At 61.8% G+C, this 111,113-nt stretch carries 105 protein-coding genes, 2 tRNA genes, 2 pseudogenes and 2 riboswitches (2 of these 111 cut by a window edge); of the genes and pseudogenes, 38 read left to right on the top strand and 71 right to left on the bottom strand.

Going from position 1 to position 111,113, the window contains the following annotated elements; all coding sequences use genetic code 11:
* A protein-coding gene (locus ACEWE8_RS09150; protein ID WP_046787258.1) for an extracellular solute-binding protein crosses the window boundary here: on the top strand, nt 1-608 show its 3' portion. The gene continues 493 nt to the left of window position 1, outside the view; 608 of the gene's 1,101 nt are visible here — the last part of the coding sequence; the start codon falls outside the window, past its left edge; its stop codon occupies nt 606-608.
* Between the two features lie 49 nt (nt 609-657).
* On the opposite strand, the gene ACEWE8_RS09145 is transcribed toward ACEWE8_RS09150, so the two are convergent.
* The 4 genes from ACEWE8_RS09145 to yegQ form a co-directional block, all read right to left on the bottom strand.
* The gene (locus ACEWE8_RS09145) at nt 658-1,656 is read right to left on the bottom strand and encodes an alpha/beta fold hydrolase (protein ID WP_046787257.1); all 999 of its coding nucleotides are present in this window, start codon (nt 1,654-1,656) and stop codon (nt 658-660) included.
* Nucleotides 1,657-1,731: 75 nt separating this feature from the next.
* Nucleotides 1,732-2,169, bottom strand: a complete 438-nt coding sequence (locus ACEWE8_RS09140; protein WP_039604685.1) for a YqaA family protein — start codon at nt 2,167-2,169, stop codon at nt 1,732-1,734.
* On the bottom strand, nt 2,169-2,597 hold the full coding sequence (locus tag ACEWE8_RS09135) for a DUF411 domain-containing protein (RefSeq protein ID WP_046787255.1): 429 nt from the start codon (nt 2,595-2,597) through the stop codon (nt 2,169-2,171). Before ACEWE8_RS09135 ends, ACEWE8_RS09140 begins: the two co-directional genes overlap by 1 nt.
* 116 nt (nt 2,598-2,713) lie before the next feature.
* Nucleotides 2,714-4,075: a tRNA 5-hydroxyuridine modification protein YegQ gene (yegQ, locus tag ACEWE8_RS09130; protein WP_046787254.1), complete on the bottom strand. Its 1,362-nt coding sequence runs from the start codon at nt 4,073-4,075 to the stop codon at nt 2,714-2,716.
* Nucleotides 4,076-4,204: 129 nt separating this feature from the next.
* Here yegQ and ACEWE8_RS09125 point away from each other — a divergent pair, with 129 nt between their 5' ends.
* A complete protein-coding gene (locus ACEWE8_RS09125; RefSeq protein WP_046787253.1) occupies nt 4,205-5,269 on the top strand; it encodes an AI-2E family transporter in 1,065 nt (354 codons plus the stop codon).
* A 27-nt stretch (nt 5,270-5,296) separates the two neighbouring features.
* On the opposite strand, the gene ACEWE8_RS09120 is transcribed toward ACEWE8_RS09125, so the two are convergent.
* Nucleotides 5,297-7,363 carry a TonB-dependent receptor domain-containing protein gene (locus ACEWE8_RS09120; RefSeq protein ID WP_046787252.1) on the bottom strand — a complete coding sequence of 689 codons (2,067 nt, stop codon included), beginning with the start codon at nt 7,361-7,363 and terminating at the stop codon, nt 5,297-5,299.
* A gap of 230 nt (nt 7,364-7,593) precedes the next feature.
* Between ACEWE8_RS09120 and ACEWE8_RS09115 the strand changes: the two genes are divergently transcribed.
* Together ACEWE8_RS09115 and ACEWE8_RS09110 are read left to right on the top strand one after the other, a co-directional pair.
* Nucleotides 7,594-7,842 carry a response regulator transcription factor gene (locus ACEWE8_RS09115; RefSeq protein ID WP_046787251.1) on the top strand — a complete coding sequence of 83 codons (249 nt, stop codon included), beginning with the start codon at nt 7,594-7,596 and terminating at the stop codon, nt 7,840-7,842.
* A 7-nt stretch (nt 7,843-7,849) separates the two neighbouring features.
* Nucleotides 7,850-8,212: a hypothetical protein gene (locus ACEWE8_RS09110; protein WP_046787250.1), complete on the top strand. Its 363-nt coding sequence runs from the start codon at nt 7,850-7,852 to the stop codon at nt 8,210-8,212.
* Here ACEWE8_RS09110 and ACEWE8_RS09105 read toward each other — a convergent pair.
* Nucleotides 8,209-8,595, bottom strand: a complete 387-nt coding sequence (locus tag ACEWE8_RS09105; protein WP_046787249.1) for a helix-turn-helix domain-containing protein — start codon at nt 8,593-8,595, stop codon at nt 8,209-8,211. The two genes, ACEWE8_RS09110 and ACEWE8_RS09105, sit on opposite strands and share 4 nt — an antisense overlap.
* Before the next feature lie 201 nt (nt 8,596-8,796).
* Here ACEWE8_RS09105 and ACEWE8_RS09100 point away from each other — a divergent pair, with 201 nt between their 5' ends.
* Entirely contained in the window at nt 8,797-9,072 is a 276-nt protein-coding gene (locus tag ACEWE8_RS09100; protein ID WP_080952154.1) for an ogr/Delta-like zinc finger family protein, read from the top strand.
* 74 nt (nt 9,073-9,146) lie between these two features.
* Here the strand turns inward: ACEWE8_RS09100 and nuoN are convergent, their stop codons facing one another.
* The 18 genes from nuoN to ACEWE8_RS09010 form a co-directional block, all read right to left on the bottom strand.
* Nucleotides 9,147-10,616 (bottom strand): NADH-quinone oxidoreductase subunit NuoN, encoded by a 1,470-nt coding sequence (nuoN, locus tag ACEWE8_RS09095; RefSeq protein ID WP_115275303.1) that lies wholly within the window; start codon nt 10,614-10,616, stop codon nt 9,147-9,149.
* A 7-nt stretch (nt 10,617-10,623) separates the two neighbouring features.
* Nucleotides 10,624-12,156 (bottom strand): NADH-quinone oxidoreductase subunit M, encoded by a 1,533-nt coding sequence (gene nuoM, locus ACEWE8_RS09090; protein WP_046787247.1) that lies wholly within the window; start codon nt 12,154-12,156, stop codon nt 10,624-10,626.
* Nucleotides 12,157-12,196: 40 nt separating this feature from the next.
* On the bottom strand, nt 12,197-14,050 hold the full coding sequence (gene nuoL / locus ACEWE8_RS09085) for an NADH-quinone oxidoreductase subunit L (RefSeq protein WP_046787246.1): 1,854 nt from the start codon (nt 14,048-14,050) through the stop codon (nt 12,197-12,199).
* Nucleotides 14,047-14,355, bottom strand: a complete 309-nt coding sequence (gene nuoK / locus ACEWE8_RS09080; RefSeq protein ID WP_003251446.1) for an NADH-quinone oxidoreductase subunit NuoK — start codon at nt 14,353-14,355, stop codon at nt 14,047-14,049. The genes nuoL and nuoK overlap by 4 nt, the downstream gene beginning before the upstream one ends.
* 3 nt (nt 14,356-14,358) lie before the next feature.
* Complete coding sequence (gene nuoJ, locus ACEWE8_RS09075) at nt 14,359-14,859, bottom strand: NADH-quinone oxidoreductase subunit J (protein ID WP_012313764.1); 501 nt, start codon at nt 14,857-14,859, stop codon at nt 14,359-14,361.
* A 10-nt stretch (nt 14,860-14,869) separates the two neighbouring features.
* The gene (gene nuoI / locus ACEWE8_RS09070; RefSeq protein WP_003251442.1) at nt 14,870-15,418 is read right to left on the bottom strand and encodes an NADH-quinone oxidoreductase subunit NuoI; all 549 of its coding nucleotides are present in this window, start codon (nt 15,416-15,418) and stop codon (nt 14,870-14,872) included.
* Nucleotides 15,419-15,429: 11 nt separating this feature from the next.
* Nucleotides 15,430-16,437, bottom strand: a complete 1,008-nt coding sequence (gene nuoH / locus ACEWE8_RS09065) for an NADH-quinone oxidoreductase subunit NuoH (RefSeq protein ID WP_012273297.1) — start codon at nt 16,435-16,437, stop codon at nt 15,430-15,432.
* Nucleotides 16,434-19,148 (bottom strand): NADH-quinone oxidoreductase subunit NuoG, encoded by a 2,715-nt coding sequence (gene nuoG / locus ACEWE8_RS09060; protein WP_046787245.1) that lies wholly within the window; start codon nt 19,146-19,148, stop codon nt 16,434-16,436. The genes nuoH and nuoG overlap by 4 nt, the downstream gene beginning before the upstream one ends.
* Nucleotides 19,149-19,280: 132 nt before the next feature.
* On the bottom strand, nt 19,281-20,642 hold the full coding sequence (nuoF, locus tag ACEWE8_RS09055; RefSeq protein WP_039602696.1) for an NADH-quinone oxidoreductase subunit NuoF: 1,362 nt from the start codon (nt 20,640-20,642) through the stop codon (nt 19,281-19,283).
* A complete protein-coding gene (gene nuoE, locus ACEWE8_RS09050; protein WP_012313767.1) occupies nt 20,639-21,136 on the bottom strand; it encodes an NADH-quinone oxidoreductase subunit NuoE in 498 nt (165 codons plus the stop codon). Before nuoE ends, nuoF begins: the two co-directional genes overlap by 4 nt.
* A gap of 2 nt (nt 21,137-21,138) precedes the next feature.
* The gene (gene nuoC, locus ACEWE8_RS09045; RefSeq protein WP_395589293.1) at nt 21,139-22,920 is read right to left on the bottom strand and encodes an NADH-quinone oxidoreductase subunit C/D; all 1,782 of its coding nucleotides are present in this window, start codon (nt 22,918-22,920) and stop codon (nt 21,139-21,141) included.
* A 79-nt stretch (nt 22,921-22,999) separates the two neighbouring features.
* A complete protein-coding gene (locus ACEWE8_RS09040) occupies nt 23,000-23,677 on the bottom strand; it encodes an NADH-quinone oxidoreductase subunit B family protein (RefSeq protein WP_012313769.1) in 678 nt (225 codons plus the stop codon).
* A gap of 10 nt (nt 23,678-23,687) precedes the next feature.
* Entirely contained in the window at nt 23,688-24,101 is a 414-nt protein-coding gene (locus ACEWE8_RS09035) for an NADH-quinone oxidoreductase subunit A (RefSeq protein WP_003251427.1), read from the bottom strand.
* Nucleotides 24,102-24,800: 699 nt separating this feature from the next.
* Nucleotides 24,801-25,910, bottom strand: coding sequence for a hypothetical protein (locus ACEWE8_RS09030; RefSeq protein ID WP_052750474.1), 1,110 nt, complete (start codon nt 25,908-25,910; stop codon nt 24,801-24,803).
* A gap of 162 nt (nt 25,911-26,072) precedes the next feature.
* On the bottom strand, nt 26,073-26,537 hold the full coding sequence (locus ACEWE8_RS09025; RefSeq protein WP_046787243.1) for a DUF1348 family protein: 465 nt from the start codon (nt 26,535-26,537) through the stop codon (nt 26,073-26,075).
* Between the two features lie 124 nt (nt 26,538-26,661).
* On the bottom strand, nt 26,662-27,843 hold the full coding sequence (locus ACEWE8_RS09020) for an MFS transporter (RefSeq protein WP_046787242.1): 1,182 nt from the start codon (nt 27,841-27,843) through the stop codon (nt 26,662-26,664).
* Between the two features lie 75 nt (nt 27,844-27,918).
* Nucleotides 27,919-28,722: a 2,5-didehydrogluconate reductase DkgB gene (gene dkgB, locus ACEWE8_RS09015; protein ID WP_046787241.1), complete on the bottom strand. Its 804-nt coding sequence runs from the start codon at nt 28,720-28,722 to the stop codon at nt 27,919-27,921.
* Between the two features lie 199 nt (nt 28,723-28,921).
* Nucleotides 28,922-30,499, bottom strand: coding sequence for a hypothetical protein (locus tag ACEWE8_RS09010; protein WP_046787240.1), 1,578 nt, complete (start codon nt 30,497-30,499; stop codon nt 28,922-28,924).
* A 151-nt stretch (nt 30,500-30,650) separates the two neighbouring features.
* Between ACEWE8_RS09010 and ACEWE8_RS09005 the strand changes: the two genes are divergently transcribed.
* A complete protein-coding gene (locus ACEWE8_RS09005; protein ID WP_046787239.1) occupies nt 30,651-35,885 on the top strand; it encodes an NEL-type E3 ubiquitin ligase domain-containing protein in 5,235 nt (1,744 codons plus the stop codon).
* Between the two features lie 68 nt (nt 35,886-35,953).
* Here ACEWE8_RS09005 and ACEWE8_RS09000 read toward each other — a convergent pair whose 3' ends face one another.
* Nucleotides 35,954-36,448 (bottom strand): DUF934 domain-containing protein, encoded by a 495-nt coding sequence (locus ACEWE8_RS09000; RefSeq protein WP_046787238.1) that lies wholly within the window; start codon nt 36,446-36,448, stop codon nt 35,954-35,956.
* Nucleotides 36,432-38,084, bottom strand: a complete 1,653-nt coding sequence (locus ACEWE8_RS08995; protein ID WP_046787237.1) for a nitrite/sulfite reductase — start codon at nt 38,082-38,084, stop codon at nt 36,432-36,434. The genes ACEWE8_RS09000 and ACEWE8_RS08995 overlap by 17 nt, the downstream gene beginning before the upstream one ends.
* A 215-nt stretch (nt 38,085-38,299) precedes the next feature.
* On the opposite strand from ACEWE8_RS08995, the gene ACEWE8_RS08990 reads away from it, so the two are divergent.
* The gene (locus ACEWE8_RS08990; RefSeq protein ID WP_046787236.1) at nt 38,300-39,376 is read left to right on the top strand and encodes an ABC transporter substrate-binding protein; all 1,077 of its coding nucleotides are present in this window, start codon (nt 38,300-38,302) and stop codon (nt 39,374-39,376) included.
* A gap of 266 nt (nt 39,377-39,642) precedes the next feature.
* Here the strand turns inward: ACEWE8_RS08990 and ACEWE8_RS08985 are convergent, their stop codons facing one another.
* Entirely contained in the window at nt 39,643-39,861 is a 219-nt protein-coding gene (locus ACEWE8_RS08985) for a DUF2970 domain-containing protein (protein WP_046787235.1), read from the bottom strand.
* Nucleotides 39,862-39,938: 77 nt separating this feature from the next.
* Nucleotides 39,939-43,646 carry a methionine synthase gene (gene metH, locus ACEWE8_RS08980; RefSeq protein ID WP_046787234.1) on the bottom strand — a complete coding sequence of 1,236 codons (3,708 nt, stop codon included), beginning with the start codon at nt 43,644-43,646 and terminating at the stop codon, nt 39,939-39,941.
* A 169-nt stretch (nt 43,647-43,815) separates the two neighbouring features.
* On the opposite strand from metH, the gene ACEWE8_RS08975 reads away from it, so the two are divergent.
* The 5 genes from ACEWE8_RS08975 (at nt 43,816) to ACEWE8_RS08955 (ending at nt 49,216) form a co-directional block, all read left to right on the top strand.
* Nucleotides 43,816-46,116, top strand: coding sequence for a fatty acid cis/trans isomerase (locus ACEWE8_RS08975; protein WP_046787233.1), 2,301 nt, complete (start codon nt 43,816-43,818; stop codon nt 46,114-46,116).
* Between the two features lie 112 nt (nt 46,117-46,228).
* Nucleotides 46,229-47,263 (top strand): acyltransferase, encoded by a 1,035-nt coding sequence (locus ACEWE8_RS08970; RefSeq protein WP_161871547.1) that lies wholly within the window; start codon nt 46,229-46,231, stop codon nt 47,261-47,263.
* A 58-nt stretch (nt 47,264-47,321) separates the two neighbouring features.
* Nucleotides 47,322-47,906 (top strand): Fe-S biogenesis protein NfuA, encoded by a 585-nt coding sequence (gene nfuA / locus ACEWE8_RS08965; protein WP_012313787.1) that lies wholly within the window; start codon nt 47,322-47,324, stop codon nt 47,904-47,906.
* Nucleotides 47,907-48,119: 213 nt separating this feature from the next.
* Nucleotides 48,120-48,728 (top strand): SCO family protein, encoded by a 609-nt coding sequence (locus ACEWE8_RS08960; RefSeq protein ID WP_012313788.1) that lies wholly within the window; start codon nt 48,120-48,122, stop codon nt 48,726-48,728.
* Nucleotides 48,728-49,216, top strand: a complete 489-nt coding sequence (locus tag ACEWE8_RS08955) for a copper chaperone PCu(A)C (RefSeq protein WP_046787231.1) — start codon at nt 48,728-48,730, stop codon at nt 49,214-49,216. Before ACEWE8_RS08960 ends, ACEWE8_RS08955 begins: the two co-directional genes overlap by 1 nt.
* Nucleotides 49,217-49,249: 33 nt before the next feature.
* Here the strand turns inward: ACEWE8_RS08955 and ACEWE8_RS08950 are convergent, their stop codons facing one another.
* Nucleotides 49,250-49,477 (bottom strand): hypothetical protein, encoded by a 228-nt coding sequence (locus ACEWE8_RS08950; RefSeq protein ID WP_012313790.1) that lies wholly within the window; start codon nt 49,475-49,477, stop codon nt 49,250-49,252.
* 448 nt (nt 49,478-49,925) lie between these two features.
* Here ACEWE8_RS08950 and ACEWE8_RS08945 point away from each other — a divergent pair, with 448 nt between their 5' ends.
* Nucleotides 49,926-51,140 carry an MFS transporter gene (locus tag ACEWE8_RS08945; protein ID WP_367903588.1) on the top strand — a complete coding sequence of 405 codons (1,215 nt, stop codon included), beginning with the start codon at nt 49,926-49,928 and terminating at the stop codon, nt 51,138-51,140.
* Between the two features lie 133 nt (nt 51,141-51,273).
* On the opposite strand, the gene ACEWE8_RS08940 is transcribed toward ACEWE8_RS08945, so the two are convergent.
* The 7 genes from ACEWE8_RS08940 to ACEWE8_RS08910 form a co-directional block, all read right to left on the bottom strand.
* Nucleotides 51,274-52,176 carry an AraC family transcriptional regulator gene (locus ACEWE8_RS08940; RefSeq protein ID WP_046787229.1) on the bottom strand — a complete coding sequence of 301 codons (903 nt, stop codon included), beginning with the start codon at nt 52,174-52,176 and terminating at the stop codon, nt 51,274-51,276.
* On the bottom strand, nt 52,173-52,487 hold the full coding sequence (locus ACEWE8_RS08935; RefSeq protein ID WP_039605278.1) for an AzlD domain-containing protein: 315 nt from the start codon (nt 52,485-52,487) through the stop codon (nt 52,173-52,175). The genes ACEWE8_RS08940 and ACEWE8_RS08935 overlap by 4 nt, the downstream gene beginning before the upstream one ends.
* On the bottom strand, nt 52,484-53,185 hold the full coding sequence (locus ACEWE8_RS08930) for an AzlC family ABC transporter permease (protein WP_046787357.1): 702 nt from the start codon (nt 53,183-53,185) through the stop codon (nt 52,484-52,486). Before ACEWE8_RS08930 ends, ACEWE8_RS08935 begins: the two co-directional genes overlap by 4 nt.
* Nucleotides 53,186-53,281: 96 nt before the next feature.
* A complete protein-coding gene (locus tag ACEWE8_RS08925) occupies nt 53,282-53,935 on the bottom strand; it encodes a sel1 repeat family protein (RefSeq protein WP_217433349.1) in 654 nt (217 codons plus the stop codon).
* A 198-nt stretch (nt 53,936-54,133) separates the two neighbouring features.
* Nucleotides 54,134-55,228: a hypothetical protein gene (locus ACEWE8_RS08920; protein ID WP_046787227.1), complete on the bottom strand. Its 1,095-nt coding sequence runs from the start codon at nt 55,226-55,228 to the stop codon at nt 54,134-54,136.
* A 42-nt stretch (nt 55,229-55,270) separates the two neighbouring features.
* A complete protein-coding gene (locus tag ACEWE8_RS08915) occupies nt 55,271-55,897 on the bottom strand; it encodes a LysE family translocator (protein WP_039604614.1) in 627 nt (208 codons plus the stop codon).
* A 2-nt stretch (nt 55,898-55,899) separates the two neighbouring features.
* Nucleotides 55,900-56,682, bottom strand: coding sequence for a YqcI/YcgG family protein (locus tag ACEWE8_RS08910; RefSeq protein WP_046787226.1), 783 nt, complete (start codon nt 56,680-56,682; stop codon nt 55,900-55,902).
* Between the two features lie 159 nt (nt 56,683-56,841).
* Between ACEWE8_RS08910 and ACEWE8_RS08905 the strand changes: the two genes are divergently transcribed.
* The 3 genes from ACEWE8_RS08905 (at nt 56,842) to ACEWE8_RS08895 (ending at nt 60,984) form a co-directional block, all read left to right on the top strand.
* Nucleotides 56,842-57,762, top strand: a complete 921-nt coding sequence (locus ACEWE8_RS08905) for a LysR substrate-binding domain-containing protein (protein ID WP_046787225.1) — start codon at nt 56,842-56,844, stop codon at nt 57,760-57,762.
* A 73-nt stretch (nt 57,763-57,835) separates the two neighbouring features.
* Nucleotides 57,836-60,196, top strand: coding sequence for a DNA polymerase II (locus ACEWE8_RS08900; RefSeq protein ID WP_046787224.1), 2,361 nt, complete (start codon nt 57,836-57,838; stop codon nt 60,194-60,196).
* Between the two features lie 245 nt (nt 60,197-60,441).
* On the top strand, nt 60,442-60,984 hold the full coding sequence (locus ACEWE8_RS08895) for a DUF4174 domain-containing protein (RefSeq protein ID WP_367903589.1): 543 nt from the start codon (nt 60,442-60,444) through the stop codon (nt 60,982-60,984).
* Between the two features lie 72 nt (nt 60,985-61,056).
* On the opposite strand, the pseudogene ACEWE8_RS08890 reads toward ACEWE8_RS08895, so the two are convergent.
* The 4 genes and pseudogenes from ACEWE8_RS08890 to ACEWE8_RS08875 all read right to left on the bottom strand — a co-directional run bounded on the left by ACEWE8_RS08890 (nt 61,057) and on the right by ACEWE8_RS08875 (nt 64,388).
* Nucleotides 61,057-61,559: pseudogene (locus tag ACEWE8_RS08890) on the bottom strand (DoxX family protein).
* A 15-nt stretch (nt 61,560-61,574) separates the two neighbouring features.
* Nucleotides 61,575-62,195 carry a ferric reductase-like transmembrane domain-containing protein gene (locus tag ACEWE8_RS08885; RefSeq protein ID WP_046787222.1) on the bottom strand — a complete coding sequence of 207 codons (621 nt, stop codon included), beginning with the start codon at nt 62,193-62,195 and terminating at the stop codon, nt 61,575-61,577.
* A 169-nt stretch (nt 62,196-62,364) separates the two neighbouring features.
* Entirely contained in the window at nt 62,365-63,651 is a 1,287-nt protein-coding gene (locus ACEWE8_RS08880) for a HAMP domain-containing sensor histidine kinase (protein WP_046787221.1), read from the bottom strand.
* Nucleotides 63,648-64,388 carry a response regulator gene (locus ACEWE8_RS08875; protein WP_039603377.1) on the bottom strand — a complete coding sequence of 247 codons (741 nt, stop codon included), beginning with the start codon at nt 64,386-64,388 and terminating at the stop codon, nt 63,648-63,650. The genes ACEWE8_RS08880 and ACEWE8_RS08875 overlap by 4 nt, the downstream gene beginning before the upstream one ends.
* A 217-nt stretch (nt 64,389-64,605) precedes the next feature.
* Here ACEWE8_RS08875 and ACEWE8_RS08870 point away from each other — a divergent pair, with 217 nt between their 5' ends.
* Together ACEWE8_RS08870 and ACEWE8_RS08865 are read left to right on the top strand one after the other, a co-directional pair.
* Nucleotides 64,606-64,881, top strand: coding sequence for a DUF2790 domain-containing protein (locus ACEWE8_RS08870; protein WP_046787220.1), 276 nt, complete (start codon nt 64,606-64,608; stop codon nt 64,879-64,881).
* On the top strand, nt 64,871-65,407 hold the full coding sequence (locus ACEWE8_RS08865; protein ID WP_046787219.1) for a thioredoxin family protein: 537 nt from the start codon (nt 64,871-64,873) through the stop codon (nt 65,405-65,407). Before ACEWE8_RS08870 ends, ACEWE8_RS08865 begins: the two co-directional genes overlap by 11 nt.
* 51 nt (nt 65,408-65,458) lie before the next feature.
* Here the strand turns inward: ACEWE8_RS08865 and ACEWE8_RS08860 are convergent, their stop codons facing one another.
* The 4 genes from ACEWE8_RS08860 to ACEWE8_RS08845 all read right to left on the bottom strand — a co-directional run bounded on the left by ACEWE8_RS08860 (nt 65,459) and on the right by ACEWE8_RS08845 (nt 69,156).
* Complete coding sequence (locus tag ACEWE8_RS08860) at nt 65,459-66,307, bottom strand: shikimate dehydrogenase (protein ID WP_046787218.1); 849 nt, start codon at nt 66,305-66,307, stop codon at nt 65,459-65,461.
* Nucleotides 66,304-66,753, bottom strand: a complete 450-nt coding sequence (aroQ, locus tag ACEWE8_RS08855) for a type II 3-dehydroquinate dehydratase (RefSeq protein ID WP_046787217.1) — start codon at nt 66,751-66,753, stop codon at nt 66,304-66,306. The genes ACEWE8_RS08860 and aroQ overlap by 4 nt, the downstream gene beginning before the upstream one ends.
* A 189-nt stretch (nt 66,754-66,942) precedes the next feature.
* Complete coding sequence (locus tag ACEWE8_RS08850; RefSeq protein WP_046787216.1) at nt 66,943-68,280, bottom strand: MFS transporter; 1,338 nt, start codon at nt 68,278-68,280, stop codon at nt 66,943-66,945.
* A gap of 192 nt (nt 68,281-68,472) precedes the next feature.
* A complete protein-coding gene (locus tag ACEWE8_RS08845) occupies nt 68,473-69,156 on the bottom strand; it encodes a FadR/GntR family transcriptional regulator (RefSeq protein WP_046787355.1) in 684 nt (227 codons plus the stop codon).
* A 278-nt stretch (nt 69,157-69,434) separates the two neighbouring features.
* Here ACEWE8_RS08845 and ACEWE8_RS08840 point away from each other — a divergent pair, with 278 nt between their 5' ends.
* Genes ACEWE8_RS08840 through ACEWE8_RS08825 form a run of 4 tightly spaced genes read left to right on the top strand, consistent with a single transcriptional unit; the run spans nt 69,435 to nt 72,277 of the window.
* The gene (locus tag ACEWE8_RS08840; RefSeq protein WP_046787215.1) at nt 69,435-70,220 is read left to right on the top strand and encodes a transporter substrate-binding domain-containing protein; all 786 of its coding nucleotides are present in this window, start codon (nt 69,435-69,437) and stop codon (nt 70,218-70,220) included.
* 22 nt (nt 70,221-70,242) lie between these two features.
* The gene (locus tag ACEWE8_RS08835; RefSeq protein ID WP_046787214.1) at nt 70,243-70,908 is read left to right on the top strand and encodes an amino acid ABC transporter permease; all 666 of its coding nucleotides are present in this window, start codon (nt 70,243-70,245) and stop codon (nt 70,906-70,908) included.
* Entirely contained in the window at nt 70,909-71,556 is a 648-nt protein-coding gene (locus ACEWE8_RS08830) for an amino acid ABC transporter permease (RefSeq protein ID WP_046787213.1), read from the top strand. It abuts the gene before it with no gap.
* Nucleotides 71,543-72,277 (top strand): amino acid ABC transporter ATP-binding protein, encoded by a 735-nt coding sequence (locus ACEWE8_RS08825; RefSeq protein WP_046787212.1) that lies wholly within the window; start codon nt 71,543-71,545, stop codon nt 72,275-72,277. Before ACEWE8_RS08830 ends, ACEWE8_RS08825 begins: the two co-directional genes overlap by 14 nt.
* Nucleotides 72,278-72,298: 21 nt before the next feature.
* On the opposite strand, the gene ACEWE8_RS08820 is transcribed toward ACEWE8_RS08825, so the two are convergent.
* From ACEWE8_RS08820 to ACEWE8_RS08810, 3 genes are all read right to left on the bottom strand, one after another.
* Entirely contained in the window at nt 72,299-73,075 is a 777-nt protein-coding gene (locus ACEWE8_RS08820; protein ID WP_046787211.1) for a ParA family protein, read from the bottom strand.
* A 96-nt stretch (nt 73,076-73,171) separates the two neighbouring features.
* Complete coding sequence (locus ACEWE8_RS08815) at nt 73,172-74,755, bottom strand: sensor domain-containing diguanylate cyclase (protein WP_046787210.1); 1,584 nt, start codon at nt 74,753-74,755, stop codon at nt 73,172-73,174.
* Nucleotides 74,756-74,841: 86 nt separating this feature from the next.
* A complete protein-coding gene (locus tag ACEWE8_RS08810) occupies nt 74,842-75,321 on the bottom strand; it encodes a hypothetical protein (RefSeq protein ID WP_046787209.1) in 480 nt (159 codons plus the stop codon).
* Nucleotides 75,322-75,438: 117 nt separating this feature from the next.
* Here ACEWE8_RS08810 and ACEWE8_RS08805 point away from each other — a divergent pair, with 117 nt between their 5' ends.
* Nucleotides 75,439-75,939 carry a GNAT family N-acetyltransferase gene (locus ACEWE8_RS08805; protein WP_046787208.1) on the top strand — a complete coding sequence of 167 codons (501 nt, stop codon included), beginning with the start codon at nt 75,439-75,441 and terminating at the stop codon, nt 75,937-75,939.
* 86 nt (nt 75,940-76,025) lie between these two features.
* Here ACEWE8_RS08805 and ACEWE8_RS08800 read toward each other — a convergent pair whose 3' ends face one another.
* From ACEWE8_RS08800 to ribBA, 12 genes are all read right to left on the bottom strand, one after another.
* The gene (locus tag ACEWE8_RS08800; protein WP_046787207.1) at nt 76,026-77,363 is read right to left on the bottom strand and encodes an OprD family porin; all 1,338 of its coding nucleotides are present in this window, start codon (nt 77,361-77,363) and stop codon (nt 76,026-76,028) included.
* Nucleotides 77,360-77,794: a pseudoazurin gene (locus tag ACEWE8_RS08795; RefSeq protein ID WP_046787206.1), complete on the bottom strand. Its 435-nt coding sequence runs from the start codon at nt 77,792-77,794 to the stop codon at nt 77,360-77,362. The genes ACEWE8_RS08800 and ACEWE8_RS08795 overlap by 4 nt, the downstream gene beginning before the upstream one ends.
* A gap of 16 nt (nt 77,795-77,810) precedes the next feature.
* A complete protein-coding gene (locus ACEWE8_RS08790) occupies nt 77,811-78,599 on the bottom strand; it encodes an ABC transporter ATP-binding protein (RefSeq protein ID WP_046787205.1) in 789 nt (262 codons plus the stop codon).
* A complete protein-coding gene (locus ACEWE8_RS08785) occupies nt 78,596-79,612 on the bottom strand; it encodes an iron ABC transporter permease (protein ID WP_046787204.1) in 1,017 nt (338 codons plus the stop codon). Before ACEWE8_RS08785 ends, ACEWE8_RS08790 begins: the two co-directional genes overlap by 4 nt.
* On the bottom strand, nt 79,612-80,622 hold the full coding sequence (locus ACEWE8_RS08780; protein WP_046787203.1) for an ABC transporter substrate-binding protein: 1,011 nt from the start codon (nt 80,620-80,622) through the stop codon (nt 79,612-79,614). The genes ACEWE8_RS08785 and ACEWE8_RS08780 overlap by 1 nt, the downstream gene beginning before the upstream one ends.
* Before the next feature lie 110 nt (nt 80,623-80,732).
* Nucleotides 80,733-80,931, bottom strand: a riboswitch (cobalamin riboswitch).
* A 28-nt stretch (nt 80,932-80,959) separates the two neighbouring features.
* Nucleotides 80,960-82,126 carry a DUF1624 domain-containing protein gene (locus ACEWE8_RS08775; RefSeq protein WP_046787202.1) on the bottom strand — a complete coding sequence of 389 codons (1,167 nt, stop codon included), beginning with the start codon at nt 82,124-82,126 and terminating at the stop codon, nt 80,960-80,962.
* 204 nt (nt 82,127-82,330) lie between these two features.
* Nucleotides 82,331-84,457: a TonB-dependent siderophore receptor gene (locus ACEWE8_RS08770; RefSeq protein WP_046787201.1), complete on the bottom strand. Its 2,127-nt coding sequence runs from the start codon at nt 84,455-84,457 to the stop codon at nt 82,331-82,333.
* 112 nt (nt 84,458-84,569) lie between these two features.
* Nucleotides 84,570-84,776, bottom strand: a riboswitch (cobalamin riboswitch).
* Nucleotides 84,777-84,822: 46 nt separating this feature from the next.
* Entirely contained in the window at nt 84,823-85,971 is a 1,149-nt protein-coding gene (locus tag ACEWE8_RS08765) for an ABC transporter ATP-binding protein (RefSeq protein WP_125923279.1), read from the bottom strand.
* A gap of 19 nt (nt 85,972-85,990) precedes the next feature.
* Nucleotides 85,991-86,800: an ABC transporter permease gene (locus ACEWE8_RS08760; protein WP_046787199.1), complete on the bottom strand. Its 810-nt coding sequence runs from the start codon at nt 86,798-86,800 to the stop codon at nt 85,991-85,993.
* A gap of 6 nt (nt 86,801-86,806) precedes the next feature.
* The gene (locus ACEWE8_RS08755; RefSeq protein WP_046787198.1) at nt 86,807-87,724 is read right to left on the bottom strand and encodes an ABC transporter permease; all 918 of its coding nucleotides are present in this window, start codon (nt 87,722-87,724) and stop codon (nt 86,807-86,809) included.
* Nucleotides 87,721-88,746 (bottom strand): polyamine ABC transporter substrate-binding protein, encoded by a 1,026-nt coding sequence (locus tag ACEWE8_RS08750; RefSeq protein ID WP_046787197.1) that lies wholly within the window; start codon nt 88,744-88,746, stop codon nt 87,721-87,723. Before ACEWE8_RS08750 ends, ACEWE8_RS08755 begins: the two co-directional genes overlap by 4 nt.
* Nucleotides 88,747-89,035: 289 nt before the next feature.
* Nucleotides 89,036-90,151 carry a bifunctional 3,4-dihydroxy-2-butanone-4-phosphate synthase/GTP cyclohydrolase II gene (gene ribBA / locus ACEWE8_RS08745; RefSeq protein ID WP_046787196.1) on the bottom strand — a complete coding sequence of 372 codons (1,116 nt, stop codon included), beginning with the start codon at nt 90,149-90,151 and terminating at the stop codon, nt 89,036-89,038.
* Between the two features lie 78 nt (nt 90,152-90,229).
* Between ribBA and ACEWE8_RS08740 the strand changes: the two genes are divergently transcribed.
* Nucleotides 90,230-90,523, top strand: a complete 294-nt coding sequence (locus ACEWE8_RS08740; protein WP_046787195.1) for a DUF1330 domain-containing protein — start codon at nt 90,230-90,232, stop codon at nt 90,521-90,523.
* Nucleotides 90,524-90,623: 100 nt separating this feature from the next.
* The gene (locus ACEWE8_RS08735; RefSeq protein WP_046787194.1) at nt 90,624-91,370 is read left to right on the top strand and encodes an SDR family oxidoreductase; all 747 of its coding nucleotides are present in this window, start codon (nt 90,624-90,626) and stop codon (nt 91,368-91,370) included.
* Between the two features lie 10 nt (nt 91,371-91,380).
* On the opposite strand, the gene ACEWE8_RS08730 is transcribed toward ACEWE8_RS08735, so the two are convergent.
* From ACEWE8_RS08730 to ACEWE8_RS08720, 3 genes are all read right to left on the bottom strand, one after another.
* The gene (locus ACEWE8_RS08730) at nt 91,381-93,456 is read right to left on the bottom strand and encodes a PAS domain-containing sensor histidine kinase (protein ID WP_046787193.1); all 2,076 of its coding nucleotides are present in this window, start codon (nt 93,454-93,456) and stop codon (nt 91,381-91,383) included.
* 101 nt (nt 93,457-93,557) lie between these two features.
* Nucleotides 93,558-94,967, bottom strand: coding sequence for a GntR family transcriptional regulator MpaR (mapR, locus tag ACEWE8_RS08725; RefSeq protein ID WP_046787192.1), 1,410 nt, complete (start codon nt 94,965-94,967; stop codon nt 93,558-93,560).
* Nucleotides 94,968-95,090: 123 nt separating this feature from the next.
* Nucleotides 95,091-95,330, bottom strand: coding sequence for a DUF3203 family protein (locus ACEWE8_RS08720; RefSeq protein WP_046787191.1), 240 nt, complete (start codon nt 95,328-95,330; stop codon nt 95,091-95,093).
* Between the two features lie 192 nt (nt 95,331-95,522).
* Here ACEWE8_RS08720 and ACEWE8_RS08715 point away from each other — a divergent pair, with 192 nt between their 5' ends.
* Nucleotides 95,523-96,041 carry an MgtC/SapB family protein gene (locus tag ACEWE8_RS08715; protein WP_046787190.1) on the top strand — a complete coding sequence of 173 codons (519 nt, stop codon included), beginning with the start codon at nt 95,523-95,525 and terminating at the stop codon, nt 96,039-96,041.
* A gap of 531 nt (nt 96,042-96,572) precedes the next feature.
* On the opposite strand, the gene ACEWE8_RS08710 is transcribed toward ACEWE8_RS08715, so the two are convergent.
* The 3 genes from ACEWE8_RS08710 to ACEWE8_RS08700 form a co-directional block, all read right to left on the bottom strand.
* Nucleotides 96,573-97,472: a hydroxymethylglutaryl-CoA lyase gene (locus ACEWE8_RS08710; RefSeq protein ID WP_046787189.1), complete on the bottom strand. Its 900-nt coding sequence runs from the start codon at nt 97,470-97,472 to the stop codon at nt 96,573-96,575.
* Between the two features lie 20 nt (nt 97,473-97,492).
* Nucleotides 97,493-97,891: a MerR family DNA-binding transcriptional regulator gene (locus ACEWE8_RS08705; RefSeq protein ID WP_046787188.1), complete on the bottom strand. Its 399-nt coding sequence runs from the start codon at nt 97,889-97,891 to the stop codon at nt 97,493-97,495.
* A gap of 110 nt (nt 97,892-98,001) precedes the next feature.
* On the bottom strand, nt 98,002-98,880 hold the full coding sequence (locus tag ACEWE8_RS08700) for a helix-turn-helix domain-containing protein (RefSeq protein ID WP_046787187.1): 879 nt from the start codon (nt 98,878-98,880) through the stop codon (nt 98,002-98,004).
* 130 nt (nt 98,881-99,010) lie between these two features.
* On the opposite strand from ACEWE8_RS08700, the gene pobA reads away from it, so the two are divergent.
* Nucleotides 99,011-100,198, top strand: a complete 1,188-nt coding sequence (gene pobA, locus ACEWE8_RS08695) for a 4-hydroxybenzoate 3-monooxygenase (RefSeq protein ID WP_046787186.1) — start codon at nt 99,011-99,013, stop codon at nt 100,196-100,198.
* Between the two features lie 135 nt (nt 100,199-100,333).
* Here pobA and ACEWE8_RS08690 read toward each other — a convergent pair whose 3' ends face one another.
* Nucleotides 100,334-100,516 (bottom strand): hypothetical protein, encoded by a 183-nt coding sequence (locus ACEWE8_RS08690; RefSeq protein ID WP_039604431.1) that lies wholly within the window; start codon nt 100,514-100,516, stop codon nt 100,334-100,336.
* A 155-nt stretch (nt 100,517-100,671) separates the two neighbouring features.
* On the opposite strand from ACEWE8_RS08690, the gene ACEWE8_RS08685 reads away from it, so the two are divergent.
* Nucleotides 100,672-101,415: a peptidase C39 family protein gene (locus tag ACEWE8_RS08685; protein ID WP_046787185.1), complete on the top strand. Its 744-nt coding sequence runs from the start codon at nt 100,672-100,674 to the stop codon at nt 101,413-101,415.
* Nucleotides 101,416-101,475: 60 nt separating this feature from the next.
* Here the strand turns inward: ACEWE8_RS08685 and ACEWE8_RS08680 are convergent, their stop codons facing one another.
* The gene (locus tag ACEWE8_RS08680) at nt 101,476-102,759 is read right to left on the bottom strand and encodes an FAD-binding oxidoreductase (RefSeq protein ID WP_012313845.1); all 1,284 of its coding nucleotides are present in this window, start codon (nt 102,757-102,759) and stop codon (nt 101,476-101,478) included.
* 201 nt (nt 102,760-102,960) lie between these two features.
* On the opposite strand from ACEWE8_RS08680, the gene ACEWE8_RS08675 reads away from it, so the two are divergent.
* The 4 genes from ACEWE8_RS08675 to ACEWE8_RS08660 all read left to right on the top strand — a co-directional run bounded on the left by ACEWE8_RS08675 (nt 102,961) and on the right by ACEWE8_RS08660 (nt 104,622).
* Nucleotides 102,961-103,037, top strand: a tRNA-Val gene (locus tag ACEWE8_RS08675).
* A 160-nt stretch (nt 103,038-103,197) separates the two neighbouring features.
* Nucleotides 103,198-103,274 (top strand) — tRNA-Val (locus tag ACEWE8_RS08670).
* 152 nt (nt 103,275-103,426) lie between these two features.
* Nucleotides 103,427-103,999, top strand: a complete 573-nt coding sequence (locus ACEWE8_RS08665; protein ID WP_046787184.1) for an SPOR domain-containing protein — start codon at nt 103,427-103,429, stop codon at nt 103,997-103,999.
* A gap of 197 nt (nt 104,000-104,196) precedes the next feature.
* Nucleotides 104,197-104,622 carry a bifunctional (p)ppGpp synthetase/guanosine-3',5'-bis(diphosphate) 3'-pyrophosphohydrolase gene (locus ACEWE8_RS08660; protein ID WP_046787183.1) on the top strand — a complete coding sequence of 142 codons (426 nt, stop codon included), beginning with the start codon at nt 104,197-104,199 and terminating at the stop codon, nt 104,620-104,622.
* 13 nt (nt 104,623-104,635) lie between these two features.
* Here ACEWE8_RS08660 and ACEWE8_RS08655 read toward each other — a convergent pair whose 3' ends face one another.
* The 3 genes and pseudogenes from ACEWE8_RS08655 to ACEWE8_RS08645 form a co-directional block, all read right to left on the bottom strand.
* Nucleotides 104,636-104,878 (bottom strand): DUF1654 domain-containing protein, encoded by a 243-nt coding sequence (locus ACEWE8_RS08655; RefSeq protein ID WP_039602925.1) that lies wholly within the window; start codon nt 104,876-104,878, stop codon nt 104,636-104,638.
* Between the two features lie 169 nt (nt 104,879-105,047).
* Nucleotides 105,048-105,848: pseudogene (locus tag ACEWE8_RS08650) on the bottom strand (asparaginase domain-containing protein); the annotation flags it as partial.
* A gap of 888 nt (nt 105,849-106,736) precedes the next feature.
* Nucleotides 106,737-107,045, bottom strand: coding sequence for a helix-turn-helix domain-containing protein (locus ACEWE8_RS08645; protein WP_395589292.1), 309 nt, complete (start codon nt 107,043-107,045; stop codon nt 106,737-106,739).
* 163 nt (nt 107,046-107,208) lie between these two features.
* Between ACEWE8_RS08645 and ACEWE8_RS08640 the strand changes: the two genes are divergently transcribed.
* The 4 genes from ACEWE8_RS08640 (at nt 107,209) to ACEWE8_RS08625 (ending at nt 109,038) form a co-directional block, all read left to right on the top strand.
* On the top strand, nt 107,209-107,604 hold the full coding sequence (locus ACEWE8_RS08640) for a hypothetical protein (RefSeq protein ID WP_395589291.1): 396 nt from the start codon (nt 107,209-107,211) through the stop codon (nt 107,602-107,604).
* 19 nt (nt 107,605-107,623) lie between these two features.
* The gene (locus tag ACEWE8_RS08635) at nt 107,624-108,088 is read left to right on the top strand and encodes a hypothetical protein (protein ID WP_395589290.1); all 465 of its coding nucleotides are present in this window, start codon (nt 107,624-107,626) and stop codon (nt 108,086-108,088) included.
* On the top strand, nt 108,082-108,600 hold the full coding sequence (locus ACEWE8_RS08630; RefSeq protein ID WP_395589289.1) for a hypothetical protein: 519 nt from the start codon (nt 108,082-108,084) through the stop codon (nt 108,598-108,600). Before ACEWE8_RS08635 ends, ACEWE8_RS08630 begins: the two co-directional genes overlap by 7 nt.
* A 195-nt stretch (nt 108,601-108,795) precedes the next feature.
* On the top strand, nt 108,796-109,038 hold the full coding sequence (locus tag ACEWE8_RS08625; RefSeq protein ID WP_395589288.1) for a hypothetical protein: 243 nt from the start codon (nt 108,796-108,798) through the stop codon (nt 109,036-109,038).
* A 28-nt stretch (nt 109,039-109,066) separates the two neighbouring features.
* Here the strand turns inward: ACEWE8_RS08625 and ACEWE8_RS08620 are convergent, their stop codons facing one another.
* A complete protein-coding gene (locus tag ACEWE8_RS08620; RefSeq protein ID WP_395589287.1) occupies nt 109,067-109,273 on the bottom strand; it encodes a hypothetical protein in 207 nt (68 codons plus the stop codon).
* A 319-nt stretch (nt 109,274-109,592) separates the two neighbouring features.
* Between ACEWE8_RS08620 and ACEWE8_RS08615 the strand changes: the two genes are divergently transcribed.
* Nucleotides 109,593-110,372, top strand: coding sequence for a hypothetical protein (locus ACEWE8_RS08615; RefSeq protein ID WP_395589286.1), 780 nt, complete (start codon nt 109,593-109,595; stop codon nt 110,370-110,372).
* A gap of 307 nt (nt 110,373-110,679) precedes the next feature.
* Nucleotides 110,680-111,113, top strand: the 5' portion of a protein-coding gene (locus ACEWE8_RS08610) for a DUF6338 family protein (RefSeq protein ID WP_395589285.1). Its footprint extends 193 nt past the window's final position; 434 of the gene's 627 nt are visible here — the first part of the coding sequence; it begins with the start codon at nt 110,680-110,682; its stop codon lies beyond the right edge, outside the window.

Raw genomic sequence — 111,113 nt, 5'->3', positions numbered from 1 at the left:
TGGCCAAATTCGCCGACTGTGGGGTCAGCCTGCTCAACGACCCCAACGAGGTGTTCGCCGCGGTGATGCGTTACATGGGCCTGGACATCAACCAGCAACGCTTGGAGGACCTCAAGGCTGCAGAACTGCAGCTGCGCAAGATTCGCCCGTATATCCGCTACTTCGACAATGACCGCAACATCAACGACCTGGCCAACGGCGAGACCTGCGTGGCTATGTCGTGGAACGGCAACGTGGCGATCGCCCAAGCCCAGGCGCAGCAGGCGGGCAAGGCGTTCAACCTGGCGTACAGCATCCCAGAGGAGGGGACGCTTATCTGGCTGGATGCATTGGTGGTACCCAAGGATGCCCCGCATCCCCTGGCAGCCTGGAAGCTGCTGGACTACCTGATGCGGCCGGAGGTGATTGCGCCGATTACCGATACCATTCATTACGCCAACGCCATCACGGCCGCGGACAGCTTGGTGGATGCGCAGATTCGCAATGCGCCGGGCACTTATCCGCCGGCGCAGGTGAGGGCACGGTTGTATGGCAAGAACGACAACGGCAAGGCGTTCAACCGTGAGCTGACCCGAGCGTTCAGCCGGTTGAAAAGCGGCAAGGGTTGACCGGCACCGCTTGTTTGCCAAGGGGGCGCAAGGCGCCCCCACTAAAGCTTCAGCGCCCAAGCCACTCGATCAGGGTGTTGTTGAAGCGCCGTGGCTCCTCGATCTGCGGCGCGTGCCCCATGCCCTCGAAGGTCACCAGCTCGCCTTGTGGAATCAGCTTGGCCACGTGCGGCCCCAGCTCCTTGTACTTGCCCAGCCGCGCCTTGACCTCGGGCGGTGCGATGTCACTGCCAATGGCCGTGCTGTCCTGGTCGCCGATCAGCAGCAGGGTTGGCATCTTCAAGTCTTTGAACTCGTGGTACACCGGCTGGGTGAAGATCATGTCGTAGATCAGTGCCGAGTTCCACGCCACGGCTTCATGCCCAGGGCCCTTGTTCAGCCCCGCCAGCATCTGTACCCAACGCTCGTACTCAGGTTTCCAGCGCCCGGCGTAATAGGTCTTGCGCTCGTATTCACGCACGCCGTCGGCATCGAGCTTGAGTTCGCGGGCATACCACTGGTCCACCGTGCGGTAGGGCACGCCGAGGGCCTTCCAGTCTTCCAGGCCGATCGGGTTGACCATGGCCAGGCGCTCGACCTGTTGTGGGTACATCAACGCGTAACGGGTGGCGAGCATGCCGCCGGTGGAATGGCCGAGGATGATCGCTTGCTTGACGCCCAACTGCTCCAGCAGGGCATGGGTGTTGCTGGCCAATTGCTGGAAGCTGTATTGGTAATACCCTGGCTTGCTTGAAGTGCAGAAGCCGACCTGGTCGGGCGCGATGACCCGGTAGCCGGCCTGGCTCAACGCATCGATGGTGGTTTCCCAGGTGGCGGCGCAGAAGTTCTTGCCATGCATCAGCACCACGCTGCGGCCGTTGGCCTGGCCTTTGGCAGGCACGTCCATGTAGCCCATCTGCAGGCTCTGCCCCTGGGACTGGAAGTCGAAATGCTTGAGGGGGTGGGGGTAGCTGAAGCCTTCGAGCTGCTTGCCGTAGGTGGGTGATTCGGCGGCGATGGCGGGGGCGCCGATGAGGCAGGCCAAGGCCAGGGCGGTTGCGCGTAGCATGGGGGCACTCCGTGTAGGACCATGTAGGAATTGGCGACTGTAGCAGCCGCGCAGGCACCTTAAACGTTAAAGGTGTTACCAGGCATGAAACCAACCCAGGGTAATCACGGCTACGACCATGTAACGCCCGCCCTTTGCCAGCGTGACCAGCAGCACGAAACGCCAGAACGGCTCACGCATGATCCCGGCAATCAGGGTCAACGGGTCGCCGATCACTGGCATCCAGCTCAGCAGCAACGACCATTGCCCCCAGCGCTGATAGCGTTGCTGGGCGCGTTCGAGTTGACGAGCGCTGAACGGGAACCAGCGCTTGTCGCGCAGGTGTTCGATGGCCCGCCCCAGCAACCAGTTGACCACCGAACCGAGCACGTTGCCCAGGGTGGCGACCAGCAACAGGGTCAGCCAGGCGTCGGGTTGACGCAGCAGCAGGCCCACCAGTACCGCCTCCGATTGCAGCGGCAGCAATGTGGCGGCGCCAAAGGCGCTGAGAAACAGCGCCCAGAGGCTCAGCATCAGTAGTTGGCGACTACGGTGTCCTGGCCATCCCGGGTTACCCCGATGACTTGATAGGCGTCCTTGCGATCACCCATTTCCATGCCTGGCGAACCCACCGGCATGCCTGGCACGGCCAGGCCCTTGAGGTCGTTGCGCTTGGCCAGCAGGCGCACCTGCTCGGCCGGGACGTGGCCTTCGACGAACTTGCCGTCGATCACCCCGGTGTGGCATGAAGCCAGCCGCGGCGCCACGCCGAGCCGCTGCTTGACGGCGCTCATGTTCGGCTCGACATGGTCGTTGACGGTAAAGCCGTTGTCACGAAGGTGGCTGATCCAGGCCTTGCAGCAGCCACAGTTGGGGTCGCGGTAGACGTCGATGGTCTCGCCAGCCTGTGCCAGGCCGGTCATGGCCAGCAGGCCGAGCGCGATCAGGTGTTTATGCAGCATGGTCGAACGACTCCTATGGGTAGGCAGGCGCCCCGCCCGCCATGCAAATGAGCTGCAGGATAGCGCAGGCGGCTTGCTGGCGCGATATGCGCTGGCAGGGTACTGGCCAGCAACTGTCAGCTGGCTGAACTGGACATTACACCTTTGTCAGCCAGTTCGTCCTGGCACAGGTCGCGCATCAGCAAGCCGTATTCCAGCGCTACCTGCTCCGGGATCGGCAGGTAGACCACATGGCCGTCCCCGGGCGCCACGTCGATGGCCTGCTGCTGGCGACCGTACAGGTTGTGCAGGTCGAAATGATAGTTGCCGCGCGGGGTCATCAGCTCCAGATGATCGCCTACTGCGAAGCGGTTCTTCACCTTGACCTCGGCCAGGCCGTCCACCCGTGCACCGGTCAGTTCGCCGACGAACTGCTGGCGCTCGGACAGCGAATTGCCCCGCTGGTAGTTCTGGTACTCGTCATGCACATGGCGGCGCAGGAAACCCTCGGTGTAGCCACGTTGGGCCAGCGATTCGAGGTTGTCCATCAGGGCCCTGTCGAAGGGGCGCCCGGCAGCGGCATCGTCAATGGCCTGGCGGTACGACTGCACCGCACGGGCGCAGTAGAAGTGCGACTTGGTGCGGCCCTCGATCTTGAGGGAGTGCACACCCATGGCAGCCAGCCGCTCGACGTGCTGGATGGCGCGCAGGTCCTTGGCATTCATGATGTAAGTGCCGTGTTCATCCTCGAAGGCGGGCATCTCGGTACCTGGGCGATTGCTTTCGTGCAGCAGGAACACCTGATCGGTCGGTGCGCCCAGGCCCAGCGTCGGCTCGACCTCCCGCACGATGTCGCCGGCAGCGTTTTCGGTAGCGGGAGTCGCGTTGTACTTCCAGCGGCAGGCGTTGGTACAGGTGCCCTGGTTGGCATCACGTTTGTTGAGGTAACCCGACAGCAGGCATCGCCCAGAGTACGCCATGCACAGGGCGCCATGGACGAACACTTCCAGTTCCATTTCAGGCACGTGCTGGCGGATTTCGCCGATCTCTTCGAGCGACAGTTCCCGCGACAGGATCACCCGGCTCAGGCCAAGTTGCTGCCAGAACTGCACGCTGGCCCAGTTGACCGTATTGGCCTGTACTGAGAGGTGCACAGGCATCTGCGGGAAGTGCTGGCGCACCAGCATGATCAGGCCGGGGTCGGACATGATCAGCGCATCGGGCGCCATGTCGATCACCGGCGCCAGGTCCTTGAGAAAGGTCTTGAGCTTGGCGTTGTGCGGCGCGATGTTCACCACCACGTAGAAGCGCTTGCCCTGTGCATGGGCCTCCTGGATGCCCAGCGCCAGGTTGGCATGGTCGAATTCGTTGTTGCGCACCCGCAGGCTGTAGCGTGGCTGGCCGGCGTAAACCGCGTCGGCGCCGTAGGCGAATGCATAGCGCATGGTCTTGAGGGTGCCGGCAGGGGCCAGCAGTTCAGGCTTGGCGGGGATGTTCATGTGCGCACCGGGGCAAAGGCGCGGATGCTAAGGCCGGCCTGCGTCGCGCGTATTGATTTGAATCAAGGTGGGCATGGCACTTTTACCAAAGTGGTGTGCACTAATGTCCAGCACTCACGAGGAACCGCCATGAACCAAACCGCTTTGCAGAACAAGGCCCTGGCAGTATTGCTGGCGCTGGTGACCATTGCCTTCGGCTGGATCCTGCTGCCGTACTATGGCGCCATCTTCTGGGCGGTGATCCTCGGCATCCTGTTCGCGCCGCTGCAGCGAAACCTGCTGATGCGCTTTGGCAGGCGGCGTAACCTGGCGGCGGCGACCACCTTGCTGATTTGCCTGTTGGTGGCCATTTTGCCAGTGATCATCACCAGCGCCTTGCTGGTGCAGGAGGGCGCCACCCTTTACCAGCGGATCGAGAGCGGGCAGCTGGATATCGCCGGCTATGTCGAGCGCGGCATGAACATGCTGCCGCCTTTCATGCAGCACAGCCTGGACAGCATGGGCATGGGCAACCTGGAGGGGCTGCGCGACAAGATCACCAAATGGGCCACCCAGGGCAGCGAGATGCTGGCCACCCAGGCCTTCAGTTTCGGCCAGGGCACCTTCGAGTTTCTGATCAGTTTCGGCATCATGCTTTACCTGTTGTTCTTCTTTCTGCGTGAGGGCGCGGACGTGGCGCGGCGGGTACGCCTGGCCGTGCCGCTGCCAGAGCACCAGAAGCGCCGCCTGCAGTTGAAGTTCAACCGTGTGGTGCGCGCCACGGTGAAGGGCAATGTGCTGGTGGCGATCACCCAAGGCGCCTTGGGTGGTTTCATCTTCTGGGTGCTGGATATTCCCAGCGCGCTGGTCTGGGCGGTGATGATGGCGTTTCTGTCACTGCTGCCGGCAGTGGGCGCGGGGATCGTCTGGGCGCCGGTGGCGGCGTATTTCCTGTTGACCGGGGCGATCTTGCAAGGGGTGATCCTGACCGCGTTTGGCGTGCTGGTGATTGGCCTGGTGGACAACCTGCTGCGGCCGATCCTGGTGGGCAAGGATACGCGTATGCCCGACTACCTGATCCTGGTGTCCACCTTGGGTGGGTTGGCCGTATTCGGGCTCAACGGGTTTGTGATCGGGCCGCTGATCGCGGCACTGTTCATGTCGAGCTGGGGGATTTTCGCCGCGACCAAGCCGCAGGTGCAGTTGCCTCAATAGGGGCTGCCACGCAGCCCTTGCAGCGTTTCAACGCAAGCTGTATGAAACCCCGGCGTATACGCCAAACCCTTCCCCTGGCGTCGACCGGGCAATGTCTTGCCCTGCATCGTCGTACCCCGGCGTTACCGTCGCCGCATAGCGCTTGTTGGTCAGGTTGCGCAGGTCCAGCCAGGTCTGCCAGTCCTGTTTCGGCGAGTCCCAGCCCAGGCGCGCACCGAGCAGGGCGTAGGCATCGGCGTGGTAACTGTTGGCGTAATCGACTTGCACCTTGGACGCCATCTGCGTGTTGACCCCGGCATGGAAGCCGCTTGGCCAGTCGTAGCGCAGTTCGGCCTGGTAGTAATGCATGGGAATGCCAGGCAGGCGGTTGTCGCCGAAGGTGTCATCGTCCCGGTAGTGGAAATCACTGAACGTGTAGGCCTGGCGCAAGCTGAGCTTGCCAGTACCAGGGTGCTCCCAGAGGGTGCTGTCCAGGCCGGCTTCGACGCCCTGGTGCACGGTGGCGCTGGCATTGACCTCCTTGGCCGGGAGGCCTGCCTCGATTTCAACGGCCAACAGTTCATGGCGCACTTGCGAGTAGTACCAGGCCAGGTCCCAGCGGCCCAGGGCCGAATCACCGCGCGCGCCCAGTTCCAGCGTAGTGGCTGTCTGGTTTTGCAGTTCGATCGGCTGCGTGGCGACCGTGGAGCTCCAGATCAGTGACCATGGGTGGGGTGGCTCGACGGACCGGCTCAGGTTGCCATACACCTGCAGTTGCGGGTTGATGTCGTAGCGCAGGCCCAGGCGCGGTGCGTAGTCCCAGTCATGCTGGCTGACCTTTCCACCGTTCTGCGGATAGGTGACTGCGCTTTCACGGCGGGTATAGATCATCGCCAGGCCAGTGGTCAGCCACAGGTCCGGGATCAGTTCCAGATCGTTGCCGACATGCAGGACAGTATCCGACCCCTGATAGCTGAAGTCGCGGCTGCGTGCGCCGAAGTTGTCGCCAGTGGTACGGGCAAACTGCGAGGCGCCGCTGTTGGGCAGGTGCTTGGTGGTTCGCCAGCCCACGGTGGTGTTGCTCTGATGGCCCAGCAAGGTGTCGCGGCGCATGTAGTTCAGGGTGCCGCTGACATCGGTGTAGGCGACCTTCAGGCGCATCGGGCCTTCGCGCAGGTCCATGGGGAAGTCGTGGTACACCAGCCCGGCTTCCACCCGGGCATCGTCCTCAAGGTAGAAGGTGGTCTTGTTGGCCACCCAGGTACTGCCCGGTTGCGGCCGGCTGTCGTCGCGCGCCAGGTAGGCGGCGTTTGCGGCACGCGGGTCGTGCTTGATCTGGTCCTTGGTCAGGCGCCCGGCCAACTCATTCTCGGTTTCCCGGTAGCGCAGGTAGAAACGCGTTTCCAGGTTGGGGTTGAAACGATAACCCACGTTGGCGGCGATGCCTTTGGCGCTGCCGCTGCTGTGCGCCTGGTAGCCGTCGTATTCCGAATCGGTGAGGGCCACGTAGTAGTCGAGGTTGCCCAATACCTGACCCGAGCTGACGTGCCTGTGCTGATAGCCGCGGCTGCCGGCCTCGTACCGCACCTGCAATGGCGCGGCGTCGTAACCGGTAGGCGTCACATAGTTGATTGCGCCACCCAGTGCCAGCGCGCCCTGATCGAAACCGTTGGCCCCTCGCAGTACTTCGGCGCGGCTCAGCCACAGCGGCTCGAACAGCTCGTAAGGTGTACCGCCCGGGCCGGTCAGCGGCAGGCCGTCGAACATCGTGTACACCCCTGAGCCGTGGGCTCCGGGCGCACGGTTGATGCCTGACCCGCGGATGGACAGCTTGATGCCATCGTTACCTGCAGACTGTGCGAACACCCCAGGCTGGTAGGCCAGCACGTCCTGGTTGCTGGCCACCCGTCCTTGCCCCACACGCTGCATGTCCACCAGGTTGCTGGCGCCGGGTACTGCCTGCAGGCGCGCGCGGGCGTCTTCCAGTTCGCTATGTGCTTCGTCACTGATCAGCACTTCGCCCAGTTCGACCGCAGGTGCAGCTGACGCGTGCTGGGCGACTGTGAAAAGGGCCACAAGGCCAAGGCAAGGTGAGGGGGGCAACACGGGGCGCATCGTACAACTCCAGGCGAAAAGGGCAGGCAACGGCGATGTGACGAGCGAAACGCCGTGCAAAGCACGGAGAGTTTCACTTAATTGAAAGCAGCCATTTGAGGATGGGTTTGTAGGACGGCGATTTACAAACCGTATGAATGGAACACGTGTTTTGGGATTCGTAAGGTGGAGTCCTACCGCGTCAGCCCGATAGCTGACGTGAACTGGCGATGATTTTTTGGAGTTCGGTGATGAGTGCCAACACGCAACAGATCGAAGATAGCCAAGCGGATACGCCTATTCGCCTGACCCCCAGAGAGCAGCAGGTATTGCTGTGGTGTGCCTATGGCAAGAGTTCGTGGGAAATCGGTCGGATCCTGCAGTGCCAGGAGTCGACGGTAAATTTCCATGTGGGCAACATCCTGCGCAAATTCGATGTATCCACGCGGGTCGCCGCCGTGATCAAGGCCATTCGCTACGGCATGCTTGCAGAGCAGTGAGGCACTCATGAGTGAAGTCGCATTGATTGATAGTGCCCTGTCCTGCGTTGTGGAGTGGCTCGAGCGCGACGGGCGGGTACTTTTCGGTGCAGTGTTGGGCGCTTTACTGGTCAGCGCGGCACGTGATCGGCTGGTCATCGTTTCGCGCAAGCGGCTTACGTTGGGCAAGCAAGCCTTGCTGGCCCTTCTCACCGTTGGCGTGGGCTACCTGTTCGAACCGCTGTTGCAAGCTTTGGCCCCCATGCTTTCGCGGGGCATGGCTGCTTTCGTGGCGGCGGTCGTGGTGGTCCCGATCAGCCTCAAGGTCATGGTGTGGCTGGACTCGGTGGACCTTCGTGAAATCGTGCAGCGTTGGCGCCGTCGCAGTTAGCCTTCGGAGGTATCCGGCACACGGTAGGCGAGTGCATCCAGTTTCTTCTCCAGCTCCTGGATGCGCTGTTTGTCCTTGATGTACAGCAGCGTGGCCTCGCGGTCGGCGAATGAAAGGCTGCGCAAGCGTTCGAGGATGTCATCTTCCCAGCCTTCACCGGTGTGCAAGGTACGCTCGCGCTCACCCATCAGCAGCCAGTCCAGCGAGCAGGCATGCTGCCGGGCCATATCTACGCATAATGAGTATGGAATGCTCTCGCGTACCTTCCAGCTGCTCAGTGTCTGCGGGCTTATACCAAGCGCTCGGGCCAGCTGAGCGTCGCTTTCGGACTGGGTAAGTTGCTTGAGGCGGGCCAGCACCGAGGCGAAAAAACGGCTACTCATAACAGATATCCATTGCTGGTTTAATGACATTCCCTGGGCTTAAACTACTCGTTATGAATAATAACCCTGCAATATGAGGAACTTTATCGGCATGAACAGCAGTTTGATGAAAAGCCTTTCTTATACAGTAGGCAATACTGACACAAATGGACGATCAACCTTACAGCTTCTGCCATTGCTCGGCCTTAACAGGTATCTACCGTGAGTACTTACAAACTGGTCTGCCCTCACTGCCATAGCCGGATGCGCATACGCACCAGCGAAGGTCGCCATATTTTCCTTAGAGTGGCCTATTTGCAATGCACCACGGAGGCGTGTGGCTGGTCGGTGAGGGCCGAGTTCGAAATGACCCATGAACTGTCACCCAGTGGAATGCCTAATCCGGATGTGTACTTGCCATCGGCCAGCAGTGATTTACGCAGGACGGCACTGCGCCGCAGTGACGATGTTGCGTCAGGCAGGCAAGCGGAACGGTAGCGTAGCCGGCACGGTTTGCAGCGCAGATAAAAAAACACCCCGCATGAGCGGGGTGTTTGCTATTGCCTGTTCGATCAGCCGATCAGTTGCAGGCCAGCCTGCTGGACCATTTCCAGCAACGGCTGCGGGTAGACACCCAGTACGAAGGCGAGAATGGCGATCGCCAGCAGCATGACGCCGCCAGTGCGCTGTTCCCACTTCAGCGGCGCATCGTGGCGGCGCAGGTTCGGCTCGACCAGGTACAGGGTGACCATCACGCGCAGGTAGTAGTAAACGCCGATGGCGCTACCGATCACCAGGGCACCGACCAGCCACCACAGGTGCGACTCGACGCCAGTGGCGATGATGTAGAACTTGCCGATGAAGCCAGCGGTCAGCGGGATACCGGCCAGCGACAACATCATCACGGTCAGCACTGCCGTCAGGTACGGGCGGCGCCAGAACAGGCCGCGGTACTCGTACAGGGCATCGGCGTCACGGCCGCCGTAAGGCGAGGACATCAGGGTGATGACACCGAACGCACCCAGGCTGGTGATCACGTAGGTGACCAGGTACACGCCCATCGCTTCCATGGCCAGGCCCTTGCTGGCGATCAGGGCGATGAGCAGGTAGCCGAAGTGGGCGATGGACGAGTAACCGAGCAGACGCTTGAGGTTGCTCTGGGTCAGCGCCAGCAGGTTACCGACCAGGATCGAGGCGACCGCGATCACCGCCAGAACGGTGCTCAGCACGCCGCTGCTGGCAGCAGGGGAGAGCATGAACAGGCGTACGACCACGGCGAACACCGCGACCTTGCTCGCGGTGGCCAGGAACGCGGCGACCGGCGCCGGGGCGCCTTCGTAGACGTCCGGGGTCCACAGGTGGAAAGGTACCAGCGACAGCTTGAAGGCCAGGCCGACCAGCATCATGCCCAGGCCCAGCTGAGCGACCAGGCTTGGCATGCTGGTGGCGGCCAGGGCTTTGCCGATCTGGTCGAAGCTCAGGCTACCGGCATCGGCATACAGCAGGGCCATGCCGAACAGCAGGAAGGCCGAGCCTGCGGCCGACAGCACCATGTACTTGATACCGGCTTCCAGCGAACGCTTGTTGAAGAAGGCGTACGCCACCAGGCCGTAGACCGGCACCGACAGCAGCTCCAGCCCGATGAACAGGCCGGCCAGGTGGTTGGCACTGACCAGCACCAGGCCACCGAGGGCCGACATCAGCAGCAGTAGGTAGAGTTCTTCACGGTTGCCGGGGAAGCCCTTGGAGCCTTCACCGAGATAGGCGTGAGCCAGTGTGACGCAGGCCAGCGTGGCCACCAGAACGATCGCCATGTACAGGCAGGCGAACTTGTCGATGGTGATTAGCGAAGTGACCGCCAGCGGCGCGACCTTCAGCGCCGGCAGGATCGACAGCAGGGCCAGGTTCAGGCCCACGGTGGACAACAGGAAGGTCTGCGAGTGGTTGCGCTTCCAGGCGATCGCCAGCATCACCACCACCGTGGTGATGGTGGTGATCAGCATCGGCGCCAATGCGATGAAGTGTTGAGTGGTGAATTCCATAGCGCTCTTACCGGGCCGAAGCGAGTTGAGTGAAAGCGGAGCCAAGCCACTGCTGCACACCGCTCATGGTGGCGGCAGAAGTGTCGAGGAACGGCTGCGGGTACACACCAAGCACGATCAGCAGCACCGCAAGGCCCAGCACCATGATCAGCTCGCGGCCGTCCATGCCGGCCAGCACGGTGTCGCTCTTGCTTGGGCCGAAGTAGGCACGGTGGATCATGATCAGCGAGTAGACCGAGCCGAAGACCAGGCCGGTGGTTGCGATCACGGTGATCCACGGCACGCTGGCGAAGCTGCCGATCAGGATCAGGAACTCGCCGACGAAGTTGCCGGTGCCTGGCAGGCCCAGCGATGCAGCGGCGAAGAACAGGCTGATGGCGGGCAGGTAGGCAATGCGGTGCCACAGGCCACCCATCTGACGCATGTCACGGGTGTGCAGGCGCTCGTACAGCTGGCCGGACAGGATGAACAGCGCGGCAGCCGACAGGCCGTGGGCCAGCATCTGGATCACCGCGCCTTGCAGGGCCTGCTGGCTGCCGGAGTAGATGCCGATCAGCACGAAGCCCATGTGCGAGACGCTGGAGAAGGCGATCAGGCGCTTGATGTCGGTTTGCGCGAAGGCCAGGAAGGCACCGTAGAAGATACCGATCAGGCCCAGGGTCATGGCGATCGGGGCAAACTCTGCCGAAGCGTTCGGGAACAGCGGCAGGGCGAAACGCAGCAGGCCGTAGGCCGCGGTTTTCAGCAAGATGCCCGCCAGGTCCACGGAACCTGCGGTCGGTGCCTGGGCGTGCGCATCAGGCAGCCAGGAGTGGAACGGCACCACCGGCAGCTTGACCGCGAAGGCGATGAAGAAGCCCAGCATCAGCAGGTATTCGACGCCAGCCGGCAGTTCGGCCTTGAGCAGGTCGCTGTAGTTGAAGGTGAGCACGCCGGTGGTGTTGTAGTTGACCAGCACCAGGCCAAGGATCGCCACCAGCATGATCAGGCCGCTGGCCTGAGTGAAGATGAAGAACTTGGTGGCGGCGTAGATCCGGGTCTTCTTGCCGTCTGCCGAGCTGTGACCCCAGAGCGCGATGAGGAAATACATCGGCACCAGCATCATTTCCCAAAAGAAGAAGAACAGGAACAGGTCCAGGGCCAGGAATACACCGACCACGCCGCCCAGGATCCACATCAGGTTGAGGTGGAAGAAGCCGACGTGGCGCTGGATTTCTTTCCAGGAGCACAGCACCGAGAGCACACCGAGCAGGCCGGTGAGCAGGATCATCAGCAGCGACAGGCCATCGAGGGCCAGGTGGATGCTGATGCCGAAGCGCTTGATCCACTCGACTTTGTACTCGAGTGCCCAGGCAGGTTCGGCGCCCGGTGCAGGGGCCAGGGTGTAGTCGCCGGTGCCCCACAGCCACAGGCCGATGCCGAGCAGCAGGGACATGGTCAGCAGCGCGATCCAGCGCGGCAGGGTGGAGCCGAAGCGCTCACCCAGCCAGCACAGGAAGCCGCCGATGAAAGGGATCAGGATCAGCCAAGGCAAAATCATGACGGGTTGGTTTCCTTTGGCAAAGTCGCAAGATTCATAGTCATACCGCAGCCACTACCACAGCGCCGAGTACCAGCACGGCGCCGACGGCGATCGAGGCGGTGTACCAGCGCAGCTGGCCGGTCTCGGTCTTGCTCATGGCGACGTGGCCGCCACGGGCCATCCGAGGGATCAGGCCGATGCTGCGGTCAACCGGATCCTTGCGCAGGATGTGGCTGATCAGCAGGTAAGGTTTGACGAAGAGCTTGTCGTAGATCCAGTCGAAGCCCCAGGCGGCGAACCACCAGGCCGAAAGGACGCGGCCGATGCTGCTGTTGGCGACGGCGCTGGCGAAGCGGCGCTTGCCCAGGAACAGCAGGGCCGACAGCAGGATACCGGCGATGGCGATGGCGCCCGAGGCGATCTCCAGCGAGTGCTTGGCTTCACCGCCGGCATGGCCGGCGCTTTCAGGCAGCACGCCTGCCAGCGGTGGGTGGATCCAGGCGCCGACGAAGGTCGACAGCACGATCAGCACGCCCAGCGGCAGCCAGTGGCTGATGCCGTGGCCGGCGTGGGCTTGGGTCTTGGCTTCGCCGTGGAAGGCGATGAAGATCAGGCGGAAGGTGTACAGCGAGGTCATGAACGCACCGACCAGGCCGGCGTACAGCAGGCCGGTATTGCCGCTGGCGAAGGCTTCCCAGAGGATCTCGTCCTTGGAGTAGAAGCCTACGGTCAGGATCGGCAGGGCGGCCAGGGCGGCACCACCGACCACGAAGCTGGCGTAGGCCAGCGGCAGTTTCTTCCACAGGCCGCCCATCTTGAAGATGTTCTGCTCGTGGTGGCAGGCAACGATCACCGCACCCGAAGCAAGGAACAGCAGGGCCTTGAAGAAGGCGTGGGTCATCAGGTGGAAGATTGCCGCGTCCCAGGCACCCACGCCCAGCGCCAGGAACATGTAGCCGATCTGGCTCATGGTCGAGTAGGCGAGGATACGTTTGATGTCGGTCTGCACCAGCGCGGCGAAACCGGCCAGCACCAGGGTCACGCCACCGACCACACCGACCAGGTGCAGGATGTCCGGGGCCAGCAGGAACAGGCCGTTGGTACGGGCGATCAAGTACACGCCTGCGGTCACCATGGTGGCGGCGTGGATCAGTGCCGAAACCGGGGTAGGGCCTGCCATCGCATCGGCCAGCCAGGTCTGCAGCGGCAGCTGGGCCGATTTACCGACCGCGCCACCCAGCAGCATCAGGGTTGCCAGGACCATCCAGGTGTCGCCCGCCTGGAATTTCTGCGGTGCCAGCACCAGCAGCTCCTGCACGTTCAGGGTGCCGAGCTGGACGAACAGGATGAACAGGCCGATGGCCAGGAACACGTCGCCGATACGGGTGACGATGAAAGCCTTGAGTGCTGCATTACCGTTGTTGCGGTTGCTGTAGTAGAAACCGATCAACAGGTAAGAGCACAGGCCCACGCCTTCCCAGCCGAAGTAGATGAACAGCAGGTTATCGCCCAGGATCAGGAACAGCATGCTGGCGATGAACAGGTTGGTGTACGAGAAGAAGCGCGAGTAACCGGCTTCGCCACGCATGTACCAGGAGGCGAACAGATGGATCAGGAAGCCTACGCCGGTGACCACGCCAAGCATGGTGACCGACAGGCCGTCCAGGTACAGGGTGAAGTTCGGCGCGAAGCCGTCCACCGACATCCACTGCCACAACAGCTGGCTGTACGCGCCGCCTTCAGGCGGGGCGACATTGAATTGCCAGATGACGTAGGCCGCCACGGCGGCCGAGAGGCCGACCGAGCCGACGCCGATCAGGGCGGACAGGTTCTCCGAGAACCGCCCGCGCGAGAACGACAGCAGCAAAAAGCCGATCAGGGGGAAGACGAAAGTCAGGAAGAGAAGGTTCATCCGCGCATCTCACTGGCAGCATCGATGTCGAGAGTGTGGAAGCGGCGATACAGCTGCAGCAGGATCGCCAGGCCGATACTGGCCTCGGCGGCTGCCAGGCTGATCACCAGAATGAACATCACCTGGCCGTCGGGCTGGACCCAACGGGCACCGGCGACGACGAACGCCAGGGCAGAGGCGTTCATCATGACTTCCAGGCTCATGAGCACGAAGAGGATGTTGCGGCGGACCATCAGGCCAACCAGACCTAAGCAGAACAGGATGCCGGCGACCGCCAGACCATGCTCGAGAGGGATAGCACCCATGATTTACTCCTTCGCCTCGTTGCGGCCCAGGTGGAAGGCGGTGACGGCTGCGGCGAGCAGCAGCATCGAGGCCAGTTCGACCACCAGCAGGTACGGGCCGAACAGGCTGATGCCCACTTCTTTCGGGCCCACGGTGGTGCCGCTGATGCCGGCACCGCTCGGGGTGACGAACAGCACGTACAGCAGCTCAAGCAGCAGCAGGGTGCCGAGTATCACCGGCCCTGCCCAGATACCAGGCTTGAGCCAGCCGCGTTCCTGGGCGACCGAGGCCGGCCCGAGGTTGAGCATCATCACCACGAAGACGAACAGCACCATGATGGCGCCGGCGTAGGCGATCACTTCCAGGGCGCCGGCGAACGGCGCACCCAGGGCGAAGAAGATCATTGCCACGGAAATCAGCGAAATGATCAGGTAGAGCAGGGCGTGCACGGGGTTGGTGCCAGTGACCACCCGAAGGGTGGAGACCACGGCGATCCCGGATGCGAAGTAGAAAGCGAATTCCATCTTTCTGTCCTTATGGGAGCAAGCTCTTCACGTTGATCGGCTCGGCTTCGTTCTGTGCAGAGCCTTTCGGCTTGCCAGCGATCGCCATACCCGCAACACGGTAGAAGTTGTAGTCAGGGTTCTTGCCGGGGCCGGAGATCAGCAGATCTTCTTTCTCGTACACCAGGTCCTGACGCTTGAACTCGGCCATTTCGAAATCCGGAGTCAGCTGGATTGCGGTGGTCGGGCACGCCTCCTCGCACAGGCCGCAGAAAATGCAGCGCGAGAAGTTGATGCGGAAGAACTCCGGGTACCAGCGGCCGTCCTCGGTCTCGGCCTTCTGCAGCGAGATGCAGCCGACCGGGCAGGCCACCGCGCAGAGGTTGCACGCCACGCAGCGCTCCTCGCCGTCGGGGTCGCGGGTGAGGACGATACGGCCGCGGTAGCGCGGCGGCAGGTACACGGGTTCTTCGGGGTACTGCAGGGTGTCGCGCTTGCGGAACCCGTGGGAGAACACCATTGCCAGGCTGCGCAGCTGAGTGCCGGTGCCCTTAACGATGTCGCCGATATATTTGAACATGGGTCAAATCCTCACTGGGCCGCGACGGCTGGCGTGTTGTAAAGCACGATCGCAGCGGTCACCAGCAAATTGATCAGGGTCAGCGGCAGGCAGAACTTCCAGCTGAAGTCCATCACCTGGTCATAGCGTGGGCGCGGGATCGAAGCGCGCAGCAGGATGAACAGCATGATGAAGAACGCGGTTTTCAGCGCGAACCACAGGAACGGCACTTGCGGCAGGATGCCGAACGGGCCGTGCCAGCCACCGAAGAACAGGGTCACCAGCAGCGCCGAGATGAGGATGATGCCGATGTACTCACCGACGAAGAACATGCCCCATTTCATGCCGGCATACTCGATGTGGTAGCCGTCGGCCAGTTCCTGTTCCGCTTCTGGCTGGTCGAAGGGGTGACGGTGAGTCACGGCAACGCCGGCGATGAAGAAGGTGCAGAAGCCGAAGAACTGCGGAATGATGAACCACAGGTTCTGGGCCTGGTATTCAACGATGTCACGCATGTTGAACGAGCCCACCTGTACCACCACGCCCATCAGCGCCAGGCCCAGGAACACTTCGTACGACACGGTCTGTGCCGAGGCGCGCAAGCTGCCCAGCAGGGCATACTTGTTGTTCGACGACCAGCCGGCAAACAGCACGGCGTAGACCGACAGGCCGGCCATGGCGAAGAAGAACAGCAGGCCGATGTTCAGGTCGGCAACGCCCCAGCCCGGCGTGATCGGGATGATCGAGAAGCCGATCAGCAGCGCGCTCATGGCCACGACCGGCGCCAGGGTGAAAATCATCTTGTCGACGAAGGGCGGGTTCCAGTCTTCCTTGAAGAACATCTTCAGCATGTCGGCGGCGATCTGGAACATGCCGAACGGGCCGACACGGTTAGGACCGTAGCGGTCCTGCCACCAGCCCAGCAGGCGGCGCTCGACGAAGCTGAGCAGGGCGCCGCAGACCACTACGGCCAGCAGCACCACGATAGCCTTGACGACCTGGATGATCACATCGATCACTTCGGGGGTGAACCAGCTCATTGTGCTGCCTCCTGCAGACCTTCGACGGATGCACCGAAGATGGCCGGCGGGATGCCGGCCAGGCCTTTGGGCAGCGCGACCAGGCCAGCGCCCAGTTCTTCATTGATGCGCAGCGGCAGGCGCAGGGCCACACCGGCCACGTTCAGGCTCAGCAGCGCGCCTTCGTTGACGCCCAGGCGGTCGGCCTCGGACTTGGCCAGTGCCACGTAGGCGGCAGGGATGCGCTCTTGAACCGGTGCAGCGCGCGAAGAGCTTTCTTCGCTGCCGAACAGATGGAAGAACGGTACTGCGGTCCAGGTGCCACGGGCCGGGTTGAAGGCGCCCGGAATGGTGTTGAACCAGGTCAGGCGATCGCCTTGCGATTCGATCAGGCGCACGCCCGGGTCACCGGCACGCAGGTGGCCACCGACCTCGTCCTGGAACTTGTTCCAGGCTTGCGGCGAGTTCCAGCCCGGCGACCAGGCGAACGGCACCTGCTGGCGCGGTTCGGCGGAGCCCGAGTAGCCTTCCATGGAGAAGGCGAACGCGGTGTCCTTGTCCTGCGGGGTGCGTGGCTCGTGCACGCTGATGTTGGCGCGCATCGCGGTACGGCCGGAGTAGCGCAGCGGCTCACGGGCCAGCTTCATGCCCTTGATGCGGAACGCTGCAGAAGGCGCCGCGTTGACGATGCCGGCCAGTTGCGGGGCTGCTTCGGCGCAGGCGCTGGTGACGTGGTCCAGCTGGGTCCAGTCGACCGGCTTGTTCAGCAGGGTGGCACGCAGGGCGTGCATCCAGCGCCAGCCTTCGTGGACCAGGATGCTGCTGTCCAGGTACTGCGGGTCGAACACCTGGAAGAAGCGCTGGGCACGGCCTTCCTGGCTGACCAGGGTACCGTCGCCTTCGGCGAACGACGCCGCCGGCAGCACCAGGTGGGCGCGCTCCAGGGTGGCTGTGTTGGAGTGGTCGGCGACGATCACGACCTTCGCAGCTGCCAGGGCGGCATCGACCTTGGCGGCCGGTACGCGGGTGTACAGGTCGTTTTCCAGCACCACGATGGCGTCGGCCTTGCCGCTGATGACCGCATCCAGCGCGGCATCGGCGGACTCGCCACCGAGCATGGCCAGGCCGAGGCTGTTGGCCTCAGGTACCACCAGGCTCAGCGAGCCGTTTTTCTCGCGCAGCTTCAGGGCCTTGGCGATGTTGGCGGCAGCCTCGATCAGCGCCGGGTCGGCCAGCGAAGTACCGGCAACCACCAGCGGACGCTTGGCGGCAACCAGGGCGTCGGCGATGCGCTTGGCCAGGGCCAGGGCTTCGTCGTCCAGGCCGGCAACGGCCGGGGCGCTCGGGTCGATGGCGTGGGCCACGGCGAAACCGATGCGGGCCAGGTCGGCGGGGGCGGCGTGCACGCATTCTTCGGCAACGTCGTCCAGCTTGGTTTCAGCCAGGCTGGCGATGAACAGCGGGTACAGCGCGTGCTGGCCGATGTTCTTCACGGCGGCGTCGAGCCAAGGCTGCACTTTCATGGCCTCGGCCATGGCTTCAGCCTTGCCTTTGGTTGCTTGACGCACTGCCAGGGCAACGCGGGCGGCGGTCTGGGTCAGGTCTTCGCCGAGCACGAACACCGCGTCGTGGTCTTCGATGTCGCGCAGGGTCGGCACTGGCAGCGGGCTGTTGTTCAGCACGTCCAGGGCCAGGCGTACGCGGGCCAGCTCACCGGCTTCCATACCCGAGTAGAAGTAGTCGGCACCGACCAGCTCGCGCAGGCCGTAGTTGCTTTCCAGGCTGGCGCGGGGCGAGCCGATACCTACGATGGTACGGCCGCGCAGCAGGTCGGCGGCCTTGTCCAGGGCGGCGTCCAGGCCCAGTTTGGTGCCATCGGCCAGGCGTGGCTGGCGTGGGCGGTCAGTGCGGTTGACGTAGCCGTAACCGAAGCGGCCACGGTCGCACAGGAAGTACTGGTTGACCGAACCGTTGAAACGGTTTTCGATCCGGCGCAGCTCGCCGTAGCGCTCGCCCGGGCTGATGTTGCAGCCGCTGGAGCAGCCGTGGCAGATGCTCGGGGCGAACTGCATGTCCCACTTGCGGTTGTAGCGCTCGGAGTGGGTCTTGTCGGTGAACACGCCGGTCGGGCAGACCTCGGTCAGGTTGCCGGAGAATTCGCTTTCCAGCACGCCGTCTTCAACGCGGCCGAAGTACACGTTGTCGTGGGCGCCATAGACACCCAGGTCGGTGCCGCCTGCGTAGTCCTTGTAGTAGCGCACGCAGCGGTAGCAGGCGATGCAGCGGTTCATCTCGTGAGCGATGAACGGGCCGAGGTCCTGGTTCTGGTGGGTACGCTTGGTGAAACGGTAGCGGCGCTCGTTGTGGCCGGTCATTACCGTCATGTCCTGCAAGTGGCAGTGGCCGCCTTCCTCGCACACCGGGCAGTCGTGCGGGTGGTTGGTCATCAGCCATTCGACGACGCTGGCGCGAAACGCCTTGGATTCGTCATCGTCGATGGAAATCCAGGTGCCGTCGGAGGCAGGGGTCATGCAGGACATGACGATACGACCACGGGTGTCGTTCTCGTCGGTGTACTGCTTGACCGCACACTGCCGACAGGCGCCAACGCTTCCAAGCGCCGGGTGCCAGCAGAAATAGGGGATGTCGAGGCCGAGCGACAGACACGCCTGTAACAGGTTGTCTGCACCGTTGACTTCGAGCGCTTTGCCGTCTACGTGGATAGTGGCCATTGTTCAAAGTTCTTCGTTGGCCCGCGTGAGCGGGCGTGGCTAATGGAAATCTGTAAGCCTGCGGCCTGCCGCGAATCGTTCGGGCCGGCCTGCAGGCTGGCGGGTGGTACGGACCACCCGCGTTCTATCTTTTTATGCGCCGACTACAATCGGCTTTGCCAGGTTCGGGCGCAGGGTGCCAGCGCTTTCAGGCGCCACACCGGCCTCGAACTCCGAGCGGAAATATTTGATGGCACTGCCCAGCGGCTCGACGGCACCGGGTGCGTGAGCGCAGAAGGTACGGCCTGGGCCGAGGAAGTTCACCAGACCCAGCAGGGTCTCGATGTCTTCGGCACGGCCCTGGCCGTTTTCCAGGGAACGCAGCATCTTCACGCTCCACGGCAGGCCGTCCCGGCAGGGGGTGCACCAGCCGCACGATTCGCGGGCGAAGAACTCTTCCATGTTGCGCAGCAGCGAAACCATGTTGACGCTGTCGTCGACCGCCATGGCAAGGCCCGTACCCATGCGGGTGCCGACCTTGGCGATGCCGCCGGCGTACATCTGCGCGTCGAGGTGCTCGGGCAGCAGGAAACCGGTACCGGCGCCGCCTGGCTGCCAGCACTTGAGCTTGAAGCCGTCGCGCATGCCGCCGGCGTAGTCTTCGAACAGCTCACGGGCGGTCACGCCGAACGGCAGCTCCCACAGCCCCGGGTTCTTCACCTTGCCGGAGAAGCCCATCAGTTTGGTGCCATGGTCCTCGCTGCCTTCGCGGGCCAGCGACTTGTACCAGTCGTTGCCGTTGGCGACGATGGCCGGCACGTTGCACAGGGTCTCGACGTTGTTCACGCACGTCGGTTTGCCCCACACACCCACGGCGGCAGGGAAGGGCGGCTTGGAGCGCGGGTTGGCGCGGCGGCCTTCCAGCGAGTTGATCAGTGCGGTTTCTTCACCGCAGATGTAGCGCCCGGCGCCGGTGTGCACGAACAGCTCGAAGTCGAAGCCCGAGCCGAGGATGTTCTTGCCCAGCAGGCCGGCAGCCTTGGCTTCATCGATGGCGCGGTTGAGGTTCTTCGCCGCAGTGGTGTACTCGCCACGCAGGAAGATGTAGCCGCGGTAGGCCTTCAGGGCGCGGGCGCTGATCAGCATGCCCTCGACCAGCAGATGGGGCTGTTGCTCCATCAGCATGCGGTCTTTCCAGGTGTTGGGCTCCATTTCGTCCGCGTTGCACAGCAGGTAGCGGATGTTCATGGATTCGTCTTTGGGCATCAGGCCCCACTTCACGCCAGTGGGGAAGCCCGCGCCGCCACGGCCCTTGAGGCCGGAGTCCTTGACGCTCTGCACGATGTCGTCGGCGGACATTTCTGCCAGTGCCTTGCGGGCGGCAGCGTAGCCGTTCTTGGCCTGGTACTCGTCGAGCCATACCGGCTCGCCGTCGTCACGCAGGCGCCAGGTCAGCGGGTGTGTTTCGGCCGAACGCGCGATGCGGTTGGCCGGGCCGAAGGAAGTGATGGTCATACGTAACCCTCCAGCAGCTTGGAAACGCCAGCAGGCTGCACGTCGCCAAAGGTATCGTCATCGATCATCAGCGCCGGGGCCTTGTCGCAGTTGCCCAGGCAGCACACCGGCAGCAGGGTGAAACGACCGTCCGCGGTGGTCTGGCCCAGGCCGATGCCCAGTTCGCTCTGGATCTGGCTGACCACCGACTCGTGGCCGCCGATGTAGCAGACCATGCTGTCGCACACACGAATGATGTGGCGGCCGACAGGCTGGCGGAAAATCTGGCTGTAGAAGGTCGCCACGCCCTCGACGTCGCTGGCAGGGATGCCGAGCACTTCGCCGATGGCGTAGATGGCGCCGTCCGGCACCCAGCCGCGTTCCTTCTGGACGATCTTCAGGGCTTCGATGGACGCCGCGCGCGGGTCCTCGTAGTGGTGCATCTCGTGCTCGATGGCCGAGCGCTCGGTTTCGCTCAGGGCGAAACGGTCTGTCTGGATAAGCGTGCTGTTCATGCTTAGCGGTCCACGTCAGCCATAACGAAGTCGATACTGCCCAGGTACGCGATGAGGTCGGCGACCATGCTGCCTTTGATCACCGAAGGGATCTGCTGCAGGTGCGGGTAGCTCGGGGTGCGGATCCGGGTGCGGTAGCTCATGGTGCCGCCATCGCTCGTCAGGTAGTAACTGTTGATGCCCTTGGTCGCTTCGATCATCTGGAACGACTCGTTGGCCGGCATGACCGGGCCCCACGAGACTTGCAGGAAGTGCGTGATCAAGGTTTCGATGTGCTGCAGGGTGCGCTCTTTCGGCGGCGGCGTGGTCAGCGGGTGATCCGCCTTGTACGGGCCTTCCGGCATGTTGCGCAGGCACTGGTCGATGATGCGGATACTCTGGCGCATCTCCTCGACACGGACCATGCAGCGATCGTAGGCATCGCCGTTGTGGGCCAGCGGCACTTCGAACTCGAAGTTCTCGTAGCCGGAGTACGGGCGGGCTTTGCGCAGGTCGAAATCGCAACCGGTGGCGCGCAGGCCGGCACCGGTGGTGCCCCATTCCAGCGCTTCTTTGGTGTTGTATGCAGCCACACCGATGGTACGGCCCTTGAGGATGCTGTTCTGCAGGGCAGCCTTGGTGTATTCGTCCAGGCGCTTGGGCAGCCACTCGACGAAGTCCTTGACCAGCTTGTCCCAGCCACGTGGCAGGTCGTGGGCGACGCCGCCGATGCGGTACCAGGCCGGGTGCAGGCGGAAACCGGTGATCGCTTCGATCACGGTGTAGGCGCGCTGGCGGTCGGTGAAGGTGAAGAACACCGGAGTCATGGCGCCGACGTCCTGGATGTAGGTACCCAGGAACAGCAGGTGGCTGGTGATGCGGAAGAACTCGGCGAGCATGATGCGAATCACGTCGACCTTCTGCGGCACCTGAATACCTGCCAGCTTTTCTACCGCCAGGACGTACGGCAGGTTGTTCATCACCCCGCCCAGGTAGTCGATACGGTCGGTGTAGGGGATGAAGCTGTGCCAGGACTGGCGCTCGGCCATCTTCTCGGCACCACGGTGGTGGTAGCCGATGTCCGGTATGCAGTCGACGATCTCTTCGCCGTCCAGCTGCAGGACGATACGGAACGCACCGTGGGCAGACGGGTGGTTGGGGCCCAGGTTGAGGAACATGTAGTCCTCGTTGGCGCCCTGACGCTTCATGCCCCAGGCTTCCGGGTTGAAGCGTGCCGATTCCTCTTCAAGCTGCTGCTTGGCCAGGGTCAGGCTGTAGGGGTCGAACTCGGTGGCGCGGGCCGGGTAGTCCTTGCGCAGCGGGTGGCCTTCCCAGGTCGGCGGCATCATGATGCGGCTCAGGTGTGGGTGGCCGGCAAAGTCGATGCCGAACATGTCCCAGACTTCGCGCTCGTACCAGTTGGCGTTTGGCCAGATGCCGGTCACGGTCGGCAGGTTCAGGTCGCCTTCGCTGAGCGACACCTTGATCATCACGTCGCTGTTACGCTCGACCGACATCAGGTGGTAGAACACACTGAAATCGGCGGCAGGCAGGCCGCGACGCTGTGTGCGCAGGCGTTCGTCGACACCGTGCAGGTCGTACAGCATGCTGTATGGCTTGGTGACGCCGCGCAGGAAGCTGAGCACCTCTTTGAGCTGGGCGCGCTTGACCCACAGCACGGGCATGCCGGTGCGGGTTTCCTGGGCGACGAATGCTTCGGCGCCAAAACGGTTGTGCAGTTCGACGACCACATCCTGGTCGTCAGCCTTGTAAGGCGGAATGAAAATAGCGTTGTCCGCTGTCATGGTCTCGGTCGCTTTGGGTCAACGTTAAGAATGAAGCCAGGCCGCCGGCTCCTTCGGGAGCGGGCGGCAGGTCGCTGGATCAGACTTCGTCGGGGCTGCGCAGGTTGGTTACGGCAATGCGCTGCTCACGACGCAGGTCTTTCTGGGCTGGCATCTCGGCACGGTAAATACCTTGATCACCAACGACCCAGGAAAGCGGGCGTCGTTCTTGGCCGATCGACTCCTGCAGCAGCATCAAGCCTTGCAGGAAAGCTTCAGGGCGTGGCGGGCAGCCAGGCACATAGACGTCCACAGGGAGGAACTTGTCGACCCCCTGAACGACCGAGTAGATGTCGTACATGCCGCCGGAGTTGGCGCACGAGCCCATGGAGATGACCCATTTGGGTTCGAGCATCTGCTCATACAGGCGCTGGATGATCGGCGCCATCTTGATGAAGCAGGTACCGGCGATGACCATGAAGTCGGCCTGACGCGGCGAGGCCCGGATGACTTCGGCGCCGAAGCGGGCGATGTCGTGGGGCGCCGTGAAGGCCGTGGTCATTTCCACGTAACAGCAGGACAGGCCGAAGTTGTACGGCCAGAGGGAGTTCTTGCGCCCCCAGTTGACCGCGCCACGCAGCACATCTTCGAGTTTCCCCATGTAGATGTTCTTGTGGACCTGGTCCTCTAGCAGTTGGTCGGTAACGGTTTCCCGTTCGCCGACCGGGTACTGCTCGTTGGGCGCATCCGGATCGATTCTGGTGAGATTGTATTGCATTGCCAAAGCCTCATTGTTTCAGCTTCGCTTGCCGCTTGCGGCGACCTTCGGGAGCCCAATCAAGTGCCCCGACGCGCCAAAGGTAGACAAGACCTGCCAACAGAATTGCTATGAAAACGAGCGCTTCGACGAATCCGGTCCAGCCGCTTTCGCGGACGGACACAGACCATGCAAAGAGAAAGAGGGCTTCGATATCGAAGATCACGAACAGCATCGCGACCAGATAGAATTTGGCTGAAAGGCGCAGGCGGGCGCTGCCGACGGGCAGCATGCCGGATTCGAAGGGTTCGTTCTTGGCGCGGCCCCAGGCCTTGCTACCGAGCAGGCTGGACAGGCCGAGCATGAAGGCGCACAGGCCGACGACACCCAGGAGGAAGATGGCAAAGCCCCAGTTGTGGGCGATGAGTCCTGCCGAATCGGACATGCTAGAGATCCTTATACAGAGACCCAGCTCTGCAGTCTGAAATAAGTAGAGCGGCGACGTGGTGTCGCAGGTGCAGTGACCAAATGTCGCAGCTGAATCAATCGCGCTGATTTTATGGGTAAACCCGGTGCAAGTAAAATTTCTGTCGCAAATTTATTCGTAGGATTAAGAACAAAATCCGCTCGTAACTGGCTGAAAGCCTTGAAATTCGGGCATTGCGTGCGTTTTTGTCAATTATGTTTCTTGCAAAGAGTAACGAAGTGCAACTTTAGTAATGATAATTAATAGCATTTGACTTGGTGCTTTTGATTGACTGTTCCGTGGCTTGTAAAGTTCGTCTGGCACTTTCCCTCTGCTTGCAAATGCGAAAGACTCCTGTTCTAGCAGCTTGCGGTGCGGCTTGTGCCGCTCTGGGTCAATACTTTATCGATTTAGCGATGACCGGCTGATGAGCGGGTGGGGCAGTCGGTGCGGGCAGCCTGCCACACGCCTGGGCGCGTCAGCGCATGGCACTGATGGCCACGCGTACTGCTGCGCTGTCGCAAGCGTAGTCCTTATTTTGCGGTTTGTGCTGATGCCTTTGGCGTGTGAGGGCGCCGTTGGAGGCATAGCGAGTGGAATGCGGCGCCCGTCCACATCGTCAAGGGCGTGAAAACCTCAAAAAAGGCCTCCCGGCGTCAGGGCAGGCCAAGGGTGGGTTTACGGGAAAATGATCTTGCTGTAGGCAAACTCGTTATCACCCCGTTTGATGCCTGCCTCGGAGGTTTTCACCTCAACGCGGTCATCGTCGTGAACAACGATGATCTGGTGCGCATCCAGCACCTCTACACCTTCGGGCTTGTTGCTGAACACCAGCGCACTGCCGTCTTCGCGTGTCAGAAGTTTGGGCGTGCCCGGCTTCCCCGCTGTGAACGGTACGGCCCATAGAAGTCCACCTATTTCAGTGGATTTTTTGCCCGCAGCATCAACGGATTGCTGCTCGAAGCTGGTGACCGCATAAAGCCTGTCTTTATTGAACCGGTCATACTCCAGGCCTGATAGCCCGAGCGTCCGGCCTTGCGCTTGGATGTTGAGGTTCTGGATTGTTTTGAATGCCTCCACAAGCTCCAAGGTCCCATTTCTGAACTTCACATGCGCGGAAATAAGTAGAAAGCCGAAATGCGAGTCAGCACTGCTGTTTCCCTGTTTGCGGATGCCGATGATCAGTTGGCCATCTGCCGCTTTTTCGTGCGCCGGTTCGCTCGGCGCCATGGTAATGCCTTCGATTTGAAAGTACGGCGCGCCAATGGCTTCGCTGATCTGTTTGCGCAGTGCGATCGAGCTTGTGACCCCACCGCGTGATGAGGGCGACAGGGGCTTTGCGGCCTCAGGCTCGTCCACGGGCCAGTACAAGAGGGTGCTGAGTGTGTCAGCACGTGGATCTTGTTGGGTACCGGCTTTGTTGAAGGCGGTGCTGGCGATGATGTATCGGCCATCCAGCGTCTTCGTCAGCGCCTCGTATTTATCGGCTTCTTTTAACGCATCCCCGGGCAGCACGGTAGGCTCACCACTGATTTTGCCCTGCTCAAGGTCAAGCGTGAACAGGGCCGGCCCCCCCGTGGCAGGCAAGCGTTTGTCGTTGGCCAAGAGCAGTTTTCCATTGCTCTCAACCACTGCCGATACTTCACAGTTGACGGAGGTTTCAGGGGTAAAACACGCTGCAGTGTGATGTTCGACGGTTGCAATGCGTCCTGGCAGTTCAGCTGCCGGTGCGTGGGGCGCTGCGCCGGCGAGGCCGGCAACCAGCATGATAATTGCTCGCTTTTCCATGGGCACTGTCCTTGTGGGAGTGGGAACGTTGCGCAGAAAAGCGTAATGGGAGGGAGAGAAGCCGGAAACTGGCATTTTTGGCAGTAGCCGTTCGACATGACCACACGCGGACGACCTGATGTCATTGCCAGTAGGCGCATCGACCCTCTGCCCCCAAGGCGGTCAGAGCCCCAGTTCGCTGAGCCCCGGATGGTCGTCCGGGCGACGTCCCAAGGGCCAGCGGAACTTGCGGTCCGCTTCGGCGATAGGCTGCTCGTTGATGCTCGAGTGGCGATTGTGCATCAGGCCATCGGCGGCGAATTCCCAGTTTTCGTTGCCATAGGCACGGAACCACTGACCGCTGTCGTCGTGGTATTCGTAGGCATAGCGCACCGCAATGCGGTTGTCGGTGAATGCCCACAACTCCTTGATCAGTCGGTACTCCAGTTCATGGTTCCACTTGCGGGCCAGAAAGGCTTGGACCTCGGCACGGCCCCGGGGGAACTCGACACGGTTACGCCATACGGTATCGGGGGTGTATGCCAGCGATACCTTGGCCGCGTCACGGCTGTTCCAGCCATCCTCGGCCAGGCGGACTTTTTCGATGGCGCTTTCGCGGGTAAAGGGAGGCAATGGAGGGCGGGACATGGGGGGACTCCTTGGCGGTGGTTGGCGTAGAGGAGAGTACTGCTGCAGCGGCATTGGGGGGAATGGCTGCAACGGACACTTCATAATTGCGCCCGTTGCAAGAGTGCAGCGCTTGCGCCAGCGGCTAAACCGCGGCGCCCAAGGCCTTGTCGACAGCCTTGCCGCGCCCGCCCAGCCATACCAGCACCAGGGCCGTCGCCGCCAGCACGCCGCCGGCCATGGGCACTGCGGCATAGCCCAGATCCAGGCTGATCACCGTGCCACCCAGTGCCGCGCCAACGGCATTGCCAAGGTTGAATGCGCCGACGTTGATCGACGATGCAAGCCCTGGTGCCTCGATGGCGGCAGTCATGACGCGCATCTGTAAGGGCGGCACCACGGCGAAGGTGAACACGCCCCAGACCAGCAGCGCGATGGCCGCACCAATGTGGCTGCCCAGTAGCAGCGGCATCAGCAACATGATCAGCGCCAGTGCACCGAGGAAGATGCGCGCAGCGCCGTCCAGCGACCAGTCGGCCAGGCGCCCACCCAGGCTGTTGCCCAAGGTGAAACCGACACCGATCAGCACCAGGCCGAGGGTGATGAAGCTGTTTGAAGCGCCGGTCAGTTCCGCCAGTACCGGTGCTACATAGGTGTACAGGGTGAACATGGCACCGGCGCCAAGCACGGTGGTAGCCATCGCCAGCAGCACGCTGGGGCGGGCGATGACCGCCAGCTCTTTGCGCACGTGGGGCACGCTGCCACGCTCACCTTTGGGCAGCGCGTACCACAGGGCGGCCATGGCCAGCAGGCCGAGTACTGCAGTACCGGCAAAGGCCATGCGCCAGCCGACCTGCTGGCCGACCCAGGTCGCCGCAGGTACGCCGCCGATATTGGCGATGGTCAGGCCCATGAACATCGTTGCCACGGCACTGGCCTGTTTGTCCTTGGGGACCACGCTGGCGGCGACCACTGCGCCCAGGCCGAAGAAGGCACCGTGGTTAAGGCTGGTGACCAGCCGCGAGGCGAGCAAGGTGTAGTAGTCCGGGGAGAGTGCCGAGAGCAGGTTGCCGAGGGTGAAGATGGCCATCAGCGCCATCAGTGCGGCGCGTTTGCCAAAGCGGCTGAACAGCAGGGTCATGATCGGCGCACCGACCATCACGCCGATGGCATAGGCGGTGATCAGCATGCCCGCGCTGGGGATGCTCACATCGACGCCTTGCGCGATTACCGGCAGCAGGCCCATGGGCGTGAATTCGGTGGTACCGATGCCGAAGGCGCCGATAGCCAGGGCAAACAAAACCCGTTTTGGGGAAAGCGTGCTCATCAGGAGCTCCGGTTCAAAGGTCAATGAGCAGTGGTACCGGCCAGGAACAGGCCGGTACCGACATGCAGCGGGTCATCAGTCCCAGGCGGGCGCCAGGCCATCCGGGCTGACTTCACGGCCATTGCGCTCGAGCGAGGCGATGCGCGCCATGTCGTCGGCATCCAGTCTCAGGCTGCAGGCGAGCAGGTTACTGGCCAGGTTCTCGCGCTTGGTGGAGGAGGGGATCACTGCGTATCCCTGCTGCATGGCCCAGGCCAGGGCCACCTGGGCGACCGTGGCCTTGTGCTTGGCGGCGATCTCGGCCAGCACCGGGTCCTTCAGCACTTTGCCGTAGGCCAGGGTCATGTACGAGGTGACGGTGATGCCCTGATCCTTGAGGTAGGCAGCCAGTTTGGCGTTTTGCAGGTAGGGGCTGAGCTCGACCTGGTTGGTGGCGATTTCGCCTTTGCCGACCACCTCGATGGCTTGGCGGGTGAGTTCGATATTGAAGTTGGACACGCCGATCTGACGGGTCAGGCCGAGTTTTTTGGCTTCGGCCAAAGCTGTCATGTACTCGGCCAGTTCGATGCCCTTGCCTGGGGCTGGCCAGTGGATCAGCAGCAGGTCGACGTAGTCGGTACGCAGCTTGGCCAGGCTCTCGCGCAAGCTTTGGGCAAGCTTGTCTGCGCCATGGTTGTCGACCCAGATCTTGGTGGTGATGAACAGCTCGCTGCGCGGTACGCCGCTTTCGGCAATGGCCTGGCCTACGTCGGCTTCGTTCTTGTAGATCTGCGCGGTGTCGATGGCACGGTAGCCCAGCGCCAGGGCGGACTTGACCGAGTCGATGACGGCCTGGCCGGTGAGGCGGTAGGTGCCAAGGCCGAAGGATGGAATGCTCATGGGGCTGCTCCTGCTGAGTGATTGAGGTTGAACCAGAGCTTGGGCGCCCTGCTGCCGACCTCGTTCGAATGGGGAGCAGTGTGCAAGTTTTGCAGGGCTTGATTAAGACGGCACAACGCCAAGGTCTTTTGACCATAAATCACGAGTCACCCCTGGGCTCGTGATTCGAGCGCCGTAAATAAGCCCTGTCAGTCTCGACTCACGTGGTGATCTGCCCAGGAGCCGACTGCAGTCGCCACAGGTAGCCTATGCCAGCCACTTGCTCTTGCAGCGTAGAGGCCAGCCCTGCACGCCGCGCAGCCCGATCCTGGCTGAGCATCTCGTCAAGCATGTCCAGCAGTTCGCGAGACTGGGCGGCCGCTGCGCTATGGGTCGTATCGTCCTGCAGCACGCCCTCCTGATAGGTGTGCACGCGCTCTTTCTGGCTGGCCTCTTGAGTCGCGGTCGCCTCGACCAGGGCGTTGTTGGCGAACGCCAGGCGAGTGCTGCTGCGGGATTGGTCGTCGATCGTGTGATAGCTGTAGTTCTGCGTTTTGTTGTCGCGGGTCAGGGTCAGGCCGACGAGCGGGTTCAAGCCTTCATGCCAGGCGGCTTTCATGCTTGCCTGTTGCGCCTGCTCTACGGCCAGGTTCGCTGCCGGGCCTTGCAGAGTGGTCGATTGCGAAACCTTGTAGTCGAAGTGGTCCACTTCTTCAGGCCGCATCGGATTGATCTTCTGTTCGGTCTGCGTGATCGAGGCATCGAAGTCGGCCAGGCCGCTCAACAGCAGGCGGCTGGCCGTGTTCTGCGCCAGGTCATGGCCTGCAGGGCGCTTGCTGGTATCGTCCACGCTGTTGAGCTGGCTGAAGGCATCCTTGAACAGTGCCATCAGTTGCGCGTCACCATGGCCGCGCTTTTGTGCTGCGTCGAACTGGGTCAGGTAATTGGCCACGGCTGCCTGACGCTGAGCCTGGCTGCCCAGCAGCGCGCCGCCCTGGGTGTCGAGGTTCATCCTGACCGTGCCGTTGGCGCCTTGCAGTGTGAGGTTGCGGGAATCTTCGTTCAGTTGCAGGTCGAAGGTTTGCTGGTCGCCGCTTGCATTCTGCAATTTGGCATTCAACTGCAAACCGGTGAACAGCGCCGGGTCGAGCTTGACCAGTGCGCCCAGCTGCAGGCTGGGTGGTTCCTGGGTCAGCCCGTTGAGGGCAGCCTGGAAGCTGCTCGCCAGCGCTGCCAAGCCTTTGAGCTCGTCAGTGGTCAACGTACCGTCTTGCACGTCGGCATCCACGGCCAGGCCGTTGGTGCTGCTGTAGAGCCCCACCGTCACGGTGGCGCCTGAGCCGGTAGTGAGGTTGAAGCTGACGCTGCTGGTGGCGTGTTCGCGCAACCTGGCCTGCTGCATGGCCAGCAGCAACGGGTCGGTTGTCGCGCCATCATCGATCGCCAGCCCGGATTGCGAGATACGCTGGCCACCGCTGGCCGCCAGTTGCTCCAACAGGGCAGCACCAAGCCCTTGGAAGCGCGCTGCTGGGGAGGAAGCCTGAATGGCGCTCAGCATGTACATGCTGAGTTTGTCGATGCCGTCCTGCTCCCACACATACTGTGTCTGCGCTTTACCGAGGGTACCTTTGGCCGTGTAGGTCTGGGTGTCGACGCGGCTTTCTTGCTGGCCAAGGCTTACCACCGTGCTCGGGGATGTCATCGGCGCTTCTGTCGGCAGGGTGGCTGGTACCTGCGGTGCACGGTGGGTGATGTGGGCGACAGGGGTCAGGCGCACCACTGAGGTGATCGGGTTCATCGCCAGCTTCCTTTCTGGTCAGTAGTTGTAACTGTTATCGGCAGGGCTTGTGCAAACGTGAACGTCTGTCACGTCGGCAGGTTGCAATAGTTAACGCAAAAGCCTCGTCACGCGGTGGTGCAATCGCTGTTTTGCGCCCTAGGAGCCCGCGATGCCCAGTCAGCCGTTCACTGATGACTCCACCAATGCCTTGATTGCCAGTCGCTTGCCCGCCTGGCTGACCGAACTTGCGTCCGACACCCTCAACAGCTTGCTCCAGAGCCAGCAGCGACAACAGCAGGTACAGCATCAGTTGCACGAATGGCTGGCGCGGATCACCCCACTCGATGCATTTGCCGAGCCGCTGCTGCGAGAAGCTCTGCAGGCGGAACATCAACTTGGTGTCGATGTGCGTCGGGCCACGCTGCGGCGCAGAACCCTGCAGCGATTTCCCTCGCATGTTGCGCAAGTGCCGGATGGGGTCAAAGAGCAGATCTACCAGCACAGCCTGCTGCAATCGGCGTTGCATAACTTTACCGAGGGTGAAACGTTCGCCACCAGCATCATGCAGGGCACTGCGGTGCTGGATGCATCAGGGAATGCTTGCGCGCTCTCGCCCAAAGCATTCTTTGCCCTGTGCCGCTCGCTCGACCTGGGGGGGCGTTACCAGGCGTACCTGCGCGCGCAGTTGACGCCCGGTGGTGAAGCGGGGAAACAACTGAGCACGCTGATCGAGGCAGGTTATCGCACGAGTCTCGAGGCGGCGCTGAGACTGGCACTGGTCAATGGTGAAATACCCAGGCATGCCTATGAACACTGTGCCCCGCTGATTGACTTGATCTCGGTCGCATCCCCCTCCATCTCTGGGCTGCGGCCCATGCAACTGCGTGTGTTCGGCCGGCTGGTGCGGGGCGCGGTGGCGTTCGAGATAACCCATCAGCGCGCGACCGGTGACGAGTTCGAGGGCATATTGTGCTGGATCCCTGATGATCCTCAAGGCCCGCTGACCTGGTATACCTCTTGGGCATCGCTGTTCATGACGTTGGGTAAACAGTTCCGTTTGCCCGGTTACGTCGAATTCTTCCAACGCTTTATCGGTGAGCGTGACCGGAGTGCCTACACCCGTGCCTTGACCCAGGCGCTGAGTGATACTGCCGAGAATGTGCCGGTCCAGCTCGATGGTCGTTACGAGCCTGTCGAGCAGCCGTTGTTCGAATACCTGCGCCGCCAACTGATCGACACCCTGTTGGACAATGCCAAAGTGCATGCCATACCCACTGCCGAAGTGGACGCGCAGCAGCGCGACAGGCGCTTGCATTTCTACCTGAGCTTTGCCATCGATGCGTTGGGCCTGGCGAGCTTCGCGCTACCTGCACTGGCTTTGCCATTGCTGGGGATCACCGCGTTGCAGGTGGCTGACGACGTGTACGAGGGCTATGCCGATTGGCGCTTGGGGGACCGCCAGAGCGCGCTGGAGCACTTGTATTGCGTAGCGCAAACCGTGGCCATGACGGCCGTCAATGTCGGCGCAGGCGCGGCTTCGCACCGCCTGGTGGAGGATGCTCGCGTCGCAGATCTAGTGCCGGTCTACACGGATGAACATACACTGAAGTTGAGTGACCCCAGGCTGCCAGGCTATGCCGTCCAGGACCGAGGCGCAGTCGGTGAGTTGATCGGTCTGCAAGGTGCAGAGTATGTGCGTACCCCCTTGGCCAGCCATTTGACCTACCTGGAAGCTCAAACGCAGCAGCGTCGCATCCGCCATCCCGTGCGTCCCAATGCTTATGCGCCGCTGCTCGAGGGCAACGAGGGCGCTTGCTGGCAGCATGAACTGGAGACGCCCCACGAATGGCAGGGCAGTGCTGAGTTGTTTCAGGACCTCGACGCGGGCTGGGCGCACCTCGATGAGCAGGCCATACACGCGGTGATGCGGGCAACGGGGTTCAACCAGGACCAACTGCGCCGTTTGCATGTGGAACAGGCACAGGCGCCGGCGCGCTTGCACGATGCAGTGCAGAGGCAGCAGTTGCACGCTCAGCGGCCAGAGCTGAACGGGGAGGCCTTCGAGCGGCAGCTGCAGGCTCAGCAGCCCATGCCCGGCGAAGCCGAAACCCTGCTTCGCCGGGACTTTCCCGGCCTGTCGGTAATGGGTGCGCGTGAGATCATCGAACATGCGCCCGAGGACCAGGTGGAGCATATGCTCGCGCACCAGCGTGTGCCGTTGGCCTTGGCCGAACAGGCGCGCTGGTACGTGCGCGATACGCGCCTGGACCGCGCCTGTGCGGGCCTGCTTCAAACCGCCGCAATCAATCGTGATACCGAGCAACTGGCATTGGGCCTGATCGCCGAGCGCGCCCCGTGGCGAGGAGTGCGCATCGAGCTGCGCGGCGACACGCTGTCGGGTGAAATGACTGCGTGGGCCGGAGCGCAAGCGGCCAGCGAGTTACGCACCGTGCTTCGAACGGCCCAGGGGTATCAGGCGCTGGATGCTCACGCAAACCCGTTGCCGTTGGCCAGGGCTGACGACAGCCTGTTCCAGGCTCTGTTGCTGCAGCTCGATCCCTGGCAGAAAAGGATATTGGGCGATGCCGGCGACGGCCCCGAAACACTGGCCCAGGCCATGTCGCAATGGGCCTGCGAAGAGCGCGAGCTCGCCGCTTCACTGTTGCGCATGGCGCCAGTCGGCCTTGGTTTCAGGCCGCCGGTACGGCTGGGCGACGGGCGCCTGGGTTACCCCTTGAGTGGCCGTGGCGAAAGCAGCAATCGCGCGTTGCGTCGGGGTATTCAACGGCTGTTCCCCGATTTCGACGAAAGCGCGATGGAGCAGTTTGCGCAGAACGCCCGCACGCTTGGGCTGACACCCTGGAATCACTACCTGCGCCTGTGTGAAGAGCTGCGAACGCTTGACCAGGCGTTGGGGCTGTGGCGTCGGCAATCGTCGGGGCCGATTCAGTTGATCCGGCGGGCGCGCATGGCACGGCGGATTCGTCATGCCTGGCAACGACGCATTCGCGACGGTGAAGGCCATCCTGCGTTGATTCTGGAGGGCTCACGCCTGGGTAGTCTGCCCGAACTGCCTGAGGGCGTTCACTTCGACCATGTGACTTCCCTGGTACTGCGCAATCTTGATCTGACGGCGCTCAGCGAGGGTTTGCTCGCCCGCTTTCCCAATGTACGGCGCCTGGACTTGTCTTCCAACCGGCTGAGCTCGATACCTGATACCAGTGCACTGGCACACCTGGAACAGCTCGATTTGCGCAGCAATCGCATCGTCGACATCAGTGAAGCGCAGGCCGGCTGGTTACGCGCCAACCCCGGCTGCGCAAGCTTGCAGGGCAATCCGCTATCACCGGTTGCACGCGAGCGGCTGGCGATCGAGCTTGTAGCGGCCGGTCAGCAGGGGGCAGAGGGCAGTGCCCCGTGGCTTGAAGGGCTGACCGAGCAGGAGGCTGCGCCGCGCCGCAGGCACTGGCAGGCGCTTGCGCAAGAACCAGGCAGCGATGAGTTCTTCGCTTTTCTCCGCGTGTTGCTGCAGTCCGAGCGCTTTGCTGTTGAACCCCAAGACTTTCGGCGCCGTGTGGGTGAGCTGCTCTACTGCATGTATAACCATGCTCATGTTCGACGGGCAGTATTCCAGCAGGCTGCCGTGCCGCGGGGCAGCGTTGATCTCGATGTGCTGCTCGTCAACTTGAAGGTAGCGCTGCGCACAGAAGGCCTGCATGGTCGGCACGTCGAGCATCAGTTGCGCAGCCTGGGGCGTGAGTTGTTCAGGCTCGATCAGGTTAACCGCTTTGCTGCGCGGCACATCGAAGAGTTGCGCCGGCGCTCTGTGCCATTCAGCCCGGGTGAGATCTATCAAGCCTTCCGGGTACAGCTTTCAGAGCCTTTGGGTATTTACGGCGAACCGACGTACCTCAGTTTCAGGCATGTACAAACTGTGACCCCAAACGACCTGGTTGAGGCCGAGGCAGCGGTGTACGAGGCCGAGACGGCCGAGGCACTGAGCCAGTTCCTGGCGCAACAGGCGTTCTGGCAGGATCACGTCAGGCTCGCCTATGACGATCAGTTTGCTGTCATACGTCAAAACCACGATGAACGGCGAGCCGCGCTTGTAGGGGATGGGGCGCAAGGCAGTGGCGCGGTACGTGCGGCAGAGCAAATAGCAGAGCAGCGCAGGGAGGAGGAGAACGCGCTGACCCTGGCGCTGGCCCGCGGCAACTATCGGGTGTGGTATCAGCTCGGGCTTTTTCATGGCCCTGGCTCGCGAGCGTTCGCGCATCTGTCCAGGCGGCTTGAAGCTAGCCTGGCGCAGTGGCGCGGGTTGCCTGGCGACCCTGAGTATGCTGCGCGATCGAATATGGCGGAGCTCCTGCGCGGCTTCTGGCAGTCGCGTTACCACGATGAAGGGCCGACCCTGCGCTCGACCAGAGAAGGATGGATCATCAGTTCGTTACCTGCGCTGCCCATGGGCATCGTGTTCGAGCAGGTAGGTGACTTGTCGTTGTGCAACCAGCAGGTTTCTGTCATCGAGGCCGATTTCCTGAGTCGGTTTCCTAACCTGAAAACGCTGGACCTCTCGGGCAACCGCCTGCGAGCGCTCGATGGCCTGGAGCATTTACCGCAGCTGCGAAGTTTGAACCTCGGCGGTAACATGCTCGACACAGTGGCGGGCCTGGAAAACTTGACCGAGCTTGCCGATCTGGAACTCTGTGGCAATCAACTCGACGAACTGCCGGCCGGTGTCGAGCAGTTGGCCCACCTGACTTACCTCGATCTTTCCTTCAATCAGATCGTGGTCCTGGATGAACGGGTAGGGCAGCTGGCCAGCCTTGAAAACCTGCAATTGAGCGGCAACCTTCTTGGCGCTATACCGAGCAGCTTCGGCAACCTTGCGCAGTTGAGCATTCTCAACGTCGGCGCGAATCGCTTGCTCACCATCCCGGAAGGGCTGAATCACCTGGGCAGGCTTACCCAACTGCACCTGCATAACAATTTCATCACCCTGGACGCGCAATCCCAACTGCGGTTGGAGTGGTTTCCCAGGCTGGAAATTCTCAACCTTGATGCGAATCCGCTGGGGGTGGTGCCGCAGTTACGCTACAACGTTCATCTGCACTACGTATCGTTGCGTGCAACAGGCCTGCGTCACTTTCCTCTGGCGTTGCTGCAACGCTACCCGGAGTTGGTCGTGGACTTGCGTGGGAACCGGATCGGGGTGTTGAGCGAGGAGGCGCTGAGCTGGGTCGAAGCTCAACCGCACCGGGTCAACCTCGAGCACAATCACCTGAGCGAGATAGTCATGGCGCGGGTGCGTGAAGCACTGGCCCGGCTGGGGGGCGAATGGGAGGGGGGTGCCGAGCCGGAACCGGGGGCAGCCAGCAGAAGGCCTCAGGACCGCAGGGGCTGACAAGCAGCGTAGCCAGATGGCTGTAGCAGAGGCATGGCCACCGTGCGGTGGACCATGCCGGGAGACGATCAGCGGCGGCGGAACAGCGGCAGCGGCTCGTCGGTGGCGGCCTGGTAGGTCACCGAGAAGTCCTTCAGCCCTTGCAGGGCATCTTCCGGGTCCTTGTCGGCACGGATGGCGAAGGCATCGAAACCGCAGCGGGCCAGGTAGAACAACTGGTCACGCAGTACGTCGCCAATGGCGCGCAGCTCGCCCTTGAACTGGTAGCGGTCGCGCAGCAGGCGCGCATTGGAGTAGTTGCGCCCATCGGTGAAGGCCGGGAAGTTCAGGGCGATGACCTGAAAGTGCTGCACGTCATCACCGATCTCTTCCGCTTGTTCATCGCTGTCCAGCCACACGCCCAGGCCACCGTCGCGAGCCTTGAGCATATGGGCATGGTCACGCCACAGTTGCAGCGGGACGATGTAGTCGTCGCAGTTGGTCAGTTCGTCGATCGTGGTTTCCTTGGGCAGCAGGTGCCAGGTTTCGTCGACGATCTGGTTGTTCTTAATGATTCGCTGCATAGACGCGTTCCTTGAAAGGGTCGATGCCGATACGCTGGTAGGTGTCGATGAAGCGCTCTTCCTCGGTACGTTGCTCCACGTACACGGCGATCAGCTTCTCGATCACGTCGGCCATGTCGTCCTGGGCGAAGGACGGGCCAAGGATCTTGCCCAGGCTCGCGTCGCGCGCGGCGTTGCCGCCCAGGGACACCTGGTAGAACTCCTCGCCCTTCTTGTCCACGCCGAGGATGCCGATGTGGCCGACGTGGTGGTGGCCGCAGGCATTCATGCAGCCGGAGATGTTCAGGTCGATCTCGCCGATGTCGAACAGGTAGTCCAGGTCGTCGAAGCGGCGCTGGATGGATTCGGCGATCGGGATCGACTTGGCGTTGGCCAGCGAGCAGTAGTCACCGCCAGGGCAGCAGATGATGTCGGTCAGCAGGCCGATGTTCGGCGTGGCGAAACCACCTTCGCGCAGCTCCAGCCACAGGGCGTGCAGCTGACGCTGCTCGACGTCGGCGAGGATGATGTTCTGCTCGTGCGAGGTGCGCAGGAAGCCGAAGCTGTAGCGCTCTGCCAGGTCCGCCACGGCGTCCAGCTGCTTGTCGGTCAGGTCGCCCGGGGCAACGCCGGTGGGCTTGAGCGACAGGGTCACGGCCACGTAGCCAGGGCGCTTGTGGGCGCGGGTGTTGCGCGAGCGCCAGCGGGCGAAGCCTGGGTATTCGGCGTCCTGGGCGCTGTAGTCGACGTTGTCCAGGGCCAGGTAGTCCGGGTCGATGAAGTGGCGCGAAACACGCTGTACTTCTTCTTCGGTCAGGGTGGTGCTGCCGCCACGCAGGTGGGCCATTTCGGCCTCGACCTTCTCGGCGAACACTTCCGGGGTCAGGGCCTTGACCAGGATCTTGATCCGCGCCTTGTACTTGTTGTCACGACGGCCGTAACGGTTGTACACGCGCAGGATGGCGTCCAGATAGCTGATCAGGTCCTGCCACGGCAGGAATTCGTTGATGAACGAACCGACCACCGGGGTACGGCCCAGGCCGCCCCCGACCAGCACGCGGAAGCCCAGCTCACCGGCAGCGTTGCGCACCGGCTCCAGGCCGATGTCGTGCACTTCGATGGCCGCGCGGTCTTCTTTCGAGCCGTTGATCGCGATCTTGAACTTGCGCGGCAGGTAGGCGAATTCCGGGTGGAAGGTGGTCCACTGGCGGACGATCTCGCACCAGGGGCGCGGGTCGATGATTTCGTCTGCGGCAACACCGGCGAACTGGTCGGTGGTGGTGTTGCGCAGGCAGTTGCCGCTGGTCTGGATCGCGTGCATCTGCACGGTGGCCAGTTCGGCAAGGATGTCCGGGATGTCTTCAAGTGCCGGCCAGTTGTACTGCACGTTCTGGCGGGTGGAGATGTGGGCATAGCCCTTGTCGTAATCGCGGGCGATCTTGGCCAGTGTGCGAACCTGGCGGGCGTTCAGCTGGCCGTAGGGCACGGCGACGCGCAGCATCGGGGCGAAACGCTGGATATAGAGGCCGTTCTGCAGGCGCAGAGGGCGGAATTCTTCTTCGCTCAGCTCACCGGCCAGGTAGCGGCGGGTCTGATCACGGAACTGCTTGACGCGGTCCTCGATGATCCGCTGATCGTACTCGTCGTATACGTACATAAAAGTCCTGTCTCAGGCTGCATGCAGCTATTCGCGCGCACGGCCGCGCACTCCGGTTCGGAGCGGGGAAACGATATCAGGTTGCGTTTATGCGCTAAAGTGATGTTTTTGCATATGAAAAGAACCAAACGAACTAAGTGAGATTGACTGGCGTTTATCCGTCACTCAGCGCCGCAGGTTTATACTCGCGGGTTTGTTGGTAAGGATGTAACCGCATGCTCAAGGCATTGTGCTACAGCTTGTGCCTGAGCCTGCCGCTGGCAGCCAGCGTTCAGGCCGCTTCGGTGGTTTTCCTCAATCCGGGCCTACCCGCAGAGACGTTCTGGGTCAGTTACTCGCGCTTCATGCAAGCGGCGGCTGATGACCTGGGCATGGCGCTGCAGGTGCAATACAGCGCCCGTAATCCCGAGCGCGCCCTGAGCCAGGCCCGGGCGGTGCTCAAGGGCCCGCAGCGCCCGGAATACCTCGTGCTGGTCAACGAGCGGTACATTGCGCCACAGATCATTCGCCTGGCGCAAGGTAGCGGGGTCAAGCTGTTACTGGTCAACAACGGGCTGACTGCCAGCCAGGCGAGCAGCATTCAAGCCCAGCCCGCAAAGTACGGCGCTTTGTTAGGGGCCTTGACGGCCAATGACGAGCAGGCCGGTTACCAGATGCTGCACCAGATGGTCGCTTTGCTGCCGCGCAGTAACGAGCCGGTGGACCTGGTGGCTTTCACCGGGCTCAAGACCACGCCCGCCTCGCAGTTGCGTGAAGAAGGCATGCGTCGCGCCTTGGCCGACTTCCCTCAGGTGCGCCTGCGGCAGGTGGTTTACGGTGGCTGGAACCGCCAGCGCGCCTTTGAACAGGCGCAGCAGTTGCTGCAGCGCTACCCGGATATCAAGCTGGTGTGGTCGGCCAACGACGAAATGGCCTTTGGCGCCATGCGCGCGTTCGAGGCTGCGGGGCGCAAGCCTGGGCAAGATGTAGTGTTCAGCGCCGTCAACAGCTCCCCCGAGGCCTTGAGAGCGCGCATCGAAGGGCGCCTGGGGGTGCTGATGGGTGGGCATTTCAGTCTCGGCGGCTGGGCCATGGTCATGCTGCATGACGATGCCTATGGCGTGGATATCGCACGCGATGGTCAGCGCGACCATGTGATGCCGGTTTTGCAGTCGATCGATCCAGACAAGGCAAAGCGTTGGCTCAAGCTGGCGGAACAGGACGACTATGGTGTCGACTTCCAGCGTTTCAGCGCCCAAGGACGCCCGCCGACTTACCGGTATCCCTTCTTGACGTCACCTGTCGACTACTGAAAAACCCTGCTTGAGAGAAGGGCATTGCTCGTCTTAACTGCTGGTTGTGAAGTGCATTCCCATAACCACTACAAGAGGCAATGCAATGGGAAATACAACCAAGGTCCGCAAAGCTGACAGCAGCGTCGATGCCTGGGCGATCCTCTGCCTGATCGTCCTGGTGGTGGTCACTGCCGTGTACTGGGTCAGCCACCAATAGCCTCAGCTCCAGGCCGTGATGCAACCTGAGCCGCCCGCGCAAGGGAATTACGCGGGCGGGTTGCGTTTCAGTGGGCGGTCAGGTGCAGCGCCAGTCGTACCAGGCCGATCAGGATCAGGATGAACACCAAGGTGAACAGTGCGCCCAGCGCGATGAAGTGGCTGGCCTTGCCATGGGTGAAGTCGCGCGCGCGGTTCTTGCCGCTCTGCACACCTAGCGCGGCGGCCAGGATGCTGTGCAGCATCTGCCAGAAGGTAGGGGGTTTACCTTGACTGGGATCGTCCATGCTGGCTCCTTGGATATTCAGAGGCAATCAAGGACAGTGTAGATGGCAAATGGGGCCGCAAAGCGGCCCCACGAATGTCAGCTGTCGTACCCCAGGTTCGGTGCCAGCCAGCGCTCGCTGACGCTGACATCCTGGCCCTTGCGTGCGCTGTAGCTGTCGATCTGGTCCTTGTCGACCTTGCCCACGGCAAAGTACTGCGCTTTCGGGTGAGCAAAGTACCAGCCGCTGACCGCCGCAGCCGGGAACATGGCGAAGTGCTCGGTGAGGAACACGCCGCTGGGGCCGGTTTCACCGATGGCTGTGCCGTCGAGCAGGCGGAACAGCGTTTCTTTTTCGGTATGGTCCGGGCAGGCCGGGTAGCCTGGGGCGGGGCGGATGCCGCTGTACTGTTCCTTGATCAGTGCCTCGTTATCCAGGTGCTCGTCGCGCGCATAACCCCAGTGCTCTTTACGCACCTGCTCGTGCAGCCACTCGGCGCAGGCCTCGGCCAGGCGGTCGGCGAGGGCCTTGACCATGATCGAGCTGTAGTCGTCGCCCTTGTCCTGGTAAGCCTTGGCCACTTCCTCGGCACCAATGCCGGCGGTGGTGATGAAGCCACCCATGTAGTCGGTGACGCCGCTGTCTTTGGGCGCGACAAAGTCGGCCAGGGAGAAGTTCGGCTTGCCATCGGGCTTGATGGTCTGCTGGCGCAGGTGGTGCAAGGTGGCCAGGGGCTGACCGTTGTCGTCGTAGACCTGAATGTCGTCATCGGCAACCTGGTTGGCTGGCCAGAAGCCGAACACGGCGCGCGCACTGATCAGCTTCTCGTCGATCAGTTTGTCGAGCATCTCGCGGGCATCCTTGTACAGCGAGGTTGCCGCTTCACCCACCACTTCATCGGTGAGGATGCGTGGGAACTTGCCGGCCAGGTCCCAGGAAATGAAGAACGGCGTCCAGTCGATGTACTCGGCCAGGGTGCGCAGGTCGATGTTGTCCAGCACCTTGACGCCTGTGAAGGCAGGGACCGCCGGCTGATAAGCGGCCCAGTCGTATTTCGGCTTGGCCGCCACGGCCTGCGCGTAGCTCAGGCGCTCGGTGCGGGCACTGCGGTTGGCAGTGCGTTCACGCACTTCGATGTAGTCCAGGCGGGTTTTTTCAACGAAGCCGGGCTTGAGTTCCTTGGACAGCAACTGGGTGGCCACACCTACCGCGCGGGAGGCGTCGGTCACATAGATCACCGCATCGTTGCTGTACTTGGGCTCGATCTTGACTGCGGTATGGGCCTTGGACGTGGTGGCGCCGCCGATCATCAACGGCAGCTCGAAGCCTTGGCGCTGCATTTCCCGGGCAACATGAACCATCTCGTCCAGCGACGGGGTGATCAGGCCGGACAAACCGATGATGTCGCACTTCTCGTCGCGGGCGGTCTGCAGGATCTTCTCTGCCGGTACCATCACGCCGAGGTCGACGATGTCATAGCCGTTGCAGCCCAGGACCACGCCGACAATGTTCTTGCCGATGTCGTGCACGTCGCCCTTGACCGTCGCCATGAGAATCTTGCCCTTGGCTTCGGGCTTGTCGCCTTTTTCGGCCTCGATGAACGGGATCAGGTGGGCCACGGCCTGCTTCATCACCCGCGCCGACTTGACCACCTGCGGCAGGAACATCTTGCCGGCGCCGAACAGGTCGCCAACCACGTTCATGCCGCTCATCAGCGGCCCTTCGATGACTTCGATCGGGCGCGCACATTGCTGGCGGCACTCCTCGGTGTCTTCGACGATGTGTGCGGTGATGCCTTTGACCAGCGCATGTTCCAGGCGCTTGCCGACCGGCAGTGAGCGCCAGGCCTCGTTCTCGACTTCCTTGGTGGCACCGCCGCCTTTGTAGTCGTCGGCGATGGCCAGCAATGCATCGGTACCTTCGGGGGTGCGGTTGAGCACCACGTCCTCGACCCGCTCGCGCAGCTCGGCCGGGATCTCGTCGTAGATCTCCAGCTGGCCGGCGTTGACGATACCCATCGTCAGCCCGTTGCGGATGGCGTGGAACAGGAACACCGAGTGGATCGCCTCGCGCACCGGGTTGTTGCCGCGGAACGAGAACGACACGTTGGACACGCCGCCCGAGCTCAGCGCATGTGGCAGGTGGTCACGGATGTAGGCGCAGGCCTCGATGAAGTCCACGGCATAGTTGTTGTGCTCTTCGATGCCGGTAGCGACGGCGAAGATGTTCGGGTCGAAAATGATGTCTTCCGGCGGGAAGCCGACTTCATTGACCAGGATGTCGTAGCTGCGCTGGCAGATTTCCTTCTTGCGCGCGGCGGTGTCGGCCTGGCCGACCTCGTCGAAGGCCATCACCACCACGGCCGCGCCGTAGCGTTTGCACAGGCGGGCGTGGTGCTTGAATTGCTCGACGCCTTCTTTCATGGAGATCGAGTTGACGATGCCCTTGCCCTGGATGCATTTGAGGCCAGCCTCGATCACTTCCCATTTCGACGAGTCGATCATGATCGGCACGCGCGAGATGTCCGGCTCGCCTGCAATCATGTTGAGGAAGCGGACCATGGCTGCCTGGGAGTCGAGCATCCCTTCGTCCATGTTGATGTCGATTACCTGAGCGCCGGCCTCTACCTGCTGCAGGGCGACTTCCAGCGCTTCGGTGTAATTCTCTTCGCGGATCAGCCGGGCGAACTTGGCGGAGCCGGTGATGTTGGTGCGCTCACCGACGTTGACGAACAGCGACTGGCGGTCGATGGTGAACGGTTCCAGGCCCGACAGCCGGCAGGCCTTGGCGATTTCCGGGATCTGGCGCGGCTTGTATTTGGCCACGGCCTGGGCGATGGCCTGGATGTGCCCGGGCGTGGTACCGCAGCAACCGCCGATGATGTTGAGGAAACCACTGGCCGCGAACTCTTCGACCACGGCAGCCATCTCGGCCGGGGTTTCGTCGTACTCGCCGAAGGCGTTCGGCAGGCCGGCATTGGGGTGGGCGGAAACGTGGGTGTCGGCCTTGGTCGACAGCTCTTCAAGGTAAGGGCGCAGGTCCTTCGCGCCCAGCGCGCAGTTCAGGCCAACGGAAATCGGCTTGGCATGGCGTACCGAGTTCCAGAACGCTTCGGTAGTCTGGCCGGACAAGGTACGGCCCGAGGCATCGGTGATGGTGCCGGAGATCATGATCGGCAGTTCGATGCCGTCATCTTCGAACACCTGCTGCACGGCGAAGATCGCCGCCTTGGCGTTGAGCGTGTCGAAGATGGTCTCGATGAGGATCAGGTCGGCGCCACCCTCGATCAGCCCGCGGGTCGCCTCGATGTAGTTTTCCACCAGTTCGTCGAAGGTGACGTTACGGTAGCCGGGGTCGTTGACGTCCGGGGAAATCGAGCAGGTGCGGCTGGTCGGGCCGAGCACGCCGGCAACGAAGCGTGGCTTGTCCGGCGTCTCCAGGGTCTTGGCGTCCGCCACCTGGCGGGCGATGCGCGCGCCCTGGACGTTCAGCTCGTAGACCAGCGACTCCATGCCGTAGTCGGCCTGGGAAATCTGCGTGGCGTTGAAGGTGTTGGTTTCGAGAATATCGGCGCCGGCGTCCAGGTACGCCTTCTCGATGGCAGCGATGACATCGGGGCGGCTGAGCAGCAGCAGGTCGTTGTTACCTTTTACATCGCTTGGCCAATCGGCGAAGCGCGTGCCACGATAGTCGTGTTCCTCGAGGCGGTAACTCTGGATCATAGTACCCATGCCGCCGTCGAGGATCAGAATGCGCTCATTGAGTGCGTGCTGGAGTGCTTGGAGACGAGCGCTGCGGTCGGACATAGGAACTACCTGGTCGGGCGAATATCAGAAGGTGCGGAATCATAACAAAGCTGCGCGGTTTTTAGGCGCATTGGCCATTCGCATGAATTTCGTTCATGTTGCGCCGTGAAGCACCCATGGTCGACCAGGCAAACGTGATGGCTTTTCTAGAACCCAGGACTTTCGGCACATGGTGCATCGTTTTCTTGTCGGCGCTTTCGCGCTGCTGCTCAGCAGCGTCGCGCTCGCACAAGCCCCCCAATCGAGCGCGGTAATTTCCTACACCCGGGACATTCAACCGATTTTCACCGAGAAGTGCGTGGCCTGCCATGCCTGCAACGACGCCGCCTGCCAGCTGAAGCTGGAGAGCCCCGAAGGCGCAGTGCGTGGTGCAACCAAGGTACCGGTGTACCAAGGTGAAAGGAGCAAGGCAGTCCCGACCACACGGCTGTTCTACGATGCGCACAGCGAAGAGCAGTGGCGCAAGAAGGGCTTCTATTCGGTGCTCGACGGCCAGGGCAGCCAGGCCGCATTGATGGCACGCATGCTGGAGCTGGGGCACAAGGCGCCGCTTACCCCCAACGCCAAGCTGCCCGACGATATCGTCCTGGGGCTCGCGCGCAACAACATGTGCCCGTTGCCCCATGAGTTCGATGCCTATGCCGGTGCCCACCCCAAAGAGGGTATGCCGCTGGCGGTCACTGGCCTGACCGATAAGGAATACCAGACCCTGCAGGGTTGGCTGGCTGCAGGTGCGCCGGTCGAGTATGAGCCCATTCAACCCAGCGCGGCCGAGGCCAAACAGATTGCCGACTGGGAAGAACTGCTCAATCGACCGGGCTCTACCGAGGCCTTGGTCGGGCGCTGGCTGTACGAGCACCTGTTCCTGGCGCACATCCATTTCGTCGGCGGCGAGCAGGGCCACTTCTTCCAGTGGGTGCGCTCGCGCACGCCCAGCGGCCAGCCGGTCGACCTGATTGCCACGCGCCGCCCCAACGACCCGCCGGGTACCGACTTTTATTACCGGTTGATTCCGGTGCAGGGTGTGATCGTGCATAAAACCCACATCACCTACCCGATGGGGCCGCAAAAGCTCAAGCGCGTGAAGCAGCTGTTCTATGCCGGTGACTGGCACGCCAGCGCGCTGCCGGGCTATGGGCCGCGCCACCGGGCCAACCCGTTCGAGACCTTCGAGGCGATCCCGGCGGTGGCGCGCTACCAGTTCATGCTGGACAACGCCGAGTACTTCGTCCGCACCTTCATCCGTGGGCCGGTGTGCCGTGGGCAGATCGCTACCGATGTGATCCGCGATAACTTCTGGGCGCTGTTCCAGGAGCCGGCGCACGACCGCTACGTCACCGATGCTGCGTACCGTGGCCAGGCCACACCGTTGCTCGCCATGCCGGGCCAGATCGATGACGTGGGCAGTGTGCTCAACCTCTGGCATGCCTACCGTGACAAGCGCAACGAGTATGAAAAACTGCGTCGCGAGGCCTACGCCGAAATGCCGGCGCCGGGCTGGTCGACCCTGTGGGCCGGCAACGACAATGCGCTGCTCAGCATCTTCCGCCACTTCGACAGCGCTTCGGTGACCAAGGGCCTGGTCGGCGATGTGCCGCTGACGGTGTGGCTGTTCGACTACCCGCTATTCGAACGCACCTATTACCAGCTGGCGGTCAACTTCGATGTATTCGGCAATGTCTCGCACCAGTTGCAGACGCGGCTGTACTTCGATCTGATCCGCAATGGTGCCGAGGTCAACTTCCTGCGCCTGATGCCAGCGGACCAGCGTGGTGCAATTCTCAGCGACTGGTACCAGAACAGCGGCAAAGTGAAGATGTGGCTCGACTATGAAGACATCGACACTGACACGCCGAGCGGCATCAGGCTCGACCCACGCGACCCCAAGCGCGACTTCGGCCTCAAGCTGCTGCAGCGCACCGGCAGCCTGAACGCCGCGCCCGATCCGATCAACCGCTGCCAGGGTGCTTACTGCTCGCGGCCGCAGATGAATGAAGAATTCCGTAACGTCGAGCAGTCGCTCAGCCGTCTCGTATCACGCCCGGCTGCAGGCCTTAAGGTGATCAACCAGTTGCCTGAAGCCACCCTGCTGCGCATCGAAGGGCAAGGCGGCCAGCGTCAGGTCTACAGCCTGCTGCGCAACCGTGCGCACAGCAATGTCGCGTTCCTGCTGGGTGAGGCTGCGCGCTACCAGCCGGGGCTCGATACCCTGACCTTGTACCCCGGCGTGCTCAGCAGTTACCCGAATTTCATCTTCAACATCCCGGCAGTGGATGTGCCGGAGTTCGTCGAAGACATGGAATACGCGCGCGACGATGCCGCCAAGTTCGAGCGCATCGTCATGCGCTGGGGCGTGCGCCGCAGCCACCCGCAGTTCTGGCGTTACTTCCACGACCTGAGCACCTATATCAAGGAAACCCAGCCGTTGGAGGCCGGGGTGCTGGACATGAACCGCTACGAGAACCTCTGATCGGTTGAGCTGACCTTTCCGGCACACCTGCGGTCGGAAAGGTTGGGTGGTCCGGGGCTGCCAGGCAGCCCCACTGTGGCCTCAATGCACCAAGGCAATCGCAGGGTGATCCATGCTGTATTCGCTTCAGGCACTGCGGGCGTTCGCCGCCTGGGTGGTGGTCTGCCACCATTTCATGCAGATCTTTTTCGACTTCCATGCCACTGGCCCCATCGGCCAACTGCTCACTGACCGCGGCGCGGTGGGCGTCGACATCTTCTTCGTCATCAGCGGGCTGGTGATCTACCTTTCGACCCGAGACAAGCCCGTTGAGCCGCGTCGGTTCCTGCTCAACCGCGCATTGCGAATCGTCCCTGCCTACTGGTTCTACACCCTGTTGATGGCGCTACTGCTGCTGGCCTTCAGCCAATGGATGCCACACCAGGCATTCACCTGGCATCACCTGTTGCTGTCGATGCTGTTCATTCCGGCAGAGAACCCAGGTGGCTACGGCCTGTACCCGACCTTGAACGTTGGCTGGACGCTGAACTTCGAGATGTTCTTCTACCTTTTGTTTGGCCTGGCATTCCTTGTCCGGCAGCGCCATCAGTTGCTGCTGGTGACCGCTGCACTGCTACTGGTCAGCGAAGTGCTGGGCCGCCTTGGCGTGCTCAGCCGCTTCTACAACAACGGCATCATCTACGAGTTTCTGCTCGGTATCGGCATCGGTGTGCTGTACCGCCGCGGCCTGGTGCGCGAGGGGTTGTGGTTGCCGCTGGCGGTGCTGGGCGTGGCGGGCTACGCGATCTACCACCTGGACGCGTCCCAACGGCTCTTGCATTGGGGCCTTCCCGGTGCACTGATAGTGCTGGCATTTGTAGCGCTTGAGCCGTACTTTCAGGGCAACCGGCTGCTCAAGGCATTGGGGGACTGCTCGTACTCGGTGTACCTGATCCACGTACTGGTGCTGTACGCGGGCTGGTTCGCCAGCCAGCGCCTGCACTTGAACCCCTACCTGGTCTTTGCGCTGTGCGTGCCGTCCATTGGACTAATGTCGTGGTTCAGCTACCAGTGGCTGGAGCGGGGCCTGTACCGGCGGATGCAGGCGTGGCTGGCGGCACCGCGGGAGCAAACGCCGGCGTTTGCTCTTTCCCGAGTCAAATGCTAGGACTTTGTTCGAAGGCCAGCTTGGCGTACACTTGGCCGCAAGTCTGTGAGGAACTTCCATGAGCGCTATAACCATTACCGACGCCGCCCATGATTACCTGGCCGATCTGCTTTCCAAGCAGAACACGCCTGGCATCGGCATCCGCGTTTTCATCACCCAGCCGGGCACCCAGTACGCCGAAACCTGCATTGCCTACTGCAAGCCGGGCGAAGAAAAGCCTGACGACACCGCCGTGGGTCTGAAGAGCTTCACTGCCTACCTGGATGCCGTCAGCGTGCCGTTTCTGGAAGACGCGCTGGTCGACTACGCCACCGACCGCATGGGCGGCCAGCTGACCATCAAGGCGCCGAACGCCAAAGTACCGATGGTCAACGAAGACAGCCCGATCAACGAGCGTATCAACTACTACCTGCAGACCGAGATCAACCCGGGTCTGGCCAGCCACGGTGGCCAGGTCAGCCTGGTGGATGTGGTCGACGACGGCATTGCCGTGTTGCAGTTCGGTGGTGGTTGCCAAGGCTGCGGTCAGGCCGACGTAACCCTGAAGGACGGCATCGAGCGGACCCTGCTCGAACGTATTCCGGAGCTCAAGGGCGTGAGGGATGTGACTGACCACACCCAGAAAGAAAACGCGTACTACTGATCGGTAGTTTGGCGAACGGCTGGCCACCAGCTCTTAGCAACAAACTGTTACGGATTCAACCCCTGCGACAACAGGCCGCAGCCCGTGTTTAAAGGGCTGCAAGCCATCACCGCCTTGGTCGGGTAGAAGCGCTTGGGGCGTCATGCCAGAATGCCCCGGTTTTTCGGCCGGCCCGTCCCGAGGGTCGGCACCTTCCCTTTAAAGGATGGTTCCATGAATGATCTGTTGACCCGGCGCGCAGTCGTCGCCGGGATGGGCGTTCTCGGGCTCGGCCTGCTGGCAGGCTGCAACCCGGCCCGAGGGCTCGAGTTCAAGTACGGCAAGAACATGAGCAACGAAATCCTGGGGCGCAAGTTCCGTCTCAAGGATACCAAGGGCAACGACGTCACCCTGTCGAGCTTCTACGGCAGCATGCCGATGATCTTCTTCGGGTTCACCCAGTGCCCGGCAGTCTGCCCGACCACGTTGGCGCGAGCGGCGCAAATCCGCAAGCAGCTCCGGGGCCGCGACCGCGATCTGTTCCAGGTGGTGTTCATCACCCTGGACCCTGAGCGCGACACCCCCGAAGTGCTCGACGCCTACGTCAAGGCCTTCGACCCCTCGTTCATGGCCCTGACTGGCACCCCGGAGGAAATCGCCGAGGTGGCCAAGGAGTTCAAGGTGTTCTACGAGAAGGTCCCGGCCGGTGATACCTACACCATCTCACATTCGTCCACCAGCTACGTCTACGACACGCGTGGCACCCTGCGCCTGAGCCTGGGCCATTCCCTGAACGCCAAGGAATGCGCCGAAGACCTGGTCACCCTGATGGAGATCTGCTAATGGCTGTTTCACTGCACCCGTTCAAGCGCGGCCTGGCCGCTATTGCCCTGCTGGGCCTGGCGCTGCCGGCTTTGGCCCAGACCACTGTCAGCGATGCCTGGGTACGTGCCAGCGTACCGCACCAGCAGTCCACCGGTGCGTTCATGACCCTGACTGCCAGCAGCGACAGCAAGCTGATAGGGGTAGCATCGCCTGTGGCCAAGACTGTGCAAGTGCATGAGATGACCATGAACGGTGATGTGATGGGCATGAAACAGGTCGAGGCCGTGCAGCTGCCAGCCGGCAAGCCGGTAAGCCTGGACCCCAATGGCTATCACGTGATGTTGATGGGCTTGACCCAGCAGGTGAAGGAGGGCGACAAAGTCCCGCTGACCCTGACTGTGGAAGATGCCAAGGGTGGCAAGGAAACCTTGGAAGTGCAGGCAGAGGTACGGGCGCTCAACGCCGAGATGGGCGGTGGGCACGACCACATGCACATGAAGCACTGATTGATCCGGGGCCGCTAAGCGGCCCCACTTCATTCAGCTGCGAAAACGCGGCAGCGGCCTTTCCAAGGTCAGCGAGGTCAAGGTCTTGCGGACCTGGGCTTCGTCGGCCTCCAGGGCCTTGAGGCTTGCGCGGATCTTGCCAGCGGCGGGCACGTCACCCTGCCGGTCGATCCAGTCGGCGATCTCTTTGCAGGCACTGCTCAGGCAGGCCTGGCGCTGGTTCATCAACGATATGAGGGTGGTGAGCTCTCTTTCGGACATGGCAGGATCCTCCAATTCAGCCTTGTCAGTGTAGCAGAGGGCTGGCCAGGCACTTACTGACTTTTCAAGGCGCAGGAGACGCTGCTCTCAAGGCGTAGTAACAACTCGTTACTTATAAACAGAATGTTTAAAGTCGATGCCTTTGTCTGCCTAAGATTCAAGGTGCGGCATCTGAAATTAATCTGCTGAAGCGTTCTACTGGGGGAGTCTGCCGTTGTGGGAATGCCGAAGTTAAAAATGGCTACTAGTAGGAATGTTCCTATGTGCTGAGTTGTGTGTGCGCGGAGGAGGGGTGTTGTTACAACTTTCAGATTGAATACGATGCTGGATGAGTCTTAGATTGGTTTTGCCCAAATTGCGCAGGGTAATTTCAATAATCTGAAGTGCCTAGGCGTAATATTACCAAGTAGGAATTGACCTATGCTGCTGGCTGAGGGAATCACGAAATATGCGGGCGCTGAGTGTTGATCGCGGGACGCGTTCTCTAGCGTTCGGCTATTGTTTTTCCAAGTGTGGTGAATTTGCCTTCGAAGCTGCATTTGCCGTGGCCATCGTATCAATGACCGAGGCGGATCTGCTTTTGATTGGCATCGTTTATTTCTTTAGCTACTTGCCCAGCATGCTGTTTTCACCTTTAGGTGGCTGGCTGGCGGACAATGTCAACAGGAAACGAACGTTGTTTGCTGTCGAGGCGGCTAAAGGCCTCCTAGCACTTACCTTCTTTACCTTATTCAGCTTTTTCAAACCGGTATTGCCCGTCTTGGTCGGCCTTGCGATGGTCATGACGGCATTCGAATGTCTGTATGTACCTACGTTTCGAGCGTATTTTCCAGGCCTTGTCGGAAAGGACCAACTCGCCTCGGTGAACAGCGGTATTCAGGTGATCGAGGATGCAGCCTCGATTATCGGGCCGCGGGTTTTCTCGGCATGTGTGTTACTGTTGTCTCGCGAAGCAACCTTCTTGTTCTTTGCGGCGTGCCTGGTGTTGTCGGTCATTTCCATCGCTACCCTGGGGCCTGCCAGGCAGGGCGTCCGGCAGGCATTCGATGGGCGCGCCATAGTGCGGGATACGGCGCGCAGTGTAAGTCAGCTCAGGGTCAGCAATGCGCCTTTGTTTGCTGTTATTGGCTGTACCACCCTCTGTGCGATGTTTGCCACGTCGGTGATTCGCTTCATCCTTCCGGCTTCGGTGCTGGAGCACTTTGCCTCAGAGGCAGCGGTTGGCTATGTTTTCTCACTGCTTGCGGCAGGCACCGTATTGGGTGGCGTGCTCTACACACGCTTCAACCCATGGACAACTGCACGCTTGGTACTGCGTTACTGGGCGCTGTATGGGGCACTGTTTTTTGCTGCGGCAGTGGCATTGCACTTCAACAAGTGGCTGTTCCTCCTGATTTTGTTCCTGGTCGGTTTCATTGGTGCATTTGTCGATATCGCGATCGTCACCAACATCCAGTGCTTGTCGAGCGAGCATGAAGTTGGCAGGAATTTTTCCCTCTATTACTTCACTGCCGTCATTGGTGATGCCGTATCGGGGCTGATTGCCAGCCTGGTCTTCGTGCTTGCGGGGCCAGCGACCTTCATATGGATGACGCTCATGCTGTGTATCGCGCCAGTACGCTGGAACCTGAAAGAAAGTGCGCATGACAGCGACAATCGATGATGCAATGCAAGCCAGTGTGCGTGGGGCGTTGGCGCATAACGCTTGGATCCTGTGGGGCACCCGGCAGGAACAACTGATGAAGGGCGGTTAGGCCAGCGGCAAGGACGGCCAGTGCGTGTGGCCGGTATTGCCGTCAGGATTCGACGAAAAGATTCGGATCCTTTGCAACTGGAGCTGGCGTTGTGAGCCGGTGGGAAGGCACGACCGCGTGAACGCATGCTTGTCGATAGGCCCCTGGCGTCACGCCATAGGCCTGTTTGAATTGCCGGCTTAAGTGGCTCTGGTCAGCGAAGCCCAGGTTGAAAGCCACGTGGGTCGCAGCCACGCCGCTCTTGAGCATTTCCCGGGCACGGGCCAGGCGCCGTTGCTTCAGCCAGGCATGCGGTGGCAGGCCGGTGGCCTGGCGGAACACCCGGGCGAAATGGAACGGCGATAGATTAACCGCGCCCGCCAGTGCTTCGAGCGATGGCGGTTCTGCCAGTTGGCTCTCCAGCAGCTCGCGGGCGCGGGCTACGGCCAGTGGTTCGTGGCCAGGGGGAGTGGGCTCAGCGCATTGCCCGTGTCGTTGTACCAGGGCCAGAACCGCCTGGCGCCAGGCGGTCTGTTGCTGCAGGGCACTGGCGCTGGCTTCGGACAGCTGATGCAGCTTGCTGAAGGCCATGGCCAGGGCCGGGTCCTGGATCACGCTGTCCTTGAAGCAGGGCATGCCGTGGCGGCCCAGTTCCAGCTCGTCGAGCACGCCGGTCACCCGTTCATGCTCCGGATAAAACCCGCGGTAGCGCCAGCCAGCCTCATGGGCTGTGGCGCCGGTATGCAGTTCGTCAGGGTTGATCAGTACCATGCTGCCCACGGGCGCCAGGTGCTCGCTGCCGCGGTGCCAGAAGCGCTGGGCACCCGACTCGATCACGGTGAACACGTAACCCTCGTGAACATGTGGGGCGAAGCGTTGCTGAATGTAGCGCGCATGCAGCATCTCGACATCGCCCAGCGCGGGCGCCTGCCAAAGGTGGGTTTGTTCGCGCAGGGGCGTGCTCATGTCAGCCAGCTGCGCAGCAGGAAGAAGATCAACATGCTCACCAGCATGCTCAGCAATACACTGCGGGTCAACAACACCAGAACGATGGCCACTACAGCCCCCAGCAGGTAGGGGTTGAGCGGGCTCAGGTCCAACTGGTGGCCGGGCAGGAAGACGATAGGCCCGCAAATGGCGGTGAGCATGCCCGGCACGGCAAAACCCAGAAACTGCCGGGCATTGGAGCTCAGGCGCAGCGGTAGGCGCGGTTCCAGGAAAGCGTAGCGATTGAGGAACACTACGGCGCCCATGGCAAAGATCAGTAGCCAGGTCATGCGCGGCCTCCGGAAAATTTCTGGCAGACAAATCCGGCAGCCATGCCCAGCAGGCCAGCGGCTACCAACGCGGTTTCCCAGTGCCAGTAGCTGAAAAGCACTGAACAGAACAGCGACACCGCCACGCACACTACCGTGGCGAGGTTGCGCACCAGTGGGGCGATCAGGGCGACAAAGGTGGCGACAATGGAAAAATCCAGACCCAACTGGTCCAGGTGCGGGATGTTCTGGCCCAGCACGATCCCGGCCAGGGTGAACAGGTTCCAGGCCACGTAGAAGGTCAGGCCGACACCTAGCGCGTACCAGCGGTTGAATTGCTGTTGGTCATAGTGGCTGGTCAACGCGAAGAACTCATCGGTCAACAGGAAACCCAGGCCCAGGCGCCAGCGCAGCGGCTGGTTCGACAGCACCGGGCGCATCGACAAGCCGTAAAGCAGATGCTGCGAGGTGAGCAGCAATGTGGTCAGCAAAATCGACAGCAGGTTGGCGCCGCCCTTGAGCATGCCGATGGCTACCAGTTGCGCGGCGCCAGCGAACACGATCGCCGACAAGCCCTGACCCTCCCAGGCACTGAGGTTGGCCTCGATGGCCATCGAGCCCGCAAGCAGGCCCCAAGGGGCAACGGCCAGCGATAACGGAACAATGGCGATGGCGCCGTGCAGAAAAGCTTGGCGGGCAATAGGCGGACTGCTTTGCATGATGGCTGCAACACTGTTGTTCGGCAGCGCAGCATGCCAGAGGGCGGGGCAGGTGGCTTGAACGATCTTGCTGGTTTGCCACTGCCAGAACAACGTTCAACGCTGGCTGGTCAACCGCCGTTGTGCTGCTGCGCAACCATTGATTTCCACCGCCTTTTGCAGCAAGTCCCGGCGGTGCTGCGGATCGAGGTCGCCCAGCAACCGATACACCTCGGCCTGATAGTCGCGTTGACGCCCCCACTGCATTTCCAGCCCTTGTGGCTGGCTGCGGCTGCAAGCCAGCCGAGTGGCCGGTTGCGGGTAGTAGGGCGCATACAGCGTGGCCATGCCCGGGATCGCTTCAAGCGCTTGGCGGTAACGGGGGCTGGCGTTATACGGTGGGCACCAGGTGGCGATCGCCGTCGCGGGTGGGGCAAAGCCCTGTTGTAGGCTGGCCTCGAGCAAGGGGCATGCAGCATCAGGGATTTGCGCCGCTGGCAGGTAGGTCGTGTAGTACAGCGCCAGGCGGTATTGGGCCACGGGATGGCCGAGTTCCACTGACTTTTCAAGCAGGGCTACCGCAGTTGGAAGCGTACGGGCCATGGCCTGGCCCTGGCGTTTGAGTTCCGGATCGCCGCCAATGGCAGTGCGCAGCGTGTTGGCGTTATCGTCCTGGTTATCGGCCTGCTCCAGCAATGGCAGGGCTTGGCGATAAAGCAGGTCGGCATGCGGGTCGATACGCACGTCGAGCGCTTGTGCGGCAAACGGCATCAGCGAGATGAGTAGTGCGGGCACGCGGGCGAAACCATTCACAGGCAGGCCTCACTGGCACCACAGCCCGGATAAGTGGAAAGGTACTGGTAGACGGCTCGGGTGTTCATGACAAGTACACGTTCGCCTCTGGCGTATCGGAACGACGGCCTATTCTAGCCAACCGGAAGCCCCGACCGAAAGGGCAACGCACATTTGTCAGACGAGCTTGATCGGTGTGACCTTGCGTTGAGCATGTTTTTCCTGGGCCAGGCCCAGTTTGGCGGTGATCACCTTGGCCAGCGCATTGTTGCCCAAATCGTTCAGGTGCAAGCGATCAATGAACAGCTCGGCCCCGAATACAGGGGAGCTGCTGAGCATGCTGTTCATGTCGTAACACGGCACCGGATCTGCCTGGCTCTTGATGCGCCTGAAGAAGGCCATGTGCAGTTGACTGTCGAAGGCGCCTTCAAGCAGTCGGTCGAAGTTGGTCGGTTGCTGTTCCAATGCCGACAGCATGGCTCGCTCTCCGGCAGGCAGCGTTTCACGGCACCATGGCAGCAGCGGTTGAAGAATGAAGGTAAGGGTTGCGTGGCTGTCGGCAAGCATGCGTTCCCACTGGCGCAAGGTGCGGCCAATGCTGTCGGCAGCATGCGCCAGGCGCTTCTGCGGGGCGGACAAGGGCCAGGCGGGCACCGGTGTGGGCCGGCGCGGGGCAAGGGCCTGGCCGAGGCGTTGCCACAGCGAGTCCCGGCGTGCCGGGCCGGTAGGCAGCATGCCTTCGTTGAAACTGTTGAGGTATTGCTGATAAGCCTTGGCGTGCAGCGCAGCGTGCGGGCCGCCCAGCACCTCACCCAGGCCCTCGTGGGCCAAGGTGTTGATCCCGCTGAGCACCACCACGTGGCCGACTTCGCCAAAACGGTGCTGATGGGTGAGAAACAGCAGCAGTTCCTGACTGGCATTGAGCCCACAGCCAGCCAGGCTCAACCACACTTCCCCGGTGAGCATCGACAGCTGTGATGCCACCGTATTCTCATCGGAGCTGGCACCGATGCCCAATGCGGTCGAACCGCCGACGAGCAAGTTTACACGGCCGGTGCCGCCATACTCGGCGGCCGAGAATCGCTTGCCGGCGCAGTGGCTGTAGCGCAAACCGAGCGCATCGGTGTTGATGGTGCCGGAACGATAGCCGCTTTCGTGCACATGCAGGGTGTGCGGGGCACGGCGGCTGCCCAGTTGCAGGAAGCGCTGGTAGTCGAGCGACAGCGGCGCAGGGAGGCCCGGGCCGAATGTTGCGGTATTGGACGGGCTCATGGGCGTTCCTTGTTGTCCGGCGTGGCGTCTCGCACCGAGGCGTCAGCCCGCCAGCTCTTTGATGTTGTAGGCCAGGCCGCCGACGGCGATCAGCAACAGGGCAACCCCCGAGGCCAGCGAAATCATCCGGTTGCTACGCTGCGAGGCGATCTTGCCGATGGCAAAGATGTAAAGGCTGAGCACGGCGAAGTCGATGGCTACCCACAACAGGGACAGCACCATCATGCTTTTGCCGAACGATTCGGTGATCTGGATGAACTGTGGGAAGAAGGCGATGAAGAAGATGATGTCCTTGGGGTTGGAAATACCGACCATGAAGCCTTGCCACAAACCGCCACGCCCGGCTTTGGGCGTTTGCGCCAGCGTCTCGCAGGCAGGCGCCTGCAGGCATTCGCGCAAGGTGCCTACGGCGATGTAGCCGATGAACAGGCAGCCGAGCAGGCTCATGCCGCTGAGCCAGGCCTTGTCGATGGCTGCACTGGTAAGGATGACCCAGGCCGCGGCGCCGATCAGCACCAGGGAAGCCCAGTTGGTGCCCACGGCGGTGAACATGGCCTTGCGCGAGCCAGAGGCCGCGGCGGTGTTGACGATCAATGCCACGACCGGGCCTGGTGTGGCGATCAGCAGCAGTACGGTCAGGGCGTAGGTAGCGGTCAGTGCGGTATTCACGGTCAGTTCTCGATCTGGGTGTCGGTTGTTGCGTGGACGTGGGCATGAAAGGGGCAGCGCGACGGGTTGAGCGAGCCTGCTTCCTGCAGTTGGTATTGCTTCCATTCGAAGTTGTCAGCCTGGCCGAAGAAGCCCAGGCTGTCGGGCATCACGCCGTCGTTGTAGTGCTGCACGCGTTCACGGATGCGTGCACGGATGCGCTTGCCGCTCTCGGTGCCGGCATTGGCCACTTCGTCGAAGTTTTCCCGCGGGTTGATGACGAAGGTGATGTGATTGCCCAGGTTGCGACTTTTCATTTGATGGTGGCCGGGAAAGTTCATGTTGATGAACAGCGCCATGCCGGCGTAGCAGAACGACCAGCCACTGTCGTGCGGGTCGGCCGGGATCGCTTGCGGCCACGGGTGCGGGTCACGGGCATGCACGCCGCGCAGCACCTTCCAGGCCAGCGCCTGCTGTTCGGCCAGGCTGCTGTCGGCGGCCGTTTCGAGGAACACCACCAGTGGGCTGCCAATGCGTTGCTTGACCGGCACCGGTGCTATGGTGCGCACGTATTCGGCCAAGCCTTGTGCGATGTCATCGGCGAGCTGTTCGGCGCGAGCGAAAAGGATGTGGCAGGATTCACCGGCCACCGCCTTGCGCCCGAACAGGCACGGAAAGTCAGGGTTTGCGAGGATGTTGCGAAAGTGCTGTATGGTTTTGTGCGTCCAGTGATGCGTGTTCCGGACATGTTCAGCGGCCAGCTCTAGCGCATCCAGGCGATAGCAGTTTCCATAACCCGTAAACATGATTTCCCCAGGCGTGAATTAGCAGAAAGTTCAAGACACATGCAGGCAGGTTATTGGCTTATCTTGGTTGTTTACCTGCATTTTCTGAGGCGTACCTTACGTTGTAAAACGCGTGGTACTATGACCTACTATTAGTCTCACTCATGCTTCGGGGGAATCATGTCGGAACGGATCCAGGCGTTGCACGCTCTGCGTGCCTTCGAGGTCGCCTCACGTTACGGGTCGTTCACCCGCGCGGCCGAAGAGCTGGCACTGACCCAAGGCGCTGTCAGCCACCACATCAAGACCCTCGAGGGCCTGTTCGGCTGCGACCTTTTCGAGCGACGGGGGCCCAAGTTGAGCCTCACCGAACATGGGCGCCTGCTGGCCCAGGAGCTCAAGGTCGGCTTCAAGATCATCGAAAACGCCTGTGCACTGCTGCGCCAGGACCGCTACGGCCTGCGCTTGAAGGCGCCCTCGACGCTGACAGTTCGCTGGTTGTTGCGGGCGCTGGATGCCTTCAAGAAAGTCGATGACAGCTGCAGCGTGCAATTGTCGAGCGTCTGGATGGACATCGACACGGTGGACTTTTACTCCGAGCCCTACGATTGCGCCTTCCTCTTGTCCAACGGCCGGTTTGCCGCCGACATCGAGAGTTTCAAGCTGTTCGACGAATGGCTGATTCCGGTGTGCCACCCGGACTACATGGCGCATGAGCAGCCGGCACTGGGTGACCTGCGCCAGTGTGAACTGCTGCATCCTTCGTCGGATCGGCGCGACTGGCGGCGTTGGCTGGCGCGCATGGATGCCCTGGACATCAGCATCGATCAGGGCCAGGTGTTCGACACCCTCGACCAGGGCATTTCTGCGGCCCAGCAGGGCTTGGGGATTTCCGTGGTCGACCTGGTGCTGGCCAGTGCCGACCTGACCGCAGGGCGCCTGGTCACCCCGTTCAAGCATGCAGTGGCGACCGGAGACGGGTATTACATGACCTGGCTCAAGTCCAGCCCCAAGGCGCGGCAGATGCACAAGCTGCGCGATTTTCTGCTGGGGCAGGTGCCGCCATTGGCCTACAAGGACATCAACTACCTGTATGGCTGATTGCCCGCACAGGCCCCCCGCGCAAGGGTAGAATCGTCGCATCCGACCTATCCGTCGCACCGAGGACAACGCAGTGGAGTTGCAGCAGGGCTTTGTCCTGACCCGGCATTGGCATGACACGCCCCAAGGCACCTGCGTGGAGTTCTGGCTGGCCACCGACCAGGGGCCGCGGCTGTTGCGCCTGGCCCCGCAGGAGTCGGTGGCGTTCATCCTGCAGGCGCAGGTCGAGCATGCGCGGCTGTTGCTGGCGGGCGAGGCCGGTGTCGAAATCAGGCCCCTGCGCCTGCAGGATTTCCAACATCGTCCGGTGCTGGGCGTGTATTGCCGTCAGCACCGGCAACTCATGCAACTGGAACAGCGCTTGCGCGGTGCCGGCGTCGAGGTGTTCGAAGCTGATATCCGCCCCCCCGAACGCTACCTGATGGAGCGCTTCATCACCGCCGCCGTGCAGTTTACCGGCCAGCCTGATGCCCAGGGTGTCATCTGCGAGGCTCAGCTCAAACCCTTGGCGCACTACCGCCCGCCGCTGCGCCTGGTATCGCTGGACATCGAGACCAGCGAGCGCGGCGAGTTGTACAGCATTGCGCTGGAAGGCTGCGGCCAGCGGCAGGTATTTATGCTAGGGCCCGCCAATGGCCAGCCCGACGCCGTGGATTTCGACCTGCACTACTGCAACGACCGGGCGGCACTGCTCGACTGCCTGAACCAGTGGATGGCCAGGCATGATCCGGATGCGATCATCGGCTGGAACCTGGTGCAATTTGACCTGCGCCTGTTGCATGAGCACGCCAAGCTGCTTCAGGTGCCGTTGAACCTGGGGCGTAACGGTGCGCCCATGACTGTGCGCGCCCACGCCAACCGTAGCCATGTGTTCGCCGATGCGCCCGGCCGCTTGTTGATCGACGGCATCGAAGCGCTGCGCTCGGCCACTTGGAGCTTCCCTTCGTTCAGCCTGGAAAACGTCGCTCAGACCTTGCTGGGGGAAGGCAAGGCGATCGACACGCCTTACCAGCGCATGGACGAGATCAACCGCATGTTCGCCGAGGACAAGCCGTCGTTGGCGCGTTACAACCTCAAGGACTGCGAGCTGGTGACGCGTATTTTTGCGCATACCCGGCTGCTGGAGTTTCTGCTGGAGCGCTCATCGGTGACCGGGCTGGCGGTAGACCGCAGCGGTGGCTCGGTGGCGGCGTTCTGTCACCTGTATATCCCGCAGATGCATCGGCTGGGCTTCGTCGCGCCCAATCTGGGCAGTCGCCCGGATGAAGCCAGCCCGGGTGGTTTTGTCATGGACTCGCGCCCGGGGCTCTATGACTCGGTGCTGGTGCTCGACTACAAAAGCCTGTACCCCTCGATCATCCGTACTTTCCTGATCGACCCGGTAGGCCTGGTCGAAGGCCTGCGCCAGCCGGATGACACGCACTCCGTCGAAGGCTTTCGCGGCGGGCGTTTCTCGCGCAGCCGGCATTGCCTGCCCGCGATCGTCGAACGGGTCTGGCAGGGCAGGGAGGAGGCCAAGCGTGAAGGCAACGCGCCGCTATCGCAGGCACTCAAGATCATCATGAATGCGTTTTACGGGGTGCTCGGCTCAAGCGGTTGCCGCTTCTTCGACCCACGCCTGGCGTCTTCGATCACGATGCGCGGGCACCAGATCATGCGCCAGACCCGCGCGCTGATCGAGGCACGAGGTTACGACGTTATCTACGGCGACACCGATTCCACCTTCGTCTGGCTCAAGGGTGCACAGGGTGAAGAGGCGGCGGCGCGCACCGGCCGCGCGCTGGTGGCCGAGGTCAACCTGTGGTGGCAGCAGCACCTGCGTGAAACCTTGGGCCTGGAAAGCGCGCTGGAGTTGCAGTTCGAGACCCATTATCGGCGGTTTCTGATGCCGACCATCCGCGGCGCCGACGAGGGCAGCAAGAAGCGGTACGCCGGCCTGGTTCAGCGCGCCGACGGCAGCGAGGACATGGTGTACAAAGGCCTGGAGTCGGTGCGCACCGATTGGTCGCCCTTGGCCAGGCAGTTCCAGCAGGCGTTATATGGGCGAATCTTCCGGGGCGAGCCGTACCGTGACTATGTACGCGGGTTCGTCCAACAGACCCTGGCCGGTGAGCTGGATGAGCTGCTGATCTACCGCAAACGCCTGCGCCGCCCGTTGGCCGACTACCTGCGCAATGTCCCGCCACATGTACGCGCAGCACGCCTGGCCGATGAGTACAACAGCCGCCTGGGGCGTGCCCGGCAATATCAGAATGGCGGCTGGATCAGTTACGTGATCACCACAGCCGGCCCTGAACCCATGGAAAACCTGCAGTCGCCGATCGACTACGACCACTACCTCAGCCGCCAGTTACAGCCTGTGGCCGATGCCATCCTGCCCTTTGTCGGTGATGACTTTGCGGCGTTGACCGACCGTCAGCTGTTGCTGTTCTGAGTGCCGGCTCAAGCGCCCCTTCAGGCGAGCGGGAGGGAGCGCAGGTTGCCGTTAGTGGCTTTGGGCTATGCTGAGTTTGGGTATCGGCCGTTTCCGAAAAGGCTGCCATCCTGGTATCGGTCACCATTGGAAACTGCCAGTTACTTTTCCCTGGCCCTCTGATGTTCGAAGTGGTTTAGGCTCCGGGTCGGATTTTTCTCCGTGATCTGTAGTCACTGTTTTATCGAGACAATAAGGAGATGCGTATGCTCGTCCGGTCACTGACCCTCGCCACCCTGCTCGCCGTCACTGGCCCTCTGTTCGCCGCCGACAGCGACGCTCCGCTGGCCAAGGAACTGGGCAAGGCACGACCATTGGTGATCATTGCCCCCAGTTCCGCCGACCCGACCTTGCGGGGGTTGAACGATGCCTTGAAAGACCCTGCCACCCAGGCTGCGTTCAAGGAGCGTGGCCTGGTGATCTACAGCGTCGCCAACATGATGGGCAAGCGGGAGGACAAGAACCTCGAGCAGCAGACCACCATGGCGCTGATACGTGAGCTCAAGCTCGGCGCCAGCAAGGGCACCAAGGTCATCCTGGTGGGTAAAGACGGTGAGCGGCACATGCTCAAGGATGACGATACAGGTGAAAAGATCGACCCGCAGGCCATCATCAAAGCCGTCGATGAGCTGCCGGCCAGCGAAAAGGCCGTGACGGCACCGGAGCCTGTCGCTGCGGCAGCAGAGCCCAAGGCCAAGGACAGCAAGCCCGCCAAGCCGGCAGCGCCGCCCAAGCCACTGGAAGACTGACGTCAGCTACGCGTATCACCCTGGTAGGACAGCAAAGGGCTCGTGGGCTGTACGCTCCGGGCCCTTTGCATTTCATGCTGTTCGGGCCTGGACCGTGATGTGCCGTTTGATCCAGTGATCAATGCTTAGCTTCCCGGCACCTTTGAGCAGCAATGGCAGCAGTGCAACCAGGTAGATCAGGGGCAGCTTGTAGTTGCCGAACCCTAGATCGGTGATGGCGTAACCCTTCGCCAATTCTGCCAGGTCCGACCAGTGCGCAGGCCAGTGCACCGCTGCGATCGCTACGATGGTTACCACCGCCAGCCCCGCCGCCGCCAGCCGTGTGCCAAGGCCCAATAGCAGTAGCAGCGGCAGGACCAGTTCAGCCCACATCGACAGTTGCCAGTTCAACTCCGCTGGCAGCAGGCTGAAGGGCAGTGGGAAGCTCCCCTGTATATCGCTGAACCAGTTGCTGCCGTTGAATTTCTCCAGGCCGGATTCGAAGAACTCCCAGGCCAGAAACATCCGCAAAGGCAAATCAGCGCCCCAATCTGCAAGACGGTCGAGGGGGGCAGGGTGCGAGTCAGCGTGGTCATGGTCTGTTCTCTTCTTCAGAAAAGGGCCGTGGCGTTACGGCGCTTGTACAGCGCCAGCTTGGCGGTGAGCTTGAGGGCGATGGCGGTGAACATCAGGGCAAAGGCCAGCGGATACCAGCCACCCATGGGAATGCGTTTGTAGAACGACAGGCAGAACACGCCGGCCAACACCCACATGCCGGTGCTGTGCAAGGCTTTCCAGGCACGGCCGCCGAGCAGGCGCATGCTCGGCTTGAAGGAGGTAAGGGCCAGCAACAGCAGGAACAGGTAGCCGATGCTGCCTGGCAGGCTGGAGGTAGCGGTGCGGCCGGCCCAGAACAACTCGGGAAAGTGCTGGGCGTAGCGGTAGATCAGCAGGCCGTGCACGGTGTGCGAAAAGGCAAAAGCCAGCCCCAGGAAGCGCCGCTCGCGCAAAACGCGAAGGCTGCTTGGGCCGGGCAGCAAGGCCACCAGCGTCGAGGCCAGGAACGTCATCAGGAACAGGGCGAAGGAACTGCGTGCGGTAGCGCGGATAGCGCTGCGCAGGCCGTCGGAACCGAGCGGGTGGCTGGCCAGGACCACGGCGGTCATGAACAGAGTAAGGCCGGCCAGGACGGTGAACAGCTTCCAGCCGGAGGGAAGGGCGATGGCTCTCATCGAAGAGGCTCCCGGTGTGTCAAAGTGTGACCGGGAGTGTGGCGGTACGGCGTATCTGCAGTGTGTCGGTGCAGGCTGTATTGTGTATCGGAATGTAGTGACAGGTGGTGTAGGCCAATTTCACCCGTGCAGGCGCGGCGCGCAGCACCGCGTCAAGGACGGCAGCGTTTCACTTCAGCTCGATTTGTGCGCACAGGCCTCCGCCCTGGCGATTGCTGAGGACCAATTGCCCGCCCATGGCCTGCATCAGTTGGTGGGCGATTGCCAGGCCCAGGCCGGTGCCCCCGGTACTGCGGTTGCGCGAGCTTTCCACCCGATAGAAGGGTTTGAGCACTTCGCCGAGCTCTTGCTGGGGGATGCCAGGGCCTTCGTCCAGCACGCGGATCACGATACGTCCCTGCTCACGGCTGACCTCCAGTTGCGCCTTGCCGGCGAACTTCAGGGCATTGTCCAGCAGGTTGACCAACACCCTGCGCAGCGCATGCGGGCGCGTTTCCAGCAAACTGCCGGTACTGCCGTGGCGCTCGACCTGCGCGCCGCTGTCCTGGTAATCGAACACCACGCTGTCGAGGAACGCGTCGAGGTTGATGCGGCAGGGCGGCTCGGTGTTGATATCCATGCTGCGGGCATAGGCTACGCCTTCGCGGACCAAGTGCTCCATGGCATCCAGGTCATGCCACAACTTGTCCTTCTCGACCCCCTCGTCCATTACCTCGACCCGGAGTTTCATACGCGTGATCGGGGTTTGCAGGTCATGGGAAATCGCTGCCAGCAACTGCATGCGCTCCTTGAGGTAGGCAGCGATGCGCGCCTGCAAGGCGTTGAAGGCGACGGCGGCGAATTTCACTTCGCGCGGGCCGCTTTCGTCCAGCAACATGCCGGGCTTGTCCGGGTCGAGGTCGTCAAGCGCCTTGACCAGGCGTGTAAGCGGGCCGATGGCCAGGCGCACGGCCAGCCAGGTACAGAACAGCAGCACGGCAAGCTGAATGAGCAGCACCAGCGGCAGCCAAGTGGCGATCGGCACGGGGGCCGGGGTGACATCGATGGTCAGCGGGGCGCCGTCGGCCAGACGCAGGTGGGCCTGGAAGTGTGCGTTAGGGCCAGGTATCTCCTGGAAGGTCAGGCGATACTGGCTACCGATGGCCTTGACGATCGAGTCGGCGGCCATGGGCGGGTCGTCGCTGGGCATCGCCGCACCCGTTACGCCAGCGTCCAGCCGATAGCGATAGGTGCGCCGTTCCAGGCGGGGCAGCCAGGCCGGGCGTTCAGCGGCGGGCAGGCGGTCGAGGATGGCCACCGAAGTGGCGACGTCCTGTTCCAGATTGCTGAGCATCATCGAGCGGCTGCTGATATAGCGCTCATAGGCCTGCAGGCTGAAGGACAGTCCGTAGGCCAGCACCAGCCCGGTGATGAAGATCAGTGCCAGGCGCGAGGCGAGGGTGCGCGGCCACTTCATGATGGCGACTCGAGCAGTTGCACTGGCAGCGAGAACACATAACCTTCGCTGCGCACCGTCTTGATGCAGCTGGGCTCGCGCGCGTCGTCGCCCAGGCGCTGGCGCAGGCGGCTGACTAGCAGGTCAATGGAACGATCGAAGATATCGGCCTCGCGGCCCTGGGTCAGGTTGAGCAACTGTTCGCGGCTGAGCACCCGTTGTGGGTGGTCGAGGAACACGCGCAACAGGCGGTATTCGGCGCCACTGAGGGCCACCAGCGTGCCTTCGCTGTCGAGCAGGTGGCGCGCGGTGGTATCCAGACGCCACTGGCCGAAACGGATCAGGCGGCCGCTTTCGCTGATGGTCAGGTTGGGCGGCAGCATGCGTGTGCGGCGCAGCACGGCATTGATGCGGGCCAGCAGTTCACGGGCTGAGAATGGCTTGGTCAGGTAGTCATCGGCGCCCATCTCCAGGCCGATGATGCGGTCGGTCTCGTCGTTGCGCGCGGTCAGCATCAGCACAGGCGTATTGCGGTGCTTGCCGGCGCGCAGTTCGCGGCACAGCAGCAGGCCGTCATCGCCCGGCATCATGATGTCGAGGACGATCAGGTCGACGCTGTTGGCTTCGAGGAAGGCGCGCATCTGCCGGCCGTCGGCGACGATGCTGGTGCGCAGGCCGTTCTTCTTCAGGTAATTGCCGACCAGTTCGCGGATTTCGCGGTCGTCGTCGACGATCAGGATGTGATCGACATGTTCCATCGGTGGGGTCCTGTGCAAGGGGAATGGGCGCAGTGTACCGAGCAGGTATGAGCTTGCCTGCAGAGGTTTGTATTGCAGTGTATCTGGCCATGCAACAGATACAGCAGGAGGCAGGGCGCAGGGTCGGGTGACACATGCCCGATACCTGGCGAGCGTGAAATGGCTCTCACCGGGGAACACAACTCCCCACCCTCAGAAGATCCACAGGAGCGATGCCATGAACATGAAAACCCTCGCCAGCGCCAGCCTGTTCGCCGTGCTCAGCCTCGGCACCCTGGCTGCCCAGGCATCCGCGCAGCCAATGGAGGATGCCAGCGTCATGCAGTACCGCTACGGCGACCGGCTGGATATACAGAAAGTGCTGTCGGTGAAGGATGATCAAAGCGATGCCTGTGGCCTGGTCAACACCCGCATGGATTACATCAACTCCCAAGGCCAGCGCCAGAGTGTGCAGTACCGCACCTATGCCACGAGCGGTTGCCATGACAACTGAGCGCCGCTTGTTGTTGAAAGTGGGCGGCGTCGCCTTGGCGCTCTTGGGCCTGGGCCTTGCCGGCCACCTGGCAGCCCGCGACAGTTATGGCGCGATGCCATCGCTGTCCGGGGCCAGTGAGTGGATCAACTCGCCAGCGCTGGATACCAAGGGGCTAAAGGGCAAGGTAGTGCTGGTGGACTTCTGGACGTGGGACTGCATCAACTGCCAGCGCAGCCTGCCGCACGTCAACGACTGGGCCCGGCGGTACGCCGATCAGGGGCTGGTGGTGGTGGGCGTGCACACGCCGGAGTACGACTACGAGCATGATGTCAGCCAGTTGAAACGCAAGGTGGCCAGCCTGGGGATCGCTTACCCGGTGGCGGTGGACAACGATTATCGGGTTTGGAATACCTGGGGTAATCAGTTCTGGCCAGCGCACTACTTTGTCGATCGCCAGGGCCAAGTGCGGCATGCGCACTTTGGTGAAGGTGACTACGACGGGCAGGAGAAGGTGATAAAGGCGTTGCTGGATGAAAAAGGCTGAGGTGTTTACCGTTCCTTTCGCGAGTAAACCCGCGAAAGGAACGGCACGGGCTCAACCGAAGCTGGCGAAATGCGCCTGCATGCGCTCGGCATTGGCCTGGCGGCCACTGAACAGTTCGAACGCTTTCACCGCCTGGAACACAGCCATGTTGCTGCCATCCAGGGTCCGGCAGCCCAGTGCCCGTGCCGCGCGCAGCAGCTCGGTTTCCAGCGGGAAATAGATGATCTCCGCCACCCACAGCCGGGCATGCAGCAGCTCGACCGGCAGCGGTGTGCCCGGCAGTTTGGCCATGCCGACCGGCGTGGTGTTGACCAGCCCGTCCGCTTCGGCAATCTCAGCCGCCAGGTCCGTGCCCACAATGGCTCTGCCTGCGCCGAAATGGCCGTTGAGGTTGTCGACCAGCGCCTGGGCACGCGCTGCATCGACTTCGAACAGCACCAGCCGCTCGACCCCTTCGCCCAGTAATGCATGGGCCACTGCCGAGCCAGCACCGCCGGCACCCATCTGCACCACCTGCCGGCGCGCGACGTCGGGCAGGCCGCGGCGCAAGCCCTCGGCGAAGCCCAGGCAGTCGGTGTTATGGCCTACACGCTTGCCGTCCTTGAGGACCACGGTGTTGACCGCACCGATACCCCTGGCCTCATCGGACAGCTCGTCGAGCAGCGGCAGGATCGCCTGCTTGAACGGGTAGGTGATATTGAGCCCGGTGAAGCCTGTGTGCTGGGCCGCTTCGAGCAATTGCGCCAAGGCGCTGTCTTCCAATTGCAACTGGTCGGCGTCTATCAGGCGGTAGAGGTAGCGCAAGCCCTGCGCATCGCCTTCATGTTCATGCAGGGCAGGGGTGCGCGACAGTTGAATACCACGGCCGATCAGGCCGGCAAGGATGGCCGGCTGAGTCATGCTGCCTGCTCCTGGAGCATTTCGGCGAAGTGCGCCAGAGCCATGCGGTAGCCGTGGCTGCCCAGGCCGCAGATCACACCAACCGCGATCGACGAGACGAACGACAGGTGGCGGAACGGCTCGCGCTTGTGCACGTTGGAGAGGTGCACTTCGATCACTGGCACCTCGCTGGCGACCAGCGCGTCGCGGATGGCCACCGAGGTGTGGGTCCAGGCACCGGGGTTGATCACGATACCGGCGCAGCGACCACGGGCAGCGTGGATCCAGTCGATCAGGTCGCCTTCGTGGTTGGTCTGGCGAAATTCGATATCCAGGCCGTGGGCCTGCGCGGTGTCTGCGCAGCTCTGAGCCAGGTCAGCAAGGGTTTCACGGCCGTACTGGGCAGGCTCGCGGGTACCCAGCATGTTCAAGTTGGGGCCGTTGAGCACGAGGATAAGGGGCTTCATGGCGGGCATCACTTTGTTGTTGTTGAATGCCCGTATGTTTGTACCACCTGGTTAGTTTCGTCAATTGGGTTGGCTGTCGCATAGTGGAAAGTGGGCGATTATCGGACGCAGACCCCAGCGTTCTTAGCGCGGGTGTGCCCTTTGAAGGCGCCTCTTGTTACGAAAGGGCTGCAAAGGCAGCCCCACCTCTCAAATGGTGCGGGCGGCCCCACGACCCACTTCATCCCCGGCTGTTTCTTCATGCAACGATATTCGCGAGGTTTCTGGCAGCGCCAGCCCACCCACCAGCGCCACCAGTGCGATGACCACCAGGTAGAACGCTGGCGCCAGGCTGCTGCCGGTCTGTCCGATCAGCCAGGTCGCCACCAGCGGTGCGGTGCCGCCAAACAGCGTATAGGCCACGTTGTAGGTAATCGCCGATGCGGTGTAGCGCGTACGGGTCGGGAAACTCTCCGAGAGCAACGCGGCGGTCACCACACCACTGCAAAGTGCCCCCACCGCCAACAGGATGACCCCCACCAGCGCAGCCGTCACCGACCCGGAACTGGCCAGCCAATAAGCCGGGAATACACAGACCATTACCCACAGGCAGGTGAAACCAATGGTCTTGCGCCGCCCGACCCGGTCCGAGAACGCGCCGGCCAGCGGACAACCGATGGCGGCGAACACCAGCGCTAGCGTGGTCACCAACAGCGACTGGGCGCGTGTCAGGTTGCCGACCATTTGCAGGTAGGTGGCGAAGTAGGTAGTGAACATGTAGAACGACAACGCTGTAAGCGAGATGAAGGCACCCAGATTGCGGATGGCCCGGCCGTGGTTACGCAACGTGTCCTTGAGCGGCGAATGCTCATGGGTCTTGCCTTGAGCGATGGCCTCGCGAAATGCCGGGGTTTCCTCCATGCGCCAGCGCAGGTAAAGGCCCACCAGGCCCAGCGGCGCCGCCACCAGAAACGGTATGCGCCAGCCCCAGGCCGCCATTGCTTCGGCCGACAGGCTTGCCTCAAGGCCGTAGGCGATCACCGCCGCGCAGGCGAAGGCAGAGAAGGTCGACACGGGCACGAAGCTGCCATAGAAGGCCCGCTTGTTTTGCGGTGCGTGCTCCATCAGGTACGCACAGGCACCTGCATACTCACCGCCTGCGGAGAACCCCTGCAGGCAGCGCGCAAGGGTCAGTAGCGCGGGGGCGGCAAGGCCGATGCTGGCGTAGGTCGGCAGCAGGCCGATCAGTGTGGTGGAGCCGGCCATCAGCAGGATGGTCAGTGACAGGATGCGTTTGCGTCCCAGCCGGTCACCCAGCGCCCCGAACACGATCCCGCCCAGTGGCCGCAAGGCGAAGGCCACGGCGAAAACGGCAAAGGTCTTCAGCAAGGCCACGCTGGCATCGCCGCTGGCGAAGAACTGGCTGGCGATGATCGTTGCGAGAAAGCCGTAGACGGCAAAGTCGAACCATTCGACGAAGTTGCCGATGGCCGAGGCGGCGATGACCCGGCGCAGAGTGGCGGGGGATACCTCGTGAGATGCGGACATAGAGAAACGCTCCGGTTTCAAAGGCAGCCTGGCGGATTAGCGAAGCGGTCTGGCCGCTTCGTCGTTGTTGTTGCAGGCAGTAAACCGGCGCGGGCGCGAGGGCGCTTCTTCGAGGGCGACGCCCAGATATCTGTTTTGACCGCGTGAGCCCCTTCGTGGCCAAGCTGTGGTCAGCCCGGCAATCGGTGGGCGTTACACCGAAAACACCACCCCGGTACGCGAAGCCGCATTGCGAATATGCTCCTGCATCGCCTTTTGCGCCGCCGCCTGTGAACGGCGAGCCAGGGCGCGCAGGATCTTGCGGTGCTCCTGCCAGGTTTCCATCGCCCGTTCCGGGCGGATGAAGGGCAGCTTCTGGCTTTCCAGGAATATCTCCTGGCTGGCGGTGATCACCTGCAGCATGGCGTGGTTGCCGCAGGCTTGCAGCAACTGCTGGTGAAAGGCGAAATCCAGCCGTGCGGCGGCTTCGAAGCGGCCCGCGCGCAACTCCTGATGCATCGCCTCTACATTCACTTCCAGGCGATCGATGTCGTCCGCAGTCAGTGCCAGTGCCGCCTGCCCGGCAGCGAAACCTTCCAAGGCGTAACGCAGCTGGAAGGTGTCGCTCGCAGAAACCTGTTCGGCATACGGCCAGGCAAATGCCGAAGGCGCTGGCGCCTGCACGAACACACCCTTGCCCGGCTGCACGCTCACCAACCCCAGAGCGCTGAGCGAGGACAGCGCTTCTCGCAGAGAGGCCCTGCTGACCCCCAATTGCTCGGCAAGGTCGCGCTGCGAGGGCAGGGCATCGCCGGGCTGATAGCCGCCGTCTTCGATCAATTTGCGGATGCCTTGCAGGGCCTGTTCGGGGACGGCGCGGGGTAGGGTGTCGAGCATGCTGTTCAGACCGGTCGGAGGGCGATGACCTTGGCTTTTTACGGCCATTGTCAGGCGCTTGCAAGCATTGCTCCGCGCTGATGCAGGCAAATGCGGCCTTGCACAAAAGCGGGGCGTGGCGGCGGCGGGGTAAGCGGGCAGGCAGGCAACTGTTCAGACCAGTAAGACCGTTCAGCTCAGGGCTTGCGCACGTCAAGCCAGTGCCAGCACGGATGTTGGCATGGCCCGTGCACTGGCCAGCCAGCACTCTTTTCCCTGGTTACCTGCGAGGCCACACCATGAAGACATTCCGCACCTTGTTCCTGGCCAGCCTGTTCTGCAGCAGCGCCCTTGTGCTGCCAACCGCCCAGGCTGATGCCCTGGCCGACATCAGCGCCCGTGGCGTGCTCAAGGTGGCAGTGCCCCAGGACTTCCCGCCTTTCGGCTCGGTCGGGCCAGACCTCAAACCCCGTGGCCTGGACATCGACACTGCACAACTGCTGGCAGACAAGCTGGGTGTGAAGCTGGCCCTGACCCCGGTAAACAGCACCAACCGCATACCGTTCCTCACCACAGGCAAGGTCGACCTGGTGATTTCCAGCCTCGGCAAGAACCCGGAGCGTGCGGCAGTGATCGATTTCTCCCGGCCCTATGCGCCGTTCTACCTGGCCGTATTCGGCCCGGCCGAGGTGGACATCGCGGGCATCGACGCCGTCGCTGGCAAGACCATCAGCGTCACCCGCGGCTCGATCGAGGACATGGAACTGAGCGCCGTAGCGCCAAAGGGGGCGGTGATCAAGCGCTTTGAAGACAACAACTCGACCATTGCCGCCTACCTCTCTGGCCAGGTCGAACTGATCGCCAGCGGTAGCGTGGTAATGGCCGCCATTGCCCAGAAGAACCCGGCCAAGGTGCCGGTGGTCAAGGTCAAGCTCAAGGACTCGCCCGTTTATGTGGGCCTGGCCAAGAACGAGCCGGCGCTGCTGGACAAAGTGAACGCCACGCTCGAAGCCGCCAAGGCCGACGGCAGCCTCAACCGCAATGCCGAAAAATGGCTGAAGCAGCCGCTGCCGGCCGACCTCTGAGCTGTACCCGGAGTTTGCCACCATGGCCTATGAATTCGACTTCGCCCCCGTGCTGGCCCAGGCCCCCCTGTTGCTCAAAGGCGCCTGGTTCACCCTGCAGCTGACGGTGGTCGGCACCTTGCTGGGCGTGGCCATCGGCGTGCTCGGCGCGGGGGTTCGCGCCTGGCGTGTGCGCCCCTTCGACATGCTGTTTGGCCTGTACGTGGAGCTGATCCGCAACACGCCCTTCATCGTCCAGCTGTTCTTCATCTTCTTCGGCCTGCCGGCGCTGGGCATTCGCCTGAGCGAATGGCAGGCGGCGGTGCTGGCCATGGTGATCAACCTGGGTGCCTACTCCACCGAGATCATCAGGGCGGGCATCCAGGCCATTCCCAAAGGCCAGCTGGAAGCTGCCGCAGCCTTGGCCATGAGCCGCTTCGAGGCGTTTCGCCATGTGGTATTGCAGGCTGCCCTGGCCAAGGTATGGCCGGCACTGACGAGCCAGATCGTGATCGTCATGCTCGGCTCGGCGGTGTGTTCGCAAATCGCCACCGAGGAGCTGTCGTTCGCCGCCAACTTCATCCAGTCGCGCAATTTCCGTGCATTTGAAACCTACCTGCTGACCACCGTGCTGTACCTGATCATGGCCATCGCCTTGCGCCAGTTGCTGGCATGGGTTGGGCAACGTCTGCTGATGGGGAGACGCTGAATGGACTTCACCTTCTGGGACATCCTGCGCAACCTGCTGATCGGCCTGCAGTGGACCTTGCTGTTGTCGCTGGTGGCCTTCTTCTTCGGTGGCCTGGCAGGGCTGCTGGTGCTGGTCGCACGCATTTCTCAATGGCCGTGGCTGCGTGGCCTGGCGCGGGGCTACATCGAGCTGTTTCAGGGCACGCCATTGCTGATGCAACTGTTCATGGTGTTTTTCGGCATTGCCTTGTTCGGCCTGGATGTGTCTGCCTGGATGGCGGCTGCCATCGCCCTGACCCTGTTCACCAGTGCGTTTCTCGCCGAGATCTGGCGCGGCTGTGTCGAGTCCATTCCAAACGGCCAGTGGGAAGCGTCCGGCAGCCTGGCGCTGAGCCGCATGGAGCAGCTGCGCCACGTGATCCTGCCACAGGCGTTGCGCATTGCCGTGGCACCGACCGTGGGCTTTTCGGTGCAGGTGGTCAAAGGCACGGCGGTCACCTCGATCATCGGTTTCACCGAGTTGACCAAGACCGGCGGCATGCTGGCCAACGCCACCTTCGAGCCGTTCATGGTCTACGGCCTGGTTGCGCTGGGCTATTTCATCCTCTGTTACCCGCTCTCGCTGAGCGCCCGTTATCTGGAAAGGAGGCTGCATGCCCCTGCTTAGAGTGTCCGCGCTGCACAAATACTACGGCGACAACCATGTACTCAAAGGCGTTGACCTGAGCATCGAAGAGGGCGAGGTGGTAGCGATCATCGGCCGCAGCGGTTCGGGCAAAAGTACGTTGTTGCGTACGCTCAACGGCCTTGAGTCGATCAGCGATGGCGTGATCGAAGTGGACGGTGAATACCTCGATGCCGGCCGCGCTGACCTGCGTTCCCTGCGCCAGAAAGTGGGCATGGTGTTCCAGCAGTTCAACCTGTTCCCACACCTGAGCGTGGGCGAGAACGTGATGCTCGCGCCGCAGGTGGTGAAGAAGACCAGCAAGGCCCAGGCGCGCCAGCTGGCTGAGCAGATGCTGGCGCGGGTGGGCCTGGCGGAGAAGTTCGATGCCTACCCCGACCGGCTTTCCGGAGGCCAGCAACAGCGGGTGGCGATCGCGAGGGCGCTGGCCATGTCGCCCAAGGTGCTGCTGTGCGACGAGATCACCTCGGCGCTCGACCCCGAACTGGTCAACGAGGTGTTGGGCGTGGTGCGCCAGCTGGCCGGCGAAGGCATGACCCTGATCATGGTCACCCATGAGATGCGCTTTGCCCGCGAAGTGGGCGATAAACTGGTGTTCATGCACCATGGCAAGGTGCATGAAGTGGGTAACCCGCGTGAAGTGTTCGCTGCACCGAAAACGCTCGAGCTGGCCAATTTCATAGGCTCAGTGGTATCGGCCTGAGCCTGCATCATTGAGTGCAGCTCAGGCGGCCCGCTCCAGCACATCGAGCAGGTCGACGAACTCCATCGCCAGTTTGTGCCGCGGCGCCAGGTGTAACAGCGGTACCGACGCCAGGTGCGACTCTCGCATCTTGATCGAGCTGCTCAAGTACACCGGCAGCACGGGCATGCCCTCGCTGCGCAGTTGGTCAACCAACGTCTTGTGCAACGCGGTGCGGCCGGCGAACTGGTTGACCACGACGCCTTCCACTTGCAGCGCCGGGTTGTGGTCCAGGCGCAGCTCCTCGACCTCGGCCATGACACTGTGCAGCGCCTGGCGCGAGAAGCTATCGCAGTCGAACGGGATCAACAGGCGCTCAGCCGCAACCAAGGCGCTGAAGGTATAGAAGTTGAGCGCAGGCGGGGTGTCGATGTAGATCCGTTCGTAGTCCTCGCCCAGCTCCAGCAACAGCTTGCGCAGCTTGTTGATCTTGAACTTGCTCTCAAGCTTGCTCTGCAAGTCGCTGAGGTCGGGGCTGGCGGTCACCAGGTGCAGGTTGCGGTAGCGGGTTTCGGTGATGGCCACCCGGTGCTTCTTGCCAGCAGCGGTGACGGGCGACAGCGTCTGGCGAAAAAAGTCGGCGATGCCGGCGGGGATGGCGTCGTTGGTGAGGCCAGTGAGGTAGTAGGTGGCGTTGGCCTGTGGGTCGAGGTCGACCAGCAACGTGCGATAACCCTCCGCGGCACTGGCGGCGGCAAGGTTGCAGGCGATGCTTGACTTGCCCACGCCACCTTTCTGATTGAAAACCACACGACGCATTAGACGCTCATCCATGAAGAAGGGAAATGTCAGGTTGGGGTCAATCCTATGACCAATACACGACAGTTTTATGACAATACTTGTTACATCTTTCCTTCAGTGCCCGCCAGCTTCGCTGCACACCTGATTTCGCCCTCCGCGCTTGGCCCGGTACAACGCGCTATCCGCCTGGCTGAGCGCTGCACCCGGCTCGCGATCCTGCTTGGCGTGCCAATGCGCCACCCCCAGTGAGATGGTCACAGCGCCTACCGGTTCTATCGCGGTGTCCTGCACCATCACGCGCAGTCGCTGCGCCACCGTTGTCGCGACTACCAGGCCGGCCCCCGGCAGCAGCATCAGGAACTCCTCCCCACCGGTCCGGCACAGCAGGTCACCTTCACGGCAACAGCCGCGCATGATTGCGGCCAGGCGCTGTAGTACCTGGTCCCCGACATCATGCCCATGCCCATCGTTGATCCGTTTGAAGTGGTCGATATCCAGCACGATGACCGAAAACGCGCGGCCTTCGGCCTCCAGCAGCGACAGCTTGAACTCCAGGCTGCGGCGGTTGCCCAGGCCGGTCAGCGGGTCGGTCTGAGCATCGCGGTTGAGCCGGCCGATGCGCTCTTGCAAGAGGTTCAGGCCGAACAGCATGGCCCGTTTCAGTTCAGCAGCCTCGAAGTACCACGCATGTACCCTGTGCAGCCGTTCGGCGTTGCCGGTGCGGTCCATGGTGCGGGCGCCGGCGGCCAGTTGCCAAAGTGGCCTGGCGATGGTCAACGCCAGCCACCACAGCAGCAGGCTGCCCACCAGTGCCAGGGGGGCCGAGATGCCCATGACAGTGAGAATCAGATGACTCAACGGCGCCACCGTTTGCGCCAGCGGTTGTTGCGCCACCACGCCCCAACCGGTACTGGGCACTGTGGCGAAGCCCGCCAGCATGGCTACCCCTTGGCTATTGATGACCTGCCGCGTGCCGTGCTGCAGTTCGGTCAGCTGGTCGATCAGGGTATTGCCTTCGACCACGCTGCCTACCCGTTCGGCATTGGGGTGATAGAGCAGGCGGCGGTTGCGATCGACCACATAGAGGTAGGAGCCGTCCTTGTAGAAATGCTCGCCCAGCAGGCTGTTGAGTATGTTGCGTTCGCGCAGGTACAGGCTGCCGCCGACATAGCCCAGGTAGCGGCCGTTGGCATCGAAGATCGGCTGCGACAGCGCCACCACCAGGTTGTTGGCCGCCGACAGGTAGGGCGTCGACACCAGGGGCCGGCGCTCGCGCAATGCCTCTTCAGTACCGGGCGTCTGTACCTTGCGGCCAAGGTAATGGCGCAGCGCAGCGGGTGAAATCGCCCTCACGATACCTTCGGCATCGACCACGAAGGTGGAGTTGAAGGCCATGCTCTGGCGCAGCAACCGTGTGGTTTCTGCTTCCAGCGCAGCGCCGTCGGCCAGTTGCCGCCCCTGCACACTGGCGCTGAATGACAGCTGTTGCAAGGCAGTCGCGATGAAGGTTTCGGTGATTGCCGCCAGCTTCGCCGCATATACCCGGTTGGCCTCCAGGGCGTTATCGATCAGCAACTGGCGCTGCACCCGGTAGCTGGCGAAGTAGCTGGCACAGAGCATCACCAGGGCTGTGAGTGTGCAAAGGCTGAGGATCAGCGTGCGCAAGTCCAGGCGCAGTCCATGCTTGGCGTGTGGCAATCCAGACCTCACTGGCGCAAAAGAAATAACCTTACTCGTTATGGGCTTGCACCGCTACGGGAGGGATGTGGGGCTGTCGCAATCGTTCAGGAACCGGCGTTATCCAATGCGTCCAGCTCGTCCTGCACCCGTTGCAGGCGCTGCGCTGCGAGTGCCTGGGCCTTTTCATCGCGTGCTGTCTCGCGCATCAGCCGGGTAAGTTTCGCGCTCAGTTGCTGGCCGTCCTCGGTCTGCTCCAAGGCCTTGGCCTTTGCCGGGTCCCGAGTCACCTCGACGATAGTGGCGAACTCGGCGTCGCTGAAGTTCTTTTCGCTGTAGAGCTTGAACAGGTCCTGGCGCTGATCCTCGACCGTGAGGTGCTTGCGCAGCACGCTGCGGATTGTTTCTTCGTCGAGTCGCGGGTGGCTGCGGGTCAGCAGCAACGCCATGCGGTCGATGTTGTGCTCATAGGCCTCCTGCAAAGGCAGGCTGGCCACGATCTGCTCTTCTCGAGTCGGTTTCTGGTCGCAGGCGGTGAGGGCAGCGGCGAACAGCAGGGGCAGCAACAACTTGCAGAGGCGGGGCATGGGCTGGCCTTGGGCGCGTTTCAGGCCGGGGATTATAGCGAGGTCGGGCCGACCATGCATTGCGCCGTCCGATGCTGTAGGGTAGAAAAACGTTCCCCAGGCCATCGCTTCAACACCATGCCCGACTGGACCTTCCAATCACCCGGCCGTGACGCCATCGATGAAATCGTTGCCTTCGTCGACAGTGCCCGGCGCGAGCTGTTCCCCATGCTCGCCCATTCGCCTTTGCCCAAAGACCTGGCCCATTTCGAGGCGACCTACCTCGATGGCGACGGGCACTTTCTGGAAGCCCGTGATCGTGGCACGTTGATCGCAGTCATTGGCTACCTGCCCTATGACCATCGCTTCCACCAGCTCGACTACCACGGCAAACGCGTCGTCGAAATCGTGCGCCTGTTCGTGCTCCCCGAATACCGGCGCAACGGCCTGGCCGCGGCACTGTTCCAGGCCTTGCGTGAGCACGCCGTCGGGGCAGGTGTTGAGTGTCTGTACCTGCACACCCATCCGTTTCTGGCAGGGGCGATCCGGTTCTGGGAGCGGCAGGGCTTCACGGTGATCAACGTAGAGGATGACCCGGTGTGGCGTACTACGCATATGGAGCAGTACCAGGTCATTTAGGAACTTTCCTGCTTTGCAGTGACGAGGGTGGATACCCGCAACGCCAAGGGCCTCATCAAACCGGCGCACAAGGAGGATGAAACCACTCAGAGCCCGCCCGACAACGGCCACTCCACGGCCAGGCGGATCTGGTTGCCGTCCAGTTCCGCCTGCGCCGTATCCCCGCGGTGCACATTGTGCCTCAGTGAAAACGCCGTGCCCTTGGCCTTGCCACTCTGTACCACATACCGCGCCTCAAGGTCCCTCTCCCAGTGTTTGCCACCCTTGCCATAGCCCAGGTACGCATACCCGCCGTTGGGGTCCACGTGCGTGCCATCGATATCGAACCCGCGCACATACAGCGCCGTCAGGTTCAACCCCGGCACCCCATAAGCGCCCATGTTCAGGTCATAGCGCGCTTGCCAGGACTTTTCGTTGGGTGCGTTGAAGTCAGACATCTGCACGGCGTTGGCAATATAGATTGCACCGCGGGTCACGTAGTCGAACGGCGTGTTGCCATCCACCTGCTGCCAGCCCAGGCTGAAAGCATGGGGGCCATGGCTATAGCGCGAGACCAGGCTCCAGGTGGTGTTGTCGATGCGCCCGGACAGCGCTTTGCCGGTGTCGGTGGTGCGGTACAGGTTGAGGTCCAGGCTCAGGCTGCGCCGGTCATCCAGTGCATGGGTGAGGGTGCTGCCCAGGTAGTGCTGGTTCCAGGTGTCTTCATAGCGGGAGGTGTACAGGCTGGCGCTCAAGGCAGCGCTGGGGTTCCACACCGCACCGGCGAGGTCGAAGCTGTTGCCCTGGCGGGCGTTGGAATAGTTCACCACGAAGCCCTGGTCATGGCTTGAAGCATTGCGGTCGGTGCTTTCGTTGAAGTGCCCGGCGACCAGCCTGACCTTGTCGATCTCGTTGCTGGTGAGGAAAAAACCGGTGGCGGTTTCGGGTAGCAGGCGGCTGTCGGAAGAGCTGAATACCGGCGTTTTCACTCGCTGCTCACCATAGGAAAGCACTGTATCGGACAGGCGAAGCTTCAGAGCGGCACCGCCGCGGCTGTATTCGTTTTTAGGGTGGCCATCGTTGTCCACACCGAGCAGGCGAGCCTTGCCGGTTCGACCTCCACCGCTGTCGAGTTGTACGCCCAGGTAGGCATGGGCATCGACGCCAACACCGATCAGGCCCTGGGTAAAACCGGACTGGAATGTACCCATCAAACCGTAGGCCCATTCCTCGGCCAGGCCATTGCGTTCGCTGCGCAGTTTGTAGGCATTGCGGGCGGCACTGTTACGCCCGCCATGCTTGTAGTCACGCTGGTCGTAGACCGTGCGGTTGAGGATGCTCCAGCTGCTGTCTTCGACCAAGCCGTTACTCTGCGACTGTGCGGATTCAGCCAGCGCCAAGGGTGCCAGGCCCAGCAGCGGCAGGGCCAGAAGCAAACGGTTCATTGGCCGGCCTCCAACTGCTGCAGTTGGGCTGCCAGGCGCGCACGTGCCCGCGCAGGCAAAGCCGCTGGCAACTCGGCCAAGCCGGTATCGCCCACCTGGATCAGCATCACCATGCCCATGGCCAGGTGTGGGATGCACTGGATGCCGTACACCCCAGGCACCGTAAAGGTCTGCTCGAAGGGCTGGTTCAGCTTGCTCTTGAAAGCCTCGGCGCCTACCGGCAGCAACCCGGGCAGGCTGGCCGCGTTGTGGCCGCTCTGGGTCGGCACGAAACGTACCGTATCACCCGGTGCGATACGCAGGTGGTCGGGCTCGTAGACCATGGCACCGGCCGCGCCGCGGGTGAGCATCTTCACTTCGTGCACGTCGGCCAGCGCGGCGAAAGGTAGCAGAGCGTTGGCGAGCAGCAGGACGGTAGTGCGCAACAGCATGCGGGAGCTTCCTGGTTCAGGGGGCGCGAAAGCGCAGGATGCGCGCGCCGTCGAAGGGGTCGGTGAGGTAGTGGGCATGTACGCCGAAGGTGCTCAGCAAACGCTCGGGGGTCAGTACCTCCAGCGGCTTGCCGAGGGCGACCAGACGGCCGTGTTCGAGCACCGCCACGCGGTCGCAGGTCAGCGCCTGGTTCAGGTCGTGCAGGGCCACCAGGGTGGTCACCGGCAGCGCCTGTACCTGTTGCAACAGGCTCAGCTGGTGCTGGATGTCGAGGTGGTTGGTCGGCTCATCGAGCAGCAATACCTGCGGGCGCTGGGCAAGAGCGCGGGCAATGTGTACGCGCTGGCGTTCGCCACCGGACAGCGAGCTCCAGATGCGCGTGCGCAGGTGCGAGGCATCGAGGTCGGCCAGGGCCTGCTCGACGACCGCGCGATCCTCCTGGGAAAACGGCGCCAGGGCGGACAACCAAGGGGTACGCCCTAGCGCCACGGCATCGAACACGCTGATGGCGTCGAGGGTGTCGGCCTGTTGCTCAACCAGCGCCAGGGCCTGGGCGATGCGCCGGCGCGGCAGGCGCGCAAGCGGCTCGCCGAGCAATTGCACACTGCCGCTATGCGGCGTGCGCAGCCCGGCCAGCAGTTTGAGCAGGGACGATTTGCCGGAGCCATTCGGGCCAACGATACCGAGGGTTTCACCCGTGGCGACCGTCAGGTTGATATCGCGCAGCACGGGGTTGCCCGACAGTTGCAAACCCAAGCCCTGGCAGGCGAGCGGGGCGACCTTTGGGGGTGTCATGGCCGTCATGCGCGCCCCCTGCGGCTGACCAGGATCAACGCAAACACAGGTGCGCCGATCAGCGCTGTGACCACGCCCACTGGAATCACCTGGCCGGGGATCAGCGTGCGTGAAAGCATGTCCGCAGCGATCAGGAACAGCGCACCGCCCAGGGCGCTGGCCGGCAGCAGGCGGCTGTGGCCTGGGCCGAGCAACAGGCGCAGGGCATGCGGGATGACCAGCCCGACAAAACCGATGGCGCCGACGATGGACACCATCACTGCCGTCACCAGCGCCGCGCAACTGATCAGCAGCAACTGGCTGCGCCGCACTGCAATGCCCAGCGACGCCGCCGAATCGGTACCGAAGGTGAAAGCGTCCAGTGTGCGCCGGTGCCACAGGCACACCACCAGCCCGAACAGCGCCACCGGCAGCGCCAGCCATACTGACGGCCAGCGCACGCCACTGAGGTTGCCCAGCAGCCAGAACAAGATGCCGCGAGCCTGTTCGGCCGTGGCCGATTTGGTGATCAGAAACGCCGTCAGGGCGTTGAACAGTTGCGAGCCGGCAATCCCTGCGAGGATCACTTGGGCGTTGTTGCTGCTCGGGCCGGCTGCGCGGGCCAGCACCAGGACCAGGGCGAAGGCCGCGACAGCGCCGACGAAGGCGCCGCCCGACATGCTCAGGGCAACGCTGCCCAGGCCCAGCAGGCCCACCAGCACGGCGCCGGTCGAAGCCCCGGCCGACAGGCCCAGCAAATAGGGTTCGGCCAGCGGGTTGCGCAGCAGCGCCTGCAGGATCACCCCACAGGTCGCCAGCCCTGCGCCACAGGCTGCGGCGACCAGCGTGCGGGTCAGGCGGTAGTTCCAGACGATACCGGCGTCGATCGGGTCGACCGGGTAACCGGCCTGCCACAGGTGGTTGGCCAGTACCTGGTACACCACGCAGGGGGGCACGGTGGTCTCGCCAATGGCGGTGCCGGCAAGCAGCGCGCCGAGCAGGGCAACCAGGGCCAGGGCACAGCAGGGCAGCATACGGTTCATCACGGCGCCGCTTTACCGCTGGCGAAGGCTGCCGACAGGGTCTGCAGGCCCCGGAACAGGCGGATACCGGCCTGCATGGCATCGGCGTCGAGGATGATGATGCGGTTGTTTTTCACGGCATCCATGTGCTGGGTTACCGGGTCGCTGCGCAGGAATTCGAGCTTCTTCTGGTAGTCGTCGGCCGGAAAGCGGCGGCGATCCATGCGGGCGATGATCAGCCACGTAGGGTTGGCCTTGGCGATGGTTTCCCAGCCCACCGTGGGCCACTCTTCGGTGGACTCGACCACGTTGCGTACACCCAGGGTGCGCAGCATGAAGTCCGCCACGCCCTGGCGGCCCGCAACGTAGGGGTCGATGTCGAGGTCGGCGCTGGAGAACCAGAACAGTGCCGAAGTCTGGCTCAGGTCTTTGCCGGCCAGTTGTTGTTTGGCGCTGTCCAGGCGCGCCTTGAGGTCGCTGTTCAGTGCCACGCCGCGGTCCTGGACGTCGAAGATTTCCGCCAGCTGGCTGACGCTCTTGTAGATGCTCTGGACCTGAAACGCCTGTAGTCGCGTGCCATCGGCCCCCACCAGGTTGTCCTTGCCTTCGCAGTCCGAGGGCAGCAGATAGGTGGGGATCTTCAGTTCGTTGAACTGCTCACGGGTCGCGACCACGCCCTGGGCGCCGACCATCCACTCGAACTGCACCGCCACCAACTCTGGTCGCTTGCCCACCACTGCTTCGAAGCTCGGATCGTTGTCGGCCAGGCGCGGCACCTTGTCGTTCTGCGCCTTGTATTCGGGCAAGACGTTGTTGAACCATAGCGATGTGCCGGCCAGTTTGTCGCCCAACCCCAGCGCGTAGAGGATTTCGGTGCCGGCCTGGCCGATGGTGACTGCGCGCTCGGGGGCGTGGGTGAAGGTCTGCGGCATGCCGCAGTTGTCCACGGTCAGCGGGTAGTGCGTGGCGGCGGCCTGAGCCGCGCCGGTTAGGCTCAAGCCGGCGAGCAGGGTGGCGAAACGGGACAGCATGCGGGGCGATCTCCTATCGGACAGTTCACGGAAGGAACGCACGGACAGGCATCGCCGCGCCCCTGCAGGCGACAGGGGCAACTCTGATGGCCAATCCCGGACACCCCGCCGGTTGGTGAATGTAAGCCGGCAGGTCTCCTGACTGGTGCGTCATCACCCGGCTCCGGCCTTCCCGGATCGGCTGATCCAGTGGCATCGATGGAGCGGGCTCGGCACCTACAGTTGCGGGGGCAGTTCCGTTTGGCGCGCCTGGGCGGCCTGGGATTCCCTATTATTTCCATGGTGGAAACCGGCGGCCCGCATGGTAGACCATCAGGCAGCCGGTGAAAACGCTAAATCAGAAGTACTTGAGCCAGGTGATGTCGCGTCGGCGCGCCTTGAGCCTGGCGAACCAGCGCACCGGCAGGTACAGCGCCATGGCCAGCAGCACAGCACCCAGCCACACCGCGCCAATACCGTCAAAACCGAAGTAGTCGCCGTGATTGCGGCCGAACAGGGCGACGCTGGCCAGGTACATCAGTTTCAACACGTACAGGTGCAGCAGATAGAAGAACATCGGTGCCGCGCCAAACACCGCCAGGGCACCGATCCAGCGGGCTTGCCCTGCGCGCTCAAAGGCGCGCAGCAACAGCAGGCCGCAGCCCAGGGTCAGGGCCAGGAACAACAACGAAGGCGGGTATTTGGTGATGTTGAAGAAACTCATAACGGTCTGGGTAAGCGTCGGGTAGCCGCTCCACGGCGCTTCGCCGTAGCCATTGAGCATGCGCAGCGCCATGAAGCCGAGCAGGGCGATGACCCCTGCCAGCAGCAGGCGGTACTGACGCTGGCCGGCATCGCTGCCACGGGCGAACCAAGGGCCCAGGCCATAGCCCAAGGCAATGACGCCGATCCACGGCAGTACCGGGTAGGAGGTGCGCAGGCGCAGGCTTTCAGAGAGCTCCAGCCAGCCACGGTCATGCAGGATCGCCCACGGCACATGCATCGCCGACTCAGCGCCAAAGTGCAGGCCGTCGAGCAGGTTGTGCCCGGCGATGATCACTGCGCCCAGCACAACCAGCGCCGGGCGCGGCAGCCATACCAGCAGCGACAGGGCGATCATGCTGACCCCGATGGCCCAGATCACCTGCAGGTAGATGACACTGGGCGGCAGCTGGAAGGTCCAGGCGAAATTCACCAGGGTGAACTCCAGCACTACCAGGAACAGGCCGCGCTTGAACAGGAACGCCGAGACATCGCTGCGGCCCTGATACTTCTCGCCGTACAGCCAGGCTGACAGGCCAGTGAGCAGTACGAACACTGGTGCACACAGGTGTGCCAGGGTGCGGCTGAAGAACAGGGACGGGTCGGTGGCGTCGATGCTCATCGGGTCGCTGACCTGGCGATGCAGGAAGAATGTCTCGCGGACGTGGTCGAGCAGCATGAACAGGATCACCAGGCCGCGCAGGGCATCGATGCTCTGCAGGCGTTGGGTGAGCTGGGTGGGGGTGGCGGCGGCACTTGTCATGGAGGGGTCGCAGGCAGGAATGGATGTCAAATGAAACGTTATCTTATAACTATTTCATTTGTGCCGGGTAGTGGTTTTTGCAGTGGCGGTTCAGCCGTCATCGCCGGCAAGCCAGCTCCCACTGGGTTTGCGCTGAGCTCGAGAGCAGCGGGGGGGCTGTGGGGGCCGGGTTACCGGCGATGAGGCCGATACAGTCAGCTCAAATCAGAAGCTGTAATCCACTGTCGCGAAATACGACCGCGGCGTGCCCATGATCCATTGCGTGCCACTGAACGCCGAAGCCACATATTCACGGTCAAACAGGTTGTTTACCTGCAGCACCAGGCGCACATCCGGTAACAGCTGCCAGCCGATGTTGGCATCGACCACGGTATAGCCCGGCGCACGCTGAGTGTTGGCCGTATTGGCATAGCGGTCGTCCACGTACCGTGCGCCAATGCCGGCCTCCACTTGCTGGCCGAAGCCCTTGGTCAGCCATAGGTTGGCAGTACGCCGTGGCACGTTGGACGGGCGATTGCCGGCGCGATCCTGTGTTACACCGGCCACCATTTCGTCGAACTCATCGTATTTTGCGCGCACCAGTGACGCATTGGCTGAGACCTGCCACTGCTGCGGCAAGGCCAGCTCAAGGCTCGCCTCCAGGCCGTCGGAGGTTTGTTGCCCGGCCTGCTGCTTTTCATGGGTGATAGGGTCATCCACCAGCAGCTTTTTCTTGACGATGTGGTAGGCCGCCAGCGTCCATTCACCACGGCCTTCCCAGAAGCGCTGCTTCAGGCCCAGCTCGGTCTGCTTGGACTCGGTGAGGTCGTAGTTCATTTGCGCAGGGTTGAGACTGATCAGGTCGTTCACCCCGTCCTCGCTGGTAGAGTACTGGCCGTACAGCGCCAGGTCGTCACTGATGGCGAACACCAGCCCTGCGCGCCAGTTGCCACCTTGCAGGCTGCGGTCGCTGCGCGTGTCGTCGGTGAGGTTGTTGCGGTCAATGTGGTTCTGGTCTCGACGCACGCCGGTCACCAGCGAAAGGCGATCAGTCAGCTGCAGGCGATTTTCGGCGAACAGAGCGAAGGTGTGGGTCGTGGACAAGGTTTGCGGTCGCAGGGGCGAAGCACTGTGGAACCAGCCAGGGGCTGGATGCCACGGGTCGATATAGTCGCCGCCGACATCGTTGTACGGCGAGTTGCTGTCAACGTTGAAGCGCACCTTATTGTACTCGGCGCCAACCATCGTCCTGCTGGCAAGCCCGAACAGCGCATGGTCGAAGGTGAACGTCTGGCGATCGCCTATCTGCTCCTGATCATGCTTGATCTGCAGGTAGCTCTGTCGCAGCAGCTGTTGGCGGTCGGCGTCCCAGCTGTAATCCTCGGCATTGCGCCAGTGCCGGCGGCTCTTGATGTAGTACAGCTGGTTGCTGGCACTGAGCTGGTCACTGATGGCCCAGTCAGTGGTGAAGCGGGTCCATTCGTCATGGTAGCGCTGCACGTCATTCTGAATGTTGTAGTTCTTCTTGCGCAGGCTGCTGCGGTAGTGGCCGTCGATCAGCGGCGTACCGTAGTAATTGGCGGGCTCGGCGTCGCCGCGCTCGTGGGCCAGGGTAAAGCTCAGGTCGTCAGTGGCATCGAATCGCAGTGCGGCACTCAGGGCAAGGCTGCGCGAGTTGGTGCGGTCGACCCAGCCATTGCCAGCCTGCTGGTCAAGGGTCAGGCGGTAACTCAGGCGCTTGCTGAGGCTGCCACCGCTGTCCAGGCCTAGTTGCTGGCGGTCCCAGGAACCATAGCCAAGGCGCAGGTGGTTGTGAATGTCGCCGGTGAACGGCTTTTTCGGGATGACGTTGATCACCGCGCCGGTGGCGCCCTCACCATACAGTACCGAGGCCGGGCCCCGGATCACATCGATACGCTCTACCATCCACGGGTCGACTGGAAAGGTCTGGGTGCCGGCCCCGGTATACAAGCGTGCGCCGTCGAACAGGGTCATCACTGAACCGTGTCCGGTAAAGCCGCGCGCCGAAAGGCCGGTGCCGCCATCGCCCGGGCTGCCGATGAAGGTGATGCCCGGCGAGCGGGTCACGGCCTCCTGCACGGTGAGGTTGTTGCGCTGCTGGATCTGTTCGGCGGTGATGCTCGTGGTGCTGGCCGGTGTTTCCAGGGCGCTGAGGTTCAGGCGTGAACCGGCCTGGGTCGGCGTGGCGAGGTCGACCTTTTGCTCAGCGCGGGTGTCGGTGATGGCTGTGGATGGCAGCGCCAGCGCAGGGTTGTCGTGGTCATCGGCCAGGGCCGGCAGGGCGACCGCCAGGCAGGCTGCCAGAGGGTGAAGCTTGAAGAAACGGGACATGTCTTTCCACTGCTGCAGGAATGAATGGATCCCGGTGGAAAACACGCAAAGGCACAACCACCGCAGGCGCAGACGCGCACGCGGATACCGGCCTGCGCCCGCCCACCGCGGGTTGCCAAGTGAAGCTTCAGGCCGGTCTCCGGGCTTGCGAGGGTCATGAGGCCTTCACCTTCCCATGCGTGTGCACAGTGGTGTGTCGAAGGCTTCGCTCGCTTACCGTTGCGGGGGCAGCGCCGGACTTGTCGTGAACCACGACGCACCGGCTTCCCGTTTCACCCTGCGCGCGGCGGCGCAGGACACCTGAAACTGGCGCGCATATGACCATTGGTCGGGATACGCGTCAATCATTTACCTGCTGCTGATGCTCAGTGCGCGCCGGCCGACTTGCTCAGGTCGCTTTGCGCCCATTCGGTGTAGATGCAGGCGTCTGCAACCGCCCAGCGGACCTTCACGGTGTCTCCGGGCTGCATGGACATACCCGCAGCCGACAGTGCTTTCACGGTCAGTTCAGTACCGCCCGGGGTCATTACATGGCAGGTCTGGCTTTCACCGAGGAACAGCACTTCGCCAACCTTGGCAAGCACTTCGTTCCAGCCCGCTGGCAACGGCTCGCGTGCAGCCTGGTCGGTGGTGAGTGCCAGGGCCTTTTCCGGGCGTACCATGATCAGCGCATCTTGGCCTGCCGCCAGGCCAGGCGTCAGGCGGATCGCCACTGGCTGGCCTTCGAAACTGCCGGCACCGTTGCTGCTGGCCGTGATGCGCAGGAAGTTGGAGTTGCCCAGGAACGAGGCGACAAAGGCGTTGGGCGGGTTCTGGTAGAGGTCATAGCCGGTGCCCAGGCCGACGATCTTGCCGTGGCTGAAGATGGCGATGCGCTGGGACAGGCGCATGGCTTCTTCCTGGTCGTGGGTGACGTAGACGATGGTGATGCCCAGCCGGCGGTGCAGCTGGCGCAGTTCATCCTGCAGGTCTTCGCGCAGTTTCTTGTCCAGCGCGCCGAGTGGCTCGTCCATCAGCAGGATGCGTGGTTCGTACACCAGGGCGCGGGCAATCGCCACACGCTGTTGCTGGCCGCCCGACATCTGCGAGGGTTTGCGGTGGGCGAACGCCTCCAGTTGTACCAGCTTGAGCATGGCGTCGACCCGCTTCTTGGTTTCCGCCGCGCCGAGCTTGCGGATGGCCAAGGGGAAGGCGATGTTGTCACGCACATTCAGGTGCGGGAACAGCGAGTAACGCTGGAACACCATGCCGATGTCGCGCTTGTGCGGTGGCACATTCACCAGCGACTGGCCCTCGACCAGAATCTCGCCGCTGCTGGGCGTCTCGAACCCGGCCAGCATCGACAGGGTGGTGGACTTGCCCGAGCCGCTGGAGCCGAGGAAGGTGAGAAACTCGCCGTCCTGGATTTCCAGGTCGAGATTATCCACGGCGGTGAAGTCACCGTAATGCTTGTTCAGGCCGCGCAGGCTGACCAGGGTCTTGTTGTGCGCGTTGTCTTTGATCACTGCACTCATTGTTGTTTTCTCCGGGCGCTCAGGCGTTCGTTTCGGTGCGCCGGCGCAAGGCGGCGGCAATGACCATGACCATCAGCGACAGGCCGATCAGCAGCGTCGAGGCGACGGCGATCACCGGGCTCAGGTCCTGGCGCAGGGTGGTCCACATCTTCACGGGCAAGGTTTGCAGGTCGGGGCTGGCCATCATCACGCTCAGTACCACCTCGTCCCACGAGACCAGGAAGGCAAACAGGCCGCCGGCGATCATCCCCGGGCGAATGGCCGGGAAGGTCACCTTGAAGATCGCTTGCAGGCGTGAGGCGCCGCAGATCACCGCGGCATCCTCGATCGACTGGTCGAACAGCTTGAGCGAGTTGATGATCGAAATGATGGTGAAGGGCAGGGCGACGATCACGTGGCTGACCACGAAGGCGAACAGCGTGCCGGTATAGCCGAGCTTCAGAAACAGTGCATACACCGCCACGGCAATGATCACCAGCGGCACGATCATCGGCATGGTGAACAGCCCGTAGAGCATTTCGCGGCCGGGGAAGCGGCCACGCACCAGGGCGAATGCAGTAGGCAGGCCCAGCAGCACGGCGGCGATGGTGGTCAGCACGGCGACCTTGAAGCTGGCCAGGGCGGCGTCCATCCACTCCGGGTTGGCGAAGAACTGCGCATACCACTTGAAGGTCCAGCCTGGTGGCGGGAAGACCAGCCACTGCGATGAGCCGAACGACAGCAGGATGATGAACACTACCGGCAGCAGCAGGAAGGCCGCAATCACGCCGGTGGTCAGGTACAGGCCCGTGCGCAGCGGGCGCCCCATGGCATTGGGAGACAGAAGCATGGCGGTTTACCTCGCGTTGCCGACCGGTGATTCCGGTTGCAGCTTCAGGTACAGGTAGAAGAGCACCAGGGTGATGACCACCAGCAGTGCGGCGGCGGCGCTGGCCAGGCCCCAGTTAAGGAACGATTGCACCTGCTGGATGATGAATTCGGGCAGCATCATGTTTTGCGCGCCACCAAGCAGTGCCGGGGTGACGTAGTAGCCCAGCGACATGACGAACACCATCAGCGCACCGGAGAACAGCCCCGAGCGGCACAGTGGCAGGAACACCTTCCAGAAGTTGGTCCAGGGGCTTGCGCCGCAGATGGAGCCGGCCTGCAGGACCATCGGGTCGATGGCGTGCATGGTCGCCTGCAGCGGCAGCACGATGAACGGGATCATGATGTAGCTCATGCCGATCACCACGCCGGTCAGGTTGTGCACCATTTCCAGCGGGGCATCGATGATGCCCAGCGCCATCAACGCCTTGTTGATCACCCCCGAGCCCTGCAGCAGCACCAGCCACGAATAGGTACGCGCCAGCAGGCTGGTCCACATCGACAACAGCACGATGTTCAGCAACCAGCGGCCCCAGCCGTTGGGCACCAGGGTGATTGCCCAGGCCAGCGGGAAGCCCAGCAACACGCTGATCAGGGTGACGACGCCGGCCACCGAAAAGGTGTTGAACAGTACCCGCGCATACGCCGAGTTGGCGAACAGCTGCTCGTAGTTGCCCAGCCCCGGCACCGGCTCCAGCACGCCGCGCAGCAACAGGCCGATCAGCGGGGCGAAGAAGAACAGGCCAAGGAACAGCAGGGCGGGCAACAGGTTGCGGCTGCCTTTCCAGCGCTGGCCGAGGCTCACGCGGCGCGGGGCCGTCCCCGGAGCGCCGGTGCCCGTGGGGGCACCTTGCGCGTTTTGCAGGGCATTGATGGCGACTTTCATTTCACCAACCACTCATTCCAGCGCGCGGCGATGGCCTGGCCGTTCTTGGCCCAGTAGGCGAAGTCCAGGGTGACCTGGTCCTGGGCGTAGGCGGTCGGCAGGTTCTGCGCGAGGTCTTTGTCGAGTTTGGCCACGCTGTCCAGGTTCACCGGCGCGTAGGCGGTCTTGTTGGCGAACTCGGCCTGGCCTTCGGCGCTGCTGGCCTGGGCCAGGAACTTCATGGCCGCGTCCTTGTTCTTGGCGCCCTTGGGGATGACCAGGAAATCGGCCATGACCAGGTTCTGCTTCCAGCTCACGCCCACCGGCGCTCCATCTTGCTGCAGGGCATAGACGCGGCCGTTCCAGAACTGGCCGAGCGAGGCTTCACCGGAGGCCAGCAGCTGCTGCGACTGGGCACCACCGCCCCACCAGACGATGTCTTTCTTGATGGTGTCGAGTTTCTTGAAGGCGCGGTCCAGGTCCAGCGGGTAGAGCTTGTCGGCTGGCACGCCGTCGGCCAGCAGGGCCAGTTCCAGTACGCCGGGGCTTGGCCACTTGTACAGGGCGCGTTTGCCGGGGTAGGTCTTGGTGTCGAACAGCGCGGTCCAGTCCACCGGCTTGTTGGCGCCGAGCTTGCCTTCGTTGTAGCCGAGCACGAACGAGAAGAAGAACGAACCGACGCCATGGTCGGAGACGAAGCGTGGGTCGATCTTGTCGCGCGCGATGGTGTTGAAATCGAGGGGTTCGAGCAGGCCTTCGCTGGCGGCCCGCAGGGCAAAGTCGGCTTCCACGTCGACCACGTCCCACTGCACGTTGCCGCTCTCGACCATGGCCTTGAGCTTGCCGTAGTCGGTCGGGCCGTCCTGCACCACTTTGATGTTGGTCGATTTGCTGAAAGGTACGGCCCATGCTTCTTTCTGGGCGTCCTGGGTGGTACCGCCCCAGCTGACGAAGTTGAGGCTGTCGGCGGCCTGGGTGGCCTGACATGCCAGGGTCAGCAGGCTGGCGGACAGCACTGCGGTTACACGTTTGCTCAACAGCATGGTTACGCCCTCGTTGCTTTTTGTTATTCGAGGCGGGCTGGTAGTGCGCCCGCCAACATTATTCGGGGAGCAGCTAAAACAATGTGTCGGTGGCCGTTTGGTGAGTGTAGGTGGCGGCCTGTGATTTCAAGGTCTACGGGATATCATATTATGGTATTCCAAGATTTTGGCAAGAGCGGGAGGCTACCGGCCATCACTCTTTCTCGCCTCGAAGCTGCAAGCCTCAAGCTGCGAGCTTCAAGTCAAAGCAGATCGCGTTGCGCCGCAGATCCGCTTCAACTTGCAGCTTTCAGCCCTGGGGCTCGAAAGGTATGCTCTGCACCACTTCCAGCTCATACCCGGCCAAGCCCGCATACTTGAGCGGTGGGCCCAGGTGGCACAGCTTGCCAACGCCCAGGTCCTGGAGAATCTGCGCGCCGGTGCCGACTTCCGAGTACACCTTCGATTGCCCACGCTGGTAGGGGCGCAACGGCTGGGTCAGTTGCGGTATGCGCTCAAGCAGCGCCTGCGACGATTCATGGTTGGCCAGGATCACCACCACCCCGGCACCTTCCTCAGCGACCTTCTGCAGCGCAGCCCACAAGGTCCAGTTGGCCGGCCCGGCATATTCGGCACCGACCAGGTCGCGCAGCGGGTCGATTACGTGCACGCGCACCAGGGTCGGCTGTTCGCGGTGGATATCGCCCATCACCATGGCCATGTGCACACCGCCTTCGATACGGTCTTCATAGGTCACCAGGCGGAAGGTGCCGTGCACGGTCGGCAGTTCGCGTTCACCGATGCGCTTGATGGTCTGCTCGGTGCTCAGGCGGTAATGGATCAGGTCGGCGATGGTGCCGATCTTGATGCCGTGCCGGGCGGCGAACACTTCCAGGTCCGGTCGACGGGCCATGGTGCCATCGTCGTTGAGCACCTCCACGATCACCGACGCCGGGGCAAAACCGGCCAGGCGTGCCAGGTCGCAACCCGCTTCGGTATGGCCGGCGCGGTTCAGCACACCGCCTTCGCGGGCGCGTAGCGGGAAGATGTGGCCGGGCTGCACCAGATCCTCCGGGCGGGCATCGGCGGCCATGGCTGCAGCCACGGTGCGTGCCCGGTCGGCCGCAGAAATACCCGTGGTAACCCCCGTAGCGGCCTCGATCGATACGGTGAAGGCGGTGCTGAACGCACTGCCGTTGGCCGGTACCATCTGCTCAAGCCCCAAGCGCTGACAATGCTCGTCGGTCAGGGTCAGGCAGATCAGGCCCCGCGCTTCGCGGGCCATGACGTTGATGGCCTGAGCGTCGCAGCGCTCGGCGGCGATCAGCAGGTCGCCTTCGTTCTCCCGATCCTCGTCGTCAACCAGCAGTACCATCTTGCCTTGGCGGTAGTCCTCGAGGAGTTCTTCGATCGTATTGAAAGCCATGCTGCACGCTCACTGTGAATGGGTGATTATTATGGTATACCATCATACACAAATAGTTTTGCAACAGGAGAGTAGCGGATGAAAGCGTATTGGATTGCCCACGTGGACGTGACCGACCCCGAGCAGTATCAGCAGTACACCCAACGTGCGCCCGCCGCCTTTGCCGCATTCGGCGGGCGGTTCCTCGCCCGGGGCGGGCGCAGCGAGGCGATGGAAGGGCGGCGAAGCCCCCAGCGCAGTGTGGTGATCGAGTTCCAGACCTACGAGCAGGCGCTGGCCTGCTATCGATCCGAGTTGTATCAGCAAGCGTGCACCCATCGCCAAGGGGTGGCCAAGGCAGAGGTGATCATCGTGGAAGGGTTCGAGCCCTGAGCTCGGGCTGATATCGCCTGACCTGTTGTGCTGGGTCATTCCCAGCGGCTGGCTTTTCCCCTATTGTCGACGCTATCTTTCCAAGCGATTTGGCAGGGCCATGGAGAAAGTCATTGTCATCACCGGCGCCAGCCGTGGCATCGGCGCCGCCACCGCCATGCAGGCCGCCCGCGAGGGTTACCGCATCTGCATCAACTACCACGCCGATGACCAGGCCGCGCAAGGCATTCTTGCCCAGGTGCGCGCACTCGGCGCCCAGGCCATCTGTGTGCGTGCAGACGCCAGTGTCGAGGACGAGGTGATCCAGCTGTTCCATCGCGTCGATGAAGAGCTAGGCCCCGTCACCGCACTGGTGAACAACGCCGGCACCATCGGCCAGCAAAGCCGTGTCGAAGACATGTCGGAGTTCCGCCTGCTCAAGGTGATGAAAACCAATGTGGTCGGGCCGATGCTTTGCGCCAAGCACGCATTGCTGCGCATGGCCCGCCGCCACGGCGGCCAAGGCGGGGCCATCGTCAATGTGTCATCGGTCGCTGCGCGCCTGGGCTCACCCAACGAATACGTCGACTACGCCGCCTCCAAAGGTGCCCTCGATACCTTCACCATCGGCTTGGCCAAGGAGGTGGCAGGTGAGGGGGTGCGGGTCAATGGCGTGCGCCCAGGCTACATTCATACCGCCTTCCACGCCCTGTCCGGCGACCCCGACCGTGTCGCCAAGCTCGAGCCTGGCTTGCCCATGGGGCGCGGCGGCCGCCCGGAAGAAGTGGCCGAGGCGATTCTCTGGCTGCTGTCGGACAAGGCGTCTTATTCCACTGGCAGTTTTCTCGACCTGGGCGGCGGGCGCTGAGCGCCACCGCTCACGGCTGCCTGGCCGCCAGCAGTTGATGGACGCACTCGGCCAGCGCATCCAGCTCGAACGGTTTGCCCAGTACATGGCTGCCTTGCAGCAACTGATCGTCTCCCAGCGCCACACTGTTGTCATAGCCGGTGATGAACAGCAGTTCAATGCCGGGATACTGTTGCCGGTAGCGCTCAGCCACCTGGCGACCGTTGGGGCCGTCGGGCAGGCCGATGTCGCTTAGCAGCAGGTCCGGCCGCTCGCTGCCTTGCAAGTGTGCCAGGGCGGCAGCGCCAGTCTCGAAGGCTTCGACCTGATAACCCTGTTCTTCCAGCACCTCGCGGATCACCAAGCGCAGGGCTAGCTGGTCTTCCACCAGCACGATGCGCTGCCCGCCCGCACGGTGCCTATCCAGTGAGCCGGTCTTGGAGGGCAGGGCCTGCTGCACGGGCTGTGCGTGATGGCGCGGAAGGTACAGTTCAACGCGTGTGCCCTTGCCGGGTTGAGAAAGCAAGCGTAACTGCCCGCCAGACTGGCGCACGAAACCGTAGGTCATCGACAACCCAAGGCCGGTGCCCCGGCCGTTGGGTTTGGTGGAGAAGAACGGGTCGAAGGCGCGTGCAACCACTTCCTCGCTCATACCGCAGCCGTTGTCGACAACGCTGAGGCGCACGTAGTCGCCGCAAGGCAACCCCAAAGGGCGTGCCTGATCGCTGTCGAGCGCCACATTGTCGCCATGAATGCTGATGACACCACCGTCAGGCAGCGCGTCGCGGGCATTGATGCACAGGTTGAGCAATGCGCTTTCCAATTGTGGCGGGTCGATAAAGGTTGGCCAGAGTTCAGGCGCGAACCGGCTGTGCAGGGAAATGGAAGGGCCGATCGTTCTGCGCACCAGCTCCTGCATGTCGCCCAGCAGCGCCGCCACCTCGGTGGAACGGGGTTGCAGGGTTTGCTGGCGCGAAAATGCCAGCAGTCGGTGCACCAGCGACGAGGCGCGTTTGGCCGTACTGTTGGACAGTTCGAGTAAGTTTTCCAGCCCGGTATAGCGCTGTTGTCGCAGGCGCAGCTGGATCAGTTCCTGGGTATTGAGGATGCTGCCCAGCAAGTTGTTGAAGTCATGTGCGATGCCGCCGCTAAGCTGCCCGACGGCCTCCATTTTTTGCGCCTGACGCAGTGCCTGCTCTGCGTTGGCAAGGCGTTGCTGCTGCTGTACCCGCTCGCTGATGTCGTAGGCGAACAGGTAAGCACCCACCGGGGTACCTGCAGCATCGCGCAGGGCATTGAAGCGCAGTTCATAATGGCGCTGGTCCGGCGGCTGGCCGAATGCACCGGTTGCGGTGAACTGCTCGCCCTGCAGTGCCCGTCGCCACAAGGGCAGGATCGCATCCCGGTCCGCGGCATTGTCACCCATCAGGGGGGGCATGCAGGCGCCGACTACCGGTGTCTGACCATACAGGAACCGGAAGTCCTCCCTGGCCTTGCGATTGACGGCCAGCCAGTGCATGCCGCTATCGAGCACATGCACGTTGGCTGCGCTCTGGTCGATAAGCTCTGCGAACAGGCTGCGCTGTGCCAGGGCTTCGCTGACCCTTTGCTCCAGGTGCGCATTGAGCTGCTCGAGGGCCTGCTCGGTCTTGCGTCGCTCGGTGACATCCTTGAACAGAACCGCAACCTGCCGGCGCTGCGCCGGCTCGACGCGAAAGCTGCTCACTGACAAAACGCGGCCGCTGGCTCGCAATTGCTGCTCGAATTGCAGGGGGGTGCCGGTATGCAGCACTGGACCGTAGCGGGCAACCCAGGCGTCGGCTTCATCAGGCAATATGTCGCGCATTTTCTGGCCGGTCACGTCAGCGATGCCGGCATGCCTGGCATAGGCCGGGTTGACGAGCACGTGCACGAAATCACTCAGCGGGCCATGCGGGCCGTCAATGAATTCGATGATGCAGAAGCCTTCATCCATGCTCTCGAACAGAAAGCGGTAGACATCGAGGCCCAGATGCGGGTGTTGCTGCAGTTCGGCTTCAAGCTGCGCGTTACGGCGGCGCAGGGTTGCGATTTCCTCGCGCAGGGCGAGCATCTCGTTCAGAGGCATTGGCGACGTCCGGCAGCGGTGCGTGGCCAGACTTTAACGCGACGGCTCTGGTACGCCTAGCCGCCATCTCGCCAGATTGCGCACGAGTGGGCAGTTTGCCGTCAGAATGAGCGGATGATGCGGCCCAGGGTTTCCATTGCCCGTTCGGCGGTGTCGCCCCAAGGGGTGCCGTAGTTCAGGCGGATGCAGTTGCCAAAGCGGCGGGTGGGCGAAAATATGGGCCCCGGAGCGATGCTGATGCCTTGGGCCAAGGCCATGTGGAACAGCTTCAGTGCATCTATCCGTTCGGGCAGTTCCAGCCACAGAAAGTAGCCGCCAGAAGGCTGGCTGACTCGCGTCTGCGGCGGAAAATACCGCGAGATGGTGGCGAGCATGTTGGCTTGCTGGCCCTCCAGCGCATAGCGCAGTTTGCGCAAGTGGCGGTCATACCCGCCGTGTTCCAGGTAGTCGGCAATGGCGGCCTGGGCCGGCATCGAGGCGCACAGCGAGGTCATCAGCTTGAGCCGTTCGATCTTCTGGGCAAAGCGCCCGGCGGCTACCCAGCCAATGCGGTAACCGGGCGCCAGGCTCTTGGCGAACGAGCCGCAGTGCATCACCAGGCCTTGCGTGTCGAAGGCCTTGGCGGGCTTGGGCGCCTGCTGCGAGTAATACAGCTCGGCGTAGACGTCGTCCTCGATCAGCGGCACCTGATGGCGTTGCAGCAACGCCACCAATGCCTGTTTCTTCGCCTCGGGCATGCTCGCGCCCACCGGGTTCTGGAAGTTGGTCATGCACCACACGGCTTTGACCGGGTGCTTCTCCAAGGTCTGGGCGAGCGCGGCCAGGTCCATGCCCTCGCGCGGCTGCACGGGTATCTCCACCGCCTTGAGCTTGAGCCGTTCCAGCACCTGGAGGCAGGCGTAGAAGGCCGGTGCTTCGACCGCCACCAGGTCACCCGGCTCGGTGACCGCCTGCAGGCACAGGTTCAGTGCTTCCAGCGCGCCGTTGGTGATCAGCAATTCCTCCATGGGCAGCATCAGCCCGCCGACCATGTAGCGCAGGGCGATCTGCCGGCGCAGTTGCGGGTTGCCCGGTGACAGGTCGGTGACCACCATGCGCGGGTCCATGGCCCGGCTGGCGCTGGCCAGCGAGCGCGACAGGCGCTGCAGCGGGAACAGTTCCGGGCTGGGGAATGCCGACCCGAACGGCACGGTATTCGGGTCCTTGATCGACTCGAGTATCGAGAACACCAAGGCGCTGACATCCACGTCAGTCGATTCGCTCAACGGCTCCAGTGGCTGTGGCTCGCTGAACTGACGCGGTGCATGGGCAGTGACGAAATAGCCTGAACGCGGCCGTGCGCGGATCAGCCCGCGGCGTTCGAGCAGGTAGTAAGCCTGGAACACGGTCGACGGGCTGACCCCGTGCGTCTGACTGGCGTAGCGCACCGAAGGCACGCGCTGGCCGGGGCCGAGCACGCCGGAGCGGATCAGTTCGGCAATGTCATCGGCAAATCGTTCGTAGCGTTTCATGAGGGCTCGGCAAGCAGGGTGAACAGGCAATTCACCCACACTATGGCCCCGAAGCGGTTTTCAGTACAGGCTCAGGCCATGCACCAAAAACCGGATCAGTTGCCAGGCAGTGCTTCTGCCGCGCTAGATTACCGAGCCAGGAACGCTCGCCTTCAAATGCTTTCGGCTGTCCACGGCACCGGCGACGGTCAGCGCGTCGGCTTCGGCTTCGGTGATCGGGACACGCTGGCCTGCGAGCAGTGCCACAGACATGTGCAACTGCTCATCTGTAACGATCTCGATGTCCGGGCCATCGCCTTCGATGCGCAGGTCTTCGCCTATGAGGGTGCAGCGGCGGGTGCTTTCTTCGATTTCGACGGGCATGGGGTGGTCCTCCGGTTTGCGGTTACAGGTGTGACCGCGAGCGGTAGCAGGTTGCTGCATCAAGCTGCTGCACGGCACTTTATCGGGCGTGCACGGGTCAACCCACAAAGGCGCCTCTGCCGGCCTTTTCGCCTGCATTGCTCGTGAATGGAAGGTGGGGGCAGCACACAGCTTGCGTCTGAGAAACGACCCATGGACCTCATCTGGCAAACCATTCAAGCAGAATTCGCCGACATCACAGAAGTGCGCGACGTCACCCGTATCATCCTGCGCCTGCTGATGGCAGCCATTCTGGGGGCCGTTCTGGGCTTCGAGCGCGAGCACAAAGGCAAGTCCGCTGGTGTGCGTACACATATGCTGGTATCGGTGGGCGCCGCATTATTCGTGCTGGCGCCAAGCATGGCAGGTGCCGACGAGCAGGCCATGAGCCGGGTAATCCAGGGCATCGTCGCCGGTATCGGTTTCCTCGGTGCGGGCACCATCCTCAAAGGTAATGGTCGCGATACCAGCCACGTCAAAGGCCTGACCACGGCCGCCGGCCTGTGGATGACGGCGGCAATCGGTACCGCTGCAGGCATGGGGCGTGAGGCGACGGCGCTGATCAGCACAGTGCTTGCGCTGCTGGTGCTGGCCACGATGCCGATAGTGGTGGAAAAGGTCGAGGGGCAGGACGAGGAGAAACAGCAGGAGGAGGAGGGCAGGAAGCACTGAGGGGAGCCGAAGCTCCCCTCAAAGCGTTGTTGCCTGCTCTTTTCTTATTATTGAGGCCGGCCTTTTGTTGTTTTTGTAGGCCTGCCTTGGTGTTGCGGGTGACCCCCAACCGGGGTCAAGAGCAAACGTATTTTTTTGAGCGCTGACCTGCTTTCATCCTGGGGATCCGATGCTGACTGCCGCTACCTTGAGGTAGTTTTATTGTTCTGTGCCAGACCGCGGGGCGAACCCCTGAAAAGCGTGTCTACTCCAAAAAAATCTGCTTGCTGCGCCTCTGCCGTGTTGTTCTTGTTATGTCAGAGCCGTTACATGTTGTTTTTATTGGGTATCGCATTTTTTGTTGTTGTTGTACCAAAGATATAGCAGGTGCCGTGCCAACTTTTTTAAACCCTTTAAAATCAATGGTTTGTCCTGATTCGCATGATTTGGGTGCCGTGAAATTCTGTCGAATTGTTTCCCTGTTACCCGATTTTTTGCTGACGGCTGTGGGGGCGGTAACACTCACCCACACATACGTGACAACCGTGTGAATCACTGTGCGCTGCGTGCCCGCGCCACACGAGAGCCGTTGGCCCGGCCCAGCACCTTGCTGATACGCTGCCCGGCGGCGATCAAGCGGCCCAGGTCGATGCCGGTTTCAATCCCAAGCCCTTGCAGCAGGTACACCACATCCTCGCTGGCGATATTGCCCGTTGCGCCCTTGGCATAGGGGCAACCCCCAAGGCCGGCCACCGAGCTGTCGAACACACTGATGCCTTCGAGCAGGCTGGCATACACGTTGGCCAGCGCCTGGCCGTAGGTATCGTGGAAGTGGCCGGCCAGTTGCTCACGCGGCACGTGCGCCGAGACAACCTCGAACAGCCTGCGGGTATCGCCTGCGGTGCCAGTACCGATGGTGTCGCCCAGAGAGACTTCGTAGCAGCCCATGTCATGCAGGGCCTTGGCCACAGGGGCGACCTGTTCGGCACTGACCCTGCCTTCATACGGGCAGCCGAGCACGCAGGAAACGTAACCGCGCACCTGCACACCGTGGCTGCGCGCCGCCTGCATGATCGGCTCGAAACGCTGGAGGCTCTCACTGATCGAACAATTGATGTTGCGCTGGGAGAACGCTTCGGAGGCGGCGGCGAACACTGCCACTTCCTTCACCCCGGCCGCCAGGGCGTCTTCGAACCCTCGCAGGTTGGGCGCCAGGGCCGCATAGGTAACACCCGCGCGTTGCTCGATAGCGGCAAACACGTCGGCAGAGCCGGCCATCTGCGGCACCCATTTGGGCGAAACGAAACTGCCGACTTCAATGTAGGCCAGCCCGGCGTCGGTAAGGTCGTCGACCAGGCGCACCTTGTCCGCGACACTGATGGGCTGGGCTTCGTTCTGCAGGCCGTCGCGAGGGCCGACTTCGACCAGGCGGACTTTTTCGGGCAAAGGCATGGTGGGGTTCCTGTGGCGGGTCAGCGGTTGTCGTTATTGTTCAATGTTGCGGCCAGGGCCTGTTCGCAACGTTCCTGGGCGGTGTCCAGCTCCAGTTGCATCTGGTGAATATCGAGCATCTGTTGCTCAAGCTGGGCGCGGCGCTCGGCGATCTTTGCCAGCATGCTGTTGAGTTGCTTGAGGTTACCGCTGCTGGGGTCGTAGAGCTCGATCAGTTCACGGCATTCGGCCAGCGAGAAACCGATGCGCTTGCCACGCAGTATCAGCTTCAGGCTGACCTTGTCGCGTGCCGAATAGATGCGTTCCAGGCCACGGCGCTCGGGGCTGAGCAGGCCCTGTTCCTCATAGAAACGGATGGCGCGGGTGGTGATGTCCAGCTCGCGGGACAGGTCGGAAATGCTGTAGGTCTGGCTGCTCATGCGTGGGCTCGGCGTGGAGTATGGCGGTATCCTGAATGCAGGTTTACGTATACGTCAAGCAGGGTGTTGCGGGGTTGTCTCTCTTTGCCGCCCAGTACAGGCATTGCCAATCAATCAGGCTGCACCGAGCGACGATAACCATTGGGTGTCTGCCCACTCAAGCGCTTGAAGAACCTTGCAAAGTAGGTCGGATCACTGAAGCCCAGGCTGTCCGACAACTGCCCGATGCTTATGCGTGTATAGATCAGGTTTCGCTGTGCCTCCAGCAGCAGCCGCTGGTGCACCAGTTGCAGTGCGCTCTGCCCGCTCAATGCCCGGCACAGTTGGTTGAGCTGCAGGCTCGGGATCTTCAACCGCGCGGCAAAGTCCTCCACCGACAGGTGCTCACGGTAGTGCGCTTCGACCAGGCGCAGGTATTGCCCCAGCAACTGACGGTCACGTTCGTCGCGGTTGCGCGGCGCCTGGCCCAGTTGCTGGCGACGGCTGATCCACACCATCAGTGCGGTCACCAGGGCTTCGAGCAGGGGCGCGCGTGCCGGAGCATGGCCCTGGTACTCCTGCTGCAGCGTGTCGATCAGGCTGCGCAGATGCACACGGTCCTTGCCCAACGGGTAACAGGCAGGCTTGGCCAGCACCCCCAGCGGTGCACCCAGGCGTTGCTCGAGGTTGGCTACCAGCGCGGTGCCGAAGGTCAGCACATGCCCCTGGATATCGGCACTGAAGCGAAAACCGTGCACGGTCAGCGGTGGTACCACCTGGATTGCCGCTTCGCCAATGGCACTGCGCACGCCCTCGATCTCTACCTGAGCCTGGCCACGTTGCACATACAGCAACTGAAACAGTTCGGCGTGCTGGTGCGGTTTGATTTCCCAGTGGTGCAGGCGGCTGCGGGCCGGGATCGACTCGCAATGCAGCAAGTCCGTACCGGGCCATGCCTGGTTTTCGCCATACAGCTGAAACAGCGGGACGCCGGGGAGTGACGATTTCATGAGCGGCTGGCCTGTCCGTTAATCGAACGCTTTTTATAAAAGTGCAGGTTTTGCATCGGATAGCACAGCTATTGCGCCTGTGCTGCCCGTAAAAATGCAGCTAGAAATCTAATAACACGAGAGAACAACAATGAAAACTCAGGTTGCAATCATCGGTGCAGGTCCGTCTGGGCTTCTGCTTGGTCAACTGTTGTACAAGGCCGGGATCGACACGGTCATTCTTGAACGTCAGACGCCTGACTATGTACTTGGCCGCATCCGTGCCGGTGTGCTCGAACAGGGTACCGTCGACCTGCTGCGTGAGGCAGGTGTTGCCGAGCGCATGGACCGCGAAGGGTTGGTGCACGAAGGTGTCGAGCTGCTTGTAAGTGGCCGCCGCCAACGTCTGGACCTCAAGGGCCTGACCGGAGGCAAGACGGTCATGGTCTATGGCCAGACCGAAGTGACTCGAGACCTGATGCAGGCGCGCGAAGCCAGCGGTGCGCCGATCATCTATTCGGCCAGCAATGTCCGGCCCCACGAGCTCAAGGGCGAACGGCCGTACGTAACCTACGAGAAGGACGGCCAGACCCACCGCCTGGACTGCGACTACATCGCCGGCTGCGACGGCTTCCATGGTGTTTCCCGCCAGAGCATCCCCGAAGGTGTACTCAAACACTACGAATGTGTTTACCCGTTCGGCTGGCTAGGAATGCTGTCCGATACGCCGCCAGTGAACCACGAACTGATCTACGCCCATCACGAGCGTGGCTTTTCGCTGTGCAGTCAGCGTTCGCAGACACGCAGCCGCTACTACCTGCAAGTACCGCTGGATGAACGCGTGGAGGACTGGTCCGACGAGCGTTTCTGGACCGAACTCAAGGCCCGTTTGCCTGAAGACGTGGCAGCGCGCCTGGTCACCGGCCCGGCGCTGGAAAAGAGCATTGCTCCCTTGCGCAGCCTGGTGGTCGAACCCATGCAATATGGGCACCTGTTCCTGGTCGGTGACGCCGCACACATCGTCCCGCCCACCGGGGCCAAAGGCCTCAACCTGGCGGCTTCGGACGTGAATTATCTGTACCGCATCCTGGTCAAGGTCTACCGCGAAGGGCGCACCGACCTGCTGCAGCAGTACTCGCCCTTGGCGCTGCGCCGCGTGTGGAAAGGCGAGCGCTTCAGCTGGTTCATGACCCAGTTGCTGCATGACTTTGGTGAGCACAAGGATGCCTGGGAGCAGAAGATGCAGGAGGCGGACCGTGAGTATTTCCTGTCCTCACCTGCGGGGCTGGTGAACATTGCCGAGAACTATGTGGGGTTGCCGTTCGAGGAGGTGGTTTAGGGGCAGTGCATTTAGTAGAGCGCTTGCGATCAAAAAAGTGGCCTGCAGGTTAATACCGGTCAGTTAGCGTTAGCAGGGCTGCTATGCAGCCCAATCGCCGGCAAGCCGGCGATTGGGCCTCGGAAATTGCGAAGATCAATGCGCCTGCGCGTGACGGCGCACCCGATTGACCGGCTGCTGCTTGGCCGGAACCTGCGGTGGCAGGTGGTGATGGTGCTGTGCATGACGCCGCACGATGCGTAGTACACCCCAGAGCATGGCGGCAGCGACGCTAAGCCACATACCTACCAGCATGAGGATTGCCATGGTCAGGCTCATGTCTACCTCCTTCTCTTGGGCCAGCTTTCGGCTCACCCTCCAGATATTGCTTAGTCTAGCTCCCCCCGCGTGACGTTCCATCTATCGAAGGTCTATTGCTTGGTTCGTTTGGTTCCAAGCCCGCACCGGGCTATACCCACGTCGCCTGGCGCCCTATGATCGTGGGTCAAGGCCGGGCGTTGCCAGCCTGGCGCCAGAACAAGCGAGTGTCCATGGTGCAAATTTCCTTCAAGTCCCGGGTTTTCGAGCCACGCCGCCTGATGGTGGCCTGCCTGCTGGCCGCGAGCCTCTCAGGCTGTGCCAGCGCGCCACCGGCCGCCGTCAAGGGCGTTGCGCAGCGGGTCGAGATCAGCAGCGTGCCGTTCTACCGAGGCAACGCCAACCACAGTGGGGCCATGGCGCTGGCGGCGTTGCTCTCGCAGCAGGGCGCGCCGATCACCCCAGGGCTGCTGGACAAGCCACTGAACCTGCCGCAGGGCGCCGAGTCGCTGGGCACCGGCATCCCGCGCGTGGCGCGCGATTACGGCAGGGTCGTATACCCGCTGGACAAACAGCTGGACGCCCTGTTGACCCAAGTCGCTGCAGGCAACCCGGTGCTGGTGCGTTTTCAGGAAGGTTCGGCGTGGTGGAGCGAGCCGCGCTATGCGGTGCTGATCGGTTTTGACCGTTACAAGCAGCGGGTGCTGCTGCGTTCAGGGATGCACCGGCGGCAGATGATGCCCTTCGATGATTTCACCTCGGCGTGGGCGCAAGAGGGGAGCTGGGCGATACTGGTACAGCCGCCACGGCAACTGCCGGCCCAGGTGGACCGGCAGCGCTGGCTGCAGGCTGCCGACGAGTTGGCCCGTGCGGGCCAGGAATTGGCGGCTAAGCAGGCCGTGGACAGCCTGGAAAGGTAAGCCACCCGCACTGGCCTGATCCCCGGCAAGCAGGCGATCAGGCCAGTGCTGGCAACATCATCAGAAGCCCAGACGGTCGCGCAAGCTGTAGTACCACGCACCCAGGGCGCTGAACGGTACGCGCAGCATCTGGCCACCCGGGAACGGGTAGTGCGGCAGGCCGGCGAACGCGTCGAAGCGCTCGGCCTGGCCGCGCAATGCCTCGGCCAGCACCTTGCCCGCCAGGTGGGTGTAGGTGACGCCGTGGCCCGAGCAACCCTGCGAGTAATAGATGTTGTCGCCGATACGGCCAACCTGTGGCAGACGCGACAGGGTCAGCAGGAAGTTGCCGGTCCAGGCGTAGTCGATCTTGACGTTCTTGAGCTGCGGGAAGGCCTTGAGCATCTTCGGGCGGATGATCGCTTCGATGTTGGCCGGGTCGCGTGCACCGTAAACCACACCACCGCCGAAGATCAGGCGCTTGTCGCTGGTCAGGCGGTAGTAGTCGAGCAGGTAGTTGCAGTCCTCGACGCAGTAGTCTTGCGGCAGCAGGGTGCGGGCCAGTTCCTCGCCCAAGGGCTCGGTGGTGATCACTTGAGTCCCGCATGGCATCGATTTGGCCGCCAGTTCCGGCACCAGGTTGCCCAGATAGGCGTTGCCGGCGACGATGATGAACTTGGCGCGCACCTTGCCCTGCGGGGTGTGCACAACCGGGTTGGCGCCACGCTCGATGCGGATGGCCGGGGTCTGCTCATAAATGATGCCGCCCAGCGACTCGACCGCGGCAGCTTCGCCCAGGGCCAGGTTCAGCGGGTGGATGTGGCCGCCGCTCATGTCCAGCATGCCGCCGATATAGCTGTCGCAGGCGACCACTTCACGGATGCGCTTCTGGTCCATCAGCTCCAGCTGATTGTGGCCGAAACGTTCCCACAGGCGCTTTTGCGATTCCAGGTGGCCCATCTGCTTGGAGGTCAGCGCAGCGAATACGCCGCCATCCTTCAGGTCGCACTGGATGTTGTACTTGGCTACACGCTCACGGATGATGCGGCCGCCTTCGAAGGCCATGTGGCCCAGCAGCTGCGCCTGCTTGGGGCCGACTGTGCGTTCGATGACGTCGATGTCACGGCTGTAGCTGTTGACGATCTGGCCGCCGTTGCGGCCCGATGCGCCGAAGCCGACCTTGGCCGCTTCGACGATGCTCACCTTGAAGCCGTTTTCCAGCAGGAACAGGGCGCTGGACAGGCCGGTGTAGCCTGCACCGATGATGCACACATCGGTTTCCACCTCACCCTGCAGCGCCGGACGTGGCGGCACCGGGTTGGCCGAGGCGGCGTAGTAGGACTGGGGGTAGGGGGTATTGGCCATGCTCGAGAAACCTCGTGTTTTATATTTTTAACGAATGTACCGATGCTATCAATAATAATAAACACCCGCTAGTCGTCCGTTGAAAATCCTTTACTGCTCCTTGGGCGGCGCCTCTCTATAAAGAGGTTAAGATTCAGTAGGTTAGCTCGAAAAAAAGTGTTGACAGCGGTTTTGGATTGCGTAGAATGCGCACCACACGACAGGCACATAGCTCAGTTGGTTAGAGCACCACCTTGACATGGTGGGGGTCGTTGGTTCGAGTCCAATTGTGCCTACCAAATCTCAGAAAGGGCGATCCGAAAGGGTCGCCTTTTTTGTTTGTGGCTTCTAAAGAAGGCCGCGCGCCACAGGTGGGGCAGGCTTCTGAAAGTTTTTGATTTTTTTGAAAAAAACGCTTTACAGGTACGCATGCGGTGACTAATATGCGCACCACACGACAGGCACATAGCTCAGTTGGTTAGAGCACCACCTTGACATGGTGGGGGTCGTTGGTTCGAGTCCAATTGTGCCTACCAAACATCAGAGAGGGCGATCCGAAAGGGTCGCCCTTTTTGCATTGTACGCGTCCGGTGGGTGGCCGGTATGTAGCAAGGTGTAACGTATGGTCGCGGTCTGTGCCATGGGTCGCCATGCTAGAATCCGCCGCTTCGAAACGGGAGGTACACGCGTGCGCAAACTGGCAGTGGTAATGGCAGTGCTGGCCCTGGTGGGCTGTGAGAACGAGGTCGAAGGTGTGCACAAGCAGGTGGCCGAGCACCTGCACAACCCCAAGACCGCCAAGTTCGGCAACGTGCGGATCGACACCAAAGGCACCATTTGCGGTCAGGTGCGTGGCAAGGACGATGCCGGGCAGTACGAAGCCTACCGCAGCTACGTCGCCGTCAAGGGTGAAGGTGGCCAGTACGACATTATCGTCGACGACAATGGCAACAACCTGCGCATCCGCGAAATCTGCGGCGGCGCCGAGTTACAGCGCCGCGCCGAGGCCTTGGCCGACCAGCCAGCCCCCCAAGGCTGGGATGTCGAGGTGATCCAGGGCGCCAACATGGGCGCATTGAGCGACATGACCGCCCGCCTGATCGAGAAGGGCATCCCGTCCTCGGTCGAATACCGCAATGGCAAGCCGGTGGTGCTGCTGGGGCCGTTCCCTACCAAGGAGGAGGCCGAGGCACGCAAGGCAGAGGTCATGGCCAAGCTAGGTACGGATTCGGTTGTCATTCAGCACGGTGCGCAGCGCTGACTTTGTAGCATGGCCTCTAGTGTGGGAGTCGGCTTGCCGGCGATCACCGGCGCAGCCGGTGCCATGCACTGAGGTGCCTGCATAGAGGCGAGCCGCCTTTTCCCGCTGGCTGTGAAAGCGCCGGAACAGACGCCTGTCATCTGTAACCCGACCCGTCTATGCTTGCTCTGTGAGACGGCTGAAACGGGGAGGGCCTCATGTCTACACTGGAGCGGGCCATCGTGGTAGCCACCAGAGCGCATGAAGGGCAATACGACAAAGGCGGTGCGGCGTATATCCTGCACCCCCTGCGGGTGATGATGCAGGTGTCCACGCCCGAACAGCGCATCGTCGCCGTGCTTCACGACGTGATCGAAGACACGCCGCTGACACTTTCCGACCTTGCCCGCGAGGGCTTCACGCTAAAGATCCTGGCCGCCTTGCTGGCCTTGAGCCGGCGTGATGGCGAAAGCTACGAGGATTTCGTCGTGCGCCTTGGCTGCGACCCGCTGGCGCGTACCGTCAAAATGGCCGACCTGGCCGACAATAGCGACCTTTCACGCATCGCCTGCCCAGGCCCGGCCGACCTGGCACGGCTGGCCCGTTATCGGCAGGCCAGCGCCTACCTGCAGGCACTGGCCTAGGCCCCTTGCGCGGTCAATCGTCCTTCGGCACCGTCCAGAAAATCTGCACACCGCCATCGTCGCGGTGGGCGAGGGTGACGTTGTCGTTCTCGGCGATCTCCTCGAGCAGGGTTTCCCAGTCGTCGGGCGACTCCTGTTCCAGGCGGAAGATCAGGGCGGCGCGGCTGCGTTGAGCGATGGGGCTGTTGATGATTTTCTGGATACGCGTACCCAGTTGTTCATAACTGCTCGGCGTTGCAGGGGCGGTACTGGCCACGGGGCTTTTCCTTGTTTTGCTGTATGCGCGTACAGTATTTCACTGTAAGGTATTTCGCAACTGCGTGTAAGGTAAAAAAGCGGAGGGCTGTGGGTGGCCGATCCGTGGCGAGTTAAACCGCGAAAAAGGGCCGGTGTAGCCAGCACACCAGCCCCTTGTCATGCAGCAATCAGTATTCCCAGAAAATCCGCTGCAGCTCTTTGCTGTCCTGGGTCTTGGTCATTGCCACCATGGCCAGGATCCGCGCCTTCTGTGGGTTCAGGTCGTGCGCCACAACCCAATCGTTCTTGTCATCCGGCTGCTCGGCGTTGCGCAGCACGAAACCGCCCTGGTTGACGTGCGACGAGCGGATGATCTGCACGCCATCCTTGCGCAGCTCCTGCAGTGCCGGCACCACGCGCGACGACACCGAACCGTTGCCGGTACCGGCATGAATCAGCGCTTTCGCGCCGTTCTGTGCCAGTGCCTTGTAGGCCGTGTCGGTCACGTTGCCATAGCCGTAGGCGATGTCGACCTGCGGCAGGCTGCTGATCTGCTTGATGTCGAATTCCGAGTTGACGGTGTGACGCTTGGCCGGCAGGCGGAACCAGTACGATTTGCCTTCCACCACCATGCCCATCGGGCCCCAGGCGCTCTTGAACGCTTCGGTCTTGATGTTGACCGCCTTGCTCACGTCGCGGCCTGACTGGATCTCGTCGTTCATGGTCACCAGTACGCCCTTGCCGCGGGACTGCTTGTCGCTGGCCACGGCCACGGCGTTGTACAGGTTGAGCATGCCATCGGCCGACATGGCGGTGCCCGGGCGCATGGAACCCACCACCACGATCGGCTTGTCGGTCTTCTCTACCAGGTTGAGGAAGTAGGCGGTTTCTTCCAGGGTGTCGGTGCCGTGGGTGATGACGATGCCGTCGACGTCCTTGCTTTCGGCAAGTTCGGCGACGCGCTTGCCCAGCTTGAGCAGGTCGTCATTCACAGGTCTGTCACGGCCTACGGACGCACTAGCACCAACTATCTACGGACGGACATCCCCCTAGCTTACCGAACAGCCGCTTTCCTCTCCTTGAAAAGCGAAAGAGATTCAAGGTGCAAATTCGACGAGGAGTGGGGTGCGAAAGTTTGATTGTTATAGATAGATCGCTGAGATACTTGAGTGGGCGCTCAATATTTTAATTATTGAATTATGATTGGCGAGGCTGGTGATGGCGGAATTTTCATTTAGAGCAGAGTGTATTGAAGATGTGTGCAGCTACTTGGCGTTGGTAGGAGCGAGCATGAGAATAGTGGAGTGTAAGATTAAGCAGGATCCAGTATTCCCTGATGTCGATGTTAGCCTCTGCGTCGAAGCAGGAGTGACAGAACTACGACGTATAGCCCGCAGGGTTGATGATGGGCACGTAATTGTGGAGTCCATGGTGGCTGGAAATCACTTTGAATAGAAGATAGGTGTGTGGTTTTCTCAGTTCTCCTTGCGGGCTACAGCTTTAAGTCTCGATTTTTTAAAGTAGCATGGCAGGGCGTTGGTGATTAAAAGAGCAGGATTATGTTATGGAGAGTTTCTTGAGCAGCACCAAGGTAGTCCCTCGGGATAGGTATGTTACTTATAAAGGTTTAGGCGGGACGCCTGTACAACGTTCAGATGGTTGCCATTCTCAAGCAGGAGCCACGTACGAAGAGTCTCCTCACTGACGCCGGGTGCGCAGCCGCAGTGACCGGAGACGATTTTGGTCTCAATGCTAGAGATGATTTATTTGGCGAAGCTCCGAAGAGCTAGGAGGCGTCCACGCCTGCCGGGTCAACTGACGTTGTCCACCCCTCTAGCCTAATAATCGTTCGGGACTAGATGTATGCGCAAGCTGGATTAGGGCGTGATGCGACCAGACATGCGCCAGGTCGTGAAGCTCTGCACCTCCTTCTCAACGCGCTGAAGGATGCCTTTGGAATCGCTCAACTCCTCCAAAGACAGCGCGGTAAGCACAAGCACGCTGCTCAGCTCGACCCCCAGGTGATCGCATACCCCTCGCAGTACCGCCAGCGATGGGCTCCTCTTTCCGAACTCAATGTCACTGAGATATTGGGGTGAAACCACTCCGTCAAAATGCGCCTGTGTCCAGCCTCGCTGAAGCCGCATTTCCCTCAAGACCGCGCCCAGCGCCGCTTCGAACCCCATGCTGATGCCTGCTGTAGAAAACAGCTGGCATTAGACGAAGCATGGCGTTAGATTGGAATCAACGATAGGCGATGCTACGATATATCTTGAGATAGCTACGTAAGGTATGGTGCTTTTTTGCTGCCCCTTAGCCACTGCGTACCCATAAATTTGGAGCGTAAATATGAATGACGCCGCAGAGCGCGATTTGATTATTAAATACCCGCTTCTGTTCGGTAGCGAGGGGCGTCGTCGTGATGCAGAGGTTTGGGGCATTGGGTGCGAGGACGGATGGGCAGAGATTTTGAACGCGCTGTGCTCTGAGATTCAAACATATATAGATGAGCACAATGTTGAGCAGGTTAGGTTCTCTTACGTAAAAGAAAAATTTGGGGAGCTGAGGGTTTCCTGTATTTGTGCGGATGAATATGTTTCTGCGCTAGTAAGCAAGGCTTTGCAGGTATCAATTAAGACATGCGAGTGGTGTGGTCAGCCAGGTTCTAGAAAAAGGTTGCAGTCCGATTGGGTTAAGACCTTATGTGAGCCTTGCGAAGCGCAGGCTCTAAAACGGATTTCTTAATGGATCTATAGGTAAAGCAATGTTCGAAACCCATGCAGAAGCCATCTCAGTTTCTTCTGATCTACCAAATGAGCAATTGCTCGAAATTGGTTACGTGTCGCAACGACTTCAGGCAGCTTGGTTTTATATTACGCAGCACTACATTAAATCTGGCGGTAGTGATGTGTCAAAAGGTGAGGTCATGATTGATGATGTGGATAAGTTGAAGAGGTTTTTGTCTAAAAAATTTACTGGTTCATACACTTATAAAATTGCATTGGTCATTCCTCCGACTATGAACGGGACTGATGACTGGTCAATGGCGCCCTTAATCGAAATCAATGAAGTGGTATCTGGCCCATTGGCTGAAAAGCGGCATTACATTTACACGGTTGATAGCGGAGAGAGGCTTTATTATTCGGAGCAACCGGATGGGACTTGGGAGCGAGGTCCTCAGGAATTAATTTATAAGCGAAATGCACAGTGCGAGGTTGCAGTATGCTGAATTTGCTTGTCTCTACTAAGATGGTCATGGCTAACTCTTCAAATTCTGTTTCGCTCGCAAAACAGCTCTTCTCACTGTACGAAGATGGACAAAGTGTTCCAGTGCATGAGCTGAAATCTCTGATTTCCTCTCCAAGGCTTTTCGATGTTTACCTGAAGGATTTTTTAGGCGGTGAGGCGATTTTGGCAGGAGACTCATTCCTGGATCTTCATACAAATCTCGCTGACTCACCCCAGAAAACATATGCAATCAAAATGAGTGATTGGGAAGTGGTGCGTGAGCTATATGTGGAGGTCGACTCTTTCCATTTCAGAGATACGAGTGTAAGTAAAGTCCAAGTCTGGCCATACGATCCCCGTAGTTTGTCGCCCGAACAGATGAGGCTTGCTGTTGCGGTGAGCTACACCGACTCAGAGTTGCTGGAGGAGCCCCGTTTGTGCGGAGCACTAAGAAATTTGCTCTCAGAATATAGAGTTGAATTTTTCTGGGAACGAAGAGTTTATGACTCCTGATTGGTCAGACGACCCGTCCCATAAAGTTATGTACCTGAGGTATTAGTCTCAAGCCCTAGGCTGTCGGATGACTGTGTCCGCAATCTCGATTCGAGCGGCCTGGTTTTTGTAGCTGACAGTTTCCTTTCAGAGCACAGCATGCTCGGTGATCACACGTAGCGCAGCTGCGGCGTGTCGCAGGAGGCCTGGGCGGAGATGAGGGAGAAGGTTGAATTGGTCGATGAGTTCCACTTTACGGACGCCACCCTGAGCCGAATCCAAGTCGAGCCTTTTGATCCGTCTTCGTTGGATTTAGAAGCCATGAAAATTGCGGTAGCGTTCTCTATCACTGATCTGGAGATGATCTATGAATCGCGGATCTGTGGTGCAGTGGAGGTCCTGCTGACGGACTTCAACATCACCCCCTGGGGCATAAGGTTCTTCAAGGAGAGTGCATAGTAGGCACAGTGGGTGTGTCGATCTGAGGTTAGTGCAGCGTGCCGTAGGGGCCACCCATCGAGCGCTGGTAGTAGTCAGAAAGGGCTTGGAAAAGCTCTTCAGCTTCATGTTTGTACTGCTGTATGAGATCTGCCGGCGCGCCTGCATCTACCGCTTCGTGATAAGTCCTCAGCGCATCCAGGGCCTGCTTCATCAGTGGGTCGTCGGAAGGGAGCGGGGCAATAAACATTTTCATTTATGACGCCTCGGGATGTGCCCTGTGCTATGCGCTAAAGGCCAGGCTTGGCGAGTGCGCTCATTCGCTCACACTAGCCTAATCGGTCACAGAAGTCAGACGACCCTCCGTCATGTCCTTTGGCGGTACCTTCCTCAAGCGTAGAGTACAGTTGTGCTCCACCTCCACAATCCAGCGGTGTTGCTTGTCTCTGGAGAGTGCGCTGTGAGGAGGCTGTGTGGGATATGAACAACTGTGATGGCACATTGATTTCGCTGGTAATTGTGTTCCCGTGATCTCAAGCGGTATATTTCCTGAATCAGGAATGCAGGAATCAATAATGGAACTTTACGGCGTCAAACCACTAGTCGATCGAGCTAAAGAGTTATTCCAAAAAGATGATGAGTGTCAGTTGAAGTATGCGTGCTTGGAGCTTCGTTTTTGCTTCGAGCTTATAGCATATCGGCAATTGCAGCAGTACGGAGAAAAAATTCCTGGTTCGATCGTCGGGCAGTGGAAGCCCGATCAAATTATCAGGCTCCTAGCTTCTTTCGATCCTGCAAGCGAGCAAGGCGGAATACTGAGTGTAGGGCTGCAAAACTCACCTGATGAAATGCCTACGGCTTGGGCTACCGTCGGTGAATCCAAGGCCATTCCCTGGAGAACCTTTAGACGGCATTATCAAACTCTGGGATCTTATCTGCATGCTCCGATGCCTAAAGCTGACGGCAGTGCGCCAAAGCCGATAAATAGAGATAAGCTCCGTGTGATGATTGCCGATATCGAAGATGTTATGTCGGCAACTATCATTCTCGCTATGCATAAAACTATCAATGCAACCTGTGACTGCGGCCAAGAGATTTTCATAGGTGAAAGCGAATATGAGGACGGCGAGCTTGCGAGATGTTCAAATAAGAAGTGTGGTCGCTATTGGCATAAAGCTACCCTAGCTGATGGTGATAGGGTGTTGCAGGCGGCTAAAACCATTTTTTTCAAATGTCAGTGCGATGCCCTCATGTCTGTGCCAGTTGAAGATGTGTGGAAGCGGTTCTCATGCAGAAACTGCATGAGCACATTCCGAGTTAACCTAGGCTATTCAGAAGTCAAAAAAATGATCTAAGCGATTGTTCAGGTTGGTCGCAGGGCCAGCCTGAATCAATCCCTAGGCTGAAGCTTGGTCTGAGACGAAGGGAGTATGGATTGCCACAAGTGGGCAGGCTGGCGAACTGACGGCACGGTTTATAAGGTTTTATAGGCAATTATAGAGTGATTATAGGGTGTGACCAAAATCAATGTTCTGGTCGTCTACTGACCATTATTCTGGTTGGCGCCTTGTCTCTCGCGAGGTCCACTCCGGTAGTGACACCCAGCTTCCATTGGCAGAGAAGAGTAGGCAACATCTGCTTTCAGCCACATCAGGAGCAGGTATGGACATCTGGGAAGCCAATAAGCTGGTATTTTTCATCGCGTTCGTGGTACCAGGTTTTATCAGTCTGAAGACCTACGCGCTGCTCCAGCCGACCCAGGTTCGAGATAGCTCTCAGCAAGTGATCGATGCTGTGGCGTACAGCTCAGTGAATTACGCATTGCTACTGGTGCCCATGTACCTGGTCGAATCGTACGGAGTGAGGGCTGGCCATCCAATTCTCTACGTTTTTTTCTACACGTTCGTGCTCCTTATAGCTCCAGTGCTTTGGGCTTGCGGCTTTTTGTGGCTACGGAAAACAGAGATTTTACAGCGCTCAATCGCACATCCGACCGGCAAACCTTGGGACTTTGTATTCAGCAAGCGAGTGTGCTACTGGATCGTAGTGACCCTGAATGACGGGCGGCAGATCGGCGGCTACTATGGGAGGCACTC

The organism is Pseudomonas sp. TR47 (assembly GCF_044143025.1).
GTDB lineage: Bacteria > Pseudomonadota > Gammaproteobacteria > Pseudomonadales > Pseudomonadaceae > Aquipseudomonas > Aquipseudomonas putida_E.
This window is presented reverse-complemented; position numbering and strand designations above follow the sequence as displayed.

Bases quoted from the DNA above. Each gene is read 5' to 3' on its own strand.
- nuoM (WP_046787247.1), bottom strand. From the start codon at position 12,156: ATGATTTTGCCTTGGCTGATCCTGATCCCTTTCATCGGCGGCTTCCTG.
- ACEWE8_RS08880 (WP_046787221.1), bottom strand. From the start codon at position 63,651: ATGAAGTGGCCGCGCACCCTCGCCTCGCGCCTGGCACTGATCTTCATC.
- ACEWE8_RS08710 (WP_046787189.1), bottom strand. From the start codon at position 97,472: ATGCCTTTGCCCGAAAAAGTCCGCCTGGTCGAAGTCGGCCCTCGCGAC.
- ACEWE8_RS08930 (WP_046787357.1), bottom strand. From the start codon at position 53,185: ATGCAAAGCAGTCCGCCTATTGCCCGCCAAGCTTTTCTGCACGGCGCC.
- ACEWE8_RS08960 (WP_012313788.1), top strand. From the start codon at position 48,120: ATGAATGATCTGTTGACCCGGCGCGCAGTCGTCGCCGGGATGGGCGTT.
- ACEWE8_RS08895 (WP_367903589.1), top strand. From the start codon at position 60,442: ATGCTCGTCCGGTCACTGACCCTCGCCACCCTGCTCGCCGTCACTGGC.
- ACEWE8_RS08635 (WP_395589290.1), top strand. From the start codon at position 107,624: ATGTTCGAAACCCATGCAGAAGCCATCTCAGTTTCTTCTGATCTACCA.
- nuoH (WP_012273297.1), bottom strand. From the start codon at position 16,437: ATGAGCTGGTTCACCCCCGAAGTGATCGATGTGATCATCCAGGTCGTC.
- ACEWE8_RS08955 (WP_046787231.1), top strand. From the start codon at position 48,728: ATGGCTGTTTCACTGCACCCGTTCAAGCGCGGCCTGGCCGCTATTGCC.
- ACEWE8_RS08870 (WP_046787220.1), top strand. From the start codon at position 64,606: ATGAACATGAAAACCCTCGCCAGCGCCAGCCTGTTCGCCGTGCTCAGC.
- ACEWE8_RS08755 (WP_046787198.1), bottom strand. From the start codon at position 87,724: ATGAAAGTCGCCATCAATGCCCTGCAAAACGCGCAAGGTGCCCCCACG.
- nuoG (WP_046787245.1), bottom strand. From the start codon at position 19,148: ATGGCCACTATCCACGTAGACGGCAAAGCGCTCGAAGTCAACGGTGCA.
- ACEWE8_RS08905 (WP_046787225.1), top strand. From the start codon at position 56,842: ATGTCGGAACGGATCCAGGCGTTGCACGCTCTGCGTGCCTTCGAGGTC.
- ACEWE8_RS09135 (WP_046787255.1), bottom strand. From the start codon at position 2,597: ATGCTGCATAAACACCTGATCGCGCTCGGCCTGCTGGCCATGACCGGC.
- nuoN (WP_115275303.1), bottom strand. From the start codon at position 10,616: ATGGAATTCACCACTCAACACTTCATCGCATTGGCGCCGATGCTGATC.
- ACEWE8_RS08715 (WP_046787190.1), top strand. From the start codon at position 95,523: ATGGACCTCATCTGGCAAACCATTCAAGCAGAATTCGCCGACATCACA.
- ACEWE8_RS08750 (WP_046787197.1), bottom strand. From the start codon at position 88,746: ATGCTGTTGAGCAAACGTGTAACCGCAGTGCTGTCCGCCAGCCTGCTG.
- ACEWE8_RS09010 (WP_046787240.1), bottom strand. From the start codon at position 30,499: ATGAACCCGATCACCTCAGTGGTGCGCCTGACCCCTGTCGCCCACATC.
- mapR (WP_046787192.1), bottom strand. From the start codon at position 94,967: ATGAAACGCTACGAACGATTTGCCGATGACATTGCCGAACTGATCCGC.
- ACEWE8_RS08850 (WP_046787216.1), bottom strand. From the start codon at position 68,280: ATGTCCGCATCTCACGAGGTATCCCCCGCCACTCTGCGCCGGGTCATC.
- ACEWE8_RS09035 (WP_003251427.1), bottom strand. From the start codon at position 24,101: ATGTCCGATTCGGCAGGACTCATCGCCCACAACTGGGGCTTTGCCATC.
- aroQ (WP_046787217.1), bottom strand. From the start codon at position 66,753: ATGAAGCCCCTTATCCTCGTGCTCAACGGCCCCAACTTGAACATGCTG.
- nuoE (WP_012313767.1), bottom strand. From the start codon at position 21,136: ATGAACAGCACGCTTATCCAGACAGACCGTTTCGCCCTGAGCGAAACC.
- ACEWE8_RS09030 (WP_052750474.1), bottom strand. From the start codon at position 25,910: ATGGAAAAGCGAGCAATTATCATGCTGGTTGCCGGCCTCGCCGGCGCA.
- ACEWE8_RS09000 (WP_046787238.1), bottom strand. From the start codon at position 36,448: ATGCAGCGAATCATTAAGAACAACCAGATCGTCGACGAAACCTGGCAC.
- nuoJ (WP_012313764.1), bottom strand. From the start codon at position 14,859: ATGGAATTCGCTTTCTACTTCGCATCCGGGATCGCCGTGGTCTCCACC.
- ACEWE8_RS08765 (WP_125923279.1), bottom strand. From the start codon at position 85,971: ATGAGTGCAGTGATCAAAGACAACGCGCACAACAAGACCCTGGTCAGC.
- ACEWE8_RS08775 (WP_046787202.1), bottom strand. From the start codon at position 82,126: ATGACAAGTGCCGCCGCCACCCCCACCCAGCTCACCCAACGCCTGCAG.
- ACEWE8_RS09120 (WP_046787252.1), bottom strand. From the start codon at position 7,363: ATGCGCCCCGTGTTGCCCCCCTCACCTTGCCTTGGCCTTGTGGCCCTT.
- ACEWE8_RS08680 (WP_012313845.1), bottom strand. From the start codon at position 102,759: ATGGCCAATACCCCCTACCCCCAGTCCTACTACGCCGCCTCGGCCAAC.
- ACEWE8_RS08975 (WP_046787233.1), top strand. From the start codon at position 43,816: ATGGTGCATCGTTTTCTTGTCGGCGCTTTCGCGCTGCTGCTCAGCAGC.
- nuoI (WP_003251442.1), bottom strand. From the start codon at position 15,418: ATGTTCAAATATATCGGCGACATCGTTAAGGGCACCGGCACTCAGCTG.
- ACEWE8_RS08885 (WP_046787222.1), bottom strand. From the start codon at position 62,195: ATGAGAGCCATCGCCCTTCCCTCCGGCTGGAAGCTGTTCACCGTCCTG.
- ACEWE8_RS08830 (WP_046787213.1), top strand. From the start codon at position 70,909: ATGGACTTCACCTTCTGGGACATCCTGCGCAACCTGCTGATCGGCCTG.
- yegQ (WP_046787254.1), bottom strand. From the start codon at position 4,075: ATGAACATCCCCGCCAAGCCTGAACTGCTGGCCCCTGCCGGCACCCTC.
- ACEWE8_RS09005 (WP_046787239.1), top strand. From the start codon at position 30,651: ATGCCCAGTCAGCCGTTCACTGATGACTCCACCAATGCCTTGATTGCC.
- ACEWE8_RS08760 (WP_046787199.1), bottom strand. From the start codon at position 86,800: ATGCTTCTGTCTCCCAATGCCATGGGGCGCCCGCTGCGCACGGGCCTG.
- ACEWE8_RS08835 (WP_046787214.1), top strand. From the start codon at position 70,243: ATGGCCTATGAATTCGACTTCGCCCCCGTGCTGGCCCAGGCCCCCCTG.
- ribBA (WP_046787196.1), bottom strand. From the start codon at position 90,151: ATGGCTTTCAATACGATCGAAGAACTCCTCGAGGACTACCGCCAAGGC.
- ACEWE8_RS08935 (WP_039605278.1), bottom strand. From the start codon at position 52,487: ATGACCTGGCTACTGATCTTTGCCATGGGCGCCGTAGTGTTCCTCAAT.
- ACEWE8_RS08925 (WP_217433349.1), bottom strand. From the start codon at position 53,935: ATGCCGTTTGCCGCACAAGCGCTCGACGTGCGTATCGACCCGCATGCC.
- ACEWE8_RS08740 (WP_046787195.1), top strand. From the start codon at position 90,230: ATGAAAGCGTATTGGATTGCCCACGTGGACGTGACCGACCCCGAGCAG.
- ACEWE8_RS08615 (WP_395589286.1), top strand. From the start codon at position 109,593: ATGGAACTTTACGGCGTCAAACCACTAGTCGATCGAGCTAAAGAGTTA.
- ACEWE8_RS09105 (WP_046787249.1), bottom strand. From the start codon at position 8,595: ATGAGTAGCCGTTTTTTCGCCTCGGTGCTGGCCCGCCTCAAGCAACTT.
- nuoF (WP_039602696.1), bottom strand. From the start codon at position 20,642: ATGACCATCACTTCCTTCGGCCCGGCCAACCGCATCGCGCGTTCGGCC.
- ACEWE8_RS08820 (WP_046787211.1), bottom strand. From the start codon at position 73,075: ATGCGTCGTGTGGTTTTCAATCAGAAAGGTGGCGTGGGCAAGTCAAGC.
- ACEWE8_RS08640 (WP_395589291.1), top strand. From the start codon at position 107,209: ATGAATGACGCCGCAGAGCGCGATTTGATTATTAAATACCCGCTTCTG.
- ACEWE8_RS09125 (WP_046787253.1), top strand. From the start codon at position 4,205: ATGAACCAAACCGCTTTGCAGAACAAGGCCCTGGCAGTATTGCTGGCG.
- ACEWE8_RS08860 (WP_046787218.1), bottom strand. From the start codon at position 66,307: ATGACTCAGCCGGCCATCCTTGCCGGCCTGATCGGCCGTGGTATTCAA.
- ACEWE8_RS08645 (WP_395589292.1), bottom strand. From the start codon at position 107,045: ATGGGGTTCGAAGCGGCGCTGGGCGCGGTCTTGAGGGAAATGCGGCTT.
- ACEWE8_RS08810 (WP_046787209.1), bottom strand. From the start codon at position 75,321: ATGCCCCGCCTCTGCAAGTTGTTGCTGCCCCTGCTGTTCGCCGCTGCC.
- metH (WP_046787234.1), bottom strand. From the start codon at position 43,646: ATGTCCGACCGCAGCGCTCGTCTCCAAGCACTCCAGCACGCACTCAAT.
- ACEWE8_RS08825 (WP_046787212.1), top strand. From the start codon at position 71,543: ATGCCCCTGCTTAGAGTGTCCGCGCTGCACAAATACTACGGCGACAAC.
- ACEWE8_RS08720 (WP_046787191.1), bottom strand. From the start codon at position 95,330: ATGCCCGTCGAAATCGAAGAAAGCACCCGCCGCTGCACCCTCATAGGC.
- ACEWE8_RS08920 (WP_046787227.1), bottom strand. From the start codon at position 55,228: ATGAGCCCGTCCAATACCGCAACATTCGGCCCGGGCCTCCCTGCGCCG.
- nuoC (WP_395589293.1), bottom strand. From the start codon at position 22,920: ATGACAGCGGACAACGCTATTTTCATTCCGCCTTACAAGGCTGACGAC.
- ACEWE8_RS08805 (WP_046787208.1), top strand. From the start codon at position 75,439: ATGCCCGACTGGACCTTCCAATCACCCGGCCGTGACGCCATCGATGAA.
- ACEWE8_RS08940 (WP_046787229.1), bottom strand. From the start codon at position 52,176: ATGAGCACGCCCCTGCGCGAACAAACCCACCTTTGGCAGGCGCCCGCG.
- ACEWE8_RS08950 (WP_012313790.1), bottom strand. From the start codon at position 49,477: ATGTCCGAAAGAGAGCTCACCACCCTCATATCGTTGATGAACCAGCGC.
- ACEWE8_RS09025 (WP_046787243.1), bottom strand. From the start codon at position 26,537: ATGTCCCGCCCTCCATTGCCTCCCTTTACCCGCGAAAGCGCCATCGAA.
- ACEWE8_RS08700 (WP_046787187.1), bottom strand. From the start codon at position 98,880: ATGAAATCGTCACTCCCCGGCGTCCCGCTGTTTCAGCTGTATGGCGAA.
- ACEWE8_RS08800 (WP_046787207.1), bottom strand. From the start codon at position 77,363: ATGAACCGTTTGCTTCTGGCCCTGCCGCTGCTGGGCCTGGCACCCTTG.
- ACEWE8_RS08995 (WP_046787237.1), bottom strand. From the start codon at position 38,084: ATGTACGTATACGACGAGTACGATCAGCGGATCATCGAGGACCGCGTC.
- pobA (WP_046787186.1), top strand. From the start codon at position 99,011: ATGAAAACTCAGGTTGCAATCATCGGTGCAGGTCCGTCTGGGCTTCTG.
- dkgB (WP_046787241.1), bottom strand. From the start codon at position 28,722: ATGAGCATTCCATCCTTCGGCCTTGGCACCTACCGCCTCACCGGCCAG.
- ACEWE8_RS08790 (WP_046787205.1), bottom strand. From the start codon at position 78,599: ATGACGGCCATGACACCCCCAAAGGTCGCCCCGCTCGCCTGCCAGGGC.
- ACEWE8_RS08845 (WP_046787355.1), bottom strand. From the start codon at position 69,156: ATGCTCGACACCCTACCCCGCGCCGTCCCCGAACAGGCCCTGCAAGGC.
- ACEWE8_RS08970 (WP_161871547.1), top strand. From the start codon at position 46,229: ATGCTGTATTCGCTTCAGGCACTGCGGGCGTTCGCCGCCTGGGTGGTG.
- ACEWE8_RS08990 (WP_046787236.1), top strand. From the start codon at position 38,300: ATGCTCAAGGCATTGTGCTACAGCTTGTGCCTGAGCCTGCCGCTGGCA.
- ACEWE8_RS08875 (WP_039603377.1), bottom strand. From the start codon at position 64,388: ATGGAACATGTCGATCACATCCTGATCGTCGACGACGACCGCGAAATC.
- ACEWE8_RS08630 (WP_395589289.1), top strand. From the start codon at position 108,082: ATGCTGAATTTGCTTGTCTCTACTAAGATGGTCATGGCTAACTCTTCA.
- ACEWE8_RS08730 (WP_046787193.1), bottom strand. From the start codon at position 93,456: ATGCCTCTGAACGAGATGCTCGCCCTGCGCGAGGAAATCGCAACCCTG.
- ACEWE8_RS08780 (WP_046787203.1), bottom strand. From the start codon at position 80,622: ATGCTGTCCCGTTTCGCCACCCTGCTCGCCGGCTTGAGCCTAACCGGC.
- ACEWE8_RS08735 (WP_046787194.1), top strand. From the start codon at position 90,624: ATGGAGAAAGTCATTGTCATCACCGGCGCCAGCCGTGGCATCGGCGCC.
- ACEWE8_RS08785 (WP_046787204.1), bottom strand. From the start codon at position 79,612: ATGAACCGTATGCTGCCCTGCTGTGCCCTGGCCCTGGTTGCCCTGCTC.
- ACEWE8_RS08770 (WP_046787201.1), bottom strand. From the start codon at position 84,457: ATGTCCCGTTTCTTCAAGCTTCACCCTCTGGCAGCCTGCCTGGCGGTC.
- nuoL (WP_046787246.1), bottom strand. From the start codon at position 14,050: ATGAACCTTCTCTTCCTGACTTTCGTCTTCCCCCTGATCGGCTTTTTG.
- ACEWE8_RS08685 (WP_046787185.1), top strand. From the start codon at position 100,672: ATGATCGTGGGTCAAGGCCGGGCGTTGCCAGCCTGGCGCCAGAACAAG.
- nuoK (WP_003251446.1), bottom strand. From the start codon at position 14,355: ATGGGTGCTATCCCTCTCGAGCATGGTCTGGCGGTCGCCGGCATCCTG.
- ACEWE8_RS09110 (WP_046787250.1), top strand. From the start codon at position 7,850: ATGAGTGAAGTCGCATTGATTGATAGTGCCCTGTCCTGCGTTGTGGAG.
- nfuA (WP_012313787.1), top strand. From the start codon at position 47,322: ATGAGCGCTATAACCATTACCGACGCCGCCCATGATTACCTGGCCGAT.
- ACEWE8_RS08620 (WP_395589287.1), bottom strand. From the start codon at position 109,273: ATGAAAATGTTTATTGCCCCGCTCCCTTCCGACGACCCACTGATGAAG.
- ACEWE8_RS08985 (WP_046787235.1), bottom strand. From the start codon at position 39,861: ATGGACGATCCCAGTCAAGGTAAACCCCCTACCTTCTGGCAGATGCTG.
- ACEWE8_RS08660 (WP_046787183.1), top strand. From the start codon at position 104,197: ATGTCTACACTGGAGCGGGCCATCGTGGTAGCCACCAGAGCGCATGAA.
- ACEWE8_RS09020 (WP_046787242.1), bottom strand. From the start codon at position 27,843: ATGAGCACGCTTTCCCCAAAACGGGTTTTGTTTGCCCTGGCTATCGGC.
- ACEWE8_RS08840 (WP_046787215.1), top strand. From the start codon at position 69,435: ATGAAGACATTCCGCACCTTGTTCCTGGCCAGCCTGTTCTGCAGCAGC.
- ACEWE8_RS08690 (WP_039604431.1), bottom strand. From the start codon at position 100,516: ATGAGCCTGACCATGGCAATCCTCATGCTGGTAGGTATGTGGCTTAGC.
- ACEWE8_RS09115 (WP_046787251.1), top strand. From the start codon at position 7,594: ATGAGTGCCAACACGCAACAGATCGAAGATAGCCAAGCGGATACGCCT.
- ACEWE8_RS08795 (WP_046787206.1), bottom strand. From the start codon at position 77,794: ATGCTGTTGCGCACTACCGTCCTGCTGCTCGCCAACGCTCTGCTACCT.
- ACEWE8_RS08705 (WP_046787188.1), bottom strand. From the start codon at position 97,891: ATGAGCAGCCAGACCTACAGCATTTCCGACCTGTCCCGCGAGCTGGAC.
- ACEWE8_RS08910 (WP_046787226.1), bottom strand. From the start codon at position 56,682: ATGTTTACGGGTTATGGAAACTGCTATCGCCTGGATGCGCTAGAGCTG.
- ACEWE8_RS09140 (WP_039604685.1), bottom strand. From the start codon at position 2,169: ATGCTGAGCCTCTGGGCGCTGTTTCTCAGCGCCTTTGGCGCCGCCACA.
- ACEWE8_RS08625 (WP_395589288.1), top strand. From the start codon at position 108,796: ATGAGGGAGAAGGTTGAATTGGTCGATGAGTTCCACTTTACGGACGCC.
- ACEWE8_RS09040 (WP_012313769.1), bottom strand. From the start codon at position 23,677: ATGCAATACAATCTCACCAGAATCGATCCGGATGCGCCCAACGAGCAG.
- ACEWE8_RS08945 (WP_367903588.1), top strand. From the start codon at position 49,926: ATGCGGGCGCTGAGTGTTGATCGCGGGACGCGTTCTCTAGCGTTCGGC.
- ACEWE8_RS08865 (WP_046787219.1), top strand. From the start codon at position 64,871: ATGACAACTGAGCGCCGCTTGTTGTTGAAAGTGGGCGGCGTCGCCTTG.
- ACEWE8_RS09145 (WP_046787257.1), bottom strand. From the start codon at position 1,656: ATGCTACGCGCAACCGCCCTGGCCTTGGCCTGCCTCATCGGCGCCCCC.